Origin of the sequence: Rhodococcus oxybenzonivorans (assembly GCF_003130705.1) — a bacterium.
Classification (GTDB): Bacteria; Actinomycetota; Actinomycetes; order Mycobacteriales; family Mycobacteriaceae; genus Rhodococcus_F; species Rhodococcus_F oxybenzonivorans.
Genome location: NZ_CP021354.1, coordinates 2460676 through 2576018, shown reverse-complemented (window position 1 = coordinate 2576018; position 115343 = coordinate 2460676). Strand labels below are relative to the sequence as shown.

Sequence of the window (115343 nt, the reverse complement as noted above, 5' to 3'; positions counted from 1 at the left end):
GCGCGTCCTGCCACAACTTCACCGGTCGCGGCGGAGCACTGTCCTCCGGCAAGTACGCGCCCGTCCTGGACCCGGCCAACGAGCAGCAGATCTACACCGCGATGGTCACCGGACCGCAGAACATGCCCAAGTTCTCGGACCGTCAGCTGACCCTCGAGGAGAAGAAGGACATCATCGCCTACATCAAGTCGTCGGGCGAGACGAAGCAGCCCGGTGGATACGGACTCGGCGGCATAGGTCCGGCATCCGAGGGCTTGGCCATGTGGGTCGTCGGAATCATCGCTGTCGTCGGTGCAGCACTGTGGATCGGAGCAAGGTCATGAGCGACGCTGGCCAACCGGGCGGCGCTACGCCAAAGAAATACACGGACGCGGAACTCGAGAACCTGAGCCGCGACGAGCTGGTCGAACTCGGTACCAACCTCGACGGGGTCGATGTCGCGTTCCGCCGCAACCGCTGGGCGGTCGAAGGAACCAAGGCCGAGAAGCGTGCCGAACGCTCCGTGGCGTTCTGGTTCGCCCTCGCCGGCGTCTCGGCCGTGGCGTTCATCGCGATCTACCTGTTCTGGCCGTGGGAGTACGCCGGCGCCGGTGAAGAGAACTACTCGGCGTACAGCCTGTACACCCCGCTGATCGGTCTCACCATGGGTCTGGCCATCCTCGGCCTCGGTGTTGGCGCCGTCCAGTTCACCAAGAAGTTCATCCCGGAAGAGCTGTCCGTTCAGGATCGCCACGACGGCGGATCGTCCGAGACGGACCGCCGGACCATCGTCGCGGAACTCGGAGACTCCTTCGACACCTCGACGCTCGGCCGCCGCAAGCTCATCAAGCGCAGCCTCCTCTTCGGTGGTGGCGCACTCGGAATCATGTCGTTGATGCCGCTCGGTGGCCTGGTCAAGAACCCGTGGGCGCAGCGTGACGATTCGCCGCTCTGGGTGTCCGGCTGGACGCCCCGCTACGCCGGCGAGACCATCTACCTGCGCCGAGACACCGGTCGACCCGAGGACGTCGTCCTCGTCCGTCCGGAAGACCTCGACGCCGGTGCCATGGAAACCGTTTTCCCCTTCCGCGAGTCCGACCGCGGCGACCACGACGCCCTGCTCGCAGGCCTGCGCGGCATCCGCAACGCGACGATGCTCATCCGTCTGCGCACCGAAGACACCGAAAGGGTCACCAAGCGTAAGGGCCAGGAGAGCTTCAACTACGGCGACTACTTCGCCTTCTCGAAGATCTGCACCCACCTCGGCTGCCCCACGTCGCTGTACGAACAGCAGACCAACCGAATCCTCTGCCCGTGCCACCAGTCGCAGTTCGACGCGCTGACCTACGGAAAGCCGATTTTCGGTCCTGCTGCTCGTGCACTTCCGCAGTTGCCTATTACAGTGAACGAAGAGGGTTTCCTGGTCGCCACCGGTGACTACATCGAAGCTCTCGGCCCGGCATTTTGGGAGCGTCGACCGTGACCAACAACAAACCGTCCAAACTGAACGCCATGGCCGCCGGCCAGGCGGAGGCAATGGACTCCCGTTACCACCTTGCGGCCGGAATGCGGCGGCAGATCAACAAGGTCTTCCCCACCCACTGGTCGTTCCTGCTCGGTGAGATCGCGCTGTACAGCTTCGTCATTCTGCTGATCTCGGGTGTCTACCTGACCTTGTTCTTCGACCCGTCGATGGCCCACGTGGTCTACAACGGCGCGTACGAGCCTCTGCGTGGCGTCACCATGTCTCGCGCATACGAGACCACACTGAACATCTCCTTCGAGGTGCGCGGCGGATTGTTCGTCCGGCAGATTCACCACTGGGCGGCGTTGATGTTCGCGGCATCCATCGTGGTGCACCTGATGCGCATCTTCTTCACCGGCGCCTTCCGGCGTCCGCGTGAAGCGAACTGGGTCATCGGTTGCCTTCTCTTGATCTTGGCCATGTTCGAGGGCTTCTTCGGTTACACCATTCCCGACGACCTCCTGTCGGGCACGGGCCTGCGTGCCGCGTTCTCCGGTATCACCTTGAGCATCCCGATCGCCGGCACTTGGCTGCACTGGGTGATCTTCGGCGGCGACTTCCCCGGCGACCTGATCATCCCCCGGCTCTACGTGGCGCACGTCCTGCTCTTCCCCGGCATCATCCTCGCGCTGATCGCCGGTCACCTCGCGCTCGTCTGGTACCAGAAGCACACGCAGTTCCCCGGCCCCGGCCGCACGGAACAGAACGTCGTCGGCGTCCGAATCCTCCCCGTCTTCGCCGTCAAGTCGGGTGCGTTCTTCGCCATCACCTTCGGTGTTCTCGCCGTCATGGGCGGCGTGCTGCAGATCAACCCGGTGTGGACCATCGGCCCATACAACCCGGCACAGGTGTCCGCCGGGTCGCAGCCCGACATCTACATGATGTGGACGGACGGCCTGGCCCGTCTGTGGCCCGCGTGGGAGATCTACCTGTTCGACCGGTACACCATCCCGGCCGTGTTCGCGGTGGCGCTGATCATGGGGCTCGTCTTCACCGTCCTCATCGCCTACCCATGGATCGAGAAGCGTCTGACCAAGGACGACGCTCACCACAACCTGCTGCAGCGTCCGCGGGACGTTCCGGTCCGCACGGCGATCGGCGCGATGGCACTGACGTTCTATGCCGTTCTGACGATCTCCTGCATCAACGACATCATCGCGTACCACCTGAGCATTTCGTTGAACGCGATGACCTGGATCGGCCGTATCGGCATGGTGCTGCTGCCGCCCCTCGCGTTCTTCGTGGCGTACCGGTTCTGCCTGGGTCTGCAGCGCAGCGACCGTGAGGTTCTCGAGCACGGCATCGAGACCGGCATCATCAAGCGGATGCCCAATGGTCAGTACATCGAGATCCACCAGCCGCTCGGCCCGGTCGACGGCCATGGCCACCCGATTCCGCTCGAGTACCAGGGTGCGGCCATCCCGAAGAAGATGAACAAGCTCGGCTCCGCAGGCAAGCCCGGCTCCGGCAGCCTTGTCACCGCTGACCCGATCGAAGAGAGCGAAGCTCTCGAGGCCGCTCTGCATCATGGTGAACGCGAACAGCTCACCATGCTGACCGAGCTGCAGAATCGGGTGCACGGCAACGGAAGCTCCGGCAACGGCGAGGCCCACTGAGGCTGACCCCGCACTGATCAGGGCCCCGAACCACTTGTGGTTCGGGGCCCTGCCTCTATAGGACGAGCTACGTCTCCTCCCTCCTCTCGCGACTGCGCACGGAACACCACTGTCACTGCACCGAGACTCAACAGCAGGCCTGTCGCGGTGAGGGCTCCGAAGGGCTCACCGAAGGCCACGGCCCCCCACACCGCCGTCACGGGTGCCATCAGAAACATCAGCGTATTGACCCGGGTGACACCATTGCGTCGCAGCACCAGCCAGTACAGGCCGTAGCCGCCGAAGGTGGACAGAACCACCAACCAGGTCACGGCAAGCCAGAATGTGGCGTCAGCCGGTGGAGTCACATCTCCGCCCGCTCCGGCCATCGCGGTGAACAACACCGCGCTGGTGACACAGTGGATCGTCAGCGACACCGTGGGATCGGTGTCCCGAGGTGAGCGGCGCGCCAAGAACGTCGCGGCTACCAGTGAGAGCATCCCTGCGAACGGCACCAGATACGCCCACCACACCACTCCCCCGGACGACGCGGCATCGCCGACGGTGACCGTCACGACTCCGGCCACACCGAGCGCCAGACCCCACCATTGACGCGGCCCGACATACTCCCTCAGCAGCGGTCCGGCAAGTACGGCGACGACGAGAGGCTGAGTACCGTCGATCAACGCCGTGGTCCCACTGGAGACCCCCAAGCCGATTGCCTGGTAGACGGTGAGGAGGTAGCCCGTTTGCGACAGGGCGCCGATGACAATCTCGCGCCGCACCGTGTGCATTCGTATGCCACTCCAGAGGTGGAGTCCGAAGAGCATTGTGCCGAGGACAAGCACCACGGCGAGGGGCAGAAACCGCCACATGAGCAGGGTGATGGGATCGGCGGTGCCGGCACCGAGTTTCGCTCCGATGAAGCCCGAACTCCAGCACACGACGAAGGCCACAGCGAGAAGTACATTCACGAAGAACCTCCCCGGGTATACAGATCTGTGTAGCAACCCACGCTATACCGATCTGTATACTTCTGTCATGAGCACAGTGCCGGAACCGAGACGAGTCACGCTGACCCCCGGGGCCCTACGTGCCCTGGCCGCAGCCGACCGCTTGTTCTACGAACGCGGAATCTCCGCTGTGGGGGTCGATCTCATCGCTGCGGAGGCGGGCGTCACGAAGAAGACGCTGTACGACCGGTTCGGGTCCAAGGAACAGCTCGTGGTCGAGTACCTCGCCGACCGCGACGAGCGCTGGCGACTGTTCCTTGCCGGCTATCTCGACGCAGCGGGCAGCTCACCGGACGGACGCCTGAAGGCTATCTTCGACGCATCCCGCGACTGGGCCGGTCAGCACAGTACAAAGGGCTGCAGCATGGTGAACGCGCACGCCGAGATCAGCGACCCAGCCCATCCGGCGTACCGCGTCATCATCGATCAGAAGCGGTGGATGCTCGCACTGTTCACGCAGGTATGCGCCGACGCGGCGGTGTCAGACGCCGACGAACTTGCCTGCACCTTCATGCTGCTCCACGAGGGGGCTCTGGTGGCACATGGTCTTCACGTGTTCGAGGACGCGCTCACCCTCGCGTCGGCTCGGTCACAGGCACTGCTGCGCGCGGCCGTCACGGCCTCCCGCTAGAGATGCGACAACAACGGCGGGGCGTCGGAATCCCCAAGGATTCCGACGCCCCGCCGTGGGGTGTTGATGCTCAGTGCTTTTCAGGTCCGACGTGGTACTCGAAGACCAGGCCTGCCGCTGCCGCCAACACGGCAACAACTGCAACGACGATCATCCAGGGCTGGAAGAACGCCAGCGCGAGGCCGGCGAGGGCCGCTGCACCGGCCAGCAGGATGGGCCAGTAGCTTCCGGGGCTGAAGAACCCGAGGTCGCCGGCGCCGTCGGCGATTTCTGCGTCCTCGTAGTCCTCGGGCCGGGTGTCGAGGCGGCGGGCGACGAACCGGAAGTAGGTACCGATGATCAATGTCAGGCCCGCCGACAGGCAGATGCCGGTCAGACCCGCCCACTCGATACCGGTCCGGGAGACGGCGGTGAACACGCCGTAGACGATCGCGACGAGAATGAAGAATACCGTCAGGATCTCGAAGAGCTTGGCTTCGATCTTCATATCAGCACTTGTCCTTGGTCAATGAGGTATCAGCAGCGGGGTCAGTTACCTTCGACACCGCTCGCCTGCTGGTAGCCGCGATCGGTGGTGAACGGTGAGGTGGAGGTCGCCACAGGCGACTCGCCGATAGCCTCGAGAGCCTCCGCCGTGGTCAGCGCCCGGCCACCCTCGTCGGCAGGCTTACGCAGATCGATGTACTGCGCGAACTTGTCCGGGCTCACAGCGCGAACCTCGAAGTTCATCATCGCGTGGAACGTTCCGCACATCTCGGCGCAGCGTCCCACGAAGGCGCCTTCCTTCTCGATCTCACTGATCTGGAAGACGTTGTCGGACTGGTTCTCCTTGGGGTTCGGGTTGACGTCCCGCTTGAAGAGAAACTCCGGCACCCAGAAGGAGTGGATGACGTCAGAGGAAGCGAGCTCGAACTGGATCCGCTTACCGGTCGGCAAGACGAGGATCGGGATCTCCTGGCTGGAGCCGATGGTCTCGATCTTGTCGTAGTGCAGGTAGGACAGGTCCTGTGGGGACTTGCCGTGGATTGCACCGGGCTGCGCGTGACCGCCCTCGCCCCCGTGCTCGGTTCCGGACGCCGCGCCTGCCTCGACGGCCGCCTGGGCCTCCTGGTCGATGCCGTCGTACTTGGCCTGGCCGTCACCGAGGTCGATGGAGCGGTAACCGAACTTCCAGTTCCACTGGAAGGCAGTGACGTCGACCACGACGTTGGGGTTGTCCTCCTTGTCGAGGACGTGGTTCTGCACGACCACCGTGAAGTAGAACAGAACGGCGATGATGACGAACGGGACGGCGGTGTACGCCAACTCGAGCGGCACGTTGTACGCAGTCTGGCGAGGGAACTCGGGAGAGTCCTTCTTCTTACGATGGAAGATCACCGCCCAGAAGGTGAGGCCCCACACCAGAATGCCCATGACGAGGGCGGCGATGACCGACCAGGTCCAGAGCTCACGCATGCGTTCTGCCTGCGGGGTTACGCCCGAAGGCCACCCGAAACGAAGCACTTCGTTGTCGATTGAACAACCCGACAGCAGCAAGGCAGCAACGCCCAAAGATGCTGCCAACCCTGCCCGCCGAAGGATCCGACCTTGCGCCACGTTCACGCCTTCCTGATCGCCGCAAATTCCACTAGGGCACACCCGATGGGAAGGCCCAATTACTACGCAGCGTAGACCAAAGCGGATGGCTGTCCCTCCTCGGGTCGGGCGGTCGTGTCGCCACCGCTGCCGGGGCGGTGTCCTCGACGGCCGGAACCGGCCGCCGCGGGAATCTGCGGCATACTTTCCGGCAGAGTTCCCTGACCTCTCCACACCCGTGTGGAGCATCCCAGATTCTGAATTGAGGTACCGGACGCTGTGTGCGGACTGCTCGGGCTACTGACCTCTGGAGAAACCAGCGACTACGCCGTCTCACAGGTCGACGAGGCGATGCACTGCCTGCGGCATCGCGGGCCGGACGAGCACGGGACGTGGCACGACGATCACCTCGTGTTCGGCTTCAATCGACTGTCGATCATCGACATCGAACACTCCCACCAGCCGTTGCGGTGGGGTCCTGCCGAGAACCCGCAGCGGTACGCCCTCACCTTCAACGGTGAGATCTACAACTACCTCGAGGTTCGCGCGGAACTGGCCGAGCAGTTCGGGGCGCAGTTCGTGACCGAAGGCGACAGTGAGGCCATCGTCGCGGCGTTCCATTACTGGGGCGAGGACGCTGTGCGGCGCCTGCGCGGCATGTTCGCGTTCGCGATCTGGGACACCGAGACGCGGGAGCTGTTCATTGCCCGCGACCCCTTCGGCATCAAGCCTCTGTTTCTGGCGACGGGGACGGGCGGCACCGCGTTCGGCAGCGAGAAGAAGAGCCTGCTCGAGCTGGCCGACCTCATCGGTATCGGTACGGACCTCGATCCGCGGGCCGTGGAGCACTACACGGTGTTGCAGTACGTGCCGGAACCGGAGACGTTGCACAAGGACATCCGCCGACTCGAATCGGGCTGCTTCGCGCGGGTGCGTCCGGGCGAGGCACCCGTCATCACCCGGTATTTCGCCCCTGCCTTCCCGGTGCGGCCCTTCACCGCCGGAACGGAGAAGTCCCGGTATGCGGAGATCGCGGCGGCTCTGGAGGATTCTGTCGCCAAGCACATGCGCGCCGATGTCACGGTTGGGTCCTTCCTGTCGGGCGGCATCGATTCGACGGCCATTGCGGCGCTCGCGATGCGCCACAATCCGAACCTGATCACCTTCACCACCGGCTTCGAGCGGGAGGGCTATTCCGAGGTCGACGTCGCGGCCGAGTCGGCAGAGGCCATCGGGGCACGGCACGTCGTCAAGGTGGTCAGCCCCGCGGAATTCGCGGCGGCTATCCCGGAGATCGTGTGGTACCTCGACGACCCCGTCGCCGATCCGGCCCTCGTCCCGCTGTGGTTCGTCGCGAAGGAAGCCCGCAAGCACGTCAAGGTGGTGCTGTCGGGCGAGGGCGCCGACGAGTTGTTCGGCGGCTACACCATCTACCGCGAGCCGCTGTCACTGAAGCCGTTCGAGTATCTGCCGAAGGGTCTGCGGCGGGCCGCCGGACGCTTGTCGGAACGGATCCCCGACGGGACACGCGGAAAGAGCTTGCTCAATCGCGGTTCGCTCACCCTCGAGGAGCGGTACTACGGCAACGCCCGCAGCTTCAACGACGCCCAGCTGCGCACGGTGCTGCGCGATTTCCGTCCCGAATGGACGCATCGGGACGTCACGGACCCGATCTACGCCCAGTCGCAGGGATGGGACCCCGTGGCCCGCATGCAGCACCTCGACCTGTTCACCTGGTTGCGCGGTGACATCCTGGTCAAGGCAGACAAGATGACCATGGCCAACTCCCTCGAACTGCGGGTGCCCTTCCTCGACCCGGAGGTGTTCGAGGTGGCCTCCCGGGTGCCGTTGGAACAGAAAATCACCAAGAACACCACGAAGTACGCGCTACGGCAGGCTCTCGAAGGCATCGTGCCCGGCCACGTGCTGCACCGGGCCAAGCTCGGGTTTCCCGTGCCGCTTCGGCACTGGTTACGCGGCACGGAACTCTTCGACTGGGCGCACGAGCAGATCGCCGCGTCCGGCACCGACCATCTGCTCGACAAGGCCGCCGTCGCGAAGATGCTCGACGATCACCGGGACGGCGTCTCAGATCACAGCCGTCGCCTGTGGACCGTCCTGACCTTCATGGTCTGGCACGGCATCTTCGTCGAGAACCGGATCACCCCGAAGATCGCGGAGCCTGCGTACCCGGTGTCCCTCTAGGCGCTCCGCGCCTGTGAGTGGTTGACGAGTCCAGGGACTCCTCAACCACTCACGAGCGGCGGAGCCGCCTTACGGGAGAAACGCCGCAATCTCGTCGGCCGCGGTGGCGCCGTACGCATCGGCCAGTCGTTTGACGGCCTCGTCCCGGTCGAAGGTCCACTCCTGGGTTCCCATTGTCTCCAGGACGAGCACTGCGACGAGCGATCCCAGCTGGGCGGAGCGCTCGAAACTCAGGCCGGCGCTGTGCGCGAGGAGGAATCCGGCCCGGAATCCGTCGCCGACACCGGTGGGGTCGACTTTGCCCTTCTCCGGTACGACGGTGACCCGGGTATGGGTTCCGTCCGACTCGACGATGTCGACGCCCTTCGAACCCAGCGTGGTGACCCGGACGCCGACCTGCTCACGAATCTGCTCCTCGGACAGCCCCGTCTTCTGCTGGAGCAATCCCCATTCGTACTCGTTGGTGAACAGGTACTTGGCGCCTCGGATCAGCGCCGTTGCCTCGTCACCGTTGAGCCGGGCCAGCTGCTGCGAGGGGTCGGCCGCGAATGGAATGTTCTTCTGCCTGCATTCGTCCGTGTGTCGGATCATCGCGGCGGGGTCGTTGGCGCCGATCAGCACCAAGTCGACACTTCCACTAGTTCCGGTGACCTGTTCGAGCTCGATCTCGCGAGCCTCGCTCATTGCGCCGGGGTAGAACGACGCGATCTGCGCCATGTCCACATCCGTGGTGCAGACGAACCGCGCGGTGTGCGCCGTCGTGGAGATCCGAACGGCGGTGCAGTCGACGCCGTTGCTCTCGAGCCACTCACGGTAATCGGCGAAGTCGGCCCCCACGGCGCCGACGAGGAGCGGCGAGCCGCCCAGGACACCCATGGCGTACGCGATGTTGCCGCCCACTCCCCCACGCCGGACCACGAGGTCATCGACCAGGAAACTCAACGAGATATGGCTGAGCTGATCGGCGAGCAGTTGCTCGGCGAACCGGCCGGGGAACCGCATCAGGTGGTCGGTGGCGATGGAACCGGTTACCGCAATTGTCACGGGCGGATGCCTTTCGGTGAGTTCGGGCGGGATTTCTCACCGTACCCGCAGTACCACCCATGATCGGGTGGGAGCACGGCGAGGTGGACAGTGGTGTCCGGACACCAAAAAGTCTGACACGGAACCTGGGCTCCGCATCAGACTTTTCGATTCAGTTGTCGGCCGGCCCGGGACTCAGTTGAAGGAGTCGCCGCAGGCGCAGGACCCGGTGGCGTTGGGGTTGTCGATGGTGAACCCCTGCTTCTCGATGGTGTCGACGAAATCGATCGACGCACCTTCGACGTACGGCGCGCTCATCCGGTCGACAGCGAGGGCTACGCCGCCGAAGTCGACGATGAGGTCGCCGTCGAGGTTGCGATCGTCGAAGAAAAGCTGGTAACGCAGTCCTGCGCAGCCGCCGGGTTGCACGGCGATACGCAGTGCGAGGTCGTCACGACCCTCCTGATCGAGCAGCGCCTTTGCCTTGGCGGACGCAGCCTCGGTCATCTTGACGCCGTGGGTGGCGGTCTCGTTCTGCACAGTCATGGGCTCTCCCTGTAGTTCGTAACAAACCCGTGAACGCTTCAACGGTACTCCGCGCCCGACTTATTCCCGGGTTTCATTGCCTCTGCGGCGCGACCGCACAGCAATCACCGTCCATGGTATCCGACGTCGCGATTTCCGGTTACTACGAAAGGGGTTCCCTTACCTAACGCCGTGCACCCACGGCCGTCGTCAGAGGGAATTGATCCCCTGCAGGACGAGTGCTGCCGCGGCCGGAATCAGCATTCCGAGACCGATAGATGCGAATGTGGCACCGCTGGTTCGGTGGGTGCGGGTGCTGAACATGCTCACCCTGAGAAGCCGATCACGGCCGCGAGGAAGAAGAGGTATATCGGGGGCAGAACCAGCAGGCCCAGGATGCCGGCGGCAACGGCGATCACCACCCGGGACCACCGCAGATCCTCGACCTCGAGCTTCGCTACCGTCCACGTCGTCAGCACCTCGCTTGTACCCGAAGTGTACCGAGATCGGGCCGTCCAGCGGAGGCCGGAAACGCGACCGGCCGTCCACCCCGCCGGATGTCGACGGGGTGGACGGCCGAGTACGAACCGTGAGGTCATCTTCGGGTGTTCGGCTTTTTGGCGAGCATGAAGGTGACCGCGCCGCCGACGACCACCACACCGATCACCAGCAGGATCCAGACGGGGAATCCACCGGACTCCTCCGCTGGCTGTGCTTGGGAGGTGCTCGCAGCCGTGGTCGCCGAAAGCGCTGTACCGGCGGTGGGAGTAGCCGCGGCCCCTGCCTGGGTGAGGTCGAAGGTGTAGGTGCCGGCGATCGGATGACCGTCGGAGGAGACGACCCGGAACGCGACGGTGTACTGCCCGGCAGCGCCGAGACCGTCCAGGTCGACGCTCAGGAGCCGGCCGTCGACGGCCGGCTCGGAGCGCCCCCACTGGGCGCCGTCGGAACCCACCACGGTCAGGGCGGCGAAGTTCGGTTGAATGTCCTGATTGAACACCAGGGTGACGTTGTCCGGGGCGGCATCGATCTGGGCGCCGTCGGCCGGGTTGCTGCTTTCGAGCGCGGCGTGAGCCATTCCCGGGCCGGCGGTCAGAGCGGCCCAGGCGAAGACCGCGGCCGCGACGAGGACGGCGCGGGTGAACCAGGAAGTCATGTGTTTCTTCATTTCTTTTGGTGTCGAGCACAGTCACCGATCCGCGAAGGCAGCGCGCTGGCAAGAAGGTCTTCCAGGGGAGCAGCGAACTTTCGGACCAGGATAGGTCGCGAGCCGGGAGCGCCTGAAAATCGTGGATCAGGGTCGTGTTGCCTGAAGGTAATGCAGGCGGGGCCAGCGGTCACCGCTCCCGGTGACCGCGAATCCGGCGCCGCGAACCGAACCGGCCAATTCGTGGATCGGATTGTGCTGCATCGCATGGCCGCTCACAGCTCCGACGAGGTGGTTGGCGATGCGGTTGCGCGGTGGCCGGAAGTCGGCGATCAACAGCCTCCCGCCGGGCCTGAGCACCCGGAACGCCTCTGCAAGCGCCTTCGCGCGCAGTTCGGGTGGAATGTGATGAATGGCCAGGCTGGAGGTCACGAGGTCGAAAGACGCGTCCGGCTGGGGAAGGTCTTCGGCGCCGGCGATCACGAAGGTGCAGTTCGCGAGGGCTCGCCGGGCCGCGTACTCGATCATCGGCGGTGACGGATCGATGCCCACCACCCGCCCACCCGGACGCACCACGCGGGCTGCACGGCGGGAGAAGATGCCGGTTCCGCAACCGATGTCGAGCACCTCATCCCCCGGTTTCGCACCGGACAGCGCGACCAGGCCGTCGAAGACCCGGCGACGGAAACCACCGAACCCCACTGCGGAGAACCACTCGTATAATCGGGCGCGCCGAATCAGTCCTCCGCTCGAGTGGTCGGCGTGTCCGTGAGATCCGCCGAGCAGTCGTTGAGCGAGTCCCATTGACGACTTTCCCTTCGGTGAGCTACCCCGGCCGACGCGCATCAGGGCGCGCCGGCGACAACGTGTTGGTGGGCGGGGTAGGCATGGACGAGTGCGGTGGACAATTTCGGCACCGCATGGGTCAAGGTGTGCTCGGCCTCGTGCGCTAACCGGTGCGCTTCGGCCAGGCTGATTTCGGGGTCGATGTCGAGCTCGACGTCGGCATGCAGACGGTGCCCGATCCACCGCATTCGCACGCTGCGCACCTCACTCACCCCGGGTTCTACGGACAACGATTCCTCGGCGGCGTCGACGAGTTCCGGATCGACCCCGTCCATCAAACGGCGGAACACGTCCCGCACCGCGGTGCGCAGGACCGCGAGGATCGCCACGGTGATGACCAGTCCGACGATGGGGTCGGCCAATGGGAAGCCCAGGGCCACACCCCCCGCGCCGAACAGCACGGCCAGGGAGGTGAAACCGTCGGTGCGTGCGTGCAATCCGTCGGCGACCAGGGCGGCGGAGCCGATCTGGCGGCCCACCCGAATGCGGTAGAGGGCGACGAATTCGTTACCGACGAATCCGACGAGTCCTGCCGCGGCAACCCACCCGACGTGCTCGATCGGGACCGGGGTGATCAGTCGCCGCACGGCTTCCACTCCGGCGATCACTGCGGACAGCGTGATCATCGCGACCACGAACAGCCCCGCCAAGTCCTCGGCCCGCCCGAACCCGTAGGTATAGCGGCGAGTGGCCGCCCGACGCCCGAGCGCGAACGCAATCCACAACGGAATCGCGGTCAGTGCGTCGGAGAAGTTGTGCACCGTGTCCGCCAGCAATGCGACCGAACCCGACACGGCGACGATCACCAACTGAGCAATCGCGGTGACACCCAGCGCGACCAGGCTGATCTTCACCGCCCGAATGCCGATCTCGCTCGATTCGAGGGCGTCGTCGACACTGTCCGCTGCGTCGTGACTGTGCGGGGCGAACACCTCCTGCACCGCCGCCCGGAACCGACCACCACCCTCGCGCCTGTGGCCGTGACCGTGGGTGTGGCCTTCACCGTGGGTGTGAGTCGGTGGTTTCGGCGCGTGACTCATGCCTGTCCACCCTCCGCACGTGCGGGAGCCGGAACCTCGGCACCTGCCGAAGACGGAGCCGAACCCGACTTTCGCTCGGGATGCAGAATCCGCAACTCGTCACCGGTGCGGTGATGCCCTGGAACACCCGGCCCGGCATGCTCCGCATTGAACACGGCATCGGTAACCAACTGGCGGATGTGATCATTCTCCAGCCGGTAGATCACCTGGGTGCCTTCCTTCCGTGTACGCACCAAACGCGCCATCCGCAGCTTCGCCAAATGCTGCGACACCGACGGGGCAGGCTTTCCCACATGCTCGGCCAGGTCGTTGACCGACAACTCTCGATCCACCAACGCCCACAGCACCTGCACGCGGGTGGAATCGGCCAGCATGCGGAAGACCTCGACCACCAGATCAACCTGATCGTCCGGCAAGCGCCGACGGCATGAACCGTTATCTGCATTCATACGCAGATAATAACGCGCAATCCGCCGTCTCTACCGAAACCGGGCAAGTCCTCGCACCCACGAAGCCTTCGCCCGCCGAGGCCACCCCGCATATCGGTGCGAGGGCAGTTTTCCTCGTGACCGCGTCTTCCCATAGGCTGGAAGAGTGAAATTGCTACGCCGCGGTGATTCGGACAATTCAGACAAGCGGGATGCCGAGACGGCCGCGCCGTCCACGGCACCGGAATCCGAGTCCGCCGAACAGGTCGGCAAGGGCCGTCCGACTCCTAAACGCCGCGACGCGGAAGCGAGGCGGCGAGGACCTGTGGCACCGGCACCTCTGACAGCGAAAGAGGCGCGGGCCCGCCGCAAAGCCACGCGGGGTAGCAAGGAAGAACGCAAGATCGCTGCCGCGGAACGGCGGGCCACGGCGTCCGAGCGGCGCGCCCGCATGCTCGCAGGGGAGGACAAGTACCTCCTGCCGCGCGACAAGGGGCCGGTCCGCGCGTATGTCCGCGACATCGTCGACGCCCGGCGCAACCTCGTCGGACTTTTCATGCCACTGGCGCTGGTACTGATCATGGCGATGTTCGTTAGCCCCGCCCTGCAGGCGATCGTGACGCTGGCGATGCTCGTGATGATGCTGTTCATGGCCGCAGAAGGCGTGTGGCTGGGTCGCAAGATCAACTCCCGGGTGCGCGAGCGCTTCCCGGATACGATCGACGGCGGCTTCAAACTCGGCTGGTATGCGTTCGTTCGGGCGTCGCAGATTCGTAAGCTTCGCGCTCCGAAGCCCCGGGTTCGTCCGGGCGACGCAATCTAGGACTCACCCTCTTCGCATCAGTGATGCGGCGCGCGGTGCGACTCGGCGAGTAGTCGGCCCAGTTGGGCGTCGTGGCTATCGGACTGATCCGCACGCGGGTCGGCCGGCCGGAAAAAGTTGTCGCGGAAACTGCGGCGAATCCACGGGCGTGGCGTGCCCAGGCGCTTCCCGGCGAACATCACGGCCGCGTTCAGCGCTACCAAGAGCGCTACAAGGGCGAGGAACTCAGTCATGGCTGAAAGTCTCCGCTCGACGCCTTCCGGCCAACAGTGGCGCAAATGACGATGTACGTCAAAATACTGCCAAATTGTCGGGTTGGTAGCGTTTGCGTCCGTGTCCCCCGCCGAACCCCCGAACCGACCGGATCTCCCCCACAGGTCCTCGCGGACCCTGGTTCTCGGCGGCGCACGATCCGGGAAGTCGGCATACGCCGAACGGCTGGCGCACACTCTCGCGGGTACCGGATCGGTCCGCTACCTCGCCACCAGTCGCCGCGATCCCAGCGATGTCGATTGGGAGGACCGCGTCGAGCAGCACCGAGTCCGCCGTCCCGCCACCTGGACCACGATCGAGACGGCCCCGGGCCGCGACCTCGCCGAACAATTGCGGTCGTCCACCGACGCCCCTGTCACCCTGGTGGACGATCTGGGCACCTGGCTGACCGTGGAGTTCGACGCCGCCGGTGCCTGGGATCTGCCACGAGGCACCCTCGCAGGCGAGGTTGAGGAACTGGTCGCGAGCGTCCGCGACTACCCCGGTGACCTCGTCCTCGTGACACCGGAGGTCGGCCTCGGCGTCATCCCGGAGACCCGCTCCGGACGCCTCTTCCGCGACGAAATCGGTGCCCTCAACGCCCGGCTGGCCGAGGTCTGCGATCGGGCAGTCCTCGTGGTGGCCGGGCTGACCATGACCCTGAAAGACCTTCCCGCCGCGAATGCATCCGGGACAACAGTTCCCAGTCGAACGAGAGGCCAAGCGTGACGAGCGAGTCCGTGAGCAACGACCCCGGTCGGTTCGATCCGGTTCCCCCACCGGACGACACGATCCGCCGCACGGCCGAAGCCCGTCAACTGCAGCTCACCAAACCGGCCGGCTCACTGGGACGGCTCGAGGTACTCGCATGCTGGGCATCGGCATGCCAGGGAATATGTCCGCCCGCACCTTTCGAACGGGCCCGCGTCGTCGTCTTTGCCGGGGATCACGGAGTCGCGCGCACCGGGGTGTCGGCGTATCCCCCCGAAGTGACGGCGCAAATGGTCGCCAATTTTCTCGGCGGCGGGGCCGCGGTCAACACTCTCGCCGACCGAGCGGGTGCCAGTGTGCGCGTGGTCGACATGTCGGTCGACGGCGACACCGATCCGACGGTGTCGGCGTACAAGGTGCGGCGCTCGTCGGGGGTGATCGACCGCGAGGACGCACTCACTTCCGAAGAGACCCTGCGGGCCATCGAAGCCGGTCGCTCCATCGCGGATCACGAAATAGATTCCGGCGCTGATCTTCTCATCGCCGGAGACATGGGAATCGGCAACACCACCCCTGCCACGGTGCTCATCGCGGCGCTGACGGACACCGAGCCCGTCGCAGCGGTGGGCCGGGGAACCGGTATCGACGACGCCGGGTGGATACGAAAGACGGCGGTGATCCGCGACGCCCTGCGCCGCGCTCGGCCCGTCGTCCGTGACACGGTGGCCTTGTTACGCACCGTGTCGGGCGCGGACATTGCAGCGATGGCAGGTTTTCTCGCGCAGGCGTCCGCGCGCCGGACGCCGGTGATCCTCGACGGCGTCGTCGTCACGGCCGCTGCCATGGTTGCCGAGGAACTGGCTCACGGCGCCCGCGCGTGGTGGCTCGCGGGACACCGGTCGACCGAACCGGCACACACGATCGCCCTGAAACACCTGCAGCTGGACCCTCTCCTCGAACTCGACATGCGCTTGGGTGAGGGGTCGGGCGCGGTGGCCGCACTACCGATCCTGCAAGGTGCCGTGGCCACACTCGCATTCATGGCGACGTTCGACGAGGCGGGAGTCAGCACTGGCGACGTCACCGAGGCCGACGTCGCCGACGTGGACTGATCGTGTCTGGGTTGTTGCTGGCGTTTTCCTGGTTGACCGTGCTCCCGCTCCGCGGCCCCGACAGCGTGGACCGTGCAGCAGGCGGGCGCGCGATCCGATATGCACCCGTGACCGGTGCGGCCCTGGGCGTGTTGGCCGCCGGCCTGCTGTGGCTCCTGGTGTCGGCAGGACTGAACCCGGCCCTGGGAGGGCTGTTGACGGTCGGGGCTCTCGCGCTCGCCACTCGTGGCATGCACATCGACGGATTGTCCGACACGGTCGACGGTCTCGGGTGTTACGGGCCGCCTGAACGCGCAAAGGCTGTGATGCACAGTGGCGGCGCAGGCCCGTTCGGCGTGTGTGCCCTGCTGATCTGCCTCGGGACACAGGCTCTTGCTTTCGGTTCACTCGCCGTTGCAGGACAGTTCGGGGCCGTAGCAGTCGCCGTGGCGACCGGGCGCGTCGCCGTCGTATTCGCTTGCCGCCGTGGAGTTCCGGCATCGGCCACTGAAGGTTTCGGCGCACTCGTTGCCGAAACACAGTCGTGGTGGACGGCGTTCGCCTGGACGGTCCCGCTGCTAGCAGCAGCGGCGTGGTGCGGCCCCGACTGGTGGCACGGGATCATCGTCGTCGCGGTGACTCTCGCCCTGTCGGCTCTGTTGGTGGCGCACTGTGTCCGCCGGTTCGCAGGCGTGAACGGTGACGTGCTGGGTGCCGCGATCGAGATCACGGTTGCGGCCGCAGCGGTCGGTTTCCTCCTCTGAGCGACCGCCGAGAAGCGCTGATTCAGCGCAGCTTGTGCATCCAGCCGTGGGTGTCGGCGAACGTGCCACGCTGAATCCCGGTAAGGGTGTCCCGCAGGGCCATCGTGACCTCTCCCGGCTCCCCGTCGGCGACGACGAACTCGCCCTCTGCCGACTTGACCCGTCCCACCGGGGTGATGACTGCTGCGGTGCCGCAGGCGAATACCTCGGTGATCTCTCCCGACAGGGTCTTGGTTCGCCATTCCTCGGTGCTGATACGACGTTCCTCGACTGCGAAACCGGCGTCGGTTGCCAGGGTCAGCAGCGAATTCCGGGTGATGCCCGGAAGTAGCGAGCCGGACAGCGAGGGTGTGACGAGGCGGGCATCGGAACCGGACCCGTAGACGAAGAAGAGATTCATCCCGCCCATTTCCTCGACGTATGCACGCTCGAGGGCGTCGAGCCACACCACCTGATCACAGCCTTCGTCGGCCGCCTGCGCCTGGGCGAGAAGCGAAGCCGCGTAGTTGCCGGCGAACTTGGCCGCGCCGGTTCCTCCGGGAGCCGCGCGCACGTACTCCGTCGAAAGCCACACGCTGACCGGCTTCACCCCGCGCGGAAAGTATGCCCCCGCAGGCGAGGCAATCAGGAGGTAGCGGTACTCGTCGGCCGGCCGCACCCCCAGGCCGGCCTCGGTGGAGAACATGAAAGGACGCAGATACAGCGCATCCTCACCGCCGGCGGCAGGCACCCACGCGTGATCGACGTCGAGGAGTTCAGTGATCGACTTGACGAACAACTCGGCGGGAAGTTCGGGCATCGCGAGCCGACGAGCCGAGGTGACGAGTCGTTCGGCGTTCGCCTCGATGCGGAACGTCGCGATGCCACCGTCCGGCTGCCGGTACGCCTTGAGGCCCTCGAAGATGGCCTGCCCGTAGTGCAGCACCATGGCCGCCGGATCGAGTTGGAGCGGACCGTAGGGTTCCACCCGGGCGTCGTGCCAACCGTGGACGGCGGAGTAGGTGATCGACACCATGTGGTCCGTGAAGTACCGACCGAATCCGGGCGCCGCCAATATCTCTCGCCGCGCCTCATCCGAGGCGGGGGAAGGATGCGGGACGCGAAGAAACTCGGTGACACCTGTCATGCCGGTGATCCTATCGAACGCCTCCTGCTCGCCAGCGCCCGAGAGGGTCGACCCGCGGCGGCTACTTGGTGCTGGTCTTCACGAAGGGCGGAGACACGACCTCCGCCCGCAACGCGCGTCCGCGCACATCCACGTCGACAGCGTCACCGGCCGCGACACCGGCATCCGAATCGAGCAGAGCGAGGGCGATACCGACCTTGAGTGTGGGCGAGAAGGTGCCCGACGTCGTCTCACCGATCGGCTCACCGCCGCGGAGGACGTTCTGCCCGGCGCGCAGAACCCCGCGGTCGAGCGCCTTGATGCCCCACAGCTTGCGGGCGGGTCCGGCGGCCTTCTCGTCGGCCAAGGTTTCCTTGCCCCAGAACTTCGGCTTGTTCCACCCGATCGCCCAGCCGCACCGCGCCTCGAGCGGAGAAATTTCCAAGGACAACTCGTGACCGTGCAGCGGGTATCCCATTTCGGTCCGCAAGGTGTCGCGGGCGCCGAGTCCCGCGACCTGACCACCGCGGGTCCGAACCTGCTCGACCGCGGCCCGGAACAATTTCTCGCTGTCCTCCCAGCGGGGCAGGACTTCGAATCCGATTTCGCCGGTGTACCCGCTACGGCACACCCGTACGGGCACGCCTTCCCAGGTGGCGTCCGCGAAGCCCATGTACTCGATGTCGGTCGGCAGGCCCAGCGCGGCGAGCACTTCCGGCGACTTCGGCCCCTGAACTGCGATGACACCGAAATCGCGGTGGCAGTTGTCGACGGTGACACCTTCGGGCGCCTTGGCCGCCAGCGCCGCAACCACGTCAGCGGTGTTGGCGGCGTTGGGGACGAGAAACACTTCTTCGGCGCTCACGTAGTAGGCGATCAAGTCGTCGATCACTCCGCCGGAGGGTGTACAGCAGAGCGTGTACTGCGCCTTACCGGGGCCGATCTTGTCCAGATCGTTGGTGAACGCGGAGTTGACGAAAGCTGCAGCTCCCTTGCCGCGCACGAGAGCCTTGCCCAGATGACTGACGTCGAACACGCCCACCGATTCCCGCACGGCAGTGTGCTCGGCGACGACCCCCGAATACGACACGGGCATCTCCCATCCACCGAAGGGCGCGAACGTGGCCCCGAGTTCGACGTGAACGGCGTGAATCGGCCCTTGCGAGAGTTGCTCCTCGGTCATGGCCTCAAACCTATCGGACCCCGCAGCACCCCGCGTCGGTGACGGCACACGCGCACTACCATCGGGACGAGCGCCGGACCGGCCCGGCACGACCCGACCCCCGAACTGCTTCAGGAGACACCGTGAGCACTCGCACAGCTCGACCCCTCGGACCACAACTCGCCCTTGCAGGCACTGTCGGCAAGCGGGTGGACGTGCTGGTGATCGGGCTGACGTCCACGTCGAACGGCCCCGAGATCGCGCTGGGCGACGGCATCGTCGACGAATCGGTCCTCGCCGGACTCCTCGACAGTTTCGTCGCGGTCGGAGCCAAGGGCAAGGCGGAGGAGACCACGCGTATCCCCGCTCCCGACACGCTTCCGGTCGACAGCGTCCTCGCGGTCGGCCTCGGTGCGGCCGACAAGCTCGACGCGGAGCAGATCCGCCGGTCCGCGGGGGCGGCGGCCCGCTCACTCGGCGGTGTCGATACCGTCGCCACCACCCTGTCGTCGTTGGATCTCGGCGCCGCGGCCGAGGGTTTCGCGCTCGGCGCGTACCGATTCACGGAGTTCAAGTCGGTGAAATCCGCGCCCGGGCCGGAGGCACAGCCGGTCTCGCGGGTCGAGCTTCTCGTGTCGTCCCCCCGCGCGAAGGAAGCGAAGGAGACGCTGGCCAGGTCGGCCGCGATCGCCGAGGCCGTCGCCACCGCACGCGAATTCGTCAACACTCCCCCGAGCCACCTGTTTCCGGCCGAATTCGCCGAGCGCGCAAAGGCTCTCGGCACAGAGGCCGGGTTGAAGGTCGAGATCCTCGACGAGAAGGCCTTGGAGAAGAACGGTTTCGGCGGGATCCTCGGCGTGGGCAAGGGGTCGTCGCGCCTTCCTCGGCTGGTCCGGCTGAGCTACTCGTCGAAGAAGCGGAACGCTCCCAAGGTCGCGCTCGTCGGCAAGGGCGTCACGTTCGACACGGGCGGCATCTCGATAAAGCCTGCTGCGGGTATGGAGAACATGACCTCCGACATGGGCGGCGCAGCAGCGGTCGTCGCCACGGTTGTCCTCGCGGCGAAACTCGGACTGCCCGTCGACGTCATCGCCACCGTGCCGATGGCCGAGAACATGCCCTCGTCCACCGCCCAGCGTCCCGGTGACGTGCTGACCCAGTACGGCGGGACCACGGTGGAGGTCATCAACACCGATGCCGAAGGGCGCCTGATTCTCGCCGACGCCATCGTCCGCGCCTGCGAGGACGACCCCGATTACCTCATCGACACCGCAACTCTCACCGGCGCGCAGGTGGTCGCGCTCGGCACTCGCACACCCGGCGTGATGGGCACCGACGAATTCCGGGACCGTGTCGCGTCGATCTCGCAGGCGATCGGCGAGAACGCCTGGGCGATGCCGCTCCCGGCGGAGCTGCGTGCGGACCTGGATTCGAAGGTCGCCGACCTCGCCAACGTCACCAATCACCGCTGGGGCGGCATGCTGGCCGCGGGGCTGTACCTCAAAGAGTTCGTCGCCGACGGCGTCCAGTGGGCACACATCGACGTGGCCGGACCGGCCTACAACTCGTCGGGCCCGTGGGGGTACACCGGGCGTGGTGGCACCGGAGTCCCGGTGCGCACCATGATTTCGGTGATCGAGGACATCGCAGCCAACGGCTAGGCGCTCCGCGCTCGTGAGTGGTTGACGAGTCCATGGACTCGTCAACCACTCACAGGCGGCGAAGCCGCCTACAGGTCGCGTTCCCGCTCGCGTCGGCGTTCGATGCGCCGCCGCGCGTCGTGGTCGCGCATGCGCTGCGGGTAACCGGTCTTGCGGACGTCGTAGACGGGGATCTGCAGATCTTCGCCGAGCTTGCGGGCGCCCCGTTCGCCGCCGACGCGGCGCCGGGTCCATTCCCCGTCGGCGGCGACCAAGACCACGGTGACCTCGGTCACCGTGGTTTGCGGTTCCACATAGGCCTCGACGCCGAGGTGGGTTCGCGCCCAGTTCGCCAGATAGGAAGCGTCCTCGGGCGATGCCTGGGATCGGCGGCCCGGTCGTGGCCGCGAGAAACGGTCGAACAACCCCACGTCGGGCCTCCTCCGGAGCGTGCGCCGGTCGGTGCCGGCGCGGTTCCCCCAGTTTGCCAGGCAACTTCCGCTCGGTGCCGCGATCGGAAACTACTCGCCGGTAGGGCGAACGTCGCGACACACCCGAGCCGACGTGGGGGAACCCTCGACGGACGCGCGCCTCCGATCAATGGAAAGATGTGGAGCGCCGACACAGCGAGTGGGTGACGACGAATCGGAATTACCTGCGAGTAGCCGCAAGATATGTGCATCTCGAGCACAATGGTTCACGACCACAAGTCGACAAAATTCAACAACCCGAACACAACTGTCGAGGAGTCAAAAGACATGGCCTTCTCCGTCCAGATGCCAGCGCTTGGTGAGAGTGTCACCGAGGGAACTGTCACGCGATGGCTCAAGCAGGAAGGAGACACGGTCGAAGTTGACGAACCCTTGCTCGAAGTCTCCACGGACAAGGTGGACACGGAGATCCCGTCCCCCGTGGCCGGCGTGCTCAGCAAAATCGTCGCTCAGGAAGACGACACCGTAGAAATCGGTGGCGAGCTTGCCGTGATCGGTGACGACGGTGAAGCGCCGTCGTCCGACTCCGCACCCGAGCCTGCCGCGGAAGAGCCGGCCGAAGAGCCGGCCGCGGAACCCGCTCGGGAGGAACCGGCCGCCGAATCCGCACCGGCTTCGTCCGGCAACGGAAGCTCCGACGGCACCCCGGTGACGATGCCCGAACTGGGCGAGTCGGTCACCGAAGGCACCGTGACCCGGTGGCTCAAGGCCGTCGGTGACGAGGTTGCCGTCGACGAGCCGCTCGTCGAGGTCTCGACCGACAAGGTCGATACCGAAATTCCGTCGCCCGTGGCCGGAACCCTCCTCGAGATCAGCGCGCAGGAAGACGACACGGTCTCGGTCGGCGGTCAGCTCGCCGTCATCGGATCCGGCGCTCCCGCCGCGAAGCCTGCTGCGGCACCCGAGCCGACCCCGGAGCCCGCAAAGGCAGAGCCGGAGCCGGAACCTGCGAAGGCAGAGCCGAAGCCCGAACCCGCGAAGGCGGAGCCCACCAAGAGCGCACCGGCACCCTCGGCCGCGACGTCGGCACCCGCTGCACCGTCCGGCGACAGCACCCCGTACGTCACTCCCCTCGTCCGCAAGCTCGCCGCGGACAACGGCGTCGACCTGTCCTCGATCACGGGCACCGGCGTCGGTGGACGCATCCGCAAGCAGGACGTCCTCGCGGCCGCGGAGGCCAAGAAGGCTCCCGCTGCAGCACCGGCATCGGCCCCCGCGGCGGCCGCCTCGGCACCGGCGCCCACCTCAGCCGGAGTCCGCCCGGAGCTGGCCCACCTGCGCGGAACCACGCAGAAGGCCAACCGTATTCGCCAGATCACGGCGACGAAGACGCGGGAGTCGCTGCAGACCACGGCGCAGCTCACCCAGACCTTCGAGGTGGATGTCACCAGGATCGCCGCACTGCGTGCGCGGGCCAAGAACACCTTCCTCGAGCGCGAGGGCGTCAAGCTCACGTTCCTCCCGTTCTTCGCGAAGGCTGTCGTCGAGGCGTTGAAGTCGCACCCGAACGTCAACGCCAGCTACGACGAGGCGAACAAGCAGATCACCTACTACGACGCCGAGCACCTGGGCATCGCGGTCGACACCGAGCAGGGCCTGCTCTCCCCGGTGATCCACAACGCCGGTGACCTGTCGCTCGCCGGGCTGGCCCGCGCCATCGCCGACATCGCCAAGCGCGCCCGGTCCGGTGGCCTCAAGCCCGACGAACTGTCGGGTGGCACGTTCACCATCACGAACATCGGTAGCCAGGGCGCCCTGTTCGACACCCCGATCCTCGTGCCCCCGCAGGCGGCGATGCTCGGTACCGGCGCGATCGTCAAGCGCCCGGTCGTCGTGACGGACGAGTCCGGCAGCGAATCCATCGGCGTCCGCTCGATGTGCTACCTGCCGCTCACGTACGACCACCGCTTGGTGGACGGCGCCGATGCCGGACGCTTCCTGACCACGGTCAAGCATCGCCTGGAGGAGGCTTCGTTCGAGGCTGATCTCGGCCTGTAGTTCGCGGAGCACACCGAGTCGGTACGGTTCGGATTCGCGCAGGGGCACCATTCATTCCGGAATGGTGCCCCTGCCTTGTGAAGGAGGCTGTTGCACATGCGCGTTGTCATCGCCGGCTCCTCGGGGCTGATCGGAACTGCACTTGTCTCGTCTCTACGCGGCGACGGCCACGACGTCGTCCGGCTGGTGCGGCGGGCGACGGCCGGACCCGACGAATCTCGGTGGGATCCGCAGAAGGATCGGCTCGACACGGCGATCCTCGCCGACGCCGACGCGGTCGTGAATCTGTGTGGTGTCGGCATCGGTGACAAACGATGGACCGGGGCGTACAAACAGCTGATCCGGGACAGCCGCATTGCGGCCACCGACGTCCTGGCCGAGGCGGTTGCGGAGGCTCGCGTCCCCGCGTTCGTCAGCGCCAGCGCTGTCGGCTACTACGGCGACACGGGCAATACCGTCGTCGACGAGAGCTCGCCGTCGGGTATCGGGTTCCTCGCCGACACCTGTCGCGACTGGGAGGCGGCCGCAGCTCCTGCGGTCGCGTCGAACGTCCGGACGGTTCTGATTCGCAGCGGGATCGTCCTCTCACCGCGGGGTGGGCTGCTCGGCAAGCTGCGGCGGCTGTATTCGATCGGCCTCGGTGGACGCCTCGGGGACGGCCGCCAGTACCTGTCATGGATTTCGCTGGAGGACGAGGTGGATGCCATCAAGTTCCTCCTCACCCGCGACGACGTCGACGGGCCGGTCGATCTCACCGGGCCCGCACCCGTGACCAATGCCGAGTTCAATAGTGCGGTGGCGCGGACCCTGCACCGTCCGGCGCCCTGGATCGTCCCGGGTTTCGCCTTGAACGCACTGGTCGGCGAGTTCGCGAGAGAAGGCATCCTGGCGGGCCAGCGCGCCATCCCCACCGTTCTGGAGGCGTGCGGCTTCTCTTTTCGCCACAACACGATTGGTGAGGCACTCGATGCCTGCCTCGTGCGGTGAAGGAGGTCACGTCCGCGCGAAGTCGAGCCGGGCGTAATCTCTAGCACATGAGCAGCGTGCCACTTTCCGCCCGTTTCAGTCGCAACCCGATCACCGTCGAGAATCTCGGCCTGATCGATTACGTCGATGCGTGGAATCGTCAGCGTGAGCTCGCTGCCCAACGCGCGGAGGACATCGGCGCCGATACGCTGCTGCTCCTCGAGCACCCGCCCGTGTACACCGCCGGGCGTCGGACGCAACCCGAGGACCTGCCGAGCGACGGCACGCCCGTGATCGACGTCGACCGCGGCGGGAAAATCACCTGGCACGGCCCCGGCCAGCTCGTCGGCTACCCGATCCTGAAGCTCGCCGAACCCGTAGACGTCGTGAAGTATGTGCGCCGCCTCGAGCAGGCACTGATCACCGTCTGCACCGACCTCGGCCTGGACTGCGGCCGGGTGGAGGGCCGTTCCGGAGTGTGGCTGGCTGCCTCCCTGACCGACGGGCAGTGGCTGCCGGAGCGCAAGGTCGCAGCCATCGGCGTCCGAGTGCAGCGGGGCGTCGCTTTGCACGGCTTCTCGCTGAACTGCAACTCTGTTCTCACGGGTTTCGACAACATCATTCCCTGCGGCCTCCGCGACGCCGGGGTCACCACGCTTTCGCACGAACTCGGCCGCGACGTGACGGTCGACGAGGTCACTCCCGCCGTGACCGAGGCGGTCCTGGCCGCACTCGACGGCACTCTGCCGATCACCGATCACGACATCGAACGGGTCGAGTTCGACGCTGCCGCGGCCGCCCAGCGCTCTTCGTCGGCTCCCACCTTCACTACTGTTCAGTACGGCTGACCGGCGTCCCCGGCCCGCCGGGTACCTCAGGCCGGGCGTACCATCGTCTGCGTGACTGTGGCCCCAGAAGGACGCAAATTGCTCCGCCTCGAGATCCGAAACGCGGAGACCCCGATCGAACGTAAACCGAACTGGATCAAGACGAGAGCGAAGATGGGCCCGGAATATTCCGAGCTCAAAAGCCTCGTCAAACGCGAGGGCCTGCACACCGTCTGCGAAGAAGCCGGCTGCCCCAACATCTACGAATGCTGGGAAGACCGCGAGGCCACCTTCCTCATCGGCGGCGAGCAATGCACCCGCCGCTGCGACTTCTGCCAGATCGACACCGGCAAACCCGACGACCTCGACCGCGACGAACCCCGCCGCGTCGCCGAGTCCGTCCAGGCCATGGGCCTGCGCTACTCGACCATCACCGGCGTCGCCCGCGACGACCTCCCCGACGGCGGCGCCTGGCTCTACGCCGAAACCGTGCGCCTGATCCACCAACTCAACCCCGGCACCGGCGTCGAACTGCTGATCCCGGATTTCAACGCCAAACCCGAGCAACTCGCCGAGGTATTCGCCACCCGCCCCGAGGTCCTCGCCCACAACGTCGAAACCGTCCCCCGCATCTTCAAGCGCATCCGCCCCGCCTTCCGCTACCAGCGCAGCCTCGACGTGATCACCGCCGCCCGCGAGGACGGACTCGTCACCAAGTCCAACCTGATCCTGGGAATGGGCGAAACCCCCGACGAGGTCACCCAGGCCCTGCACGACCTGCACGACGCCGGCTGCGACATCATCACCATCACCCAGTACCTGCGCCCCTCGCCGCGGCATCACCCCGTCGAGCGGTGGGTCAAGCCCGAGGAATTCGTCGAGCACTCCACCACCGCCGAAGAGATCGGCTTCGCCGGCGTGATGGCCGGACCACTGGTCCGCTCCTCCTACCGGGCCGGCCGACTGTACGCGCAGGCGATGGCCCACCACGGCCGTGAACTGCCCGCGGGGCAAGCACATCTCGCGGAGGGCGGCAGTGCGTCGCAGGAGGCGAGCTCCCTCATGGCCAGGCTCGCGCGGTAACGCGAACCGGCGACGTCGACCAACACCGGACGGGTCATCGGTCCCGAGTGCTGGGGACGTATCCTGAACAGCATGGCGAACGGCAGTAAATCTGGTAAAGCGGGCAAACCCGGCAAGGAAGCGAAAGCAGCCGCCAAGGCAGCTCGCAGGCAGGCATCGAAGGAGCGTAGAACCCAGCTCTGGCAGGCCTTCCAGATGCAGCGCAAGGACGACAAGCTGCTGCTGCCGCTCATGCTCGGGACCCTGGTCGGACTCGCGGTGGTGTTCTTCCTCGTCGGTCTGATCTGGGGCATCCAGTGGCTTCTGCTGCCCATCGGTCTCCTGCTCGGCGTCCTCGGAGCGTTCATCATCTTCGGGCGGCGTGTGCAAAAGACGGTGTATGGAAAAGCCGAAGGGCAGGCGGGCGCCGCGGCGTGGGCGCTCGACAACATGCAGGGCGCCTGGCGAGTGACCAGCGCAGTCGCAGGTACCACTCAGCTCGATGCCGTGCACCGCGTGATCGGACGTCCCGGCGTCATCCTCGTCGCCGAGGGATCACCGCAGCGGGTCAAATCGCTACTCGCGCAGGAGAAGAAGAAGACCGCTCGACTCGTCGGTGACACGCCGATCTACGACATCGTCATCGGCAACGACGAGGGGCAGGTACCGCTCTCGCAGCTGCAGAAGTACCTCAACAAGCTTCCGAAGAACATCGACACCAAGCGCATGGACGCTATCGAGTCGCGTCTCGCGGCGTTGAGCAGCCGGAGCGGCGGTGCCGCACTACCCAAGGGCCCCATGCCGGGCGGCGCCAAGATGCGCGGGGTGCAGCGCACCATCCGTCGTCGCTGAGATCGCCTCTGTCACCACCAGCCCGATGCCGGGCCGATGCAGCTCGACTGCATCGGCCCGGGCATCGGCGTTTTTGTCGAGGTCGAGGTCAACGTGTGCGCACGAGGGCGGTGCCGGTGGCGCGGTCCTGCATGCCACGGCCGTCGACATCGGTGATGGTGCCCGGCACGACGAAGACGAGCAGGGCCTGGCGCACCAGCGCGCGGACGAAGCCGACACGCACGGGGCCGTCCACCCGCGCCACCCGTATTCCCAGGCACAACTGCCCGGGAGTAAAAGAGAACAGGGTGACGGCGGCGATCCCGACGACAAACCACACGAGCAACGTGACACTCGACAACGGGCCTTCGAGCGGATTGTCTCCGATGATCAGCGCGGCCACGCCCGCCGACGACACCCAGTCGATCATGAGGGCCGCGAGACGGCGGCCGGTGCCGACGAGCGCGCCGGGCCCGTCCGCCGGCAACCCGAGGCGTTCACCTCGATGGGACTGTTGCGCCTCGTCTGCCCCGTTCGGCAGGGCAGCCGAGGGTCCGGAGAGCCAGGAGCCGGTGATACGTGCCATGCTGTCCAGGATAGGCGTCGCCGCTCGGGGCACCTCACACTGGCGTTCGGGCCTGTGTGCGCAGTCACAACCGGCCGCAAAAGCCCAGGACGTTGCGACGCGTAACATGCCGGAAACAAAAGGTTGACCAGCGGGCAACACCAGGTCCATACCGTCTGGCACGACGAATTCGCCAATATCTACTTGGCTGAAGCGACTTAAGGAGCACAAGCGTGGCGTTCACCACGGCCGAAGAGGTCATCAAGTTCATCGCGGACGAGAACGTCGAGTACGTCGACATTCGGTTCAGTGACCTTCCCGGCGTCCAGCAGCACTTCTCGATCCCGGCCTCTGCGTTCACCCAGGATGTCTTCGAGGACGGCCTCGCGTTCGACGGTTCGTCCGTCCGCGGCTTCCAGTCGATCCACGAGTCGGACATGATGCTCCTCCCCGACGTCGCTACCGCGCAGATCGACCCCTTCCGTGCCGCCAAGACACTGAACGTGAACTTCTTCGTCCACGACCCGTTCACGCGTGAGTCCTACAGTCGCGACCCCCGTAACGTCGCCCGCAAGGCTGAGGAGTACCTGAAGTCGACGGGCATCGCCGACACGGCGTTCTTCGGCGCCGAGGCCGAGTTCTACATCTTCGACTCGATCCGTTACGACTCGCAGATGAACGGCTCCTTCTACGAGATCGACTCCGTCTCCGCATCCTGGAACACGGGCGCCGAACTCAACGCCGACGGCAGCCCCAACCTGGGCTACAAGGTCCGTCCCAAGGGTGGCTATTTCCCCGTCGCACCGTACGACCACTACGTCGACCTGCGCGACGAGATCTCGACCAACCTGCAGAACGCGGGCTTCGAGCTCGAGCGCGGTCACCACGAGGTGGGCACCGCCGGTCAGGCCGAGATCAACTACAAGTTCAACACGCTGCTCGCAGCCGCAGACGACCTCCAGCTGTTCAAGTACATCGTGAAGAACACCGCGTGGAAGCACGGCAAGTCCGCCACCTTTATGCCGAAGCCGCTGTTCGGCGACAACGGCTCGGGCATGCACGTCCACCAGTCGCTGTGGAAGGACGGCAAGCCGCTGTTCCACGACGAGGCTGGCTACGCGGGTCTGTCCGACATGGCACGCCACTACATCGGCGGCATCCTGCATCACGCTCCGTCGCTGCTCGCGTTCACCAACCCGACCGTCAACTCGTACCACCGCCTGGTGCCGGGCTACGAAGCCCCCATCAACCTGGTGTACAGCCAGCGCAACCGCTCGGCGGCCGTGCGTATCCCGATCACCGGCAACAACCCGAAGGCCAAGCGCCTCGAGTTCCGTGCCCCCGACTCCTCGGGTAACCCCTACCTGAACTTCGCGGCGCAGATGATGGCCGGCCTGGACGGCATCAAGAACAAGATCGAGCCGCAGGCTCCGGTCGACAAGGACCTCTACGAGCTCCCGCCGGAGGAGGCCCGCAACATCCCGCAGGCCCCCACCAGCCTGTCGGCAGTGATCGACCGCCTCGAGGCGGACCACGACTACCTCACCGAGGGTGGCGTGTTCACCTCCGACCTGATCGAGACCTGGATCTCGCTCAAGCGTGAGCAGGAGATCGCTCCGGTCAACCTGCGGCCGCACCCCTACGAGTTCCAGCTGTACTACGACGTGTAAGTCGTAGGTTCCCGCGTTCGCGCGGATCGTTTCTCCGACGAGCCCATCCGTGGTCTCGGCTGCCTGCAGCCGATTCCCGCGGATGGGCTCGTTCGTCCCTCCTGTGGCACACCTGTTTCACTCCAGGCGACTCGGGTAACCGCCACACCAGGCGTTCCAGTGTTCCGGACCATTGGATCGTCCAGGCGGCGCCGGTTCAGAAGTCGAGGCGGCGCCGCCGCCTCACCCTTCCTGCAGCGTGTGAAGCATCGCCTCGGCGATGACGCGCAGCTTGATGTTGCGGTTCTTCGACTCGGTGACCAGAACCTTGAACGCCTCGTCGGCGGAGACCCGGCGCGCTGCCATGATGGCACCCTTCGCCTGCTCGATCACCGCCCGCGACTTCATCGCCGTCTCCAGTTGCTCACCACGCCTGCGCGCCTCCTCGAGTCGTGAGGCACCGTCGAGGGCGTATCGGACGGCAACGAGAAGCACGTTGAGGACGGCGGCATCGGCTCTGGTGAAACCGTGTGCGTCCCGGCCGTATACGTTCAGTGCGCCGAGGTACTTTCCCTCGAGCAGTATCGGCGCGGACAGGTAGCTCGCGACACCTAAGCGTCGGGCGCTGTGTGCGAACGACGGCCATCGCCGTGTCGCTTCTTCGGAATCGGCCCGCGTGATCGTCTGCGTACGGGCAGCTTCGAGGCACGGCCCGTCGCCGGCGTCGTACTGGACACGATCCACGTCGACGACCACGCGGTCGGTGGCGGCCCTCGTCGTGGCGTCTCCGTTGTCCAGAAGGACTGTGACGCCCGCCAGGTGGGCGCCCGGCACCAGGACGAGGGCCTCCCTGCTGACTTCTTCGAGGAATCGGTCCGTTCCCCCCGCCGAGTCCAGTTCGGAGTACACGCTGTGGATCGCATCCTTCAGCGCGTCGAACTGGTGATCAGCGAGTCCGTTCCCACTCACTCCGCTCATCGTGCACCTTCCGTGATTCTCCGACCCTCCTTTATTCGTCACCGCGGCGGCCGTGGATGGGAGGACTTCCGAGAAGTACAGGAATCTCCTCGCCGCCACCGAGACCGGCGATATGATCCGGACACCCGGCCGCACGCTGTCCTGGCCGAACCGATGGGGGGTGAACGCGGTGCCTCGCTCCGCCCGCGATCCGGCGCAATCGCCGGTATCGATCATCTTCCGACGCAGGATCGACGACGCCAGTTTCGACGAGTACCTGCGCTGGGAGCACCACTCGGCCGAAATCCTGTCGGGTCGTCCAGGATTCATCGATCAAGACATCATCCCGCCGTCACCGCCCGTGCAGGACGACTGGGTAACGGTCCAGCGGTTCACCACGATCGACGACGCCAGAGCATGGCTGGACAGTGCCGAACGGACTACCCTCGTCGCGGAGATCAAGCACGCATTCATCGGCAACGAGGACGTCCACCTACTCACCGGTGAACAGACTGCCGCGCAGGCTGCGTCGTCGGTGGTCATCTCCTGCCGCATCGATCCGGAGGACGAGTCCGCCTTCATGGATTGGCAGCGTCGGATTTCCGCCGCCGAGGCCCGGTTCACGGGCTTTCGCGGGCACAAGGTGGAGCGGCCTGTCCGCGGCGTCACCGACGATTGGACGATCGTTCTCAGCTTCGACGCCGAAGAGAATCTCGAGCGATGGATGAACTCGGCGGAGCGCGCCGAACTTCTCGAACAGGGGGCGCGCTTCAATCAGGACCTTCGAGTCCGCAGGGCCAGTTACGGTTTCGATTTCTGGTTTCGCGGGGCGAAAGGCGAACAGTCCGCGGAGGTTCCGGTTGCGCGGAGCAACCTTCTGGTACTCCTCGTCTTGTATCCGATGGTGGTGATCTGGGGCCACTTCGTCAGTGCACCGCTCATCGAGGCTCGCGGTGTCCCCGTTGCCGTAGCGCTGTTCATCGGCAATGTCGTCACCACCCAGATCTTGGGGTGGTGGGCGGTTCCGGCCGCGTTCAAGGCGTTCGGATGGTGGATGGACCCGGCGATTTCTCCTCGCCGGCGCAATATCGGATACGCCGTGATGATCGCATTGTTCGGTGTCTCGATCGCCGTGTCCACCCTGCTTTTCGCCATTCCCACCACCTGATGTTCCGGGGAAGTGAGCGCCGAGCTCGTCCAGGTGAGGGTCGGGATCGTGAGTAGGGCCCGCACACTCGCTCAGGTGTACCGAGACTTCGGTGAGGTCGATGCCGCCCCGACATCGCCGCTGTACCATCGCATCGCCGTCGCCCTGAGCGAGTCCGCCGAAGCGCTGCGCGCGATCGAGGCCGCGCCGTCGCGCAAGCGGCATCCCACGGTCATTCTCGCCGCGCTCCACGACCTCGCGCTCGCCGGACGCGCCCCCGCGCTCGCCGCCGCCTATGCCGCCGCGGACCGCGACGCTGCCGCCGGCGCGGCGGTCGAGACGCTGGTGCACATGACCGACTCTGTGGTGGCCACCGCCGTGCGCCGGCCGATGCGGGCCGACCAGACCGGTCGCTGCACTGTGCTGTATCCCGCCATCGCCGAGGCTGCGCGCCGCGTGGGTGCGGAGAGGATTGCGCTGATCGACGTGGGCTGTTCGGCCGGGTTCGATCTCACCGTCGATCGCGTCGGCATCACCTACAGCAACGGACAATTCCTGGGCGACCCGTCATCTCCGGTACAGCTGTCGTCCTCGATCGTGGGAGATCGCCCCCTCCCGACGCGGGCGATGCCCGAGGTTGTCGCCCGGGTGGGCATCGACCTCGATCCGGTCGACGTGACCGACGCGGACGAAGCCCGCTGGTTACGCGCCTGCGTGTGGCCGGACCAGCCGGAGCGGGTCGCCAGACTCGATGCGGAGATTGCGTTGGCGGCGACGGAACCTCCGCTGCTGCTCCGAGGTGACGCCGTCGAGGTTCTGCCCGATGCCTTCGCCCGTGTGCCCGCCGACGCCCTGCCCGTCGTGACCACGACGTGGGCGCTGTCGCGCTTGCCCCTCGAAAGCCGCCTGCGCTTCCTGCACCGCGTCGATGACGCAGCTGCCGGCCGGGCGGTGGCGTGGGTGTCGGCGGAGGGAGTCGGGGTCGCGCCGTCCATACCGACGCTCGGCGATCGCCGCGCCTCCGGCCACAGCATCATCGGGCTGGTGGTGTTCGACGCGTCGACTCTGCGCGCCGAGGCCATTGGCCGCTGCTGGTCGCGGGGCCGCTTGCTGTCCTGGCTGACCGGCTCCTGATCTTCTGTCCGAGTGAGCGAGTGTCCTGCCGAGATCGACGATCACCGCCCCGACTGACCGTGTACAACCCGCCGAAAATTCGCATTTGCCTGCGTACAGGGCCGGCGCATAGCACTGTGAAATATCTCGGAACAGGTTCGACGGGTGAAAGGTGTCGCACAGTGGACATCGCGCAGCTGTGGGATTTCGTCTCTGCGCGGAAGCAGCAACTGCTCACGGATTCCTATCTGCACGTCAGTGCTGTGGTGCAATCGGTGGTCATCGCCACGGTCGTCGCGGTGGTCGTCGGCATCGTCGTGTATCGCAGTCCGGCGGGCTCGGCCATCGCCACAGCGCTCGCGAGCACCATCCTCACCGTCCCGTCGTTCGCCCTACTCGGCCTCCTGATCCCCATCCTGGGTCTCGGTGTGGCTCCCACCGTGACGGCCCTGGTCCTGTACGCCCTGTTGCCGATCATCCGGAACACGATCCTCGGTCTGTCGTCGGTGGACCCGGCGGTGACGGACGCGGCACGAGGTGTCGGTATGAGCCGGATCGCAGTTCTGAGCCGGATCGAGCTGCCGCTCGCATGGCCGTCGATCCTCACCGGCATGCGGGTGAGCACCCAGATGTCGATGGGAATTCTCGCCATAGCGGCGTACGCCAAGGGCCCCGGACTGGGCAACCTCATCTTCTCCGGACTGTCCCGGGTGGGAAGCCCCACCGCAGTCCCGCAGGCCCTCACGGGCACCGTTCTGATCGTGCTTCTCGCTCTCGTGCTCGACGGTCTTTTCGTGGTCGTCGGGCGACTCACCACTTCCAGGGGGATCCGTGACTGAACTCGACACAGCACGCACCGGCGCCGACACCGTCTCAGGCGTCGAGATCGTCCTCGAAAATGTCGTCAAGAACTATCCCGGCCAGAGCCGACCGGCCGTCGACAACGTCTCGATGCGCATCCCGGCGGGCGAGATCGTCGTATTCGTCGGCCCGTCCGGCTGCGGCAAGACCACGACCATGAGGATGATCAACCGCCTCATCGAACCAACGTCGGGCAAGATCACGATCGGCGGAAACAATGCGCTGTCCATCGATCCCGACAGGTTGCGACGGGGCATCGGTTACTCGATACAGCAGGCCGGGCTCTTCCCGCATCTGACCATCGCCAAGAACGTCGCCACCGTGCCGGGGCTGATTGGGTGGGACAAGAAAAAGATCGCCCAGCGCACCGACGACATGCTCGACCTGGTGGGGCTCGACCCCGACGTCTACCGGGACCGCTATCCCCGGCAGCTGTCGGGTGGGCAGCAGCAGCGGGTCGGGGTGGCCCGGGCCCTGGCCGCCGATCCCCCGGTGCTGCTCATGGACGAGCCGTTCGGCGCGGTGGATCCGATTACGCGCGGACTGCTGCAGGACGAACTGATGCGACTGCAGTCGGATCTGGGCAAGACCATCGTCTTCGTCACCCACGACTTCAACGAGGCCGTGAAACTCGGCGACCGCATCGCCGTTCTCGGGGATCAGTCGCACATCATGCAGTACGACACCCCGGATGCCATTCTCGCGAGTCCCGCGAACGACATGGTGGCCGGCTTCGTCGGCGCGAACGCGTCACTCAAACAGTTGACGCTGACCCGGGTCCGGGACGTGCCGCTCCTCGACTGCCCCACCGCGTATGCCGACGGTTCGGTCGACGAGCTGCGGGCGGCCATCACACCACGCAAGATCAAGTGGGGTCTGATCCTCGACGCACGTGATCGCCCCATCCGCTGGGTGTCCCTCGGCCACCTGGCTCACGCCACCTCTTTGCAGGACGTCGGTGACCCGATCGAGGAGGTCGTCTCCACCCAGTCCACGCTGCAGGATGCGCTCGAGGCGTTGCTCGCCGAAAGCAGCGCCTCGACCGTCGTCACCGGCCGGCGGGGCGAATACGAAGGTCTCATCAGTATCGACACGCTGGTGAACCACCTCTCCGCGATGCGGGAGGAGCACGGGCCGAACAGCGAGAACGGGGAAACGAGCGTAGCGGGTCCGCCGTCATGACCACCGCCGTTGTCGCACAGGACATCCCCGCCGCCCGCCGGTCCGAACGTGCCCGGTTGCTGGTCCAACCCGTGATCGTGCTCGTACTCGTGGCCGGGGTCCTCGGGTGGGCATTCAACCGCGAACTCACGGCCACTCAGAAGGGCAGTCTCAACGCCGCGAACATCGCCACCCTGACGTGGCAGCATGTGCTGATCACGGTCGTGGTCGTCACCATCGTCGTCGCCATCGCTGTTCCCCTGGGAATCCTTCTGACGCGCCCCGGTTTCACCAGGCTGGCACCAGTCTTCATCGGTATCGCCAACATCGGTCAGGCCGCGCCGGCGATCGGGCTACTCGTGCTGCTGTTCCTGGCCACCAGCACCACCGGGTTCTGGATCGGCGTTCTGCCCATAGCGTTCTATTCGCTGCTTCCTGTGCTTCGCAACACCATGCTCGGTCTGCAGCAGGTCGACCCCGCCGTCATCGACGCCGGGCGCGGGCAGGGAATGACGGCACGCCTGGTGTTGCAGAAAGTCGAATTGCCACTGGCCGTTCCGTACATCCTGGCCGGGTTGCGCACCTCGCTCGTCCTCGCCGTCGGCACCGCGACCCTTAGTTTCCTCGTCAGCGCCGGCGGTCTCGGCATCCTCATCGACACCGGATACAAGCTGCGCGACAACGTCACACTGGTCGTCGGCGCGGTGCTCGCGGTCGCGCTCGCGCTTCTGGTCGACTGGTGCGGTGCGCTGGCCGAGGAGTTCCTGGGCCCGAAGGGACTGCGCTGATGACCCTGCGACGAGGATTCCGGCGCACTCTTGCTGCAACGGCGTTGGCGTGCAGTGTCACACTCCTGGCCGGCTGCGGTCTCGAATCCGGTGGCGCGTTGCCGCTGTCCGTACTCCCCGGCAGTATCGCGCCGGTCCCCGAACTCGAGGGTGTGAAGATCACCGTCGGGTCCAAGGATTTCACCGAGCAGGTGATCCTCGGGTACATCATCGAATTCGCGCTCAGCGCCGCAGGCGCCGACGTGCGCGATCTCACCAACATCCAGGGATCGAACAGCACCCGGGACGCGCAGTTGGACGGGCAGATCGACGTCACCTACGAGTACACGGGAACCGGCTGGATCAACTATCTGGGCAACGAGACTCCTGTGCCCGACCCCGTCGCGCAATTCGAGGCCGTGCGGGACGAAGACCTCGAACGCAATGCCATGGTGTGGGTGGAGCCCGCGCCCATGAACAACACGTATGCCCTGGCGATGAACAGGCAGACCGCCGAGCAGACCGGCATCACCACGTTGTCGCAGTACGCAGACCTGGTCAACCGCGACCCTGCGGCCGCCACCACGTGCGTCGAGACCGAGTTCAATGTGCGACAGGACGGCTTCCCCGGGCTGGCCGCCACCTACGGCTTCGATCCCGCGCGAGCGAACCGGCAGATCCTGCAGACCGGCATCATCTATCAAGCCACCGCGGACGGCACACAATGCAAGTTCGGTGAGGTGTTCACCACCGACGGGCGCATCATCGCGCTCGATCTGGTCCTTCTCGAGGACGACCGGCAGTTCTTCCCGAAGTACAACCCTGCCATCACGATGCGGAAGGACTTCGCCGATGCCCACCCACAGGTGGCGGACGTCATGGCGCCCATCTCGGACGCCCTGACCAACGAGGAGGTCACCGAGATGAACCGGCTCGTCGACGTCGAAGGACAGGAACCGGCGGACGTGGCTCGTGACTGGCTGGCGAACAAGGGATTTGTGACACTCCCCTGATCTCAGGGTCCGAGGGTGATTGTTGCGATCAAGCCCCGATGATCCGAACCGGCGATCACCACCGACTCGATCGACTGCGCCCGTGCCCCGCTCGTCACGATGTGGTCGATTGCGATCATCGGCGGAAATGGCTGCCGGTCCGCCGGATACGTGTTCTGGATTCCGGCACCCACCTGGTCGGCGGCGTCCCGGAAGCGGCCGCTCACCAGATTGCGGTACTTGACGTGATCGCGGGTGGAATTGAAATCGCCGCTGAGAATCACCGGACCCGAGTCCTCGGGGATCCCGTCGAGCAACGCCTTGATGCGGTCCATCTCCCCCGCCCACACCGCGGAATCCACCGGCCAGGGCGGAACGGGATGCAGGGCGTACACGGCCGCACTCGCGCCGTCCGGAAGGGTTATCCGCGCCGACAGCGCCGTCAGCAGAAACTCCTCGTGGTGTATCTGTTCGGACAGCGGATACCGGCTCCAGATCCCGGTTCCTACTCCGCCGGTCCCGGGCCGCAGAAACGAGTGAGGCAACACGGACGAGATACCCGACGCCTCGAGCCGCCCGACAGCCTCGGGCGTCAGTTCGTTCACGGTGACCACATCGACGTCGTTGTCCTCGATCTGCCTCCTCAGCGAATCGGGATCCGCGTTGCCAAGCCAGATATTGGCTTGCATCACAGTCACTTCCGGACCAGATGCCGCCGGCGCCGAACCGTTCGCCAGATAGAGCGGAGCCTGCGACAACGTGGCTACCGCCGCGACTGTCAGGGCCACCCCGAATCCGACCCAGTGCCGCGTCACTCCGAGAACCAGTACCCCGACCGCTGCCGCGGCCATCAAATAGGGGGCGGCCGACGCCAGCACGAGGAGTCGTTGGTTGTGCACGTCGAGGAATCGGAGCACCACACCGGACACCCCGACGAGCACCGCGCACCACCCGAGGGCAGTGAGCGCCCGCACCCCCCAGGCGGCGATCACCCGCCGAAGACCCTCTCCACCACTGCTTTGGCCCGTCGGGTGACGCGCAGGTAATGGTCGAGGAACTCGCCCGCGTCGTCACTACCCCAGCCGGCAATCTGCGCGACCGCGGACAGGACACGACCGGAGCCGGGCAGCTGGTCCGTGGGCTTACCGCGCACCAGCACCAGGCAGTTGCGAGCTTTCGTCGCCGTGATCCACGCGTCGCGTAGCAGTTCGACGTCTGCCTCACTGAGCAGTTCTGCGGCCCCGATGGCGTCGAGAGTCTCGAGGGTCGACGTGTTGTGAAGCGACTCGATGTCGTGGGCGTGCCGAAGCTGGATCAGCTGCACAGTCCACTCGATGTCGGCGAGCCCGCCGCGACCGAGTTTGGTGTGCGTGGCCGGGTCGGCGCCGCGAGGCAACCGCTCCGAGTCGACCCGCGCCTTGATGCGCCGGATCTCGCGTACCGCCTGCTCGGACACCCCACCTTCGGGGTAACGCGTCTTGTCGATCATGTGCAGGAAGCGCAGTCCGAGGTCGGCGTCGCCGGCAACGTGGTGTGCTCGAAGCAGCGCCTGAATCTCCCAGGCCTGCGCCCACTGTGCGTAGTAGGCCTCATACGACGCGAGCGTGCGCACGACGGGACCGCTACGACCCTCCGGCCGCAACCCGGTGTCGACCTCGAGTGGTGGATCCGTGCTGGGCGCACCCAGGAGCGAACGCACCTTGTCGGCGACTCCGTTGGCCCACTTGACGGCGACGGTCTCGTCGACGCCCTCGCGGGGCTCGCACACGAAGAGCACGTCGGCGTCGGATCCGTAGCCCAGCTCACCACCACCGAGCCGGCCCATCCCGATCACCGTGAACGTTGCGGGTGCCGGTTCGCCCAGCTCCTTCTCGCTCGCATTGATCACCGAGGTCAGCGCGGAGTTGAGGACGGCCGCCCACACCGAGGACAACGCCCGGCACACCCCGGGCACGTCGAGCATGCCGAGAATGTCGGCGGAGGCGATCCGGGCCAGTTCGTACCGGCGCAGGGACCGCGCGGCCGCGATGGCACGCGCCGGATCGTCGTGGCGGGCCGACGCCGTCAGAATTCCCCGCGCGACATCCTCCGGTTTCGATTCCAGCAGGCGCGGGCAGCTCGGGGAATCGGCGAACAACCGCACCACATCGGGGGCCTTGATCAGCAGGTCCGGAACGTAGGCCGACGAACCCAGCACGGTCATCAGTCGCTCGGCCACGGACGCCTCGTCACGGAGCAGACGCAGGAACCACGTCTGGTCGTTCATCGCATCCGACAGCCTGCGGTAGGCGAGCAACCCCGCGTCGGGGTCCGGTGTGTCACCGAGGAATTCGAGCAACGTCGGCAGCAGCAGCGCCTGGATGCGGCCTTTACGGGACGCACCGCTCGTGAGCGCCGTCAGATGTCCGAGGGCGTTCTCGGGTGCCGTGTATCCCAGCGCCGCCAACTGACGGATTGCCGCGTCGGGACTGAGCCGCAGAGCATCCTTGTCGATCCGAGCCACCGATTCGAGCAGTGGGCGGTAGAACAATTTGGCGTGCAGGCGCCGCACCCGGTGGGCGTTGCGCTTGATTTCGGCGTTGAGGACGCCGAGGGCATCCTTGCTGCCGTCCGGCCGCATGTGGGCGGCCCGCGCCAGCCACCGCAATGCTTCCTCGTCGTCGGCGGGCGGAAGCGTGTGGGTGCGTCGCAACTTCTGCAGTTGCAGCCGGTGCTCGAGCAGCCGCAGGAATTCGTACGACGCAGCCAGGTTCGCGGCGTCGTCGCGCCCGACGTACCCGCGCGCGGCAAGCGCCGTCAAGGCGTCGATGGTGCTCTGCACGTGGAGCGCCTCGTCCGCACGTCCGTGGACCAGCTGGAGCAGCTGCACCGCGAACTCGACGTCCCGCAGGCTGCCCCGGCCCAATTTGAGCTCCCGCTCGCGCAGTTCGGGCGGAACCATCTCCTCCACCCGCCGGCGCATGGCCTGTACCTCGGGAACGAAGTCTTCCCGCTCGGAGGCCGTCCACACCATCGGGCTGAGGGCCTCGACGTACTGCCGTCCCAGCTCGAGGTCGCCGATCATCGGCCGAGCCTTGAGGAGCGCCTGGAATTCCCACGTCTTGGCCCACCGCTTGTAGTAGGTGACGTGGGATTCGAGGGTGCGGACGAGTTCGCCGCGTTTACCCTCGGGTCGCAGTGCCGCATCGACGTCGAAGAAGGCCGTCGATCCGATGCGCATCAGCTCACCCGCGATCCGGCTGGCGATCGTATCGGCAGGCTCGGCGACGAAGACCACGTCCACATCGCTGACGTAATTCAGTTCGCGTGCACCACATTTCCCCATCGCGATCACCGCGAGCCGCACCGGGCAGGGCGCTTCCGGACACACTGTTGCGACGGCGACTGCCAGGGCGGCATTGAGTGCGGCGTCCGCCAGATCGGACAACTGACGCCCGACGGTCTGGTACGGAAGTACCGGTTCGTTTTCGACGGTCGCCGCGAGGTCCACGGCGGCCAGGAGCATGAGCTGGTCACGGTACGACTTGCGCAATGCGGCGACAGCGTCCGAGCCCGTCACGGCCGCCCGGTACAGATTGGCCTCGGGATGGACGCCTTCCTCCGGGTGGGCGTCGACGGACGCCAGCATCCGGGCGTTCGCCTCTTCCCTCGTCGGCAGGGTCACGTCGCCGGCGAGAGTGGTCCACAGCGCAGGGTCCGCTACGAGATGATCGCCGAACGCACTGGAAGCACCCAGCAAGCCGAACAAGCGCCCGCGAAGGGCCTTGTCGGTGCGCAGGGCTTTGTCGAGGGCTTCCCACCCGTCGCCCAGACCGTCCTTCATCCGCACCAACGTGCGGAGCGCGAGGTCGGCGTTGGCTGCGCGGGAGAGCGACCAGAGCAGCTCGACGCTGTCCTCGCCTACCCAGCCCAAATCTCGAAGTTCGGCGGGAGCGGTCGGTTCGACGAGGCCCAGTCGACCCGGGCCGGGAACGGCAGAACGCGCTGCCGGAGGCTTCACCATGTTCTTGCTCACAACCCCAGATACGTCTTGAGTTCGAACGGCGTCACGTGGCTGCGGTACTCCTCCCACTCGCGACGCTTGTTGCGGAGGAAGAAGTCGAACACGTGCTCACCGAGTGCTTCGGCGACCAGTTCGGACTTCTCCATTTCCCGCAACGCCCCGTCGAGGTTCCCGGGGAGTTCGCGATACCCCATGGCGCGCCGCTCGGCCGATGTCAACGCCCACACGTCGTCCTCCGCCTCCGGCGGCAGCGCGTAGCCCTTCTCGATACCGCGCAGTCCCGCAGCGAGCAGGACCGCAAAAGTGAGATACGGGTTGCACGCCGAGTCTGGGCTGCGGATCTCGACACGACGCGACGATGCCTTGTTGGGCGTGTACATCGGGACCCGCACGAGCGCCGACCGGTTCGACGGACCCCAGGAGGCCGCAGTCGGAGCTTCTCCACCGTGGATGAGCCGCTTGTACGAGTTCACCCACTGATTGGTGACCGCGCTGATCTCGTTGGCGTGTTCGAGGATGCCTGCGATGAACGCCTTACCGGTCTCCGACAGTTGCATCGGATCGTCCGGGTTGTGGAACGCGTTGGTGTCGCCCTCGAACAGGCTCATGTGCGTGTGCATCGCCGAGCCGGCCTGATCGCTGAACGGCTTGGGCATGAACGTGGCCCGCACCCCCTCGGCGATGGCGACTTCCTTGACCACGTACCGGAAGGTCATGACGTTGTCGGCCATCGACAGGGCATCCGCATACCGCAGGTCGATCTCCTGCTGGCCGGGGGCCGCCTCGTGATGGCTGAACTCGACGGAGATTCCCATCGACTCGAGCGCGTCGATGGCGTGGCGGCGAAAATTGGGGGCAGAGTCGTGGACTGCCTGGTCGAAGTACCCACCGGAGTCTGCGGGCTTCGGCGGCGTGCCGTCGATCGGCCCGTTCTCGAGCAGGAAGAACTCGATCTCGGGGTGCACGTAGCAACTGAAGCCGAGGTCGCTGGCCTTGTTCAACTGCCGTCGCAGCACGTGCCGCGAATCGGCCCAGGACGGGGACCCGTCGGGCATGGCGATGTCGCAGAACATGCGGGCGGAGTGCTGATGGCCCTTGCTCGAGCTCCAGGGCAGAACCTGGAACGTAGAGGCGTCCGGCTTCGCGACGGTGTCGGCTTCGGACACCCGCGAGAACCCTTCGATCGCGGATCCGTCGAAGCCGATGCCCTCCTCGAAGGCACCTTCCAGTTCCGCGGGGGCGATCGCCACCGATTTCAGGTATCCGAGAACATCCGTGAACCACAATCGGACGAACCGAATGTCGCGCTCTTCCAGGGTGCGAAGCACGAATTCCTTTTGGCGATCCATGTCCGCGAGAGTAAGCAAAGTTCGTTAAATCTGTGTTACTTCGTGAATTCACCCGGCTACGATTCCGCATCGTGCCAGCGTGTGGCCACCTCGATCCCTCGCCGAGGAGGGGCGTGTCAACAGGTGAGGTCTGCGGGCGGCGGCTCGAGGGTCACGAAATAGTCGATGACGGCGTCGTCGACGCATGCTTCGCCATCGAGAACGACGGTGTGCTGAGTGCCCCGGTACGTGATCAGCGCGCCGTTCATCTGCTTCGCCAAGTCCACTCCCGCCTGATAGGGAGTGGCCGGATCCTCTGTGGTCGAGACCACTACGATCGTCGGGATTCCGGGGACGTCCACCGTGTGGGGTGCACCCGTGCTCGGCACCGGCCAGAACGCGCAGACGTCGAGCGGCGCGTTGCCCGTGCCGCGACCGTCGTCGAGGAACGGAGCCGCCTGCCGATACCGCATATCGGCCTCGCCGACCTTCGCGCGATCGGTGACCGGCGGATCGTCCACGCACCGGATGGCGTTGAAAGCGTCATTGAGGTTCGAGTAGCTGCCGTCGTCCGCCCGGCCCTCGTACAGATCGGCCAGCATCAGCAGCGAATCCCCGGTGCCCGTCCGCAGACTCTGCAATCCGCCGCGCAGCGGTCCCCACAGGTTGGGCGAGTACAGCGCCTGCTGGACGCCGGTGATCGCGTCGGTGTAGCTGAGTCCTCGTGGATCGGTCGTGGCCGCCGGCTTCGCGATCAGCGGATCGACCAGAGCGCGGAAGTTCTCGTCGGCCTGCGCCGGGTCGGTGCCCAAGGGGCAATCCTGCTGCCTCATGCAGTCCGCGACGAAGGCGTCGAACGCCTTCTGGAAGCCTTCGGCCTGCAAGATGACCTCGTCGGTCGGATCCTGCTCGGGGTCGAGGGCGCCGTCGAGCACCATCGCCCGCACGTTGGCGGGGAACGTCTCCGCATAGGAGGACCCCAGCCGGGTGCCATAGGAATATCCGAGGTAGTTCAGCTTCGCGTCGCCGAGCACCGCCCGGATGACGTCCATGTCGCGGACGACGTCGTAGGTGCCCACGTGGGCCAGTACGTCCGGACCTGTCCGCTCTGCACACTTGGCCGCGTAGTCACGGTTCTCCGCCTCGGTTTGCGCGATCCCGGCGGGACTCATGTCGACGTCGTCGTCCCTGCGCTTGGCGTCCACCTCGGGGTCGGTCAGGCAGGTCACCGCCGGGGTGGATGCGCCGATACCGCGCGGGTCGAATCCGACGACGTCGAACTTCTCGGCGAGTTCGGTGCCGTCGGCGACCGATGCCAGAGCCAGCCCGGATGCCCCGGGACCGCCGGGGTTGACCAGAAGAGACCCCAGTTTCGGTCCACCCGCCCGGGAACGGGAGATCGCGATCTGTGCCGTGGCGCCGCCCGGGTCCGCGTAGTCGTTGGGCACGGTCACCTTGGCGCAGTCGAGGTTGTCCCCGAGCGGTGTGCCGTCCGTGCTGTATCCCTCGCACGAAACCCAGTTCACCTGTTGCGTATAGAAGGCTTCCAGTCCGTCGGGTGCGGACGCTCCCGGCGACGCCGCAGAAGTCGAAGGCTCGGCGACGGCCTCGCCGGAACCCCCTCCACTCCCACTGCATCCTGCGAAGACGAGAACAACGGCGACGGCACCCGCGAACGCGGCCGGCACGCGAGCACTGCGAAACATACGACGATCGTGCCAGGGTTCACCGGGTGCGTGCCTCGAGGGCAGGTCAGACCCCGGAGATCGATGTGACCTATCGCACCTGCGCCGGGGGTTCGCACCCTCATGGCCCGGTGGCAGACTGTAGGCGTCATCACCCGCACCCGGGGACCCGCCAAGGGCCTCGAGGCCAGAAAGGGACAACGATGTCCGATAGCAAGACTTCCGAGAGCACGTCCGAGAATCGGCTCTACGGATCAGCCCCCTCCCCCGATGCACCCCGACGCAAGACCCGGACCCACCACCTGCAGGCCATGAAGGCCGAAGGCGAACGCTGGGCGATGCTCACCGCCTACGACTACTCCAGCGCCCGCATCTTCGAGGAAGCCGGCATCCCGGTCCTTCTGGTCGGCGATTCCGCCGCCAACGTCGTCTACGGGTACGAGACCACCGTTCCGGTCACCGTCGACGAACTCCTTCCCCTGGTACGAGGTGTCGTTCGAGGCGCACCCCACGCCCTCGTCGTCGCCGACCTCCCGTTCGGCAGCTATGAGAGCTCGCCCGAGCAGGCCCTGGCCACCGCCACCCGGTTCCTGAAGGAAGGCCTGGCCCACGCCGTCAAGTTGGAGGGCGGCGAACGTGTCGCACCCCAGATCGCCGCAATTACCGCGGCGGGCATTCCCGTCATGGCCCACGTCGGCTTCACCCCGCAGAGCGTCAACTCACTCGGCGGCTTCCGGGTGCAGGGCCGAGGTGATGCGGCCGAGCAGTTGGTGGCCGACGCCATCGCCGTCCAGGAAGCAGGCGCCTTCTCGGTCGTCATGGAGATGGTGCCCGCGGAGATCGCCGGGCAGGTCACCCGCAAGCTCACCATCCCCACTGTGGGCATCGGTGCCGGCGCCGAATGCGACGCCCAGGTGCTGGTGTGGCAGGACATGGCCGGTTACACCAGCGGGAAGACGGCGAAGTTCGTCAAGCGCTTCGGCAACGTCGGTGACGAGCTCCGCGCAGCAGCCGCGGCCTACGCAGACGAAGTACGTTCGGGCGCCTTCCCCGCGGACGAGCACAGCTTCTGATCTCTTCTCATCCGGTTCGGCTCCACAATTCGAGAGAGGTGTTCATGCGAGTACGACGTGCGTCGCAGACCGGCCACCGTCGCCGCCCGGCCGCACTCGCGGCCGGGGCGGTCGCACTCGCCGCCGCGCTCACGGGGTGCGCGGGACAGGGCACCGCACCCGCGCCCCAATCCGCTGTTCCCACCAGTTCCCCCGCCGTCGAGCCGGGAGTCGCCGCGGTCCCTGGCGGAGTGACCGAGGCCCAGGCCACCCAGTTGTGCCGGGATCTCGAGGGGCAGCTGCAGAGCTGGCGTACGTACACGCCGACCATCGGGAAGACCGGACTCAACGGGCTGGTCGGCACCTGGATCGCGCAGAACAACCTCAATGCCCTCGACTTCCTGCAGGATCGCGGTCGCATCGACGTGATCACGACGGCGGCCTGCCCGGACATCCGTCAGGAAGCCGTGACCGCGTTGGAGATACCCGACCTGGCGTCCGGCCTGATCGGGTTCTGAGGTGTCCGGCGAGCAGGACCTGCGCACTCTCTACCCGGAGATCCAACCCTTCCGGTTCGGGCATCTCGATGTGGGTGACGGCCAGCAGGTGTACTGGGAACTGAGCGGCAATCCCGACGGAAAGCCCGTCGTCTTCCTGCACGGCGGCCCGGGCGGCGGCACCGATCCTGCGTATCGGCAGTTCTTCGACCCGGCCGCGTACCGGATCGTTCTGTTCGACCAGCGCGGGTGTGGTCGTTCCACACCGCACGTCGCCGACGGGGCCGATCTGTCGGTGAACACGACGGACCGCCTGCTCGCAGACATCGAGATGCTGCGTGATCATCTGGGCGTGGAGCGGTGGCAGGTGTTCGGCGGTTCGTGGGGTTCCACCCTGGCCCTCGCCTACGCGCAGAAGCATCCGCACCGGGTCACCGAATTGGTGCTGCGAGGAATCTTCCTGCTGCGGCGCAGCGAGATCGACTGGTACTACAACGGCGGTGCCGCACATCTCTTTCCGGAACGGTGGGAGCAGTTCCTGTCGCCCGTTCCCGAGCAGGAGCGGGACGGCGATCTGGTGGAGGCCTACCACCGGCTGCTGCACGCCCAAGATGTGGAGATTGCGACGCGGGCCGCGATCGCGTGGTCGGCTTGGGAAGGGGCGACCAGCTCGCTCCTGCCCAAGCCGGAGCGGATCGCCGAGAGTTCGGAGCCTCGGTTCGCACTCGCGTTCGCCCGCATCGAGAACCACTATTTTCACCACCGCGGGTTCCTCGACGAGGGACAGCTGTTGCGTGACGTTGCGAGGCTCGAGGGGATTCCCGGGGTGATCGTGCAGGGTCGTTACGACGTGGTATGCCCGGCGACGAGCGCGTGGGCGCTGCACCGGGCGTGGCCCGGCTCGCAGCTCGACATCGTCGGCGATGCCGGTCATTCGGCGATGGAGCCGGGGATCGTCGACCGTCTGGTACGGGCCACCGACCGGTTCCGCCCGTAACGAACTACGCCGGGTAGCTGAACTCGACGGACCGCTTGTTTACGTCGGCGGCGACGAGCCGGATCTTGACCTGCTCCCCTTCCGCGGGATCCCCGACGCACTTGCCCATCACCGACACGGAAGGGACGAACACGTCGGCGGTGCGCTTGCCGTTGCGTGAGCGGAGAACGGTCGCATCGAACACGTCCCCCACCCGGTCGGCGAGCACTGTCGCCTCGGCAAGGTCGATGCAGGCGCGTTCCACCTTCCCGGCCAGCGTGTCGGAGCCCCCCATGATCTCGGGCATCGACCCCAGGGCGCCGCGCACCCACGTCGGGACCGCGGCGTCGGACGCTATGGCCAGGCACACTTCCGTCGAATAGCGGTCCGACAGCCGCCGCAGCGGTGCGGTCACGTGTGCGTACGGGGCGCCGATGGCCGCATGCACGGTGAGCTCCGGAACGCTGCCGTCGAAGGCGGCGTAATCGGCACCGCGTAGCAAGGACGGGGCCTCGGTCATCAGCACGAGCGTCGGCGCCGAATTGGGGTCCAGCCCGGCCAGCATTTCGCCCACACCGACGTCGCGTGGCCACTCGATGCCCAGTGCCGCCGCGGTGCGTCGCAATGCGGCGACGGCGTCGGGCCCGGCGGGCGGCAACGTCCGCAACAGCCCGATCCTCGCGTCGATCATCATGGCAGCGGCGCACATTCCGGTGAGCAAGGACACCTCGGCGTTCCAGTCGTCGGCCTCGGTGCGCGGCGCCAGATCGATGCGCCACCCCTCGCCGTCCGGTACCACATCCTGTTCCGGCAGTCGCAGCTCGATGGCCCCGCGCGCCACCGCGGCTGCGGCGCGAAGCCGGCCGAACTCGGGGAGCGAGGTGATGGACGGGTGCAATCGGCCCGCGTCGGAATCCGCCTGGACCCCGGCATAGTCGAGCCGCGCCACCGAGCGGACGGTCGCGCGGGATACCGTCCACGACACCGGTGCTGCCTGTTCGTCGAGCTCGATCCGCCACAGGGCTGCGGGGCGGATCTGGTCCGGCAGAAGGCTCGCCGACCCCTCCGACAGCTCCTTCGGGTGCAACGGAACCTTGCCGTCCGGCAGGTAGAACGTCTGACCCCGCTTGCGGCTCTCCACCTCCAGGGCACCACCGGGTTCGACGACGGCGCCGACGTCCGCGATCGCATAGTGCAGGACGAATCCGTCCGCGGTGCGCTCGAGGTGGAGGGCCTGATCCAGGTCCATCGACTCCGGCGGGTCGATGGTGACGAGGGGCAGATCCGTGCGGTCCTCACGCTCGGCGGAACACCGGTCCGTAGCCCGCAGGGCCTCGGCCACCGCCTCGGGCGGATAACCGTGGGGAAGGTTGAACTCCTCGCGCACGGCACCGAAATCGATCCCGTGCGCGAGAAAACGAGTGATCGGCACCGTGGGTAGCCCCTTTCACGCCGTAGGCACCCTGACGGTGCGCGCTGTCAGTTGTTCCATTCCTCTTCGGCGCGGTCTGCCGCCTTGTTCCGCTCGGCGGCGATCTGCAGCGCCTTCTCGGCCGAAGCCCGGTCGGGGTACGGGCCCATCCTGGACATCGACGAAGCCGCCTTACCTTGCGTGACGGATCCGTCGTCGACGTTGTAGTACCAGAGTTGATCTTCGTCAGTCATGTTCTCAGTGTCGCACCGGCAGGGCGTCTGGAGTTGTGGATCATGCTCAGACTGTTACCCTCGGGGCCTGTCCGGTGATTCGTTCCCCGGCGCCGGTACGTGCGGTGTCGTGGCAACGTGTCCCGCGTGCAGTGCCCGAACAGAGAATGGAGCGAGCATGTCAACGATCATTTTTGATCAGCTACTTCCCTACCTCGGCGCCGAAGGCGCCTCCTACTGGGCCCAGCTTCTGATGGTCGATCCCGTCTGACGGGATGCCGGTCAGCTGATTCGAACGAAGCCCCCGCCGAACTTCTCGGCGGGGGCTTCGCCGTTGCCGGATGCGTAGAGTTCCGGCCGTTTCACTGCGCCCGGCGCCCGTAGTCTCTCTACGCTGTCATGATGGCAGTCAATCGAGCGATCGAGGGACGGGTCTATCCGCCCACCGAGCCGTACCTCGTCGGCCGTGAGAAGATTCGCGAGTTCGCACGGGCCGTCTTCGCCACCAACCCGACCTCCTACGACGTGGAGCGCGCCCGAGCCGCCGGACACGCTGATCTCGTTGCGCCGCCGACATTTCCCGTCATCGTGCAGGAGCGGGCCCTCGCACAGTTGGTCGCCGATCCGACCACGGGAATCGAGCCCGTCAACCTGGTGCACAGCACCGAATACGCGTCGTCCTTCCGCCCCGTAGTCGCCGGTGACGAGTTGTCGGCGGTATTGACCGTGACCGAGGTGGCCCCGAGAGGTCCCCACACCCTCATCGTGGCCGGCATCGACATCACCGACGCGAGCGGTGCTGTGGTCAGCACCATGACCTCCAGCCTTTTCGTGCGAGGTGAACAGTGAGTTCGCCGGAGCGAATCCTGCTGGGCGACACTGTCGTCAAGGCGCGATACCACCTGACCCGCGAATCACTGGTTCGCTACGCCGGCGCCTCCGGCGATTTCAATCCGATTCACTATCGGGACGACGTCGCCGCGACGGTCGGACTTCCCGGTGTCCTGGCTCAGGGGATGCTCACGCTGGGGCTCGCCACTCAGTGTGTCGTCGAGTGGCTCGGCGACCCGGCGCGAATCACCGGCTACCGGGCCCGCTTCACGAAGCCGGTCATCGTTCATGCCGAGGACGGTGCGGTCGTCGATGTGGTCGCCAAGGCCGCTCGAGTGGACGACGAAGCCGGCAGCGCCCGGATCGATCTGACCGTGACGTGCGACGGCCATACGGTGCTGGGCAAGTCCCAGGTGTGGATTTCGCTTCGCTGAGGGCGTCCCGGTCAGCGCGGCGCAGAGGATGTCGCCGAGCTACCGCCCAGCAGAATGGTGCCGATGAGATCGGGGTCGTCGCTCATGGGAACGTGACCGATTCCGGGGAGCACCAGTAGCCGGGCCTGCGGGAAGGATTTACGTACGCGTCGCGCCTGGTACACCGGCAGGATGAGGTCGCGCCGGCCCCACGCCACGGTGACGGGGACGGTGGCGTCGACGACGGGCGGTAGCGCGAACGACGCCGTCAGTCCCTGGTCGACCAACACGTTGGTGGTGAGGGACCGGGCGTCGATCACGGCATCCTCGTACGGTACGTGGCTCGGCCTGGCGAAGAAGGCGGCCAGCGACGGATAGCGGACTGCGCGGTAGCTCAGCGCCTTCGGCGCATTCTCCCCCATTGCCCTCGTCACCCTGCGGAGCGCACGGAAGGTGTAGATGGTGCGCGCCTGATCGGCCTTGTTGACGAAGAACCCGGCCGGCGAGAGGGCGGTGGCGGAGGCAACCTCACCCCTGGCCGCTAGCGCGAGGGAAAGCCAGCCCCCGAGAGAGTTCCCGGCGATGTGTGCGCGTTCTCCGGGCGGCGTCACCGATCGGACGAACCCGCTCAGCTCCTCGAGGAGCGCGGCCATCGCATCCACACCGTCGTACTCGAGAGCCGGGCACTCCCCGTGTCCCGGAAGATCCACCGTGACCACCCGGCGATACGGCGTCAACTGATCCAGCAAGGCGTTCCACGCCTGGCGGCGATGCACCACGCCGTGCACGAGGACGAGCGTGGGGCCGGAGCCGGCGATGTCATGAGGCAAGTCCATGGGCAGATGTTAGCGCTCCCACCGGTAACACTTACAGCTCCCGGAGAAACGAGGAGCGCGGACGAGTTGGCGTATAAGCCGGATCCTGTCCCCGGCACCGAAATGCCGGGTGGCGACCATCCATCTGGGCACACCGTCGCCGGGTACCTCGAGCGGTTCACCCGCAGGCTCGGGCGAGCAGCCCTCGAACACCTGCGCAACCGCACCGGGACCCGGAAAGGCCTGGTGCGGTCTTCAACCTTGCTCCGGGCGGGGTTTACCTAGCCACCCCGGTCACCCGGGGTGCTGGTGCGCTCTTACCGCACCGTTTCACCCTGACCGACGCACATCCCGGAGAATGTGACGTCGGCGGTCTGTTTTCTGTGGCACTGTCCCGCGAGTCACCTCGGGTTGCCGTTAACAACCGCCCTGCTCTGTGGAGTCCGGACTTTCCTCGGCTCAGGGCCTGTGCATCTGCATGCTGGTTCCCTGTGCCGCGGCCGCCCGGCCAACTCGTCCGCCCGATCAGGATACTCGGCGCGCGCTCCGCCTCCGACGTCGCGGTGTCGTCCCCTCGCACTATGGTCGGAATCATGACTCGATACGTCGCCCTTCTGCGCGGAATCAATGTGGGTGGCATCAACATCAAGATGGCAGAGCTACGCCGCACCTTCAGCGACTTGGGATTCGAGAACGTGAAGACGGTGCTCGCGTCCGGCAACGTGCTCTTCGACTCCGATCGCACCGACACCGCGGGGCTGAAAGGTGAGATCGAGAAGGCCTTGAGTGCCGAGTTCCATTACGAGGCGTGGGTTTTCGTTCTGGACCTCGACACGGTTCGGAAGATCGTCGACGACTACCCGTTCGATCCCGAACGAGAAGGCTGGCACCCGTACGTACTCGTGACGCCCGACCCTGACATCCTCTCCGGGTTCGTCGCCAAGCGTGAGGAGCTGGATCCTGCCGTCGAGCGAATCCAGGCCGGGAACGGGGTTCTGTACTGGGAGGTCGAGCGTGGGATGACACTGAAGAGCACGTTCGGCAAGAGCACGGGCACACCGCGACTCAAGGCCTCCACCACCACCCGCAACCTGCGCACCCTGCAGAAGCTGTTGAAGTAACTCGCGGTGGTAGTTCTGGCAGCGGCGTTGGTCGCCGCGGTCCTCCTGTTCGCGGTCGTCCGCCCGTACCGCCTCCCCGAGGTCGTGGTGGCCGCCCCGGCCGCAGCCGTCGCAGTGGGGGTGGGCCTGGTGACGCCGTCCCAGGCCTGGGACGAAGTGGCCGAGATGGCGCCGACCGTCGGGTTCCTGGCCGCGATCCTCGTCCTGGCGCACCTGGCGGACGCGATGGGTGTGTTTGCCTGGATCGCGAGCCTGTTACGGCGCGGCGCACGAGGAAAGCCGACACGTTTGCTGACGCTGGTGTTCGGCGCCGCCGCGCTCACCACGGCGGTTCTGAGCCTCGACGCCACGGTGGTGCTTCTGACGCCTGCGGTCATCGCCACGGCGCGGGCGTTGCAGATGGACCCACGGCCACATTCGTATGCCACGGCGCATCTGTCGAACACCGCGTCGACACTCCTGCCGGTGTCCAACCTCACCAACCTCATCGCGTTTTCCGCGACGGGCATGACCTTCCTCCACTTCACCGCGGTGATGGCGTTGCCCTGGATCGTGTCGGTCTGCGTCGAATTGGCGCTGTTCCGCGTATTCTTCCGGCGGGAACTACTCGCTCGGCGAGGCGCCGAACCGGCGGCGGAACGCGACGTACCCGCGCCTACTGCGGCGTTGGCGGTCGTGGGGGCAACGCTGGCGGGTTTCGCTGTGTCCGGCGTCGTCGACGTCGCCCCGGCATGGGTGGCGGCTCTCGGAGCGTTCGCTCTGGGTGTCCTTGCCCTGCGTGAGGGGCGAACCAGGATCCGTCACATCCTCTACGCGCTGGACGCGTGGTTCTGCCTGTTCGTCCTTCTCCTCGGCGTCGTGGTGGCCGGGGTGGCGAACGGTCCGATCGGTCAGTGGATCAGCGAGCGGCTTCCCACCGGCGCCACCTTCCTCGGCTTGCTCGGAATGGCCGTGGTGGCGGCGGTGGCGGCCAACCTCGTCAACAATCTTCCGGCGACGCTTCTCCTGCTGGCCGGGCTGGGCACTCAGGCCCCACCCGGCCTGGTTCTCGCGATGCTGCTGGGTGTCAACCTCGGCCCCAACCTCACCTACGTCGGCTCGCTGGCCATCATGCTGTGGCGGCGGGTGTCCGCGCGCGCCGGTTCGCCGCCCGAGTTGCGTACGTTCACCGCGCTGGGCCTCGTCACCACGCCGCTGACACTGCTGTCCTCCGTCACCGCGCTGTGGCTGGTCCTGCGGTGAGCCGGGTCAGAGGTGCGAGGTGTCGTTGACCAGGCGTACGGACGAGCCGCCGTCCGGATAGAACTCGGCGATGCTCAGCGACGCCAGATCCAGGTGCAGTTTGTACAGCAGCGAGGGTCCGGCAGCCAGAGCCAGCTGCAGGAGCGTCTTGATCGGAGTGACGTGGGTGACCACGAGGATGGTCGAACCGGAGTAGGAGGAAGTCAGGTCTTCTCTCACCTGCTCGATCCGCTCGCGCACCTCGTCGAAGCTTTCCCCGGACGGCGGACGCACAGACGTGTCCGACAGCCAGCTGCGGTGAAGTTCGGGGTCGCGGGCCGCGGCCTCCGCGAATGTCAACCCCTCCCACTTCCCGAAGTCGGTTTCGGTGAGACCCTCGTGCACGGTGACGCGAAGCCCGAGCGCTTCGGCAGCCGCGGCCGCGGTCTGCTGCGCGCGCCCCAGCGGGGAAGAGACGACCGCCGCGATTCCGCCGCGCCCGGCGAGACGTTTGGCGGCGCCCCCCGCCTGCGCCTGCCCCAGTTCGGTGAGTGACGGGTTGCCGCGCCCGGAATAGCGGCGGTCGACGGACAACGCCGTCTGCCCGTGCCGCAACAGCAACATTCGGGTGGGTGCACCGTGTGCGTCCATCCAGCCCGGCGCGGCGGGGCTGGATGGCGCCGGGGCCGGGGAGGGTGTCGCCGAGGAAAGCGTGGGAGATGACGCGCCTTCGGCCGCATCCATCGCCTCGTTCGCGAGGCGGTCGGCATGCGCATTCTCCGCCCGCGGAATCCACGTGTACGTCACCTGCTGGAACTGTCCGGCAAGGTCGGCGGCGCGGCGCTGCAACGGAATCATGTCGGGATGCTTGACCTTCCAGCGCCCGGACATCTGCTCGACCACCAGTTTCGAATCCATCCGCACCTCGACCGCGGAGGCACCGAGTTCGGCCGCCGCTCCGAGACCGGCGATCAATCCCCGGTATTCGGCGACGTTGTTGGTGGCGACACCGAGGCTTTCCTTCCGCTCCGCCAGAACGGTGCCGTGTGCCGAGTCGAACACGACGGCGCCGTACCCGGCCGGCCCGGGGTTGCCCCGCGACCCGCCGTCGGCCTCGACGACCACCCGTCCGACACTCACAGACCGGACTCCTTGGTACGCACCAAGATTGCCCCACATTCCGGGCACCGCACCACGACGTCCGGTGCGGTGGCGGTGATGCGCGAGATTTCGCCGCGGTCCAGTTCGATACGGCATGCGCCGCACCTCCGCGCCTGCAGCAGTGCCGCGCCGACGCTGTTCTGCTTACGCTGCTTCTCGTAGATCGCGATCAGGTCGGCAGGGAGCTGCTCCGCCAGTGTGGTCCGGTCCGCTGTGCACCGCTGCTCCGCGGAATCGAGGTCGGCCACCGCATCGTCGCGGCGGCGTCGTACGTCGATGAGTTCGTCCTCGATCTGCGAGAGCTGGGCACCGGCATGGTCGTGATCGGACTGGGACGCTTCACGCCGTTCCATCACTTCGAGCAGTTCGTCTTCGAGGAGACCCTGCCGTCGGACCAGGCTGCCGAGTTCGTGTTCGAGTTCGGTGAGCTGCTTCGACCCCACCGAGCCGCTCTGGAGCAGCGCGCGGTCGCGATCCTCACGCTTGCGCACCGCGTCGACCTCGCCCTCGAGTTTGCGAATGTCGCGGTCGAGGTCGTCCAGGATGATCTCCACGGCCACTGCCGCATCCTTGCGGGTGAGTCGTTCGGCCTCGAGTCGCTCGACTTCCTGCTGTTCCGGGAGCGCGGTGCGGCGGTAGGCGATCCTCGAGAGCTCCGCATCGACGCCGGCGAGGTCGAGGAGCTTGGACTGGACCTGTGGTTCGACGTTCACGCGTGGTAACTCCTGCTGTCTTCTGTGAAGGGTTCTTCTCTGGAGATGTGTAGGCCAACCGTACCCCGGCCGCGGGCGTCGATCGGCGCTACCGCGAGCAGTCCGATGTCGCGCCGACCGACCATGGATCGGTCCGTACCTGCGACACCCGCGCCTGCCATCCGGGCCTGTCACCGAAGGCGTTGTCCAGTACGCCCTTCGCCTGCGCGCACCAGGGCTGCTCACTGGCCCAATGGGCGACGTCGATCAGCGCGGGACCGCCGGCGCGCAGGTGCTCGTCGGCGGGATGATGACGCAGGTCCGCGGTCACATATGCGTCGACGCCCAACCGGGAGACGGCGTCCAGGAAGGAGTCGCCCGATCCCCCGCACACAGCGACCGTGCGTACCGTCGCGTCCGGGTCGCCGGCCGCCCGCACTCCCCACGACGTTGCGGGAAGAGCGTCGGCGACCTGCTGGGTGAAGGTCTTCAACGACACCGGTTCGGGTAGTTCGCCTACCCGGCCCAGTCCGCGTGGTCCTGGAAACGTGGCGGTCTCGAAGACGTCGAACGCCACCTCCTCGTAGGGGTGCGCGGCCCGCAGCGCGGCGAGCACTCCCGCTCTGATCCGCCGCGGCGCGATCACCTCGATCCGGCTCTCCTCGACGAGTTCGAGCTCCCCGACCGAGCCGAGGGCGGGTTGCGCGCCTTCCGTCGGAAGGAACTGTCCCTGCCCGGTGACCGACCAGCTGCAGTCTCGGTAGTTGCCGATGTGGCCGGCTCCCGCGTCGAACAACGCACGGCGGACCTTCGTGGCATCGTCGACCGGCACCGGGACCACCCATTTGTCGAGTGGCTCGGTGGGCTGCGGCTCGATCGGCCCGGTGACGTTCAGGCCCAGCGCCTTCGCCAATGCGTCGGACACGCCGGGGTCTGCGGAATCCGCGTTGGTGTGCGCGGTGAAGAGGGCGCAGCCCGCCTTGATCAGCCGGTGGATCAACGCACCTTTGGGCGTGTGCGCGCCGACGGTGTCGACACCGCGCAGCAGTAACGGGTGGTGGACGAGGAGGAGGTCGGCGCCCGCATCGACGGCCTCTGCGACCACCGCAGCCGTCGGGTCCACCGCAATCATCACCGTGGTGACGGAGTCCTCGGGGTCGCCGCAGACCAGGCCGACGGAGTCCCACGACTCCGCGAGGGCAGGAGGATAGGCGTCGTCCAGCACCGCGATGATGTCACCGAGACGAACAGGGTTCACAGGATCTCCTTCATCGCGTCGATCAGGACGTCGGACTGCTCGCTGGGCCGCACCGCCACCCTCAGGAAGTTCGCGTCCAGACCCGGGAAGGTGTCACACCGCCGGACGGCAATGCCCCGCTCCCGGAGGTGCTTGCGCATCAGTTCGCCGTCCGGGAGGCGCAGCAGCAGGAAAGGAGCAGATGCAGGCTGGTGCACTGCCACACCGAGGTCGCGCAGTCGCCGGATCATGTCGTCCCGCCAGGAGCCCAGGAGCACGGCACGGTCCCGGGCGGCGGCGACGGCGGCGGCACTACTGCAGGCCGCTATCGCCTCCACCTGCAGGCTTCCCAGCGGCCAGTGGGCCCTGCCCACCTGCAGTCGCTGGAGAAGCTCGGGCGATCCGAGGACGTACCCGCAGCGCAGTCCCGCAAGCGCCCAGGTCTTGGTGAGGCTGCGCAACACCAGGACGTCGGGCAGCGACAAACCGGCCAGCGACTCCACTTCACCGGGCACCGCGTCGGCGAAGGCCTCGTCGACTACCAGAATCCGGCCGGGACGGCGCAACCGGAGAATGTCCTCGGCGGGGTGCAGCACCGACGTGGGATTGGTCGGATTTCCGACCACGACGAGGTCCGCCGAGTCGGGCACCGGCGCGTGCTCGAGTCGGTACGGATCCTCGAGCAGTACCTGGGTGACAGGAATCCCGGCCTCCCGCAGTGCCCATTCGGGCTCGGTGAACGACGGATGAAACAGTGCTGCCTGCCGCACACCGAGCCGGGGCAGCAACGAGAATCCCTCGGCCCCACCCGCGAGGAGCAGTACCTCGTCCGGTGACCGTCCGTGCCGCTCGGCGACCGCGGTGCGGGCAGCGAGGTCGGCGGCCACCGTCGGATACGTGCCCAGACTCCCGAGCGCGTCGGCGAGGCGGCGGCGCAACCATTCCGGTGGGCCGTCACCTTGCACGTTCACTGCGAAATCGAGCAGACCTGGGCCCGCTTCCACATCCCCGTGATGACGCAGGCTCTCCCGGCTACCGGCACGAATGTCCACAGCTGTCGAGCCTAAGGGACAATGGTCCGGTGACTTCGCTCTCCACCGCCCCGTCGGCCCTGTCCGCCCAGTCGACCCTGTCCGCCCCCTCGGCCCTGTCTGCGCCGATCGTGCTGTTCGACCTGGACGGCACCCTCACCGACTCGGCTCCCGGTATCCACGGCGGTTTCCGCCACGCGCTCGCCACCATCGGGCAGCCGGAACCGACCCCGGAGATGCTCGACAACGTGATCGGGCCGCCGATGATCGACACCTTCCGCTCACTGGGCCTCGACGAGGCCAATGTCCAGCGCGCACTCGCGGCGTACTTCGACCGCTACGACAGTGTGGGGTGGGCGGAGAACTCCGTCTTCGACGGCATCGCGGACGTGCTGGCCGGCGCCCGCGACAGCGGCAGGAGGCTCGCCGTCGCCACGTCGAAATCCGAGCGGTTCGCCGTCCGCATCCTCGAGCATTTCGAGTTGGCCCACTATTTCGAGTTCATCGGCGGCGCCAGTAACGACGGGCAGCGCCGCGCGAAGGCAGACGTGATCGCGCACTCTCTGCAGGCCCTGGGTGTCTCCGCCACCGAGGGTGCGACGTCCGATGTGCTGATGATCGGCGACCGCGACCACGACGTGCTCGGTGCGGCGCGGTGGGGTATTCCGGCGGTCTTCGTCGAGTGGGGGTACGGTTCGCCGGCCGAGGCGTCGGGTGCGCACCGTTCGGCGCGCACAGTGACCGAGCTCGGGAAGATGCTCGATGGCGCAGCCTGACCCGCGGTTGCACGTCACCTTCGTGTGCACCGGCAACATCTGCCGCTCCCCCATGGCCGAGAAGATCTTCGGCGAGCATGTCAGACGCGCAGACCTGGACCACCGGGTGAGGGTGAGCAGCGCCGGCACGCACGGCTGGCACGTCGGCCGGGAGGCGGACCTCCGGACCAACGAGATCCTGAAGCTGAACGGGTACCCCACCGGCCACACCGCTGCCGAGGTCGGGCCGTACCACCTCGGCGCCGACCTCGTCGTCGCCCTGGCGGCCAATCACGATCGTGAACTCGCTCACCTCGGCGTACCCGAGGAGCGTCGCCGGCTGCTGCGCAGCTTCGATCCGGACGCCGACTCCTCGTCCGTCCCCGATCCGTTCTACGGCGGTCTCGAGGACTTCGAACGGGTGCGCCGCCAGATCGAGGCCGCGGTGCCCGGACTGCTCGAGTGGGTACGCGGTCGCTGACCCGCGATCAGGGGTCTCACCTGCGAGCGGCTACCGTGGAAGGGTGCGAAGGCTGAGATTTCTGTTGCGACCCGGCTGGTTGGTGTTGGCCGTGGTGGTCGCCGGATTCGCATTCATGTGCTTCTACGTACTGGCGCCATGGCAGCTCGGCAAGAACACCTCGACGGAACACCGCAACCAGCTGATCGCCGAATCGGTGGAGGCCGAGCCGGTGCCCCTGGAGAGCCTGATCCCGGGGTCGGCGCCGAATCCGGACGACGAGTGGCGCCGTGTCACCGCCACCGGCTCGTACGTGCAGAACAGCGACATCCTCGTCCGGTTGCGGTCCATCGGGTCGGAGCCCGCGTATGAGGTACTGACACCCCTGCAGCTCACGGACGGCCGGGCCATTCTCGTCAATCGCGGATACGTGAGACCGGTCCAGGGAACCGAAGCGCCCCCTGTCGGACCACCCCCCGCAGGACAGGTCACGCTCGACGGGCGCATCCGCAAGTCGGAGGGCACCGTCGCCGGGAAGGACCCGATCACGGAGAACGGGCTGCGGCAGGTCTACTTCATCGACGCCGGTCAGATCGGCGACTTCATCGGCATCGACCTTCTCGACGCCTACGTGCAGTTGGAACCCGATCAGCCCGGCGGATTGGGCACCATCCCGCTCCCCCAGCTCGACGCCGGCCCCTACCTGTCCTACGGACTGCAGTGGCTGGCGTTCGGGATCATGGCTCCCCTGGGATTGGCGTACTTCGTCCGCGCGGAATTGCGGGAACGTCGCAAGGAGAAGGTTGCCGCAGGCGGCGCGTCCCCGACTTCCGCCCCCGTTCCCGCCCCGAAGAAGACGCCGTTCACGCGGTCCAAGCCCGCCGACTCAGCCCCGCGGACGGCGGCGGAAGCGAAGATGGCCGACCGCTACGGCAAGAGCCGCTGAGGCACACGCCGCACCGCACTGGACCGCGGTCGACAGCCGCACCGCACGGCGCAGGTCGGTAGGCGTGGGCATACGGCCACTCCCCAGCTGCGGGCGCATCTCGACTCCGTGCGCATACTGGGTCCGGCCGCCGAGGGAAATCCCGAGAGCACCCGCGGTCGCGGCTTCCACGACGCCCGCGTTGGGGCTGGGATGCCCCGCCGCATCCCGGCGCCATGCCATCCAGGCCTGCCTCGGCGAACCGTCCACCGCTGGGGCGAGCGCCACGGTGACCGCGCCCGTCAGCCGGGCGGGCAGAAGGTTCAGAACGTCGTCGCCGCGCGCCGCGGCCCACCCGAAATTGCGGTATCTCGGCGAGCGATACCCGACCATCGCGTCCAGTGTGTTGAACGCCCGGTAGACGAACAGGCCTGGGATGCCTGCCAGCGCACCCCAGAAAAGTGGTCCCACGGCCGCGTCGGATGTGTTCTCCGCCACCGACTCGAGCGTCGCCCGCGTGATCCCCCGCGCGTCGAGCACGCTGGGATCCCGGCCGCACAGGGAAGGCAACAGTGCACGGGCATCGGTCAGGTCCTCGCCCGCGAGGTGTTCGGCCATCGCCGCGCCGGTGCGGCCGAGGGACGTTCCGCCGAGCACGGCCCACGTCGCGATCGCGGTCCCGCCCGCCTCGCCTGCCCAGCCTCCCTGCCGCGCAGCCCGCGCGGCGACCACCCCCAATGCCCCGACGACGCCCACGAGCACCGCTGCATGCAGGACACCCGACAGCCGCGAGTCGCGGTAGGTGGCTTTCTCGCATGCTGCTGCCGCCCTGCCGAATCCGGACACCGGATGCCACCGGGCCGGGTCGGCCAACAGTCGGTCGGCGCCGAAGCCGAGCAGCAGGCCTACTGCACGCGCGGTGCCGGGGCGGGAGGTTGGATACACGCCGCTATTTGTATCAACTAACGTTGCAGTGGAGTGAAGGAGCGTCCATGAGTGCCGTGATCGACGAGTATCTGGCAGGGAAAGATCCGGACGCCACGGAGCGTCTTCTGCAGTTCCGGGACCTGGTGCTGGCGTGCGGTGAGGTGGACGAGCGAGTGCACAGGACCGAGATCGCCTGGGCGCGCACCCGCGTGTTCGCCGCCGCATTCATCTACTCGTCCCGACTCGAGATCGCCCTCGACCTTCGTCGACGCGTGCACCACCCGCAGCTGCGCGACGCTTTCCCCACCACCAAAACGGTGATCACGCATCGGCTCACGATCACCTCCGACGGGCAGCTCGACGACACCCTCGCCGCGCTTCTGACCGAGGCCTACGAGACGGTCGGCCCGGGCACCCGCGCGCGGTAGCCGCTCGCCCGGTGGCCGCGATGCATCCGCGTAGACATTGGTCAGATGCTGAGGAATTGGCCGGCGAGTCGCGCGAATCGGTGCGCGGATGCGGACAAGGCGAAACGGTGGGCGCGGAGGGTTTCGAACCCCCGACCGCTGGTGTGTAAAACCAGAGCTCTACCACTGAGCTACACGCCCGAACATCCGGCGAGAGGCTCGCCGGATGTGCATCAGGACTCTAGCGTGGCGAGCGCTTTCTCCCAAGCTCCCTGGTCACGGGCTTCTCCGGGGCCGTTCATTTCGGCGAACCGGATGATGCCTTCCTTGTCGATCACGAAGGTGCCGCGGTTGGCGAAGCCCAGCTTCTCGTTGAAGACGCCGTATGCCTGTGCGACCTCGCCGTGAGGCCAGAAGTCGGCGAGCAGCGGGAAGGTGTACCCCTGTTCAGCGGACCAGATCTTGTGTGTGGGCGAGGCACCGACCGACAGCGCGAGAATGGCGGTGTCGTCGTTCTCGAACTTCGGCAGCTCGTCGCGCACTTTGCAGAGCTCCCCCTGGCAGGTGCCGGTGAAGGCGAGGGGGTAGAACACCAGCAGGACGTTCTTCTTCCCGCGGTAGTCGGACAGCGTCACCTGCTGGTTGTTCTGGTCCTTGAGGGTGAAATCGGGGGCGGTGGTGCCCACCTCGAGCGGCATGAGGTGATCCTTCGATGTGTGATGAACGTTCCGGCGGGTCAGCGTTTGCTCACGGGGCGTGACTTCGGCTGCACCAGGCGGCTTCCGGTCCAGTCTCCGAGGTTGGCCGCGGATGTCTGGGTCAACCCGGCCGTGGGGGCTGATTCGGCGATCTCGCTGGGTTCCACATGACCGGGCTGGCCGGTCTTGGGGGTGAGGACCCACACGAACCCGTCGTCGGCCAGCGGGCCGATCGCGTCCATGAGGGCGTCGACGAGGTCGCCGTCTTCGTCGCGCCACCACAGCAGCACGACGTCGATCACCTCGTCCGAGTCCTCGTCGAGCATGTCTCCACCGATGGTGTCCTCGACCGCGGCACGCAGGTCGTCGTCGGTGTCCTCGTCCCAGCCCAGTTCTTGTACTGCCATGTCAGCAGTGATCCCGAGTTTCTGAGCGTAGTTCTGGGCGTCCGCCGCGGCGACCACGGTGGGGTCCTCCTTTTGTTGACGGTGCTCGGGTACCCGAACACCGGCCGAATGAAGATCAATTAGGTGAAAGCGAACATGCTCGGACGCTTTCGCGCAAGCCGACCACGCGAAAATTGTGGAGAAAGTGCCGCGTGGTCATCGACCGAGCCTACGGTGCGGAGCTCAGGAAGTGGGGCAGGCTGCCCGAATCGAGTCGCGGAGTTCGTCCCCACGACCCGCCAGCGTGTTCAGATAGTCGCCTCGCTCGCCGCTCTCGACCGCGGAGGCGAGGTCGCGATACGTGGCGGCGTAGTCGACGAAGAGACCCGCCAGATCCGGGGGCAACGCCGGGCCAGCCTCCTCGGCCCGGTCCGCCGCGGAACGCAGAGCCCCTACGGCCTGAGCGGCTTTCGCGCCGGCGTCCGCGGCGTCGGTGTTGGCCGCATCGATGAAGGCGTTGTACGAGTCGATGGTGTCGCCGGCGCGGGTGAGGAACAGCGCGCATTCCGTCTCCAGTGCGGCGAGTTCGTCCGCGGCCTTCTGGGAGGACGACGCTGCCGCCATCGACGACGTGACTTCCGCGGCGTACTCGGCCGCCTGCGCTCGGTTCTCTTGTGGGTGACCCTCCACAGGAGCGGAGCAACCCACGACCAGGGCGAGTCCGATCACCGCGGCGGCAACGCCGAGCAGGGCTGCTCTTTCGGTTCCGGCGCGCATTCGTCTCCCCTGTTCCACGACGACCCCCCGACAAGTGAACCGCCAGGCCCCGTAACTGCGCAAACGCTACCGGAGAGTAACCCGAGCGGAGTGTGCCGACTGCGTCGCGATGGGGAAAGATGGGGGTTGCGCCATATTTCATAAAGGAGATGGGTCGGACCTAACAAGGTCCCGATCACATGGAGAGGACGCCACACCGCGCGTCCCACCACAATGAGGAGCAACGTTGTCAGACCTGATCCAGGGACCCGCGTCTCAACCGGATTCCGCCACACCCGGCGCCGGAGCGGCCCAACCTTCCCCCAGTGCGACCCCGGGCTCCGACGGCCGCGTTCGCGTCATCCGTGAGGGTGTCGCGTCGTATCTGCCCGACATCGACCCGGACGAAACCACTGAGTGGCTGGAATCGTTCGACGGACTGCTCGATCGGTCCGGTCCGACCCGCGCGCGATACCTGATGCTGCGCATGCTCGAACGCGCCGGCGAGAAGCACGTCGCTCTTCCCGCGCTGACATCCACCGACTACGTCAACACCATCCCCACCGAGAACGAGCCCTGGTTCCCGGGTGACGAGGAAGTCGAGCGGCGCTACCGCGCCTTCATCCGCTGGAACGCGGCGATCATGGTGACGCGCGCGCAGCGTCCCGGCGTCGGCGTCGGCGGCCACATCTCCACGTACGCGTCCTCTGCGGCCCTGTACGAGGTGGGCTTCAACCACTTCTTCCGCGGCAAGGACCACCCGGGTGGTGGCGACCAGATCTTCATCCAGGGTCACGCCTCCCCCGGCATCTATGCCCGCGCGTTCCTCGAGGGCCGCATTCCGGCCGAGCAGATGGACGGATTCCGTCAGGAGGCCTCCCACGCCGACGAGGGTGGCGGCCTGCCGTCGTATCCGCACCCGCGGCTGCTGCCCGACTTCTGGGAATTCCCGACCGTGTCCATGGGTCTCGGCCCGATGAACGCGATCTACCAGGCCCGGTTCAACCACTACCTGCACGACCGCGGCATCAAGGACACCTCCGATCAGCATGTGTGGGCGTTCCTCGGCGACGGCGAGATGGACGAGCCGGAATCGCGTGGCCTCGCCCACGTGGCCGCCACCGAAGGTCTTGACAACCTGACGTTCGTGGTGAACTGCAACCTGCAGCGCCTCGACGGCCCCGTCCGCGGTAACGGCAAGATCATCCAGGAACTCGAATCCTTCTTCCGCGGCGCCGGCTGGAATGTCATCAAGGTCGTGTGGGGACGCGAGTGGGATGCGCTCCTGCATGCGGACCGCGACGGCGCCCTGGTCAATCTCATGAACGTCACCCCGGACGGTGACTACCAGACGTACAAGGCCAACGACGGCGGCTACGTGCGCGAGCACTTCTTCGGTCGCGATCCGCGGACCAAGGAACTCGTCGCGAACCTGTCCGATCAGGACATCTGGAACCTCAAGCGTGGTGGTCACGACTACCGCAAGATCTACGCCGCCTACGCTGCCGCGATGGCACACAAGGGCCAGCCGACGGTGATCCTCGCGCACACCATCAAGGGTTACACCCTCGGTAAGCACTTCGAGGGCCGCAACGCGACCCACCAGATGAAGAAGCTCACGCTCGACGACCTGAAGAACTTCCGCGACTTGCAGCGCATCCCGATCTCGGACGAGGAGCTCGAGCGAGATCCGAAGATGCCGCCGTACTACCACCCGGGCAAGGACGCACCCGAGATCCAGTACATGCTCGACCGTCGCCGCGCGCTGGGCGGGTTCCTCCCCGAACGTCGCTCCAACGTCGCGCCGTTGCCGATGCCGCCCGACAAGACCTACGACGTGGTGCGCAAGGGTTCCGGCAAGCAGCAGGTCGCAACCACGATGGCACTGGTCCGCATCATGAAGGAACTGTTGCGGGACAAGGAGATCGGCAAACGGATCGTGCCGATCATCCCCGACGAGGCGCGCACGTTCGGTATGGACTCGTGGTTCCCGTCGCTGAAGATCTACAACCGCAACGGTCAGTTGTACACGGCGGTGGATGCCGAACTGATGCTCGCCTACAAGGAGAGCGAGATCGGGCAGATCCTGCACGAGGGCATCAACGAGGCGGGGTCGACCGCGTCGTTCACGGCAGTCGGCACCTCGTACGCCACGCACGGCGAGCCGATGATCCCGCTGTACATCTTCTACTCGATGTTCGGTTTCCAGCGCACCGGCGACGGGCTCTGGGCAGCAGCGGATCAGATGGCGCGCGGATTCGTCCTCGGCGCCACCGCCGGCCGCACCACGCTGACCGGTGAAGGACTACAGCACGCGGACGGACACTCGCTGCTGCTGGCGTCGACCAACCCTGCTGCCGTCGCCTACGACCCGGCGTTCTCCTATGAGATCGCGCACATCATCAAGGACGGTCTGCGCCGCATGTACGGCGGCACCGAGGGTGTCGACGGTTTCGGTGGCGAGAACATCTTCTACTACATCACCCTGTACAACGAGCCGTACTCGCAGCCGGCCGAGCCGGAGAACCTGGACGTCGAGGGCCTGCTCAAGGGCATGTACCTGTTCAAGAAGTCGGAAGGCTCCGGCCCGAAGGCCCAGATCTTGGTCTCCGGCGTCGGGATGCCCGAGGCTCTGCGCGCACAGGACCTCCTCGCTGACGACTGGGGTGTGGCCGCCGACGTGTGGTCGGTGACGTCGTGGGGCGAGCTGCGCCGCGACGGCGTCGAGTGTGAGAAGCAGGCACTGCGCGACCCGGGCAACGATGCACCACTGCCCTACGTCACGCAGGCACTCTCCGATGCGGCCGGCCCGTTCGTCGCCGCCTCGGACTGGATGCGCGCCGTCCCGGACCAGATCCGTCAGTGGGTCCCCGGCTCGTACACCACCCTGGGCACCGACGGGTTCGGCTTCTCCGACACCCGTCCGGCCGCGCGTCGATTCTTCAACGTCGACGCCGAATCGATCGTCGTCGCCGTCCTCAGCGCGCTCGCCGGGGAAGGAGCGGTCGACCGGTCGAAGGCCGTCGAGGCTGCGTCGAGGTACCGCATCGACGAGGTCGGCGCCGCGGAGGTGTCCTACACCGACACCGGAAGCGCGTAACCGACAGATAGTTCCTCGACTCACCGCCGCCCGGGTGTCCGTCGGACATCTCGGGCGGCGGTGAGCGTAGGTTCTTGACCATGGTCGAGCAGAGCCCGATGGTCTCCCGCAGACGACAGCCCAGAGATCCGTTGCCCGATGCTCTCCTGCGCCGCGTCAAGCAGTACTCCGGCCGCCTCTCCACCGAGGCCGTCACCACCATGCAGGATCAACTGCCCTTCTTCGACGACCTCGATGCCGCTCAACGCTCCAACGTGCAGCTCCTCGTGCAGACGGCGGTCGTCAACTTTCTGGAGTGGCTCAAGGACCCGGACAGCGATATCCGCTTCAGCCTCGACGCTTTCCAGGTCATCCCCCAGGACCTGGCCCGCCGACTCACTCTCCGGCAAACGGTCGACATGGTGCGGGTGGCCATGGAATTCTTCGAGCAGTGGCTTCCCGCCCTCGCCCGCAACGACCAGCAGTTGATCGCACTGACCGAGGCCGTGCTCCGGTACGGCCGCGAGCTCGGCTTCGCGGCCGCCTCCGTCTACGCGAGCGCCGCCGAATCCCGCGGCGCCTGGGACACCAGGCTCGAGGCACTCGTCGTCGATGCGGTCGTCCGGGGCGACACCGGGTCCGACATGTTGTCGCGGGCGGCAACCCTCAACTGGGATGCGACCGCGCCCGCCACCGTGATCGTGGGCACACCGCCGGAGGACGAGCGCGTGTCCGTGGTCGGGACGGTGCACACCATTGCGCAGAAACACGGTCGTGCGGCGCTGGCGGTCGTGCAGGGCTCCCGCCTGGTGATGGTGGTCAGCGGTGAATTACAGGAGGGGTCGGGGCACTCGAGTTTCATGTCGGATCTGCTTGGCAAGTTCTCGGAAGAGCCGGTGATCATCGGTCCGACCACTCCGACGCTGGGCGCAGCCCACTTCAGTGCCGTCGAGGCGCTGGCCGCGATGCAGGCGGTAGCGGGCTGGCGGGGTGCGCCCCGGCCGGTCCACGCCGCCGAGCTTCTCCCCGAGCGCGCGCTGCTCGGTGACAACGCGGCGGTCACTGCCCTCAACGAACATCTCGTCGCGCCGCTTGCGGCCGCGGGCGGGGTCCTGACGGACACTTTGGACGCCTATCTCGACTGTGGAGGTGCGGTTGAGACTTGTGCACGGCAGCTGTTTGTTCATCCAAATACTGTGCGGTATCGACTCAAGCGAATCGCCGAAGTTACGGGGCGTGATCCGACGAATCCGAGGGATGCGTACGTGCTTCGGGTGGCCGCCACGGTCGGTCGTTTGACACGTTCCCATAACGAACCCATCACACGTTTAACACCAGTCACAGGCTTCCCATTCGGAGAACCAGCGCTGTAACGAACGGTTGTCCAATTTCGATGCGAGGGGCCCACGTGCAATTTTGTGGGAACCCAACAAATCCGCTGACAAAGGTTCATCCGCAACGACATCTCGCAGTACGTACCTGACGGTGTTCTCTTGAAGAGTGATTTCGTTGCTCGCCCCGGGTCAGGGCTCTCAGACTCCCGGCATGCTCATTCCTTGGTTGGAGCTGCCGGGTTCTCATGACCGTGTCGCACTGTGGTCGAAGGCTTCCGGCCTCGATCTGGTCCGGCTCGGCACCACAGCGACGGCAGAGGAGATTACCGACACGTCGGTGACCCAGCCCCTCGTCGTAGCCGCCGCCTTGCTCGCTTTCGAGGAGCTCGACACCCGCGGTGTGATCCCCGCCGACGCCATCGCGGCCGGGCACTCGGTCGGGGAACTCGCCGCGGCGGCTATCGCCGGTGTGCTCTCCACAGACGATGCTGTCGCCCTCGCCGCGATCCGCGGCGCGGAGATGGCCAAGGCCTGCGCGCTCGAACCGACCGGAATGTCCGCCGTCCTCGGCGGCGACGAAACCGTGGTCCTCGCCCGCCTCGAAGAGCTGGGCCTCGAGCCGGCCAACCGAAACGCTGCCGGCCAGATCGTGGCAGCGGGTCTGCTCTCCGCGCTCGAAGAGCTCGCCGCCAACCCACCGGAGAAAGCACGGGTGCGCGCACTCCCCGTCGCCGGCGCCTTCCACACCCGGTTCATGGCACCCGCCCAGGAAGCCGTCACCGAAGCGGCGTCCAAGATCAAGCCCGACGAACCCACTCGCACACTGCTCTCCAACGCCGACGGCGCACCGGTCGCATCCGGAGCCGACGCACTGACTAAGCTGGCTGCGCAGGTGACCCGACCTGTGCGTTGGGACCTGTGCACCGCGAGTCTGCGGACCGCTCAGGTCTCCGCGATCGCGGAACTTCCACCAGCTGGAACCCTGGTCGGCATCGCCAAGCGTGAAATGCGCGGTACGCCGACTCTGGCACTCAAGACCCCGGGGGATATCTCCGCGCTGGCCGAACTTTCACAAGTCGGCTAGTTTGCTGCGCGCACCTCAGGGTGCGTGCAGGGCCCGCGGGCGCGGCCGATGGGGACGCGTCCGCACAACTCCAGATACATCTACACCGAATCAGAAGGGAGCCACTCAGTGGCCGCCACCCAGGAAGACATCATCGCCGGACTCGCGGAGATCATCGAGGAGGTCACCGGCATTGAACCCTCCGAGGTGACCATCGAAAAGTCCTTCGTCGACGACCTCGACATCGACTCCCTCTCCATGGTTGAGATCGCCGTTCAGACCGAAGACAAGTACGGCGTGAAGATCCCCGACGAGGATCTCGCAGGCCTGCGCACCGTCGGTGACGCCGTGTCCTACATCCAGAAGCTCGAAGCCGAAGGCGGCGCCGAGGCTGACGCCGTGAAGGCCAAGCTCGAAGCAGCCAAGAACGACGAGGAGTGAGCTCAACCGTGACTTCCGCCTCGACCAACGGGAAACAGTTCCCCAACATCGTCGTCACGAGCCTCGCGGCCACGACGTCGATCGCTGGTGATGTGGATGCCACGTGGAAGGGCCTGCTGGCCGGCGAGAGCGGCATCGACACCATCCAGGAGCCCTTCGTCGCCGAGAACGACCTTCCGGTGACGATCGGTGGCAAGCTCAAGGTGTCGCCCGACGAGTCGCTGTCCCGGGTCGAGATTCGCCGGATGAGTTTCGTCGAGCGGTTGGCGCTCGTCCTGGGCCGTCAGGTCTGGGAGAACGCCGGCAGCCCGGAGGTCGACAAGGACCGACTCGGTGTCGTCATCGGCACCGGATTGGGCGGCGGCGAGGCTCTCATCGACGCAGTCGAGAAGATGAAGGCCGGCGGCTACCGCAAGGTGTCGCCGTTCGCGGTGCAGATGGTGATGCCCAACGGTCCGTCGGCCACCGTCGGACTCGAACTCGGCGCCCGCGCCGGGGTCATCACCCCCGTCTCGGCCTGCTCTTCGGGTTCCGAGGCCATCGCCCATGCGTACCGCATGCTGGTGATGGGTGACGCCGACATCATCGTCGCCGGTGGTGTGGAGGGTTACCTCGACGCCGTGCCGATCGCGAGCTTCGCGATGATGCGTGCGCTGAGCACGCGGAACGACGATCCGAAGGCGGCTTCGCGGCCGTTCGACAAGGATCGCGACGGCTTCGTCTTCGGTGAAGCCGGCGCAATGATGGTTCTCGAGACCGAGGAGCACGCCAAGGCTCGCGGTGCCACCATCCACGCCCGTCTGCTGGGCGCGGGAATCACCTCCGACGGGTTCCACATCGTCGCTCCCGATCCTTCGGGTTCGGGCGCTGCGCGGGCCATGACGAGGGCAATCGAGACTGCTGGGTTGACGAAGAAGGACATCCAGCACATCAACGCGCACGCCACGGCCACGCCGATCGGTGACACAGCAGAGGCGAACGCCATCAAGGCTGCTGTCGGCAATCATGCTGCGGTGTACGCACCGAAGTCCGCGTTGGGGCACTCGATCGGCGCCGTCGGTGCGCTCGAGGCGGTGCTCACGGTCCTGAGTCTGCGTGAGGGAGTCATTCCGCCCACGCTGAATCTCGAGAATCAGGATCCAGAAATCGATCTGGATGTCGTCAAGGGCGAAGCCCGATACGGCGAGATCGAGTTCGCGATCAACAACTCGTTTGGTTTCGGTGGGCACAACGTCGCGCTCGCCTTCGGCCGGGTCTGACAAGCCGGTCCAGCTAGATCGCGGGTGGAGACCTCCTTCTTCAGGGGGTCTCCACCCATCGACAGCCCCTCAGGGCCGCTACAAGGAGGACGCGATGACAATCTTGGCACCCGCAACGAAGTCCGATGCGTCAGTCGATCCGCGCGACCCCCTTGCGCGTCTGGAGAAGCTGTTCGATGCCGGGACCGTCGTCCCCTTGCACCCGCGTGACAAGTCCGGTGTGCTGGCTGCGGCCGGCAACATCGACGGTGTCCGCACCATCGCCTACTGCTCCGATGCCACCGTCATGGGCGGTGCCATGGGAGTCGAAGGTTGTAAGCACATCGTCACGGCGATCGACACCGCCCTCGAGGAAGATGCCCCCATCGTCGGGCTCTGGCATTCGGGTGGTGCGCGCCTCGCCGAAGGCGTCGAGGCGCTGCACGCCGTCGGACTTGTCTTCGAGGCCATGGTGCGTGCCTCCGGCCGCATCCCCCAGATTTCCGTAGTACTCGGCTTCGCCGCCGGCGGAGCGGCATACGGCCCCGCCCTCACCGACATCGTCATCATGGCGCCCGAGGCCCGCGTTTTCGTGACCGGCCCCGACGTGGTGCGCAGTGTCACCGGCGAGCAGGTCGACATGGTGTCCCTCGGCGGCCCCGACACCCACACCAAGAAGTCGGGTGTGGCGCACATCGCCGCCCACGACGAGGCCGATGCCCTGCATCGGGCGCGCCGCCTCGTGTCGATGTTCTGTGAGCAAGGCGAATTCGACCAGGCCGCAGCCGAACACGGTGACACCGATCTCCGCGCCCTCATGCCGGAGTCGGCCAAGCGCGCCTACGACGTTCGCCCGATCGTGCACGAACTACTCGACAACGTCGAAGGCGAGTCGAGCTTCGAAGAGCTGCAGGGCAATTACGCGCGCAGCATCGTCACCGGGCTGGGCCGCCTCGGCGGCCGCACGGTCGGCGTCATCGCCAACAACCCGCTTCGCCTCGGCGGTTGCCTGAACTCCGAAAGTGCGGAGAAGTCGGCGCGTTTCGTACGCCTGTGCAACGCGTTCGGGATTCCCCTCGTCGTCATCGTCGACGTCCCCGGCTACCTCCCCGGCGTCAGCATGGAATGGGAAGGCGTGGTTCGCCGCGGCGCCAAGCTGCTCCACGCTTTCGCCGAGGCCAAGGTTCCCCGGGTCACGGTCGTTACGCGCAAGATCTACGGTGGCGCCTACATCGCCATGAACTCTCGCGCGCTCGGGGCCACCGCCGTCTACGCCTGGCCCGACGCCGAGGTCGCCGTGATGGGCGCCAAGGCTGCTGTCGGGATCCTGCACAAGCGTGCGCTCGCCGCCGCTCCCGAAGAAGAGCGTGAGGCGCTGCACGAGCGTCTGGCCGTCGAGCACGAAAGCATCGCCGGTGGTGTCGATCGCGCCGTCGCGATCGGCGTGGTGGACGAGGAGATCGACCCGGCCAAGACGCGCAGCGTCATCACCGCAGCCCTCGCGGCCGCCCCCGCGCATCGCGGCGATCACAAGAACATCCCGCTCTGATTCGGTAGATCACACCGCGGTCGGCTCGGTGTGCGTCATGTCGGAGGACCTATTTCCCTGCTGCTTCTTTCGCGCGTAGGTCCTTGCGGAGGATCTTGCCGGCGGCGGATTTCGGCACCAGGTCGATGAACTCGACCCTGCGTACCTTCTTGTGCGGGGAGACCTTCTCGGCGACGAACGCGATTACCGCGTCCTCGTCCAATTCGGCACCGGGCTGCCGGACCACGAACGCCTTGGGCACTTCCTCACCCTCCTCGTCGAGCACCCCGATCACCGCGGCGTCGGCGATCTGCGGATGCGTCAACAGCAACGCCTCCAACTCGGCGGGCGGCACCTGATAACCCTTGTACTTGATCAACTCCTTCATCCGGTCCACGATCGTCACCACCCCCTCCGAATCGACCGTCGCGATGTCCCCGGTATGCAGATACCCGTCCGCATCCAGGGTTTCCGCGGTCGCCTCGTCGTTCCCGAGATACCCGGCCATGATATTCGGGCCCTTGCACCACAATTCCCCCGCCGCGCTGACCCCCTCGACCGGCTGCTCGATCTCCGCCCCGGTCCCGGGATCGACCAGCTTGCATTCCATGTTCGCGATGGTCGGACCCACCGAGTCCAGCGCAATATCGTCCCGGTCGAACGGAATCGCATGCGAGACCGGGCTCATCTCCGACATCCCGTACCCCTGCCGCACACGGCACCCGAGCCGGTTCGCCACCGCCTTACCCAGTTCCTGATCCAGTGGGGCGGCCCCGGAGAAGATCGAATGCACACTCGACAGGTCGTACTGATCGATCAGCGGATGCTTGGCCAACGCCACCGCCACCGGCGGGGCGATGAACACATACGTGCACCTCTGCTCCGCGACGATCGTCAAGAACTCGACCAGGTCGAACTTCGGCATCGTCACCAGCGCGGCCCGCTTACGCAGGGCCGCGTTGAGCAGCACCGTCATCCCGTAAATGTGGAAGAACGGCAACACCGCGAGGAGCTTGTCCTCGGCACCGATCCCGATCGGCCGGTCGATCTGGCACACATTCGCCACCAGGTTGCGGTGGGTGAGCATCACGCCCTTCGGCCGGCCGGTGGTGCCCGACGAATACGGCAACACCGCCAACTGGGTCGCCGGGTCGAACGACACCTCCGGCGCCGGCGCCCCTTCGGCCAGCAGATCCTGCAGTGACGGGTGCCCGTCCGCGCCGTCCAACACGATCACGTGCGCGGCCGGGATCCCGACCTGTGCGGCCGCGGCCTTGGCCTGCGGCAGCAGCGGGGAGACGGTGAACAGGAACTTCGCCTTCGAGTCGGTGAGCTGCTTGGCGATGTCCTCGGCGGTGTACAACGCGTTGATCGTGGTCGCGACCCCACCGGCCCGCAGGATCCCGTGGAACACCGACGCGAACGCCGGCACGTTCGGCGAATGCAACGCCGCCACCTCACCGACGGCCAGCCCGCGGGCGGCGAGCGCCCCCGCAACCGAGTTGATCTGGGCGATCAACCCCTGATAGGTGGTGACCGCACCGGAAGCGCCGTCGATCAGCGCCGGCCGATCCCCCTCGGCCGCATCGACCTGGCCGAAGAGGAAGTCGTAGACGCTGAGGTTCGGAATCTCGACGTCCGGAAACGGGCTCTTGAAGCTCACTGGGGCCTCTCCCTCGAAATGTTGCAGCAGTGGGGTGTTGGTATCGCGGTCCGGTTGCCGGGCGCGCTGGGACGGGAGCTGATTCAAGGACGTTGCGGAACGCCCTGCATCCCCGCGCTGCTCAGGTTCGCCAGCACGTCCTTCGCCGCTCGCTCACCCGACGTCGCTGCGTCGGCGAGCGAGGGCAGATCGAGCTGGTAGTCGCCGGCGAGGTAGATGCTGCCGAGCGGATCACGCAACGTGGGAAGCGAGTTCCTCCGTCCGGGCGCCCAGAAGGGCACGACCCGACGATGCCGTCGCACAATGCCCTCGCCCAGCTTCCCTTCCAGCTCGGGGAACACTGCGAGCAGGTCCTTCGCGAATCGCGACACGATCTCCTCGTCGGGGAGGTCGAACAACGCGTCGGCGTGAGCGCCGCCGGCCAAACAGGCCAGCGCTCCACCCGGCTTACGGTCGTCGCCGTTCCGCATCGCCGCGGCGTGGTTGAACATCGCCTGGAACGACAGTTGCGGCGTCGAGACAGCGAAGTAGTCGTCCCAGCGTTGCGGACCGACTTCGTCGGTGAAGAATCCGACTATGACGTACCGGCCGTAGGTGATGTCGTTGAAAGCGTTTCGGTGCTGCTGCGGGAGATTCGGGATGATTCGCTCGGCTATGTCGGCGGGTGCGGTCACGATCGCGCGCTTTGCCCGCAGCCGCACCGGTCGGTCACCGTCGTGGTAGTCGACGACCACGCCGCCACCGTCCTGCCGCACCGAGTGCACCACCGAGTTCAACCGGATCCGGTCACCGAGATCTTCCGTCAGCACGTCGGTCAACGTCTGGTTGCCCCCCACTGGCAGCGAGAAGTTCGGGATCTTCTCCGGGTCGGCCAGCGCGAGACCGACGGAAGTCACGAACTGGGTGGCGGCCGTCTCCTCCACCTCGCATCCCATCCACTGTGCCGACCACGACCGGACGACGGCGGCGGCCAGTTTCGATCGGACACCCTTCAGTAGATACGACGCCAGCCTGGTGTCGAGTTTCGCGCGAACCCGATGCGCGATACGGCTTTCCGACTCCAGGAACGGCATAACCGCAAGGATGCGGGCACCGATGACGGCCATGCCGAGACGGTCCATCATGGTCATCCTCGTGCGGAACATGAGCTCGACGGGGTTCGAGGTGTCGACCACCCCGCCGTTCAAGTACAGCGCGATGCTCTTGCCTGCGAGAGAGCCCATCTCGATGCCGTGCCGGTCGAGGGCATCGATCAGCGTGCCGGTGCCCTCGGTGAACTGGGTGCCGACATTGATCCAGTAGTCACCCCGACGGACAGTCTCGACTCGTCCGCCCGTGCGATCGGTGGATTCGAGCACGACTACGCCGGTCTCCGGCGCCAGCGTGGTAGCCGCCATCAGCCCCGACATTCCGGCGCCGACAACGACTACCTCGGTGGCCTCTTCACGCACGTCGTGCGTTGTCATTTTCGGTTCCTGACTCTCGATCACGAGGAAATGTCCGACCGCTCAGGCCGTAGCTGGAGCGCTGCCGCTGACCGCCCGCGCATCGACGCGCTTGTTGTAGGCGTCGAACGCTCGGTAGGCGCGGTAGTACGTGAACATCTGCAAGCCCCACGTGGACAGTGCGAAGATGTAGAAAATCGTGTGCTCCGCGTCGTCGCCCGGGATGTGGACGAAGTCGTAGGTCGCAGCGATGACGAAGCCGCAGGCGGTGGCGACGGCGGCCGAGATGGCGTGCCCGCGCTCGCCGATGTTCCACAGCCGCTTGACGAAGTAGATCAGGAAGATCGTGGTGAGCACGTTGACCACGATGTAGAAGATCTTGCCGGGCAGACCGATCTCCTCCGCGAACTGGCTGAGGAGAAAGCCCACCACACCTGCAAGGGCGAACGCGCCGATGTCCACCGCCGCGGAGGGCTTGTACCGGTGGGTGACCTTCATCAGCCCCAGGACCAAGATGAGGGTGATACCGATCGATCGAGAAAAGGCGTCCAGGAAGTAAGCGAAGGCGTACATCGGACTGTCGTGACCAGCCTTCAGGAGACCGTAGATCAGGAAGTTCGAACCCGATGTCGCGACGATGATCCACTCGATGCCGAGCAGGTAATTCTTGTACTTCCGGATGAACCTGATGCCGTAGGTGAATCCGACGGCGATCATCCAGATGTCCGCGACCGCGAAGAGCAGTTCTCTGATGGACATTATTTCTCCTTGGAAGGTGGCTTGCGCCGGTGGTTAGTTCGTGAGGGCTGCCAGGCGGTCGGAGGCGCGGTCGGCGAGCCAGGCCGCGTACAGCGCGGGGCCGCTGACGAGGCTGGGCCAGAAGCGCTTGCGGCCGTGCCAGATTGCCGCCAAGTCGTCGTGCAGCGGCGCGCCGCCGATGCGGTCCGCGAGCAGCTGGCCCACGTACTGTGCTTGGGCGAAGCCGTGGCCGTTGCAGGCGAGCGAGTACAGCACATTGTCAGAGGCCTCGCCGGCGGCAGGGAGCCAGGTAGAGCTCATGCCGATCCAGCCACCCCATGCTTGCTGCGGCTTGACGTCGCGCAGGCCCGGGAATCTGTCGTGGAATCCGCGGACGAGATCGTCTGCGACGTTCCGCGCCGGGGTGCGGTCGGGCAGTGGGTTGCGCCCGGTCTGTACGCGGCGGGTGCCGAACACGATCGTGCCCCGCGGGGTGATGCGGTAGCTCTCGATGATCATGTGCAGCGTGACCATCGGGGCACGGCTAGTCCAGCCGATCTCGTCGAGTCGCTCGGGTGCGACGGGTTCGGTCTCCACCAGGGACGTCCACACCGGGCTGGCGAGGTGCTTCGGTGCGATGGACAAGCCGTTGCTGTTGGCGTTTGTGGTCAGCAGCGCCTTGCGAGCCCGAATTCTTCCGTCCGGTGTTTCGACGGTGACCCCGCCGCCGGTGTCCGTGACGTCGCGGGCGAGGGTGTGCTCGTAGACACGCACGCCGGCCGCGATCGTCGCGGCCCGCAGACCGAGCACGAACTCCCCCGGGTTGAGCGTGCCGCCGACGCCCTCACGCACTCCGCCGAGGAAGCCGTCCGGGAGGCCTGCTGCGCGACCTTCAACGAATTCGGCCGACGATCCGGCCGCGGCCATGACCTTCGCGTTGCGGCGTGCGTGCCGCAGCTGACCCTTGGACACGGCGGCCATTACGATCCCCTCCTGCTGGTAGCCGCAGTCGATCCCGTGGTGTGTGATGGCATCTTCGGCGAAGTGCACCGCGTTCTCGGCGTACCGGTAGAGGTCGCGCAGCCGTTCGCGCTTCAGCAGGAAGCCCAGCATTTCCGGATCGGCGGCGATGGAGTTGGTGATGTATCCGGCGTTGCGGGAGGTCGCGCCCCAGCCGAGAGTCTTCGCCTCGAGGAGTACCGTGTCGACACCCTTCTCGACGAGGCGCAGTGCGGCCGACATGCCGCCCCCGCCGCCGCCGATGATCACCACGTCGCAGTCGATGTCACCGATCAGGGATGGTTCGGCGGTGGCGGGCGTCGCGGCCCAACCGGTGTCGTCGATCAGCTTCATCGTCGTTACTCCGTTCCATCTGCAGGGATGACTGCGGTACCGCGAGCGCGGACCGCGACCAGCGGCGATTCGAGAACTTGGGAGCGGCCGGTGTCGTCGGAACCGCGGCAGATCACCCGGAGCTCGAAATCGACTGTGCGGCTGCGGTTGCCCTTCTTCACCAGCGTGGCCTCGGCCTCCACGATGTCGCCGCCGCGGACCGGGGCGAGGAACTCGACGGACGAGTAGCCCGCGAACAGCCCCTCGTGGCCGTCGATCTCGATCGACAGGTTGGTACCGACGTCACCGAACAACTTCAGGGCGAAGGCACCGTCGACCAGGTTTCCGGCATAGTGCGCGTCGGAGAAGGCGACATAGCGCCGGTGCACGGCCTTACTCATGAGATCTCCTGATGGATCGGGCCCAGGGTGCGGGACTGCGCTTCGCCGTCGATCTGGATACCCGGGTAACCGCGCTTGGCGATCTCGGTGCACATCCGGCGGTACTTGCCCACGCCGCCCACGTAGCCCATGAAGGTGTTGGGCTTGCCCTCGACGTTGGAGCCGCGATACCAGGAGTCGGTCGTGGCGTACAGCGTCTGGGCGACGGTCCCCTCGGTGATGTCCACCCAGTCGTTCTGGGCCTCGGGAGTGGCCTCGATCAGTGTTGCACCGGAGTCGCGGGCGTGCTCGATGAGATCGGCGATCCAGTCGACGGCCTGCTCGATCGTGACCACCACGTTGCTCGCCAGCGCGGGGCTAAGAGGGCCGGCCACCATGAAAAAATTGGGGAAGTCCGTGGTCATGAACCCGAGGTAGGTGCGGACGCCGTCCTGCCAGGTCTCCTGAAGCTTTTGGCCGGACGCGCCGGTGAGGCCGAGGCCGTACAGCGGGCCGGTGAAGGCGTCGAATCCGATGGCAAGGACCACCGCATCCGCCTCGTAGGCGCCCTTCGAGGTGACGATCGCATTCGCGGTCATGGTCTCGATCGGCTCGTCGCGCAGCGATACCAACGACACGTTCGGCCGGTTGTAGGTCTCGTAGTAGTCGGTGCCGAAGACGCTGCGTTTGGCGCCCAGCGGGTGGTACTTGGGCACCAGTAGCTCTGCGGTGGCCGGGTCTTTGACGATCTCGCGAATCTTGCCGTGGATGAATTCCGATGCGGTCCGGTTCGCCTCGGCGTCGGTGAGCAGGTCGGCGAACTCGGCGCCGACGCCCTGGAAGCCGCTGCGCTCGTAGGCTTCCTCGTAGCGCCGCTGACGCTCCTCGTCCGAGACGTCGAAGGCGTTGTCGGTGACGGGGCGGTCGGGGATGCCGCCGGGTGAGTGCCGGCATTCCTCGCGGATCGCCGGGTAGTCGTCCTTGATGGTGGCGACCTGCTCCGGGGGGAGGTCGGCGTTGCGTGCGGGCATCACGTAGTTCGGGGTGCGCTGGAACACCGTGAGATGCTCGGCCACCTCCGCGATCAGGGGGATGGCCTGAACGCCCGAGGATCCGGTGCCGATCACGGCGACGCGCTTGCCGGCGAGGTCGTCGAGTGAGATATTCCACCGGCTGGTGGATACCTGGAGTCCGGTGAAGTTCTCGAGGCCCGGCACGTCGAAGTCCTTGGGGGTGGACAAGCCGCCGGCGCCCGAGATCAGGTAGCGGCTGCGGCGCGTCGTACCGTTGTCCAGCTGTACCTCCCACAGCCGGTCGGCCGCGTTCCATGTTGCGCCGACCACTCGGGTGTTGAACGTGAAGTGCTTACGCAGGTCGAAGCGGTCGGCGACGTGCTCGATGTAGCTGAGGATTTCGGCCTGCGGCGCGAATCGCTGGCTCCACGTCCACTCTTGCTGGAGCGCCTCGTCGAACGAGTACGAGTAGTAGATGCTCTCGACGTCACAGCGGGCGCCGGGGTAGGTGTTCCAGAACCAGGTACCGCCGACGCTGGGTCCGGCCTCGAATCCCGCGAAGGTCCACCCCGCGCTCGTGAGCCGGTGCGAGAGGTAGAGGCCGGAGAAGCCGGCGCCGACGCCGATGACATCGACGATCCCGGGATCCGAGGTGGAGGGGAAGTTCATGGAATTTGCCGCTTTCGTCTTGGTGATCATATGACTCGATCAATTGACTCAGTTCAGTAGACCAGTGGTCCCGGTCACAGTCAAGAGGTGACGCGAAAGTAGTCCTGGTCGCTACATCGGAAGGTGGGGTGAATCGACCCCGACAACTCGGTCGCCGCAGAACACACGGACGGACTCGCCGGGGGCGTGACCGCCGATTCCGGACGTGCCCCAGAAGCTCTGTGCCGAACCGTCGGCGAGATCGGCGACCTTGGCGCCGTTCACGCGCACCTCGCCCGACAGCACCCGGGATCCGACCTCGATGGCGCGGTCCAGGTCGCCGCCGAACACGTAGGCGTCAAGACCCGACGGGTCGGCGTTGGCGACGCGCAGTGCGTCTTCGTCGGATCCCACGGCGTGCAGGCTGACGATCGGCCCGAACAGCTCGGCGGTCGCTACCGACGCATCGACTCCCGTAGCGACGGTGGGCGAAAGGAAGAATCCGTCGAGTGCGGGGAGTTGTGCGGGCTGATGAATGGTCGCGCCGTGTGCCCGCAGCCCTTCGATCCGGCTCTGCAGCGTGGCGAAATGCGGCGCGTTCGAGATGGGGCCCACTTGCGTGGTCTCATCGAGAGAGTGCCCGATCTCGATGCGGGAGATGCGATCGAGCAGCGCGTCGAGGAGCGGCTCGACGAGACTCCTGTGCGCCAGCACCTTGCCGGGGCCCTCGCACCACTGACCGTTGAGTTTGGTCATCCCCTCGAGGATCCCGTCGGCGGCCACGTCGATGTCGGCGTCGTCCAGGACGAGGGCCGGATTGTTGCCACCGAGCTCGAGCTGAAGCACCTTGAAGTCTTCCGCGGCCGCGCGGGCGATCGCCCGGCCCGCGGTCGGGCCACCGGTGAAGGAGACGACCTTCACCCGGGGATCACCGGTGATCGCCGCGCCCACGTCTCCTGCGCCGTGGACGAGCTGCAGCGCGCCCGCGGGCAGTCCGGCTTTGACGAAGCTCTCGACGATGATCTGGGCGCTGCTCGGCGCGTGCTCCGAGGGCTTGAGGATGACAGGGCACCCGGCGGCCAGCGCACTCACCATCTTCGCGGCGGGAATGAAACTCGGACCGTTCCATGGGGTGAGGATGGCCGCGGGCCCCCACGGGACCTTGTACAGCCGCACGTCGCGGCCGCCGGCCGCCAGCGCCGTGCGCCGCGGAATGGCGCGTATCTCCGCCGCGGACGAGCGGATCCTGTGCGGGAGGAACTCCGCGACCATCCGGGCCTTCGCGATCGGGACACCGCTGGTGAGGGCATCGGTCCGGGCAATGTCCTCGATCCGGGTCTCGACGATCTCAGCTGCGCGCTCGATGACCGCCGCACGTTCCTCGCTCGCCGCGTCGTCCCAGCGTTCGAAGCCGTAGGACTGTTCGGCATGGCGCAGCGCGCGCTCCACGTCGTCCGGAGTTGTGGTGACGGCCCGGTGGACGGGTTGGCCGGTGTTGGGGTCGAGATTCCACGCGTCCGGGATCGTCCGGCACTCGGACCACTCGTCGGCAATGTAGTTGACTGGCTGAGACAGTTGCGGATTCGCCATCTGGGGCTCCTTGGGTGCTCGTATGGGGCGGGGTTCACACGGTGAGGTCGGCGACGATGCGGGTTACCTCTCCCGATTTCATCGCTTCGAAGCCCTTGTCGACCTCGTGGAACGGGATGACGTCGCTGACCATCTCGTCGAGCAGCAGCCGACCCTGCAGGTACAAGCGGGCGAACTGGGTGATGTCCTCGTGTGCTTGGCCGGAGCCCATGTAGGAACCGATGAGGCGCTTCTCACCGAAGAAGAAGTCCGACGCAGGGAGGGTGAGGTCGGTGCCGTCGGGCGCGATACCTACGAGGCATGCGGTGCCCGTGGCCCGCAGAATCGCCAGCGCGGTAGCCGCGGTCCGCGCGTTGCCGACGGCCTCGAACGAGTAGTCCACCCCGTCGCCGAGCACGTTCCGGATCTCGGCAGGGACATCGGCCGCCCCGTTCACGACGTGCGTGGCACCATAGGTCCGCGCGGCCGCGAGCCGGGCTTCGTCGAGATCCACGGCAACGATCGCCGAGGCGCCCGCGAGCCGCGCCCCTTGAATGATGGCCGACCCGACGCCACCACAACCGATCACGGCCACGGTGGCGCCGGGGCGGACCTGGGCGGCGCGGAACACGGCGCCGACACCGGTGATGACGCAGCACGAGAGCAGGCACCCGACATGCAGTCCCACCTCGTCGGGAACCTTCACCAGCGAGTTCTCCCGCATCAGGGTGTGGCGGGAGAACGCGCCGACGTCACCGAGTCGTTCGACGACGCGTCCCCCCGGCAGCTGGAAAGCCGGGCGCGGCCGCTGCCGAATCAGCGCGACACGCTGGCACTGCGTCGAATGCCCGACCTGGCAGTTGCGGCACAACCCGCACGACGGCGTGAGCGCGCCGACGACGCGGTCGCCCGGGCGCAACGAGGTGACCTCGGAGCCGACCGACTCGACGACGCCCGCCACCTCGTGCCCGACGACCACAGGCAGGTCGGCACTCACGGTACCGGTCATGTAGTGCAGGTCGCTGTGACACAGGCCGACATTCGAGACGGCGAGGCGGACCTCGTGGGGCTCCGGGTCGTCGACCTGGATCTCGGTGAATTGCAGCGGTTCGTTCACCGCAGTGAGGACAGCTGCTTCGGTGGTGATCATCATGTCTCCGATCTCGATTGCACTATTGCGACGCCGACGGCGCCGCGTTCTTCGATGTCCAGAAGCCCTCGATGCCTTCACTGAAGGCGCCGGACTCCCACGACTGGCGGGCGGCGTCGTCTTCACGGGCGAACGCGGCCTCGATGTCTTCGGGGCGCGGCCGCAGCAAACCCAGGTGCAGCGCGGTGATACGAGGGTCGGAGTTCCACTGCCGGATCACCTCGACCGCGCGGTCCACGAGCGCCTCTGGGGCCGTGATCTCGTCGAGCAGCCCGATTCGCAGGGCCTCGTCCGCGCCGACCCGGCTGGAGCCGAGAATGATTCGCATCGCGTGATTGCGCACCAGCCGGCCCATCAGGAGGCTGGCAGCGTTCGAAATAATGATCCCGCGGTGGTTCTCCGGTTGGTAGTACTCGGCGGTGGGGCTGCCGATCCGGGAGTCGCAGCAGAGCGTGATCTCCGAGGCACCGCCGACCGCGATACCGTTGACGGCGGCAATGACGGGGACCTTCGTCTCGAGAATTGCCCGGGTGATGTCGTGGAAGGTCGCGAAGGCTTCGCGAATCTCGTCGTAGTCGATCGGCACCGCCTGCAGGTCCTCCCCGGCGGAAAATGCCCGCCCGGTGCCCGTGAGGACGATCCCGCGGACGAGATCACCCGCACCGAATCGGCGGATCGTTTGCGCGAGCAGCACCCGGGTGGCCACGTCCACCACGTTCAGCTTCGCTGGGCGGTTAAGCGTGAGCACCGCGACATCGTCGTCGATGTGCACGTCCAGGTAGCGGTCGGTCATGTCTGGCTCCTCAGGCACGCGCGGGTTGCAGGTCGTAGGTGGTGCCGGGATGCTCGGTGGCGCGAACCTTCAGCGCAGGCTTCGACACCCGCTCGGACGGCGTGCGCGGGAAATCGGCGACGAACTCGACGTAACGCGGAACCTTGAAGCGCGCCAGTTGGGTTCGCGCGCCGTCAACGATGTGCTCTGCGGTCGCGCGGCTCTCCTCGACGCCGGGTGCCAGCTGCACGAAGGCTTTGACCTCCTCGCCGAACAGCTCGTCCGGGACGCCGACCACTGCCGCCGCAACGACGGTGTCGTCACGTTCGAGGACGCGTTCGACCTCAGCGCTGGCGATGTTCTCCCCGCCGCGGCGGACCATGTCCTTGATCCGGCCGACCAGGCGATAGCTACCCGCCTCACGAACGGCGACGTCACCGGTGTGCAGCCAGCCGTCGCGCAGGGTGCGCGCGGTGTCCTCGGGCCGGTTCCAGTAGCCGAGCATCATCGGTGCGCCGGAGGTGATCAGTTCGCCGGATTCGCCGTCGGCGACTTCCCGGCCCTGGGGGTCGACCACCCGGACCTGTTTGGTGGGAACCGGCTGACCCAGCCGTCCGCTGCCGACATCACCAATCCTCTCGGGCAGGCTGACCAGGTCGACCCCGCTCTCGGTCATCCCGAAGATCTCCCGCCACGGTGCGCCCCAGCGCTGTTCGAGCTGCTCGTGCAGACCGATGGGGATTGCAGAACACAGCACGATCCGCAGGTCGTTGTCGCGGTCCTCGGGGCTGGGCGGCTGCTTGAACAGCAGCGTGGGCATGGAACCGAGCACGTAGCAGAACGTGGCCCGATGCTTTCGGACGTCGGCCATGAAACCGGAGGCGGAGAACCGGGGAAGCACCACCAGTGGCGCGCCGATCGTGAGGCATAACGAGGTGTTCCATTGCGGGTCCATGTAGGAGAACGGCTGCGAGGTGAGCGCCACGTCGTCGGGGCCGAGGCCGGTTGCGTTCGCGCAGACCCAGCCCAGCCGGGTCCAGTAATCGTGGGTGAGCATGCAGGCTTTGGGGAATCCAGTTGTACCTGAGGTGTATTGGAGGTTCGCGAGGGTTTCGCCGGACATGACAACCCCCGGCCTCTCCGCCGGATACTGCGTGACCTCGTTGCGTGCACCGACTTCGACGATCCGGACATCGGCCAGATCGTCATTGGCGACGCGCACCTCTTCGACGAGCGGGGTGTGCGCGGCGTCGGTGAACATCACCCGGGCGCCGGAGTCCCGCAGCACGAATTCGAGGTCTGCGCGCTGGTAAGACGAGTTCACCGGCACCGCGACGCCGCCTGCCCCGAGGATCGCAAGCCAGGCGACCGGCCACTGCACCACGTTGGGCAACATGATCGCGACCCGATCGCCTGCGCACACCCCGTCTTCGGCGACGAGTCGGTGCGCCAGGCGCGAGGACCAGTCATCGATTTCGCCGAATGTCCATGACCCTTCCGCGAACCGGAGGAACTCGCGGTCGGGACAGCGGGCGGCCTGGACCGCCAGCAGGCCGACGACGGTGTCGATCGGCGGGTCCACAGCCATGCGATCGAGTGCGATCGCGCGGTCCCGGGGAACTGATTCGACTCCGGTCATGGTCATCCTTCACGCTTGTCGGGTGCGATGCGGATGCAGCTCGCGATCTCTCGTCGTGACGGCGCATCCGCGGTGAGCTCGAGGCCCGCGACCCTTCCGATCACCGATGGTGCCGGACTGTGGTCTCGGTCATAGCCTAGAAGAACATAGTCAAATGATCAAGGCAACTGACTATGACAAGTAGGGTCACTCACCCAGAGGTCGGTTTACGCGCCGATATGGCGGCTGGTTGCCCGTTCTGATCAGTAACCGGAAGCCGACTTGATCATCCGTTCAGATCTGTTGACACGAGAGGGCATGGCTCGCATCCACGCCACTGAACGTCGCGCCGAGCTCGCGGCGGTCTTCGATTCCGACGCCGGACAGTATCGAGAAGTTGGACCCGGACACCATCGACGCACTGACCTACAACATATCCACATTGTCGGACGGATTCGCGCTCAACTGGCTGGTGTTCTCCGACCGCACAGCGGCGGAACGACAGATCGAACTCACCCTCGGTGTGCTCAACGCCTGGATGGCCGCCCACCTCGACAACACCTCCGGACCGGCCGCCCACCCCTCGCAGGCCTCACCCGCCAAGCTCGTGTCCTGGGTGAGCGTGGAGTGATAGTGAGCGCCACGGCAGCGGCTGCCCGCACGAATCATCGCGCACGGTCTGGGGCGGCGATCGACCCAGCCACTTTCAGGATGCGGCAGCGCAGACGCGCCGACCGGAGCGGGCGCGTGAGACCAGCACGGTCACCACGACGAGCAGAGCGAGAAGTCCCGATAACCAGTAGCCGATGCCGTAGAGACCTTTGGCAGCGACGTCGAGACCGGTTCCGACCACCGGAACCAAGGAGGCGCCGAGGTCGGCGCTGACCAGTGCCGTACCGAAGGCGAAACCCACAGCCATGGACGTGCCGGCGATACCGGCCGCCATCCCGGCTTTCTCCTCGGGCACTGCCATCTGCACCATGGTGAACCCCGCTGCGTAGCCGATTCTGATTCCGAGACCCATGACGGCAGCGCCCGCGAGGTAGTGCCACTGCTGGCCGTGCGCGACGGCGAGCCAGGTCAGCCCCGATGCACTGATGAGCGCTCCGATGACAAAGACGGTCGCACCACGGCCGTTGAACAAGGCACGTTCGAGTACGGTTCCGCGGATCAAGAACGCCGCCGCGAAAGGTGCCATGAGCCAGCCGGTCTGCAGCGCGCTGAGCCCGAGTCCGTAGGCGTCCGCTGGACGAAGATTTTCGGGAGTGATCTGGGCATACGTGCTGAGCAGCAGCAGGAAGGCCGAGTTCACCGCGGCGAACAATGCGATACACACGCACGACGCGGTGACCAAAGGCGCCTTCATCAGTGCGACGTCGAACACCGCGGAGGTCGAGCGGCGCTCGACGCGCACCCAGGCGATGCCCCCGACGATGCCGGCTATCAACGGAATGAGTGCCGCGATGCCCCACACGAGGCCTTGCGTCAGAGTCAACAGGATCGCGGCGACCCAAGCGATCATCCACACCGTGCCGAGTACCGCGATGCGGCCGGAACGCTCAGCAGGCGGGGTGTGTGGGATCACGGCATGGCACGCAATGGCCGTCACTGCGCACACTATGGTGAGGATGATGAAAAAGCCTCGCAGCGAAAGACTCTCGACGATCAAGCCACCGCCGATCATGCCCACGACGATGCCGACACCGGTGGCGACGACCAGAACCGCGACACCCACCGTGATGCCGTCCGCACCGAGATTGCGGCGCAGAAAACCGAGCGGAAGCAGCTGCGCCGCGCCCCCGAATCCCATGAGAATACAGCCGACCAGAAGAGTCGAGTACGAGTCGCCGGCAGCCGGAACGAGCGCACCGACGGCAAGGAATGTGGACGCCGCCACCGCGGCGTTACGGTCGCCGTACAGATCGGCGAGACGCGGTAGCAAGATGAAGCCCGCTCCCCCGCCGAGGGTCAGCGCCGTGTATAGCCACGTCGTCTCGGCCACGGTCGCGAGGCCGTACTGCGCCTGGATGATCGGCAACAGCGGCGGCAGGATGAAGATGACCGCGTTGGTCAGGACGATCAGCAGCGTGCCGACACCGATGAGCACTGCCTTGTTCGGCGCGGGGCGAGCAGTCCCCGGACGGCCGGGTCCGGATTGCGGGTGGATCTCTGTCATAAATTGCTTCCTTCGATGATCACGCCGCCGTCTCGCATGATCAGGTCGACCATGGCTTCGGCGTCGGAGTGAGACACGTGAGTTCGTCGGTCATGACGGGTCTGGTCCTTCGGAACCGGTGTTGGTCGCATCGGAGTGCGCCGACCCCGCCTCTGTGATCCGGCTCATACCGTGAGCCAAAGTGAGTCGGCTGATCAAGGCATATGACTATTGATTCATGTCGTGCACGCGCCTCACGACGGTTCTTCAGGCAACTATGACAGCCCGCCTACCGTTCCGACTGGTAACGTGGAACCGACTTGATCATCCGTTCAAATCTGTTGACAGGAGGGGGCATGGCTCGCATTCCCGCTGCAGAACGTCGCGCCGAGCTGGTGGCGGCGGCCGTGCGCGTGATCGCCGCCGAAGGGGTCGACGGCGCCACCACACGCCGCATCGCGCAGGAGGCGAACGCTCCGCTGGCCACGCTGCACTACTGCTTCGCCACGAAGGAGGTACTGTTCGCGGCGGTTTTCGAACACGTCGCGCGACTGTATCGAGAAGTGTTGATACGCAACGATGTCCATGATGACGTGACGACCACCGCACGCGCCCTGTTGCGCGGCGTGATGGAGTGGTACCTGGCGAATCCGGACTTCGGCGCGGCAATCGTCGAGCTGATCAGCTGGGGCCAGCGTCAGGAGGGCGAGCAGGCGAAGATGGTGTACAACGAGGCATTCGCGACCATACGGGTGATCCTCGAGGCCGCGGCGACCTCTGCGGGCCAGTCGGTCGACTCCGACACCGTCGACGAACTGACCTACATTCTGTCTACGTTGTCCGACGGATTCGCACTCAACTGGCTGGTCTTCACCGACCCCACAGCGGCGGAGCGACAGATCGAACTCACCCTCGGTGTGCTCGACGCCTGGATGGCCGCCCACCTCGGCGATGCCCCCGCGCCTGCGGCCCCGGCCCCGAAGGCGGCCTCGCCCGAGGAAGCCATGCGCTCGCTCGTGTCCTGGGTGGGCGTGGAGTGAAACCGCGCTGACCTGAAAGTAGTGGTCGGCCGCCACCGTTCGGTGGCGGCCGACCGTCTTTCCTGGGTCAAATGCGCCGACTGCCCTCGTCGACGATCCAGCTCAGCGCCGGATCGTCACGCTCCATCCACTCGGGATGCCACTGGACACCAAGCACCGGCGATCCGGGCAACTCGACCGCTTCGACGACGCCGTCCGCCGTGCGCCCCGTCACCACAAGGCCGGTACCGCAACGGTCGACCGCCTGGTGGTGCCACGAGTTGGTCACAGTGCCGGCACCGAAAAGCCCCTCCGCGATCGAGCCTGGCTCGAAAGTCACCTTATGGTCGTCGGCACCGTCGGTGAGCGGAGGCGAAGCCGACAGGTGCTCGACGGAGCCGGGCGGAAGATGCGGGATCAGCGTGCCGCCGAGCGTGACGTTCAGGATTTGCAGGCCCCGGCATACGCCGAGAACCGGAATGTTCCGGTCGAGTGCGGCACGCACGAGCCCGATCTCGAACTCGTCGCGTTCGGCGTCGTGGACCATCGGATCATCCCGCGGGTCCACGTCCCGGACTACCGACGGATCGCCACCCCAGCACGCGGGGTGAACATCTTGACCGCCGGTGATGACCACACCGGACAGCCAGTGGCACAGCGCTTCCGGGTCGGCGTCGTACGGCAGGTTCACCGGAACACCACCGGCCCTGGCGATCCGCTCCGAGAAGTCGGACATGAAGGTGTCGGCGAACAGATGCCCGTAGCGTTTGTCCAGTCCCTCGACCAACCCCAGCCGGACCCGTCTGCCGGTGATACCGATCATCGGCCGTACGGCGCCCGGCGGCGAGATTCCCGCGGTCACGGGAACTCGAAGTATCGCGCCGACTCCCACTCGGAGAGCTCGGCGAACGGATCACCGCCCGTAGTGTGGAACTGCATCCACTCCCAGCGGCGGGTGCCCACCCAGTAGTCGACGAACTCGTCGCCGAGCTGCTCACGCAGGATCAGGTCGGCCTCCAGCGCGTCGGCCGCCTTGGTGATGGTGTCGGGCAGCCGCTCGAGGTCGGGCACACACCAGGCCAGGTCGCTGACCGGCTCGGGCGGCTCGATTCCGCCGTCGAGGCCGGCGATCACACCGCCGAGAATGGCCGCGACCGCGAGATACAGGTTGGCGTCGGCGCCGGGAACGCGGTACTCGAGGCGGGAGTAGGCCGGGTGACCGCACACGGCGCGCACCGCGGTGCTCTTGTTGGCGATGCCCCAGGTGACCGTCGTGGGCGGGCCGCTCAGGTCGACCAGGCGGCGGTAGGAGGTGATCTGCGGGAGCATCACCGATGACGCCCCACGCATGGTCGCGAGCAGCCCGCCGACCGCATGCCGCATGGTGTCCGTCGGCCCGTCCGGGGCGTAGAAGGCGTTGACGCCGTCGCGCTGCAGGGACAGGTTGACGTGCGAGGCCTGGCCGTATCCGGCGGTCGGCTTGGCCATGAAGGTCACGGTGTGCCCGAACTCGAACGCCACCTCACGCATCACCTGTCGGGCGCGAGCCCAGTTGTCGCACACCGAGACCGGGTCGCCGGGGACGAGATTGAGTTCGACCTGACCCGCCGCGTCCTCGTCGCTCCACGCTTCCCACTCGATGCCGATCTCGTCGAGACGGCGGGCGACCGCCGACATGTAGTCGACCCAGTCCTTCGACCTCGCGAGGTGGTATGCGGTGCCTGCGGAACCGCCGAGCGGGGTCAGGTCGCGGTACCCCTTGGCCCGGGCCTCGTGGATGGATTCCTGGAACAGGGTGGCCTCGATCTCGACCGCGATGGTCGCGGTGAAACCGCGCGTGGCGAGCCGGTCGACCAGCTTGCGGGCCAGATTGCGCGGACAGGTCCCGATCGGGGTGCCGTCGGCCTGCCAGTAATCGCCGATCACCGACTGCAGGCCCGGCGCCCACTGCACTAGCGTCGACATGTCAGGCCGGAACTGCACGTCGGACACATGCCCACGCCATTCGGGGAAGGCGAAGCCGAAGGTCGGGGCGTTGCCGAGGTCGAGGCCGAACAGGAGATCAGCCATCGCGAAGCCCGAGCCGGCGCTCGCAGCGAACTTCTTGGGCGCCAGATTCTTGCCGAGGAAGCTACCGTCGTGGTTGGTGGACTCGAGCCGGACCGTGTGCACGGGAGTCTCGAGCTCCGTTGCAGCGGAAATAGTTTCAGACATCGTAACGAACCTTCCAGGATGCGGCGACCAGGACCGACAGCTGAGAGAATGTGCCGCGGACGCCGATCAGGCCGGTGGACAGTGCGGCGATCAGGTCGTCGGCGCCCGAGAAGATGCCGGCCAGCAGCTCCGGCGGGCCGGCGATGACGTAATGGCTCTCGCCCTCGCCGACGACGTGCTGATCCAGCCCGTCGGAGCCCTCGGTGATCGCAATGAGCATGTCCGGTATGCCCGGCACCGACCGGGCCGCGGCCCAGAATGAATCCGCGGCAGCCTTCCAATCCGGCAGCGGCGGCGACAGCAGCGCACGCGCCGCGACAGCGAGATCGCCTGCGCCGAGGGGCTTTCCGACCAGGGTGAACCGGCCGTTCAGGTCGACGGTCAGGGTGACGTCAGGCTCGACGAACACACCACTCGACACCGCGATTGCTCCCTGGGAGATGCTGATCGTCGCGGCCTGCGGGGTGTCGTGGGAGCGGACGGCGACTGTGCCTTCCACCGACCCCGGAACGGAGCCGTCAGCCCGGACGGAATCGGTGATCGTGCGGCCGATCAGCCGGACGATCGGACTCGCGTCGTCCTCGATCCGAATGTCGACCCCGCCGACCGCGTCAGCCCCGCGCGTCGCGGGACCGATCGTCGTTTCGGTCATCTTGTTGTCCTTTCAGTTCGACAAGATCGTGTTGCGCGGTTCACCGTCAGCAGTGCATCCGCAGAAACTCCGACTTACAGTCATTTGTCTTGGTCGTATGACTATGATGGTGAGGTACAGATCACTTCCTGTCAATGACTTGCGAGGTTTCGAAATGAACGACGACGCTCCCGCCTGGTGGAGTCTGCTCGACGACGATGCCCAGGCTGCGGCCCGGTTGATCACGCGCGTTCTGCAGAAACCCGCCCGCGAGCTGGGTCCACAGCAGACCAGGGCGCTTCTGAACACGGCTCCGTCCGGCGAGTCGATCACGCCGCTCGACCATGTCGAACAGCTGACCGTGCCGACCCGAGCGGGTGCGATCGGGGCCCGCGTGTACCGCGCGGACGGCGCCGTTTCCGGCGGCTCCGGTCCCGCCCTCGTCTACCTACACGGCGGTGGCTTCGTCCTGGGCACCCTGGACGGGGCCGACGAGCTGTGTCGCGCGATCGCCGCGGGGTCGGGCGGCTGGACGGTCGTGTCCCTGGAATACCGCCTGGCTCCGGAGAACCCGTACCCGGCAGCGCTCGAAGACTGCATCGACGCCTACGCGTGGCTGACCCGGAGAGCGCCGGAGCTAGGCATCGACCGGGAAAGGATCGCGGTCGGCGGCGACTCCGCGGGTGGCAACCTCGCCGCCGCCCTGTGCCTGCACCGACGCGAGGAAGGCAGCGCCCTGCCCGTGGCGCAGGTGCTCGCCTACCCCGCTGTCGACGACACGTTCACCGCGCGGTCGTGGTCGGAATTCGCCGACGCGCCACTGCTCAGCGCCTCCGACGCACGCTGGTTCTGGGAGCAGTACGTCGGTGTGGACCACCCGGGCGGTGACCACCTCGCAGCCCCTTTGCGTGCCGAGTCGCTGCGTGATCTGCCGCCCGCGCTGATCATCACCGCGGAGGTCGACCCGATTCGGGACGACGCCGAGGCATACGGGCAGCGGCTGCGGCGCGACGGCGTCCCCGTCTCCCTGACGAGACATACCGGCGTCTTCCACGGCTTCATTACCGAAATCGGCGTGTTCGCGCAGGCGAAGCAGGCGGTCGACGAGGTATGCCAGTACCTGTGCAAGCTTCCGCGCGGCTAGCTGGGTCACCGCGATGGGCGCGAGCGAGCTCCTGTTGACGACTGGCGAAACCGGCAATAATTTATGCGTCACTTGTCATAGTCATATGATCAGTGGTCATGCGCCCACCGCATCCCTGTCCCCTGCACGATGCACACGCATCCGGACACCCCGACGGCACTCCCATGGCACACTCCACCTCCGAACCGCTCGACGTCATCTGTGTCGGAGCGGGCTTCTCCGGCCGCTACGTCGCCTACCAGGCCAAGCAACACAACTGGTCGTTCGCCGGCTTCGAGATTCGCCCTCGAAGTCGACGGCATTCCCGATCGCCCCGTCACCGACCGGGCTTTCGACGTTCTTCAAGGCGGTCGACCGGGTCACCGACCTGATCGAGCACGCTCGCACCGAGGGCGTCGAAATCATCGAGGGGACCCCCGAAGCGCAGGACGAATTGGGTGACGATCTGCGAGGACATCGTCGGCAAGACCCTCTACGCCACCGACTCCTGGTAGCGCGGATCCAATATGGTCGGCAAACTGTCCACGTTCCTCGGCCATGTCGGCGGGGTCGGCAAATACTGGCGCATGTGCACCGCACTCGCCTACCGCGGCTACCCCGGTGTGCTGCTCGGCGGCGAAAAGGTCGACCGCAAGATCGGCCGGATCCATGACGACATCTATTGGCGGTATTTCTCGGGGAGACAACATCCTTCGACCGGTTGCCCTGGAGATGGGCCACCGGATGGAGGCGTTCGTCGCCGACCTGATGACCTCGGCGCGTTCGGAACTGCCCGAGCTCACCGAAGACGAGCGGATGGCCGCCCTGCTGGAGGCCAGCATCGTCGAGGACGTGATCGCGGTGATCGAATTCCTCGACGATGCCGTCGGCGAAGCCGATATCCAGCTGCCCCTGCCGGTGCGTTCGTTTCTGCGGGTCCTCGCCCAACGGGATGTCTCCATCACCGTGGTGATCCGCGCCTACCGGATGGCGCAGACCGACTTCCTCGATCAGGCGATGAGCTTCGCCCTCACCCTCGGCCCCGAGGCGAGTCCGCAAGCCATCATCGCGTTGGTCAACCGCACCGCGTTGTGGATCGACCGCATGCTCGAACAGGTCGGTGAGGTCTACGAGGCCGAGCGGGACAGGTGGGTGAGCAGCCGCAGCGGGTTGCACAGGCAGTGGGTCGAGACGCTACTGACGGGAGCGGGTGCCGAAGTGCACCACGCCGAGCAAGCCCTGGGATATCGGCTCGACACCGTCCACCTCGCGGTCGCGGCGTGGCTCGACGAGTCGGTGTCCACCCGCGACGCGCTGACCCTGTTCGACGAGACGCGCTCGCTGCTGGCCAAGTACGTCGGTGCGACAGGCCATCCACTGATGGTGCCGACCGATGAGCACGAGGTCAGGCTGTGGATTCCGCTGCGCGGCAACGAGCCGTTCGACGTCGAGGCGATGGAAGCGGCGCTGGCCGAGCATGGCCTCGGCGTCCGCTTGGCGCTCGGCGACCCCGGTCGCGGCGAGAACGGTTTCCGGCGTTCACATCTGCAGGCCACCCGTGCCCAGCGCGTGGCCCTCGCCTGCGCGGGCCGTCGCCGGGTCGTCGCCTATGCCCAGATCACGCCGCTGGCCCTCATGACCGACGACATCGACGCACTGCGGTGGTTTGTGCGCCGCACACTCGGCGACCTGGCGGCCGATGGGGAACGCGACTGCTGGCTGCGCGAGACTCTGCTGACTTTCCTGTCGTGCGGTCGCAGCTACACCGCGGCCGCGGACGCGATGCATCTGCACCGCAACACGATTCAGTACCGGCTCCAGCAGGCCGCGGAGCGGTTGGGACACGACTTCGAGGATCCGGCGATCGTGCTCGACATCCAGCTCGCGTTGCAGGCCTGCCGCTGGCTGGGTTCGACCGTGCTGAGCAGGCCCGAGGACAACTGACTCCTTGGTGCTCATCGCACGAACGGGGACCCCAATTTCGTGCGGTCGGCATATGGTCCAGCTCAGAACAGTTGCCTACTGTGACATGCGCTACGTCGAAACCGGCGGGTGCCGAGGGCTGGGTCCGTGAACCGGCAGCCGATTCCCCGCCGCCAGATCGATGTCGCCGAGAAGCAATCGACGCCCCGAAATCTCTTGCGCACCAAGGTTTTGTTCTCACCGCTCGATGCCCTGTCCCGCGCGTTGCCGCCCGATCGCGAGGAAACCGTAGTGCTGATACCGAGCAGTCCTGTCCTGACCCGACACGGCACCCACCCAAAAACCGGTGCGCCCGCCAACTTCGCCCGTAGGCTGGGCGATCCCCGGATCGTCCGTGGCGCCGGGTGTGCCGCGGTGATGGTGTCGGTGCGGGTGCTCATCGGTTCCCTGCTCGACACCTGGCCACAGCACGGGGCGTGGTTCCGTGGCGCGGGCGCCGTTGTCGTCGTCGGGGCGGCGGCGGCGTGGGGAGCGTGGGACGGAAAGCGCGCCGACCGGGCGCCCGATGCCGACCCGACGCTGCGCTGGCTGGCGGCGGCCGTGGTCGCCGGTGTCGCCGCCGGGGCGGCGGCGTGGTTACTCGCCCGCGGTGGGGTTCCGGTCTACCGGATCAACTCGCTGCCGTTCGAACTCACCGCCGGCGCGGCCTGGACACTGCTGCTCGTCTTCGTCGCCGCTGTGGCGGGCCTGCGCGGCGCGGCAGGCAAGAAGCGGCGGGCGCGATGACGAATCCCGTTGCGCGCCCGTTGACTCTGCTCGGCGAGTTCTTCGCCATGTCGGCCGACGCCTTCCGCGGAATGATGGTGTGGCCGTTCCAATGGCGCGAGTTCATCAGCCAGTGCTGGTTCATCGTGCGGGTGTCGTTGCTGCCGACGCTGCTCGTCGCGCTGCCGTTCACCGCGTTGATCAGCTTCACCTTCAATATCCTCGCCGCCGAATTCGGTTCCTCGGATGTGGCGGGCGCGGGTGCCACGCTCGGCGCGGTCACCCAGGTGGGACCGGTAGTGACGGTGCTGGTGGTCGCGGGAGCCGGGGCAACCGCGATCTGCGCCGATCTCGGGTCGCGCACCATCCGCGAGGAGATCGACGCGATGGAGGTGCTCGGCATCGACCCGATCGTGCGGCTGGTCTCGCCCCGGGTGCTGGCTTCAACGCTGGTGGCGCTGTTGCTCAACGCGCTGGTCTGCGCGATCGGGATCGTCGGCAGCTTCATCTTCTCGGTGTTCTTCCAGAACGTCACCCCCGGCGCGTTCGTCGACGGAATTCCCCTGCTCACCGGGGTACCGGAATTGGTGATCTCGGAGGTCAAGGCCGCCTCGTTCGGGCTCATCGCGGCCCTGATCGCGTGCTACCGGGGCCTGACCGTCAAGGGCGGCGCCAAGAGTGTGGGACAGGCGGTCAACGAAACGGTCGTCTACGCGTTCATGGCGTTGTTCCTGGTCAACGTCGTGACGACCGCCATCGGTATCAAGATGACAGCAGGTCGCTGATGGCGATCGTCGGAGTATCAGGAGCGAAGCGAACGCTCGACGAGGTCGGCAGGCAAGCGGTCTTCTACCGCGACGCCATCCTGGAAATACCATTCGCCGTGCGGCGTTTCCCCCGCGAGACGCTGCGCTTGGTCGCCGAGGTCGCGCTCGGTTCCGGTGCGCTGGCACTGATCGGTGGCACGGTAGTGATCTGTGGTTTCCTCACGTTGTCCGCCGGTGCGGTCGTCGCGCTGCAGGGGTACGCCTCACTGAGTGACATCGGTGTCGAGGCGTTGACGGGGTTCTTCGCGGCCTGCGTGAATGTCCGCATCGCCGCGCCGTCGATCGCCGGCGTCGGACTCGCCGCGACCATCGGCGCGGGCGCGACGGCGCAACTGGGCGCCATGCGGATCTCGGAGGAGATCGACGCGCTGGAAGTTATCGGCGTGCAGTCGGTGCCATATCTCGCCTCGACCCGCATCGTGGCGGGGGTGATTGCGATCGTTCCCGTGTACGGGGTGGCGGTCGTCGCGTCGTTCCTGGCCAGCCGCACCGTCACGGTCGTCGTCTGGGGTCAGTCCGGCGGCGTCTACGACCACTACTTCCGGTCGTTCCTTGTACCGACGGACCTGCTGTGGTCATTTCTGCAAGCGATTCTGATGGGACTGGTCGTCATGCTGATCCACACCTACTTCGGGTACACCGCCTCGGGCGGTCCCGCCGGGGTCGGTGAGGCTGTCGGGCGCGCGGTGCGCGCGTCGCTGGCCGCCGTCGTGTTCGTCACCCTTGCCGTCTCCCTGGCCGTCTATGGCGTGTCGGGCAACTTCCACTTCGCCGGATGAAGCGCCGATCGCCGCGGCGCGGACCACGGGAACCGCACTACACCTTCGACGGTGTGGCCTTCTTGTCCGTACTCGCCGTTGTCGCCGTGTTCGTCGCGCTGCAGTTCCGCGGGACCTTCGTGCGCAGCGTCGATGTCGCGCTGCTGACGCCGCGCTCGGGCCTGAGTCTCGAGCCGGGCGCGCGGGTGAAGATGCTCGACGTGCAGGTCGGCCGGATCGCAAAGGTCGAGGAAACCGACGGTTATGCCCGGGTCGAAATGCACCTGTTCCCCGATCAGGTCGACGCAGTGCCCGACAATGTGCTCGCCACGATCGACTCGACTTCCGTCTTCGGCGCCAAATACATTAATCTCGTTCGGCCGGCGCAGCCTTCGACGCGGAACATCGACACCGGTGACACCATCGATGCCCGCGAAATCACACCCGAACTGAACACTCTGTTCGAGCGGTTGACGACGGTGCTGCGCGCGGTGTCGCCCCAGGATCTCAACGCCACCCTCACTGCCCTCGCCGACGCCGTACGTGACCGCGGCGCCCGGATCGGCGGTACGCTCGAGCGCGCCGACTCCTACTCGAGCGCGCTGCGGCCGAGCCTCGAGCACCTGCAACGCGACCTCGGGGTCACCGCGGATGTCGCACACATCTACGCGGAAGCGGCGCCGAGCCTGCTCGACACGGTCGAATCCCTGACCACCACCGGCTCGACGATCGTCGAGCAGGCCGACGACCTGGACCGGTTCCTCCTCGCCGCCGTCGATTTCGGTGACTCAGGCAGCACGCTGCTGGACCACAACCGGGCCGCGGTCGCCGGCCTGCTGCGTGAGCTGGCGCCTACCACCGGGTTGCTCGGCGACTACTCCCCCGAATTTCCCTGCTTCTTCCAAGGATTGGACGAGGCACGGGCTGCGGTCGAGACAGCGATCGGCGGCACGGTTCCCGGCATCAATGTCAGCGGAACGGTGCTGGCGGGTGAGACGCCCTATCACAACCCGGACAACCTACCGAAGGTCGCGGCCAGTGGCGGACCCAGGTGCGGACATCTGCCCTCGGTGAACCCCGCCGACGGACCCGCGCCCTACGTCGTCACCGACACCGGGGTGAACCCCTTTGCGCCGGACGGCAAACAGGCCCAGCTCAACGTGCTCGACTTCTTGCTGTACGGCATCCCAGGAGGACCGCGATGACCAAGACTACGGCCAAATTCGGGATCTTCGGTGTCGCCATGATCTTCGTCCTGGTGATGCTGATCCTGGTGCTCGGCCGGATCCGGCTCGACAACCGGACACCGTACGAGGCGATCTTCGCCGACACCTCCGGACTCACCTCGGGCCAGGAAGTGCGGATCGCGGGAGTCGATGTAGGGCGGGTGCACGCGGTGGATCTCGACGGGCGCCGGGCCCACGTCCAGTTCGACGTTATGGACACCGTGCAGATCACCGAGAACGCGATCCTGCAGGTGCGATACCAGAACCTGCTCGGTGATCGCTACCTCGAGATCACCAACGGCCCGGCGAGGTCCGAAGCGATGCCCGAAGGCGGGGTCTTCCCCGTCGAACAGACGAAACCCGCACTTGATATCGACGCGCTGCTGGGCGGGCTCGCGCCGTTGACCAGATCGCTGGAACCCGAACAGATCGACCAGCTCTCCGGCGATCTGCTGCGGGTGCTGCAGGGCCAGGGCGGCAGCGTCACGGGCATCCTGCAGCAGGTCGCCGTGCTGACCAACCAGCTGGCCGATCGGGACGTGCTGATCGGCGCCGTGATCGCCGAGCTCGGCACCACGCTCGAGTCGATCGGCAAGGACCGCGGTGCGGTCTCGACCATCATCGACCGGCTCCAGCAACTGGTGACCCGGCTGTCGAGCCAGAGCGTGCCGATCGCCGAGGCACTGGCCCATCTCGACGACGGCTCGGCAACGCTGGCCGACCTGCTGCTCGATGACCGAGCGGCCGTTCAGGGCGTCGTCACCGAAACGCACCGCACGGCAACGCTTCTCGATGACGGCAGCGAACAGATCGAGTCGGTGCTGAGCGAACTGCCCGAGGCCTACCGGCGCCTGAGCCGCCTCGGCTCCTACGGCAGCTTCTTCAACTTCTACCTGTGCTCGGTGTCGATCCGCGTCGACGGGCCGGGCGGTGCGCCGATCGAGGCGAAACTCGTGCAGCAAGACCAGGGCAGGTGTGTAACCCCACAATGATCAGTTACAACAGAGATCGGAGCACGAGGGCCGGAATCATCGGTGCCACAGTCATTCTCGCCGCGGTGGTCGCGGTGTCCTATTACGACGACCTCGTCTTCCTCGACATCGATCACGAGATCACCGCGATCTTCGCCGATGCCGGTGGCATCGAGGTCGGCGACAAGGTCGAGCTCGTCGGCGTGAACGTCGGGCAGGTCACCGAGATCGCGTTGCGAGGCACCGACGTGGAGGTGACCATGTCGGTGCGCGACGATCTCGCCCTCGGCGAGCAGCCGCGAGCGCAGATGCGTACCAGAGCGGTGCTCGGCGCCAAGGCGATCGTGCTGGTTCCCAGCGACGACCCCGGCCGCTACGACCCGGAGGTACCGATTCCGCTGGAGCGCACCCGCGCGCCCTACGACCTGCCGACCGAGCTGGGCGCACTGACCGCGAACGTGGCCGATATCGACACCGATCAGCTGTCGGACGCGCTACGCGCCACTTCGGAGGTGCTCGCGGAGTCGGCGCCCGAAGTCCACACCGCGCTCGACGGGGTGGCCCGGCTTTCGGACACTCTCGGCTCCCGCGACGAGGCATTGAAGGAGCTGTTGCGGCACGGTTCGACGGTGAGCGGGGTGCTCGCCGAACGCCGGACCCAGCTGAACGCGCTTGTTCTGGACGGCAACACACTGTTCGCGGCGGTCGATGCCCGCCGCGCTGCACTGCACACCTTGGCGACGCACCTGTCGGCGGTTGCGCAGCAGATCAGCGGGCTGGTCGCGGACAACCGCGAGCAGCTGGGACCGGCACTCGAGCGGGTGAACCGGGTGCTGGATCTGCTCGAACGGCATCAGGCCTCACTGGAGGCGGCGATCCCCGGGCTGGCCACCTATGCCCGGACACTCAACGAGGCACTCGGCAGCGGCCCGTTCTTCCAGGCGTACATCACCAATCTGCTGCCCGGCCAGTTCGTTCAGCCGTTCATCGACGCCGCGCTCGGCGAGGGCCGCGTGCCGACCCCACCCGCCGAGACCTCGACGGAGGGACCACGATGAGGATGAATCGCCGAACCCTTTCCCTGGCCGCGGGCGTGGGGATCCTCGTGTTCCTGGCCTTGCTCAGCTACGTCATCGTCCCGAAGTTGTCGCAGCGTTCGGTCACCGCGTACTTCCCCGCCGCCGTCGGCCTGTTTCCGGGCGATTCCGTGCGGATCCTCGGCGTCGACGTGGGCAGTGTCGAGCGGATCGACCCGGAAGGGACACGGGTGGCCGTCCGGATGCGACTGGACCGCCGGTGGGAGCTGCCCGCCGACGCGCAAGCGGTGATCGTGGCGCCGACGCTGGTGACCACCCGGTTCGTCCAGCTCACCCCCGCTTATACCGGCGGCCCGGCACTCCCCGACGACGGCGTGATCCCGCAGGAGCACACCGCGATGCCCGTGGAATGGGACGTCGTCAAAGACCAGCTCACCCGGATCACCCAGACCCTCGGACCCCGCGCCGACGGTACCGGGCCGGCCACCGGCACCCTCGGCGAGTTCGTCGGGAACGCCGCGGACAGTGCGCGCGGCAACGGGGCGACTCTGCACGACACCCTCGACAAGCTCGCCCGCACGACCACGGCGCTGTCGGACGGGCGCACCGACCTGTTCGCGATGGTGCGGAATCTGTCGATGCTGGTCGAGGCGCTGTCGCAGAGCCACGAGCAGATCGTGCAATTCAACGGTCACCTGGCCTCGGTGACCCAATTGCTCGGCACCAGCGAGACGACGCTCGGCGACGCGGTGGCCGAACTCGACGGGGCAATGCTCGATATCGGGCAGTTCGTCCGGGACAACAAGCAAGCTCTCGGGGACACCGTCGACGGGCTCGGTGCCGCCACCCAGGCACTGGTGGACAAGCGTCGCGACCTCGAACAGGTCTTCCACATCGCCCCGACGACCCTGGTCAACCTGAGCAACATCTACCAGCCGGCGCAGAACTCGCTGACCTCGGCGACAGTGCTGACCAATACCGCCAATCCGGTCCAGTTCCTCTGCGGCGCGATCGCAGGCGCGGGTGAACAGGACGCACAGGAAGCGACCGATCTATGCATCCACTATCTCGGCCCCGTGCTGAAAACCCTGGCGTTCAACCACATTCCGCTCGGGACGGCGGTCGGCAACACGGTCGGGGCCCTGCCCGATCAGATCGTCTACAGCGAACCCGGACTGGCGGAACCGGCCGTGACCAGCCCAGAGCCGGTGGCGGCGACCGCACCACCGGCGACCGGTGGGCTGCCGGGTCTGCTGCTGCCCGGTTTGCCGCCACCGGCCGCGCCGTTCGGGACCGGTCCGCGATGACCGGCCGCGCGCGCACCGTGCTCGCCCTCGCCGGCGGCCTCGCCGCGACCACTCTGCTGTCGAGCTGCGGGTGGACCGGCCCGAACCAGTTCGCCCTCCCCGGCGCGGCAGGCGGCGGTGACGGGGCATGGGAGGTGCAGATCGAGCTGCCTGACGTGACAACACTGACCGAGAACGCTCGGGTACGCGTGGGGGACGTGAATGTCGGCACCGTCCGCCGGATCGAGGTCGACGGCGATCACGCCCTGATCACGGTCTCCCTCGACGAGCAGGTGCGCTTGCCTGCCAACGCCACCGCGAAGATCGGCTCGACGAGCCTGCTCGGTTCCGCCCACGTGGAATTGCTGGCCCCACCCCAGCCGGCGGGCGAACTTTGCGACGGTGACCGCATTCCGCTCGATCGCGGCGGTGCCTACCCGACCACCGAACAGACCCTGTCGACCCTGTCTTTCCTGCTCAACGGCGGTGGCATCGGCAAGCTGGAGGAAATCAACCGCGAAGTGGCGCTTGCCCTGTCGGGGCGCGCGGACGTGGTGCGCAATTTGCTGACCAATGTGGAGGACTTCACCACCCGGCTCAACGCGCAACGGAACGACCTCATCCGCGCCCTCGAGGGCATCGACCGCTTCGCCCAAATCGTCGCCGACGACCGTCAGGTGGTGGAAGACGGTGTCGCCACCCTGGCACCGGCACTGAGCACCTTGAACGAACAGCGAGACGACCTGGCCGCCGCACTACTGGCGATCGGCGACTTTGCCGACGCCGCGAACGAGGTGATCACCGGCAGCCGCGCCGAACTCGACGCGAACCTGCGCGCACTCGAGCCGACCCTGCGCGGGCTGGCCGACGCGGGGCTCGCGCTGCCGTCGTCGCTGTCGTTCCTCGGGACCATCCCGTTCCCGCTCAACACCTACCGGAACGCAATCCAGGGTGATTTCGCGAACCTGTTCCTGAATCTCGACCTGACCACCGCTCGGCTGGACCGGGCGTTGCTCACCGGCACTCCCGCGGCCGGTCAGCTCGCCTCGCTCGGCGCGTTGATCGGCCAATTGCCCCCGATCGCACCGACTTCGGACAACCCGCTGTTCAGTCCGCTGAATCCGCCGAGCCGAGGAGGAAACTGATGCTCCTCACGAAATTCGTCCGCTACCAGCTCGGAGCGTTCGCGATCATCACGGTCGTCGTCGTCAGTTGGATCCTCGTCTCCTATCTCCGGGTGCCCGCAATGCTCGGAATCGGACGCAGTACAGTCGAACTCGCGCTCGCCTCGGGCGCCGGGCTGTACCCGAAATCGAACGTGACCTACCGCGGTGTGCACGCGGGCGTCGTGCACAGCTTGCGAATCGACACCGACATCGTCGTAGTCACCGTGTATCTCGACGCCGACCTCGACATCCCCAAGACCGACCTGCGCGCCGAGGTGCACAGCCGGTCGGCGATCGGCGAACAGTACATCGAGCTGCTGCCCCAGACGGATTCGGCGCCCTACCTCGCTGACGGTGACCGCATCGACAGCACCCGGCTGCCGACCCCGACGGCGCACATGGTCAACGCCCTCGATGCCGCACTCGGCGACATCCCCCGCGAAGACCTGCAGACGGTGATCACCGAGAGCGGCACGGCGTTTCGCAACTCCGGACCCGACCTGCAGCAGATCCTCGACGGCCTCGACAACGTGCTCGACGAGGGCCACCGCAGTCTCGCACCGACCCTGCACCTGATCGACAATGCCGGCGCCCTGCTGGACACCCAGCTGGCCGCGGGCGACGACATCCGGGCGTGGACGGGGTATCTCGGTGCGATCACCGGCTCGCTCGCCGCCAACGACGCCCACGTGGGCACCCTGCTGGCCGATGGCGAGGAGGCCGGAACCCAGGCGGCCGACCTGTTCCGCCGGATCAGCCCGACCCTGCCCCGCGCCCTGGCAAACCTGCAGTCGGTCGCCGAGGTCCTGCGAATCTACAACATGAGCCTCGAACAGATCCTCGTGGTCTACCCGCCGCTGGCCGCGATGGCGCAGAGCATCGTCAAAGGTTCCCAACCCGGGATGGCCAACCTCGACTTCAACCTGAACGTCAACGCGCCCCCACCGTGCCTGACCGGGTTCGTGCCGCCCGATCAGCGCCGATCACCGAGCGAGTCGGCGGTGATCGACAGCCCGACACCCAACTACTGCGGTGTCGCGCCAGGCGAACCCTATGTGCCACGTGGCGCCCGCAATATGCCGTGCATGGAGAACCCGGGGGTGCGTGCTCCCGATGTCGACTCCTGCCGCGCGGGCGGTACCGCACCGCTCGGCACCAATCCCTGGATCGGAGGTCCGTAACATGATCAAGGTAGTCAAGACCGCAGCCGTCCCGCTCGTCCTGGTCGCCGTCGCGGCGATTTTCGCGGTGCTCGCGGTGTTCCAATTCGCCGCGCACCGGGCGGCCGAGGCCGCCCGTGCCGAGGACGCGGTGATTCTCGGCGCCGCGAATTCCGGTGTGAACGCCATGCTTTCGGTGCGGGAGAGCTCCGCCGCCGAGGACGTGCGCAACGTCCTCGACCATTCGACCGGCGCGTTCGCCAAGGACTTCGAAGCGCGGTCGAGTTCGTTCGTCTCCGTCGTCCAGGCGGCGAAGGTCGTGACGCAGGGGCAGGTGGTCGCCGCCGGAATCGAGTCCCGCGACGGCGACTCCGCGACGGTGATCGTGGCGGCGTCGTCCACGGTCACCAATGCCGCGGGCGCGGCGAACGAGAGCCGCAACTGGCGGCTGCGTGTGACGATGACCGAGCACGAAGGGACCTACAAGATGTCGAAGGTGGATTTCGTCGCATGATCACAGAACAGTTGACGCCCGAGACCGAGTCCGAATCAGCCTTTACCCCCGTAGATTCCAATCCGCCGCCACGGCGTGGGCAGAGCAGGCTGGTGATCGCCGTCGTGCTCGCTGTCACGGCGGTGACCGCCTGGTCGTACCTGGTCTTCGTTGTCCGGGCCGAGGACCGTGCGCTGGCACCGGATCGGCAACAGGCTGCCGTCGACGCCGCCGCCGCCGCGACGGTCGCCATCCTCACCTACCGGGCAGACACCGTCGACGCCGACCTCGACGCCGCGAACAGATACCTCACCGGCACCTTCGCGGACTACTACCGCACGTTCACCCGCGACGTCGTCGCACCGGCAGCGAAGGAGAAGAAGATCAGCACCACCGCCACCGTGACGGGTAGGGGAATCGCCGAGTTCGACGAGACTCGTGCCGTTGCCGTGGTTTTCGTGAATCAGCAAACCACACTGGCACCGTACCCCGAACCCACGCCGACCACGACGACGGTCCGCGTCGAACTGGAACGTCACGGCGACAATTGGCTCGTCTCGAAATTCGACCCGGCCTGAATCCCTACTCCCCTAGGAGATCTATGATCATCGACCTCGTCGACCCCATCGAGAACCTGGTCAAGGCGATCGCCTATCTGCTGTTCCGCGGTAATCTGCCCCCGCAGTAGCGGTCTCGAGCACGCCGGGGCCCGGCTCAACCTATCGCGAAGACGACGAAGAAGCCGGCGGCGATGGCCCTGGCGACCCACCATCCGCCTTCGCGATTCGCCTCGGGCACATCGGGACCACGTCCCTTGCCGCGCGCCGGGATTCCGGGAGGTGCCGTTGATCGACTTGCCGGTGAACAGGCCGGCGCCCAGGTCATACAGCTTCTGATGGCCGGTCGAGCACGGCACACTGCCCGCGGGCAGGGATGAACGAGAGCACCACATTGTCGCCTGTTCGCCTGCGTCAACCCGACAATCGTGGAGTGCTCATCGGATCCCGCAGACGCGTCGGAGCGGCAGTCGGAGCCATCGTCGTCGGAAGCCGGTCGCTGATGCCCCACGGGGTGCATACCCGCGGAGCCTTCCTCAGCTCGCCGGCGGCACCCCGCCCCACCGGCCCGAGATCGGCAATCAGGACGACTGTCGATCTTTGACGATCCAGGCTGCGACCTGTGCTCGTGAGGTGAATCCGAGTTTAGTGAGGATGTGTTCGACATGTCCTCGAGCGGTGCGCTGCGAGATGACGAGACGGGCCGCGATCGCCTTGTTGGTCAGACCCTCGGCGATCAGTTCCGCGACCTGTAGTTCGCGTTTGGTCAAGGTGGCGGAACCTGGAGGGCTCGTCTCCGGGGTGTGCTCCCGGAGTGCGTAGGAGACAGCGGACGCGAGATCCATTGCCCTGCCGCGCTGCCAAGCCTGCTCAAAGACGCGGGCGGCGAGCATCCGGCGGGCGGACCGCTCGCATTCCTCATGATGGACGAATAGGGTGGGAACGAATACGGAAGGGCTCCCGGCCGAGCCGCCGAGCGCCTCCGCGGCCCCCATCAGCGTGCCGGCGCGTGCAGGGTCATTTGTTCCGGCGATCCAGGCGAGTACTTCGACGCAGTTCGCGCAGCTGACCGGGTCGTCGACGCGCCGAGCAAGCCGCAATCCCTCTTCGAGCAGCTCGATTGCACGACTTTGTTCTTCCAGGCGCCATTGCGCAACAGCCATCGCCCACAACGCGTAGGCCCGGTAGACGGATTCACCATGTGCATTCGTGATAGCGAGAGCTTCCTCATAGCATTCGATTGCCCGGTGAGGTTCGGTGTCGTGCAGCTGATACGCCAATCCCAGCAACGTCAAGGACTCGATCAGTAGCGCGGTATCGTTCTCGGCTTGCCGGAACACTGACTGAGCCCGTTCCAGACTCGCGGCGGCCCGGTCGAGATCGCCGGTGATCAGTCCGACCAGACCGTCGGTGTGATCGACGATCGCGTGCGCTATGGGGTCGATGATCTGATCGGCGAGGGTGCGTGCCTGGGCGGCAAGAGCAGCAGCTCTCTGATGGTCCCGCTGCTGTCCGGTCATCAGGCAGTCGGCGTACAGCGCTCTGATTGTGGCGGTGGTCGGGTGTGCTCCATGGCGTGAGAGGAATTGGTCGAGCCAGCGTCTCGCTTCGCTGAGCTGGCCCCGTGACCCCCAGAGTTGAAACAAGGGCGTGGCGATCTGTAGGCCGGCTTCGACATCGTCGTCGGCGAGGCAGAAGTCCATGGCCTCGCGCAGATTCGGCTGTTCACTGCTGAGTCGCGCGATCCACTCGATCTGCCGGGGCCCGATGAACTCGTCGGCGGCCGTTCGAGCGAGCTGGCGATACCAGTCCCGATGCCGTCGGCGCAGATCGTGGTAGTCGCCGGATTCCTCGGTCTTCTCTCGTCCGTAAGCACGGAGCGTTTCGAGCAGTCTGAAACGGACTGCTGTGCCGTGTTCTTCGCGGATCAAGACCGACTTGTCTACGAGGGATGCCACCGAGTCCAGCAACGCCTCCGGCGGGATCCTGTCCCCACACACATGTTCTGCGGCATCGAGATCGAAACCACCGGTAAATACTGACAGTCGTTCCCATGTCCTCTGTTCCAGCGGGCTGCACAGGTCGTAGCTCCAGTCGACGCACAACCGGAGCGTCTGCTGGCGGGAGGGTGCACCCCGGCTCCCGCGGGTCAACAGCGCGTAGCGATCGGAAAGTCTCTGCAGGATTTGCTCAGGCGACATCGCGCGCAACCGCGCGGCCGCCAATTCGATAGGCAGCGGCAACCCGTCCAGCCGGTGACAGATCCGTGTCACCGCGGACTTGTTTTCATCGGTCAACGTAAATGTCGAGACCGCAGTGGCGGCGCGTTCGGTGAACAACGACACGGCATCGTAGCGGGGCAGACCCTGCAATGACGGCTCGCGGTCGGGGTCGGGGACGGTGAGTGGGGCAACGCGCAACGTCGCCTCACCGGCTATCGCAAGAGGTTCCCGGCTTGTGACGAGGATGCGCAGGTTCCGATTGTGTTGCAACAAAGCTGTGGCGAGATCCGCCACGGCGTCGACCACTTGCTCGCAGTTGTCCAACACCAGCAACAGTTCTCGCGACGACAGGAAATCGAACAGGATCTCGCGTAGCGACCGGCCAGAGTGGTCCCGCACACCCAGGGTTGCAGCCACCACGTCGATCAATCGGGATTCTGTGCGGACATCGTCGAGCTCGACGAGCCAGGCTCCATCGGGGAACTCGCGGTGGATACTCGTGGCAAGTCGCAATGCGAGACGTGTTTTCCCGACCCCGCCGATTCCGACCAGTGTCACCAATCGTGACGATGCCAGCAGGTTCTTCGCTTCGGTCAGTTCGTGCCTGCGACCGACGAAACTTGACAGCTCCAGGGGGAGGTTCCCACGTTCGTGGCGGGAAGGGTTTGTTGGAAAGTGCCCGGGTGATGTCGACTCTTGTTCCACTGTGGCTCGCGCGCGGAGAGCCACTTTGCCTGCGGGCAGTCCGCGGCTGAGTTGAATCTCGCGTAGGCGTTCACCCAACACGGCTGCGGAGGTTTGCCGGTCCTCGGGGCGGCCGGCCATTGCCTGCTCGATGACAGTGGCAACATCATCAGCAAGGCCCTGATCTCGCAGATCTGGAACGGATTCCGTTGTGATACGAACGAATTGGGCCACCAGCTGTTCGCCGCTGCGGCGCTCGAACGCAGCGTGGCCGGTAACTGCACAGAACAGGGTGGCTCCGAGCCCGTAAAGGTCCGAGGCGGGGCTCGGAGCCGCGCCGCCGAGGACCTCGGGCGCTGTGAATGCGGGCGAACCGGTGACAATGCCGGCAGCGGTCTCGAATCCGCCGGAAACGTGCGCGATCCCGAAGTCCGTGAGCGCCGGCTCGTCATAGTCGGTGAGCAGAATGTTCGCGGGCTTGACGTCGCGGTGGACGACGCCTTGGCCGTGGGCGGCTTCCAACGCGCCGGCCAGTTTCACCCCCAACTGGAGCGCCTCATCCACACCTAGCGGACCGTGCCGTCGGATACGTTCATCGAGGGAGCCCTGCGGGTAGTACGGCATTACTATGAATGGTTGTCCGCTGTCGGTGAACCCGACCTGGAGGACATTGACGATATTGGGGTGACCGGTCAGACGACCCATCGCACGCTGCTCCCGAAAGAATCGCTCCCTGTTCTCCTCCCCGAGATCGTTGGTGAGCACCTTCACGGCGACGGTCCGATCGAGAGCGGATTGCGTGCACCGGTACACCACGCCGAAGCCGCCACGTCCGATTTCCAGGGCGTCGCCGAACCCGTCGGCTGCCAGTTCGGATGCGACCGACGGGGTGACATCGCGGTGGGTCTCGAACGGATCGATATCGGGCATCAGCCGAGTCGATTCGTCAGGTCCGCGATACGTTCAATGAAATCCGCACGATCAGCCTTTCCATCACGTACTCCCCAGGATATCGCTGGTGCTCGTGAGCGGTGCGGGCTATGGCGCGAGCGGCACTGTCGGAGTGCCAGGTGGCCCGGGGCCGAAGTGCATAAGGACCAGGGCAGTTTCGTTAACTTGCCACTTGCTGATGTGCTGACCTGCCGGTACTCGACGTCGCGTCAGTACTGGCTCTCGCGTTCTCGTCGGGATCCACAGCGCGACTGCTTCGATTAGCGGATCGTCAGCGGACATCCGGGTCTGTCGGTGTACTGGGACACAACAAACCACGCATCCCGGTTCTTCGGGTGCGGTGCGGCGAACACGTCCAGCGAGACGACGGCGACGCGAGCGAGGAGCGGTCAGCCGACTTCCCTGCGCAGCCAGGTGACCTCTGCGCCTTCCCCTCCGCTGCGGTAGGGCTCGAGTTCCTCGTCCCACGCGGTGCCCAACGCGTAGTCGAGTTCGGCGGCGATATCGCCACCGGCCTCCATCAGGGCCCGGAGTCGCATCTCCCCCACGACGACGTCGCCGTTCGCGCTGGTGGAACCGTGCCAGAGACCCATGCCGGGGACGTGGCTGTATCGCTCGCCGTCCACGCCTTCGCTGGCATCCTCGGTCACCTCGAATCGCAGCATCGGCCAGGCGCGAAGCGCATTGACCAGTCTGGAGGCGGTGCCGACGGGGCCGACCCAACTAGTGGTGGCGCGCAGAACCCCTTTGGAAGCCGGCTGCGAGGTCCACTTGAGATTGGGTGGGCAGTCGAGGGTTGCGGTCAACGCCCACTCGATATGGGGGCACAACGCGGCGGGCGACGAGTGGATGTAGACAACTCCAGCCGTCGCGTCCGCGAACTGATCCAATGCGCGCACTCCAGCCTCCTGCTTCGACGAGGGACGTCTTCCCCAACGGCCTCAGTCGATGCGTGCAGCACGCTCGGTGGACCAGTGTGCCTTGTGTTGCCCGTGTTGCGCCAGTGATTCGCACATTCGGTGTGTCATGATCGCCGGCCCTCCTCCAGCACCGCGTCGCTCACCTCGGTCCAGAGGGGCTTGGCCCAGTCACCGAAAGGGCGATCCGTCAGCACCACACATGCCAGCCCCTCCGCGGGATCGGTCCACAGGAACGTGCCCGACTGGCCGAAGTGCCCGAAGGTGCGCGGCGAGTTACTCAGGCCCGTCCAGTGCGGGCTCTTGTGGGAACGGAGCTCGAATCCCAGCCCCCAGTCGTTGGGGCGCTGAGACCCGTAGCCGGGCAGAATGCCGTCCAGGCCCGGGAATTGCACGGACGTGGCCGCGTCGAACGTCTCCTGCGACAACAGCGCCGGCCGGAGCAACTCGGCGGCGAAGCGTCCGAGGTCGCCGGCCGACGACTCCGCGCCGTGGCCGGCGGGACCGACGAGTGCGGACGCCCCCATCTTCAGCGGCGCGAAGACGGATTCGGCCAGATAGTCGGCGAAGTCGATCGACGTCTCGGCGATGACGAAGTCGGCGAGCACCTCGTAGCCTGCGCTCGAGTAGATCCGCTTACGCCCCGGCGTGGTCTGCGCCCGATTGTCGTCGAAGGCGAGGCCCGACGCGTGCGCCAGGAGGTGACGCACCGTCGAACCCTCAGGGCCTGCGGGCTGGTCGAGTTCGACGGCCCCCTCCTCGGTGGCCACCAGGACTGCGTACGCGCAGAGCAATTTGGTGACCGAGGCGAGCGGGAAGACGCGCTGCTGGTCGCCGTACTCGCCGATCACCCCTTCGTCTCGCGACAGGACGACCGCCGCAGCGTTGTCCACGGGCCATCGGGCAATCTGATCCAGACTCTGCACCCGGTCAGCCTACGAGAGCACCCCGTGGTCTGCTGCGGCGAGCCGTCACCAGTCGGCTTCGGTGTACCGGATGACGCCGCGAATGTTTTTGCCGTCGAGCATGTCCTGATACCCGTCGTTGACCCCTTCGAGGGTGTAGGTGCGGGTGATCATGTCGTCGAGGTTCAACTGCCCCGACTTGTACATGGCCAGCAGGTTCGGGATCTCGACCCGGGCGTTTCCGCCGCCGAAGATGGTGCCCTTCAGGTCCTTCTGCAGCATCGAGAAGAGGAACAGGTTCAACTTGACGTCCATGTCGGTCATCGCGCCCATGGCCGTGACGACACAGGTGCCGAACTTACTGGTGAGCAGCAGGGCTTCCTCGACGTATTCGCCGCGCATCTCCCCGACCGTGATGATCGTCTTCTGCGCCATCAACCCGTTCGTGAGGGCGATGATCGGCTCGATGGCGGCCGCGGCGCTCTCGAACGCGTGGGTGGCCCCGAACTTCAGTGCCTGCTCCCGCTTCCACGGAACGGGATCGATGGCGAAGATCTGGCGCGCTCCGGACGCCACCGCACCCTGCAGGGCGCTCATGCCGACGCCGCCGACACCCATGATGACGACGGATTCACCCGGCTTCACCTCCGCCATCCGCGTGGCCGACCCCCACCCGGTGGGAACTCCGCAGCCGACGAGGGCGGCGACGTCGAAGGGAATATCCTTGTCGATCTTCACGACCGAGGTCTCGTGCACGACCATGTAGGGCGAGAACGTGCCGAGGAGACACATCGGAATGACGTTCTCGCCGCGCGCGTGGATGCGGAAGGTGCCGTCACTGATTGCCAACCCGCTCAGGAGCCCCATCCCGAGGTCACAGAGATTCTGGTGTCCCGCCGAGCACGCCGGACAGCGTCCGCAGGCAGGCACGAACGAGAGCACCACATGGTCGCCGACTTCGAGGTCCTTCACCTCCGGCCCGAGCTTGGTGATGACGCCGGACCCTTCGTGGCCGCCCATCACCGGGAAGGATGCCATGGGCATCGAGCCGGTGACGATGTGGTGGTCGGAGTGGCACATGCCGGCGGCTTCCATGCGAATCTGCACCTCACCCGCAACCGGATCGCCGATTTCGATCTCCTCGACCGACCACGGCTCGTTCAGGCCCCACAGGATCGCACCCTTGGTCTTCATGTGACTTCCAACCCTTCATTCATGTCTGCGCATCTGCTGATGTGACGATAGACACAATCAGCCAGAATTGGAACACGTTCTACCGAATCGGGGCCCCAGAATCCGAAACTGTTACCGGGTCACGTCGTGGAGGTGGTGGATCGGATCGTGGACGAAGTACTTAGCCAGCGACTCCACTGTGAACGACGCGCCGTCACTACGCCGCCCGGTCCGGTCGCGTCGCTCGGCTTCGACGGCGTCGAAGCCATCCGCCACGGAGGCCGCCGCCGCAGCCAGCTCCCTCCCCACCACCACCGGGTCCTGCTCGTTGTACCGCTCCGCCACTGCCGTTTCGTCCTGATCCCAGTTGGGGAACACCGGATCCGTCTCGTCCAGCATCGACTGCAGTCGCACGTCGAAGATGCGGAACACGTCACGCACGTGGGCGGCGTACTCGAGCGCCGACCACGTCCCCTCGTCCGGGCGCACAGCCACATCTTGCCGCTCCAGAACCGGCACCCACGCCGCGGCGTTCGCGCGCACGAGATCGGGAATGTCGGTGTACCGGACCTCCGCGGAGTCGAACCCGCAGTCGGGACAAGCTCGTTCGAGCACCCAGGTCCAGTTCTTGGTGTCGGGAGTGATCGCCATGTCCGCCATCGTAGGGTTCGGCGATCACCCTCACCCGATCGCCGCCCTGCGCAGTTCCGCGTACGAGTCGTCGATCGCGGCCGCGAGCCGAGCGACATCGGGCAGCGTCGCCGGGTCGGTGCAAAGCCCGATCCCCATGCTCCCGGCGCACGAGATCGCGGCGATACGGAGGGCGTGGTGCGCGGCCGGCTCCGAAGAGGAGAAGAGATGCTCGACCCGGCGACCGGCCACCCCCACGGGTACGGCCGGGCCGGGAACGTTCGAGATCGACAGGCTGAATTCTCGCGCGCCCCCGGCGAGCCGTTCCACAGCGCTGCCGAGGTGCTTCGTGCGCCCGAGGGCATGGAACAGGTCGTAGAGTTCTTCGGCATCACCGAGGAGTTTGCGCTCCCTCGTCTCTCGGGCAATCCGGTCGAGCCGTTCGAGCGGGTCGGTCTCCCCGAGCGGTAGATCGATGTTGAGGAACGAGTCCCGATTCCCGAACTCCCCCGCGCTCTCCGTTCGGTGATGGAGGCTGACCGGAACCTGGGCACGAAGTCGCGGAAGCCCCGCCGCGCTTTCGCCGAGCCATCGGCGCACCCCACCGGCGACGATCGCGAGGAGAACGTCGTTGACCGTTGTGTGGTCGGGACGCGACTTCCCGATCGACTTCAGCTCTGCCAGCGGGGCGACCGTGAAGGCCACCTCCCGGGAGACACCGATCGGGTGGTCGAAAGGAGAGCGCGACCCGCGCGAGACGAGTTCCCGCCAGACCGCTCCGGGCATCCGCCGGGCCTCGGCGAACCACGACCGCTTCGCAGGGGCCGAGCGAATGCCCGGTCCCGCCACCTGGCCGGAGTCCGGATACGGGTGCGGATCCCAGAGCACGGCATCGAGGAAGCGGACCGCCGTGATCCCGTCGGCCATCGCATGGTGAATCCGGACCGCGATCGCTTCGCGGCCGTCGCCGAGCGGGCCGATCACGTCGATTGTCCACAACGGTCGGTCATGGTCGAGTCGCTCGGACATCAGCTTGCTGACGGCCCGCCACAAATCTGCCCGCGAGACGCAGGCGGGCTCTGCCAGACGCCGGACATGGTCGCTGATCTCGAAGTCGTCAGCGTCGACCCAGCGCGGCTCCGGTCCCGACGTGTCGACCCGCTGCCTCGCCCGGGGTCGACCGGGAAGTCGCGCCGCTACCGAGGATCTCAGGGCGTCGAGGTCGAGCGGTCCGGTATCCGGCTCGAGGACGATCAACTTCAGCGTATGACCGGTGATTTCCGCCGATTCGAGCGCCAGGATGCGCGCGTCATCGGCGGAGAGCCGATCGGGATCCTCGCTGGCCACTCGTCCGAACCTACCCTCGCGCGCAGTCTGTAGTCCGGCGGTTCACAAACCGCGGTCGATCAAATCGAGGATCTCCTCACTGGTGGCGGCGTGAATCTTGTCGACCGTGTCGGCGTGCGCCTCCTCGGGCGCCGCCACCTCTGCCAGCAGATTTTCCAGCCGCTTCGCGACGGCCGACCGCGCCTCGGTGTCGGTGCCGAGCTCGGCGATGGCGGCGCGAAGTCGGTCGACGTCGGACAGGGCGACCGACACCGGATCCGGAACGAGTTCTCCGCGCAGGAATTCGGCGACGGCACGCGGACTGGGGTGATCGAACACCATCGTCGGCGGCAACCGCAGGCCGGTGGCGGCGCCGAGGTAGTTGCGGAGCGCAACGGCGGCCAGCGAGTCGAAACCGAGTTCCTTGAACGCCTGGTCGGCGTCTACCGCGTCGGGAGAGTCATAGCCGAGGACGGCTGCAGCCCCACCCCGAACCAGATCGAGCATCAGGTGCCGCTGCTCGGGCGTCGACCGATCAGCAAGGCGGTGAGCCCAATCCGAGGTCCCGGACCCGCTGGATCCGGTCGCCGCCGAGTCCGCACCTGCGGCGCGTGGACGCACCTCCCGTATCAGACCACGCAGTGGGGCGGGAACGTACGGAGCGGCCGAACCGGACAGGTCGAACCGAGCGGCCGCCACGGTCGGCACACCGGCGGTCAACGCACTGTCGAAGAGAGCCAGGCCTTCGGCAGCGGTCATCGGAACCATCCCGCTGCGACGGGCACGAGCGAGATCGATCGCACCGAGATTGTCGGTCATGGCACTCGGCGGTGCCCACATGCCCCAGGCGATCGACAGCGCGGGCCGCCCGAAGGCGCTGCGGTGACGGGCGAGCGCGTCGAGGAACATGTTCGCGGCAGCATAGTTCGCTTGCCCAGGCGCCCCGAGGACTCCGGCGAGCGAAGAGAACATGACGAACGCGCGCAGATCGCACGTGGCGGTCAGCCGATGCAGATTCCAGGCCGCGTCGACCTTGGGCCGCAGCACGGCGTCGAGTCGCTCGGGGGTCAGCGAGGACAAGGTGGCATCGTCGATCACTCCGGCCGCGTGGATCACAGCCGTCAGTGGGTGCTCCTCCGGTATTCGGGACAGCAAGTGGGCGACTGCCGATTCGTCGGAGGTATCGCACGCCACGATGCTCACCTCGGCCCCCTGGCCGCTCAGTTCGCTCCGCAGTTGGTCGGAACCCTCGGCGTCGGGCCCGCGCCGACTGGTCACCAACAGGTGCCGGACCCCATGCTCGGCTACCAGGTGGCGAGCGACCAGTGCTCCCACGGTGCCGGTGCCGCCGGTGAGGAGAACGGTACCGCGAGAATCGAAGGGCGAGCGGGGATCGACGGCCGAGCCGGATTCGTCGACGGCGCGAAGACGCCGCAGCCGAGGCGCGAGCAAGGTGTTGTTCCGAGCTGCCAGCTGAGGTTCTCCGCTCGCCACCGCCGCGGCAACGGCGGATTCGGCGTCCGATGCATCGTCGAGGTCGATCAGGACGATCCGGCCCGGGTTCTCGTTCTGCGCGGAGCCGACAAGACCCCACACTGCCGCAGCCTCGAGGTGATCGCCTCGGTCCCGACCGTCCTCGGTGACCATCGCATCACGGGTCACGATCACGAGCGAGATGTCGGCAACCTCGTCGTCGTCGAGCCACGACTGCAGCAGACGCAGCACCCGAGCACACAGCGCATGGGTCGCTTCCGGACCGCCTCCGCCCTCGGTGCCACACCCGACGAGCACCGTCCACGGACGTCGGTCGTCTCCGTCGGGCAGCGACTCCCGTGCGGCCCGCAATGCCGCCATATCGGGATAATTCGGCAAGGTGGAACCGATCCCGTCGCCGCCCAATCCCTCTGCGCCGAGGATGACCGCCGGGCCGAGGGCCGGCTCGGACGCTCCGCCCTCGACCGGAATCCATGTAAGCCGGTGCAGCGGCAGGCCTGCCGAGCGGCCCGCTCCTTCCCCGCCGACCGCTCGCGGCACCACCTTCAGCGCATCGATGGTCAACACAGGCGAACCCTCGGGGTCCGCAGTGACGATGCGGTATCGCCCGTCCTCGGTCGTCGAGAAACGTACCGATACTGCCTCCGCACCGACGGTGTGCAGACGGATTCCCGACCATGTGAGTGGCCAGCCGTCCCCTTCGAGGAGGGGCTCGAGCGCTGCCTGCAGCAGCTCCGGATGGATGCCGAAGCCGCTGGTGTCGACGCCTTCACCGAGGCGAACTTCGCCATCGTCGTCCGCGGAAAAGTGCTGCCGTACTTCGGATTCGGAGCTGACGACGTCGTCGATGGTCGCCGACGCGTTCCGAACCCAGGTGTCTGCGCTGCCGGCCTCACCCACGTTCGACGAAATGGTGACGGTGCGGCCGCCGGTGTCGTTGTTCGGCGACACCAGCACGCGAAGTGAGGCCAGCCCCGACTCCGGAAGGGTCAGTGGGTGGTGCAGCGTGAGTTCGTCGATATGGTCCAGACCGACGTGGTGGGCTACGTGCAACGTGAGCTCGACCAGCACTGCGGGCATTACCGTGTGCGAATCGTCGGCCGTCGATGGGCTACCGTCATCGGCCGGCGGCGGCACGAGCCATGAATCCCGGTGCAGCGAAAGCTGTCCGGTGAACAACGTCTCATCGTCGTCGAGTGTCACCGCCGCGCCGAGCAGTGGATGATCCGCCGGACTCAGCCCCAGCTCCGTCGGATCGCCGGCGTTACGCGCGGCCGCGGACGGCCAGAAGGAGCGGCGCTGAAATGCGTAGGTGGGCAGAGGTACCCGGCTACGACCCGGCATCACCCGCTCCCAGTCGACCGAGACACCCGACACATAGGCCGCCGCGACAACTTCCATGATTTCGTGCGCCTCGTCGCCGCGTCCGGGCAGTGCGGCGAATGCAGTCGGGACGACCTCCGCGGCGTTCGCGGCCAAGGCTGCGCCGGGACCTACTTCGACGAGTCGGGTGACGCCCAGATCGTCCAGGGCCACAATGCCGTCGGCGAACAGCACAGGTTGGCGGATGTGCTGCGCCCAGTATCTCGGTGACGTGAGCTCCTCGGCGGAGGCGATCCGCCCGGTCACGTTGGAGACGACCGGAATTTTCGGTGGCTGCGCGGTCAGCCTCGACACGACCGAGACGAACTGGTCGAGGATGGGTTCCATCAGGGTCGAATGGAAGGCTCGCTCCACCCGCAAGCTCGTCGTCTTCATGCCCGCGGCGGACAGCTCGGTTGCGGCGGCGTCGATGTCGTGCTCGCTGCCCGCGAGCACCACCGACTCGGAACCGTTCACGGCCGCGAGATCGACCCGGCCGTCGAGCTGGGCCACGACGTCGTCCGCGCGTGCCCGTACCGCGATCATCCGGCCCGGACGGGTGGACTGCATCAACCGTCCGCGCTCACCCACCAGGGCGGCGGCATCGGGCAGGCTGAACACTCCCGCGACGTGTGCTGCGGTGATCTCGCCGATCGAGTGACCGATCAGGTAGTCAGGGGTGATGCCCCAGTCCCGCAGCAACCGGGAGAGCGCGACCTCCACCGCGAACAGCGCCGGTTGGGTGTATTCGGTGCTGTCGAGCTTTGCGGCGCCACCGTCAGATTCGTCCCACATCACCTGCCGGACAGCGCTTTCCACATGCTCATCAAGGGCGGAGCAGACTTCGTCGAGAGCCCTGGCGAACACCGGGTAGGCGCCGTAGAGACCGCGGCCCATCCCGATCCGTTGCGCACCCTGGCCAGTGAACATGAACGCCGTCTTGCCGCGAGAACTCGTCCCGCTGAGGACGTTGCCGCCAGGTCGGCCCAGGGCGATGCGAGCCAAGCCGTCGCGCAGATCGGTCAGCGTTTCCCCGACCACGGCGGCGCGGTGGGAGAAACCGGATCGAGTGGTGGCCAGCGAGTAGGCGAGGTCGGCGGGATCCGGGAGTTCCGCGTCATCGCGATCGAGGAAGGCGGTCAACCGTGCGGCCTGCGCGCGTAGTGCCTCCCCTGTCTTTCCGGATATCACCCAGACCAACGGCGATGCCGACGGGGGCGAGACCTTCGGCGTGGCCGAGCCGGCCGGCTGCTCCAGGATCATGTGTGCATTGGTGCCGCTGATGCCGAACGACGAAACCCCGACCCGGCGGGGGTGTCCCGTCTCCGGCCAGGCAACCGATTCGCCCAGGAGAGAGACCTCACCCGCCGTCCAATCGACGTGCCGCGTCGGGGCATCACCGTGCAAACTCGGGGGCAGCACCCCGTGCCGCATTGCCATCACCATCTTGATCACCCCGGCCACACCCGCCGCCGCCTGAGAATGGCCGATGTTCGACTTGACCGACCCGAGCCACAGCGGCCGTCCGTCCCGCTCCTGCCCGTACGCAGCCAGCAGTGCCTGCGCTTCGATCGGGTCACCGAGCGTCGTGCCGGTGCCGTGTGCTTCCACGGCGTCGACGTCGGCGGGGCCGACCCCGGCATTGGCCAGCGCTTGGCGGATCACCCGCTCCTGCGACGGCCCGTTCGGTGCGGTCAATCCATTGGAGGCACCGTCCTGGTTGACCGCCGATCCGCGGACGATCGCCAATACCTGGTGACCGTTGCGTTCTGCGTCGCTGAGCCGCTCGAGCACCACCATCCCCGAGCCTTCACTGAGCCCTGTGCCATCGGCCCTGTCCGAAAACGGTTTACACCGCCCGTCCGCGGC

106 protein-coding genes, 1 tRNA gene, 1 other RNA gene and 1 pseudogene (2 of these 109 only partly in view) are annotated in these 115343 nt (G+C 66.6%); 54 read left to right on the top strand and 55 right to left on the bottom strand.

All coding sequences use genetic code 11. The annotated features are described in order from the left end of the window. The 3 genes in view from qcrC to qcrB are tightly spaced (at most 29 nt apart) and all read left to right on the top strand, a layout consistent with a single transcriptional unit that may run on beyond the window. Positions 1 to 323, top strand: partial view of a cytochrome bc1 complex diheme cytochrome c subunit gene (qcrC, locus tag CBI38_RS12320; protein ID WP_204164917.1) — the 3' portion only. Its footprint begins 529 nt before the window's first position; the window shows 323 of its 852 coding nt (coding positions 530-852); its start codon lies off the left edge, out of view; the stop codon is at positions 321 to 323. Continuing rightward, the gene (gene qcrA, locus CBI38_RS12315; protein WP_109329208.1) at positions 320 to 1462 is read left to right on the top strand and encodes a cytochrome bc1 complex Rieske iron-sulfur subunit; all 1143 of its coding nucleotides are present in this window, start codon (positions 320 to 322) and stop codon (positions 1460 to 1462) included. Before qcrC ends, qcrA begins: the two co-directional genes overlap by 4 nt. Positions 1463 to 1491: 29 nt before the next feature. Continuing rightward, positions 1492 to 3120 (top strand): cytochrome bc1 complex cytochrome b subunit, encoded by a 1629-nt coding sequence (qcrB, locus tag CBI38_RS12310; RefSeq protein ID WP_109335028.1) that lies wholly within the window; start codon positions 1492 to 1494, stop codon positions 3118 to 3120. Positions 3121 to 3137: 17 nt separating this feature from the next. Here qcrB and CBI38_RS12305 read toward each other — a convergent pair whose 3' ends face one another. Continuing rightward, positions 3138 to 4073, bottom strand: a complete 936-nt coding sequence (locus CBI38_RS12305; RefSeq protein ID WP_109329206.1) for a DMT family transporter — start codon at positions 4071 to 4073, stop codon at positions 3138 to 3140. Positions 4074 to 4140: 67 nt separating this feature from the next. Between CBI38_RS12305 and CBI38_RS12300 the strand changes: the two genes are divergently transcribed. Continuing rightward, positions 4141 to 4743 (top strand): TetR/AcrR family transcriptional regulator, encoded by a 603-nt coding sequence (locus CBI38_RS12300; protein ID WP_109329204.1) that lies wholly within the window; start codon positions 4141 to 4143, stop codon positions 4741 to 4743. A gap of 70 nt (positions 4744 to 4813) precedes the next feature. On the opposite strand, the gene CBI38_RS12295 is transcribed toward CBI38_RS12300, so the two are convergent. Both CBI38_RS12295 and ctaC read right to left on the bottom strand, forming a co-directional pair. After that, positions 4814 to 5230 carry a cytochrome c oxidase subunit 4 gene (locus CBI38_RS12295; protein ID WP_109329202.1) on the bottom strand — a complete coding sequence of 139 codons (417 nt, stop codon included), beginning with the start codon at positions 5228 to 5230 and terminating at the stop codon, positions 4814 to 4816. A 41-nt stretch (positions 5231 to 5271) separates the two neighbouring features. Next, complete coding sequence (gene ctaC, locus CBI38_RS12290) at positions 5272 to 6345, bottom strand: aa3-type cytochrome oxidase subunit II (RefSeq protein ID WP_109329200.1); 1074 nt, start codon at positions 6343 to 6345, stop codon at positions 5272 to 5274. Between the two features lie 252 nt (positions 6346 to 6597). Between ctaC and asnB the strand changes: the two genes are divergently transcribed. Continuing rightward, a complete protein-coding gene (gene asnB, locus CBI38_RS12285) occupies positions 6598 to 8523 on the top strand; it encodes an asparagine synthase (glutamine-hydrolyzing) (RefSeq protein WP_109329198.1) in 1926 nt (641 codons plus the stop codon). A 69-nt stretch (positions 8524 to 8592) separates the two neighbouring features. Here the strand turns inward: asnB and CBI38_RS12280 are convergent, their stop codons facing one another. From CBI38_RS12280 to CBI38_RS12255, 7 genes are all read right to left on the bottom strand, one after another. Next, positions 8593 to 9567: a carbohydrate kinase family protein gene (locus tag CBI38_RS12280; RefSeq protein ID WP_109329197.1), complete on the bottom strand. Its 975-nt coding sequence runs from the start codon at positions 9565 to 9567 to the stop codon at positions 8593 to 8595. A gap of 174 nt (positions 9568 to 9741) precedes the next feature. Continuing rightward, positions 9742 to 10092, bottom strand: coding sequence for a HesB/IscA family protein (locus tag CBI38_RS12275; protein WP_109329195.1), 351 nt, complete (start codon positions 10090 to 10092; stop codon positions 9742 to 9744). 305 nt (positions 10093 to 10397) lie between these two features. Beyond that, a complete protein-coding gene (locus tag CBI38_RS37810) occupies positions 10398 to 10550 on the bottom strand; it encodes a hypothetical protein (protein ID WP_162603215.1) in 153 nt (50 codons plus the stop codon). A gap of 116 nt (positions 10551 to 10666) precedes the next feature. After that, positions 10667 to 11227, bottom strand: coding sequence for a copper resistance CopC family protein (locus CBI38_RS12270; protein WP_109335027.1), 561 nt, complete (start codon positions 11225 to 11227; stop codon positions 10667 to 10669). 138 nt (positions 11228 to 11365) lie between these two features. Next, complete coding sequence (locus CBI38_RS12265) at positions 11366 to 11920, bottom strand: class I SAM-dependent methyltransferase (protein ID WP_230990160.1); 555 nt, start codon at positions 11918 to 11920, stop codon at positions 11366 to 11368. A gap of 143 nt (positions 11921 to 12063) precedes the next feature. Then, a complete protein-coding gene (locus CBI38_RS12260) occupies positions 12064 to 13104 on the bottom strand; it encodes a cation diffusion facilitator family transporter (RefSeq protein WP_109329191.1) in 1041 nt (346 codons plus the stop codon). Further along, positions 13101 to 13553 (bottom strand): ArsR/SmtB family transcription factor, encoded by a 453-nt coding sequence (locus CBI38_RS12255; RefSeq protein ID WP_109329189.1) that lies wholly within the window; start codon positions 13551 to 13553, stop codon positions 13101 to 13103. Before CBI38_RS12255 ends, CBI38_RS12260 begins: the two co-directional genes overlap by 4 nt. A gap of 145 nt (positions 13554 to 13698) precedes the next feature. Between CBI38_RS12255 and CBI38_RS12250 the strand changes: the two genes are divergently transcribed. After that, on the top strand, positions 13699 to 14355 hold the full coding sequence (locus CBI38_RS12250; protein WP_109329187.1) for a DUF3043 domain-containing protein: 657 nt from the start codon (positions 13699 to 13701) through the stop codon (positions 14353 to 14355). 17 nt (positions 14356 to 14372) lie between these two features. On the opposite strand, the gene CBI38_RS12245 is transcribed toward CBI38_RS12250, so the two are convergent. Beyond that, a complete protein-coding gene (locus CBI38_RS12245; RefSeq protein WP_109329185.1) occupies positions 14373 to 14588 on the bottom strand; it encodes a hypothetical protein in 216 nt (71 codons plus the stop codon). 100 nt (positions 14589 to 14688) lie between these two features. Between CBI38_RS12245 and cobU the strand changes: the two genes are divergently transcribed. The 3 genes from cobU to CBI38_RS12230 are packed head-to-tail and all read left to right on the top strand — an operon-like array spanning position 14689 to position 17173. Next, the gene (gene cobU, locus CBI38_RS12240; RefSeq protein WP_109329183.1) at positions 14689 to 15336 is read left to right on the top strand and encodes a bifunctional adenosylcobinamide kinase/adenosylcobinamide-phosphate guanylyltransferase; all 648 of its coding nucleotides are present in this window, start codon (positions 14689 to 14691) and stop codon (positions 15334 to 15336) included. Beyond that, positions 15333 to 16430: a nicotinate-nucleotide--dimethylbenzimidazole phosphoribosyltransferase gene (gene cobT, locus CBI38_RS12235; RefSeq protein ID WP_109329181.1), complete on the top strand. Its 1098-nt coding sequence runs from the start codon at positions 15333 to 15335 to the stop codon at positions 16428 to 16430. Before cobU ends, cobT begins: the two co-directional genes overlap by 4 nt. Positions 16431 to 16432: 2 nt before the next feature. Further along, positions 16433 to 17173, top strand: a complete 741-nt coding sequence (locus tag CBI38_RS12230) for an adenosylcobinamide-GDP ribazoletransferase (RefSeq protein WP_109329179.1) — start codon at positions 16433 to 16435, stop codon at positions 17171 to 17173. A gap of 22 nt (positions 17174 to 17195) precedes the next feature. Here CBI38_RS12230 and CBI38_RS12225 read toward each other — a convergent pair whose 3' ends face one another. Beyond that, entirely contained in the window at positions 17196 to 18299 is a 1104-nt protein-coding gene (locus CBI38_RS12225) for a branched-chain amino acid aminotransferase (RefSeq protein WP_109329177.1), read from the bottom strand. Positions 18300 to 18360: 61 nt separating this feature from the next. Next, positions 18361 to 19461 (bottom strand): glycine cleavage system aminomethyltransferase GcvT, encoded by a 1101-nt coding sequence (gene gcvT / locus CBI38_RS12220; RefSeq protein ID WP_109329175.1) that lies wholly within the window; start codon positions 19459 to 19461, stop codon positions 18361 to 18363. 122 nt (positions 19462 to 19583) lie between these two features. Here gcvT and CBI38_RS12215 point away from each other — a divergent pair, with 122 nt between their 5' ends. Continuing rightward, complete coding sequence (locus CBI38_RS12215; RefSeq protein WP_109329173.1) at positions 19584 to 21101, top strand: leucyl aminopeptidase; 1518 nt, start codon at positions 19584 to 19586, stop codon at positions 21099 to 21101. A 68-nt stretch (positions 21102 to 21169) separates the two neighbouring features. On the opposite strand, the gene CBI38_RS12210 is transcribed toward CBI38_RS12215, so the two are convergent. Next, positions 21170 to 21511 (bottom strand): oxidoreductase, encoded by a 342-nt coding sequence (locus tag CBI38_RS12210; protein WP_109329171.1) that lies wholly within the window; start codon positions 21509 to 21511, stop codon positions 21170 to 21172. A gap of 327 nt (positions 21512 to 21838) precedes the next feature. Here CBI38_RS12210 and sucB point away from each other — a divergent pair, with 327 nt between their 5' ends. From sucB to CBI38_RS12185, 5 genes are all read left to right on the top strand, one after another. After that, positions 21839 to 23569, top strand: a complete 1731-nt coding sequence (gene sucB, locus CBI38_RS12205; protein WP_109335026.1) for a 2-oxoglutarate dehydrogenase, E2 component, dihydrolipoamide succinyltransferase — start codon at positions 21839 to 21841, stop codon at positions 23567 to 23569. Between the two features lie 96 nt (positions 23570 to 23665). Further along, positions 23666 to 24556: a TIGR01777 family oxidoreductase gene (locus tag CBI38_RS12200; RefSeq protein WP_109329169.1), complete on the top strand. Its 891-nt coding sequence runs from the start codon at positions 23666 to 23668 to the stop codon at positions 24554 to 24556. 47 nt (positions 24557 to 24603) lie between these two features. Continuing rightward, positions 24604 to 25383, top strand: coding sequence for a lipoyl(octanoyl) transferase LipB (gene lipB / locus CBI38_RS12195; RefSeq protein WP_109329167.1), 780 nt, complete (start codon positions 24604 to 24606; stop codon positions 25381 to 25383). Positions 25384 to 25434: 51 nt separating this feature from the next. Continuing rightward, positions 25435 to 26445, top strand: a complete 1011-nt coding sequence (lipA, locus tag CBI38_RS12190) for a lipoyl synthase (RefSeq protein ID WP_204164916.1) — start codon at positions 25435 to 25437, stop codon at positions 26443 to 26445. A gap of 72 nt (positions 26446 to 26517) precedes the next feature. Next, positions 26518 to 27276, top strand: a complete 759-nt coding sequence (locus CBI38_RS12185) for a DUF4191 domain-containing protein (RefSeq protein ID WP_109329163.1) — start codon at positions 26518 to 26520, stop codon at positions 27274 to 27276. An 88-nt stretch (positions 27277 to 27364) separates the two neighbouring features. Here the strand turns inward: CBI38_RS12185 and CBI38_RS12180 are convergent, their stop codons facing one another. Continuing rightward, complete coding sequence (locus CBI38_RS12180) at positions 27365 to 27841, bottom strand: RDD family protein (RefSeq protein ID WP_109329161.1); 477 nt, start codon at positions 27839 to 27841, stop codon at positions 27365 to 27367. A 212-nt stretch (positions 27842 to 28053) separates the two neighbouring features. Here CBI38_RS12180 and glnA point away from each other — a divergent pair, with 212 nt between their 5' ends. After that, positions 28054 to 29490, top strand: a complete 1437-nt coding sequence (gene glnA, locus CBI38_RS12175; protein WP_109329159.1) for a type I glutamate--ammonia ligase — start codon at positions 28054 to 28056, stop codon at positions 29488 to 29490. Between the two features lie 222 nt (positions 29491 to 29712). Here glnA and CBI38_RS12170 read toward each other — a convergent pair whose 3' ends face one another. Next, on the bottom strand, positions 29713 to 30447 hold the full coding sequence (locus tag CBI38_RS12170; RefSeq protein WP_162603214.1) for a GAF and ANTAR domain-containing protein: 735 nt from the start codon (positions 30445 to 30447) through the stop codon (positions 29713 to 29715). Between the two features lie 160 nt (positions 30448 to 30607). On the opposite strand from CBI38_RS12170, the gene CBI38_RS12165 reads away from it, so the two are divergent. The 6 genes from CBI38_RS12165 (at position 30608) to CBI38_RS12140 (ending at position 36488) form a co-directional block, all read left to right on the top strand. Next, positions 30608 to 31594 carry a putative antibiotic biosynthesis monooxygenase gene (locus tag CBI38_RS12165; protein ID WP_230990159.1) on the top strand — a complete coding sequence of 329 codons (987 nt, stop codon included), beginning with the start codon at positions 30608 to 30610 and terminating at the stop codon, positions 31592 to 31594. A 48-nt stretch (positions 31595 to 31642) separates the two neighbouring features. Next, positions 31643 to 32707 carry a DUF2332 domain-containing protein gene (locus tag CBI38_RS12160; RefSeq protein WP_109335025.1) on the top strand — a complete coding sequence of 355 codons (1065 nt, stop codon included), beginning with the start codon at positions 31643 to 31645 and terminating at the stop codon, positions 32705 to 32707. Between the two features lie 161 nt (positions 32708 to 32868). Further along, a complete protein-coding gene (locus CBI38_RS12155) occupies positions 32869 to 33525 on the top strand; it encodes an ABC transporter permease (RefSeq protein ID WP_109329153.1) in 657 nt (218 codons plus the stop codon). After that, complete coding sequence (locus CBI38_RS12150; protein WP_109329151.1) at positions 33518 to 34729, top strand: ABC transporter ATP-binding protein; 1212 nt, start codon at positions 33518 to 33520, stop codon at positions 34727 to 34729. Before CBI38_RS12155 ends, CBI38_RS12150 begins: the two co-directional genes overlap by 8 nt. After that, positions 34726 to 35496: an ABC transporter permease gene (locus CBI38_RS12145; RefSeq protein ID WP_109329149.1), complete on the top strand. Its 771-nt coding sequence runs from the start codon at positions 34726 to 34728 to the stop codon at positions 35494 to 35496. The genes CBI38_RS12150 and CBI38_RS12145 overlap by 4 nt, the downstream gene beginning before the upstream one ends. Continuing rightward, on the top strand, positions 35496 to 36488 hold the full coding sequence (locus CBI38_RS12140; RefSeq protein WP_109329147.1) for a glycine betaine ABC transporter substrate-binding protein: 993 nt from the start codon (positions 35496 to 35498) through the stop codon (positions 36486 to 36488). Before CBI38_RS12145 ends, CBI38_RS12140 begins: the two co-directional genes overlap by 1 nt. 2 nt (positions 36489 to 36490) lie before the next feature. On the opposite strand, the gene CBI38_RS12135 is transcribed toward CBI38_RS12140, so the two are convergent. The 4 genes from CBI38_RS12135 to CBI38_RS12120 all read right to left on the bottom strand — a co-directional run bounded on the left by CBI38_RS12135 (position 36491) and on the right by CBI38_RS12120 (position 43504). After that, positions 36491 to 37459, bottom strand: a complete 969-nt coding sequence (locus CBI38_RS12135; RefSeq protein ID WP_109329146.1) for an endonuclease/exonuclease/phosphatase family protein — start codon at positions 37457 to 37459, stop codon at positions 36491 to 36493. Then, on the bottom strand, positions 37456 to 40470 hold the full coding sequence (locus CBI38_RS12130; RefSeq protein ID WP_109335024.1) for a bifunctional [glutamine synthetase] adenylyltransferase/[glutamine synthetase]-adenylyl-L-tyrosine phosphorylase: 3015 nt from the start codon (positions 40468 to 40470) through the stop codon (positions 37456 to 37458). The genes CBI38_RS12135 and CBI38_RS12130 overlap by 4 nt, the downstream gene beginning before the upstream one ends. A gap of 8 nt (positions 40471 to 40478) precedes the next feature. Continuing rightward, positions 40479 to 41819, bottom strand: a complete 1341-nt coding sequence (locus CBI38_RS12125; protein WP_109329144.1) for a glutamine synthetase family protein — start codon at positions 41817 to 41819, stop codon at positions 40479 to 40481. Positions 41820 to 41935: 116 nt separating this feature from the next. Further along, complete coding sequence (locus tag CBI38_RS12120; protein ID WP_109329142.1) at positions 41936 to 43504, bottom strand: alpha/beta hydrolase; 1569 nt, start codon at positions 43502 to 43504, stop codon at positions 41936 to 41938. A gap of 182 nt (positions 43505 to 43686) precedes the next feature. Between CBI38_RS12120 and panB the strand changes: the two genes are divergently transcribed. From panB to pip, 3 genes are read left to right on the top strand one after another with little or no spacing between them, the layout of a single operon-like run. Continuing rightward, positions 43687 to 44556, top strand: coding sequence for a 3-methyl-2-oxobutanoate hydroxymethyltransferase (gene panB, locus CBI38_RS12115; RefSeq protein WP_109329140.1), 870 nt, complete (start codon positions 43687 to 43689; stop codon positions 44554 to 44556). A 38-nt stretch (positions 44557 to 44594) separates the two neighbouring features. After that, a complete protein-coding gene (locus tag CBI38_RS12110) occupies positions 44595 to 45053 on the top strand; it encodes a hypothetical protein (protein WP_109329138.1) in 459 nt (152 codons plus the stop codon). 19 nt (positions 45054 to 45072) lie between these two features. After that, positions 45073 to 46029, top strand: coding sequence for a prolyl aminopeptidase (gene pip / locus CBI38_RS12105; protein ID WP_109335023.1), 957 nt, complete (start codon positions 45073 to 45075; stop codon positions 46027 to 46029). A gap of 4 nt (positions 46030 to 46033) precedes the next feature. On the opposite strand, the gene CBI38_RS12100 is transcribed toward pip, so the two are convergent. Then, positions 46034 to 47434 carry an RNB domain-containing ribonuclease gene (locus CBI38_RS12100; protein WP_109335022.1) on the bottom strand — a complete coding sequence of 467 codons (1401 nt, stop codon included), beginning with the start codon at positions 47432 to 47434 and terminating at the stop codon, positions 46034 to 46036. Positions 47435 to 47487: 53 nt separating this feature from the next. Then, positions 47488 to 47673 (bottom strand): hypothetical protein, encoded by a 186-nt coding sequence (locus CBI38_RS12095; protein ID WP_109329136.1) that lies wholly within the window; start codon positions 47671 to 47673, stop codon positions 47488 to 47490. Between the two features lie 381 nt (positions 47674 to 48054). Here CBI38_RS12095 and CBI38_RS12090 point away from each other — a divergent pair, with 381 nt between their 5' ends. Further along, positions 48055 to 48501 carry an FAS1-like dehydratase domain-containing protein gene (locus CBI38_RS12090; RefSeq protein WP_109335021.1) on the top strand — a complete coding sequence of 149 codons (447 nt, stop codon included), beginning with the start codon at positions 48055 to 48057 and terminating at the stop codon, positions 48499 to 48501. Then, entirely contained in the window at positions 48498 to 48917 is a 420-nt protein-coding gene (locus CBI38_RS12085) for a MaoC/PaaZ C-terminal domain-containing protein (protein ID WP_109329134.1), read from the top strand. The genes CBI38_RS12090 and CBI38_RS12085 overlap by 4 nt, the downstream gene beginning before the upstream one ends. An 11-nt stretch (positions 48918 to 48928) precedes the next feature. Here the strand turns inward: CBI38_RS12085 and CBI38_RS12080 are convergent, their stop codons facing one another. Continuing rightward, positions 48929 to 49732, bottom strand: coding sequence for an alpha/beta fold hydrolase (locus CBI38_RS12080; RefSeq protein ID WP_109329132.1), 804 nt, complete (start codon positions 49730 to 49732; stop codon positions 48929 to 48931). Positions 49733 to 49790: 58 nt separating this feature from the next. Next, an RNA gene (gene rnpB / locus CBI38_RS12075) (RNase P RNA component class A) lies at positions 49791 to 50227 on the bottom strand. A 77-nt stretch (positions 50228 to 50304) separates the two neighbouring features. On the opposite strand from rnpB, the gene CBI38_RS12070 reads away from it, so the two are divergent. Beyond that, the gene (locus CBI38_RS12070; RefSeq protein WP_162603213.1) at positions 50305 to 50832 is read left to right on the top strand and encodes a DUF1697 domain-containing protein; all 528 of its coding nucleotides are present in this window, start codon (positions 50305 to 50307) and stop codon (positions 50830 to 50832) included. Positions 50833 to 50838: 6 nt separating this feature from the next. Continuing rightward, entirely contained in the window at positions 50839 to 52074 is a 1236-nt protein-coding gene (locus CBI38_RS12065) for an SLC13 family permease (RefSeq protein WP_109329130.1), read from the top strand. A gap of 6 nt (positions 52075 to 52080) precedes the next feature. Here the strand turns inward: CBI38_RS12065 and CBI38_RS12060 are convergent, their stop codons facing one another. The 4 genes from CBI38_RS12060 to cobC all read right to left on the bottom strand — a co-directional run bounded on the left by CBI38_RS12060 (position 52081) and on the right by cobC (position 56195). Further along, entirely contained in the window at positions 52081 to 53193 is a 1113-nt protein-coding gene (locus CBI38_RS12060) for a bifunctional RNase H/acid phosphatase (protein ID WP_109329128.1), read from the bottom strand. Then, positions 53190 to 53927 carry a zinc ribbon domain-containing protein gene (locus CBI38_RS12055; protein WP_109329126.1) on the bottom strand — a complete coding sequence of 246 codons (738 nt, stop codon included), beginning with the start codon at positions 53925 to 53927 and terminating at the stop codon, positions 53190 to 53192. Before CBI38_RS12055 ends, CBI38_RS12060 begins: the two co-directional genes overlap by 4 nt. Positions 53928 to 54015: 88 nt before the next feature. After that, on the bottom strand, positions 54016 to 55164 hold the full coding sequence (locus CBI38_RS12050; RefSeq protein ID WP_109329124.1) for a Nif3-like dinuclear metal center hexameric protein: 1149 nt from the start codon (positions 55162 to 55164) through the stop codon (positions 54016 to 54018). Beyond that, positions 55161 to 56195: an Rv2231c family pyridoxal phosphate-dependent protein CobC gene (gene cobC / locus CBI38_RS12045; RefSeq protein WP_109329122.1), complete on the bottom strand. Its 1035-nt coding sequence runs from the start codon at positions 56193 to 56195 to the stop codon at positions 55161 to 55163. The genes CBI38_RS12050 and cobC overlap by 4 nt, the downstream gene beginning before the upstream one ends. Before the next feature lie 29 nt (positions 56196 to 56224). Here cobC and CBI38_RS12040 point away from each other — a divergent pair, with 29 nt between their 5' ends. From CBI38_RS12040 to CBI38_RS12030, 3 genes are read left to right on the top strand one after another with little or no spacing between them, the layout of a single operon-like run. Then, positions 56225 to 56950, top strand: coding sequence for an HAD-IA family hydrolase (locus CBI38_RS12040; RefSeq protein ID WP_109329120.1), 726 nt, complete (start codon positions 56225 to 56227; stop codon positions 56948 to 56950). Beyond that, positions 56937 to 57410, top strand: a complete 474-nt coding sequence (locus tag CBI38_RS12035; protein ID WP_109329118.1) for a low molecular weight protein-tyrosine-phosphatase — start codon at positions 56937 to 56939, stop codon at positions 57408 to 57410. The genes CBI38_RS12040 and CBI38_RS12035 overlap by 14 nt, the downstream gene beginning before the upstream one ends. A gap of 43 nt (positions 57411 to 57453) precedes the next feature. After that, positions 57454 to 58335, top strand: a complete 882-nt coding sequence (locus CBI38_RS12030; RefSeq protein ID WP_204164915.1) for an SURF1 family cytochrome oxidase biogenesis protein — start codon at positions 57454 to 57456, stop codon at positions 58333 to 58335. Here CBI38_RS12030 and CBI38_RS12025 read toward each other — a convergent pair. Beyond that, a complete protein-coding gene (locus CBI38_RS12025) occupies positions 58276 to 59259 on the bottom strand; it encodes a cobalamin biosynthesis protein (RefSeq protein ID WP_204164914.1) in 984 nt (327 codons plus the stop codon). The two genes, CBI38_RS12030 and CBI38_RS12025, sit on opposite strands and share 60 nt — an antisense overlap. Before the next feature lie 47 nt (positions 59260 to 59306). Between CBI38_RS12025 and CBI38_RS38385 the strand changes: the two genes are divergently transcribed. Further along, a complete protein-coding gene (locus CBI38_RS38385) occupies positions 59307 to 59669 on the top strand; it encodes a DUF5655 domain-containing protein (RefSeq protein WP_204164913.1) in 363 nt (120 codons plus the stop codon). Between the two features lie 108 nt (positions 59670 to 59777). Here CBI38_RS38385 and CBI38_RS12015 read toward each other — a convergent pair. From CBI38_RS12015 to CBI38_RS12000, 4 genes are all read right to left on the bottom strand, one after another. Beyond that, positions 59778 to 59849 (bottom strand) — tRNA-Val (locus tag CBI38_RS12015). Positions 59850 to 59881: 32 nt separating this feature from the next. Further along, a complete protein-coding gene (locus CBI38_RS12010; RefSeq protein ID WP_109329112.1) occupies positions 59882 to 60346 on the bottom strand; it encodes a peroxiredoxin in 465 nt (154 codons plus the stop codon). A 38-nt stretch (positions 60347 to 60384) separates the two neighbouring features. Continuing rightward, entirely contained in the window at positions 60385 to 60810 is a 426-nt protein-coding gene (locus CBI38_RS12005) for a DUF3052 domain-containing protein (RefSeq protein ID WP_109329110.1), read from the bottom strand. A gap of 165 nt (positions 60811 to 60975) precedes the next feature. Beyond that, a complete protein-coding gene (locus CBI38_RS12000) occupies positions 60976 to 61509 on the bottom strand; it encodes a hypothetical protein (RefSeq protein ID WP_109329108.1) in 534 nt (177 codons plus the stop codon). Positions 61510 to 61735: 226 nt separating this feature from the next. Here CBI38_RS12000 and aceE point away from each other — a divergent pair, with 226 nt between their 5' ends. The 6 genes from aceE to CBI38_RS11970 all read left to right on the top strand — a co-directional run bounded on the left by aceE (position 61736) and on the right by CBI38_RS11970 (position 70192). Next, positions 61736 to 64588 carry a pyruvate dehydrogenase (acetyl-transferring), homodimeric type gene (gene aceE, locus CBI38_RS11995; protein WP_109329106.1) on the top strand — a complete coding sequence of 951 codons (2853 nt, stop codon included), beginning with the start codon at positions 61736 to 61738 and terminating at the stop codon, positions 64586 to 64588. An 80-nt stretch (positions 64589 to 64668) separates the two neighbouring features. Continuing rightward, a complete protein-coding gene (locus CBI38_RS11990) occupies positions 64669 to 65940 on the top strand; it encodes a PucR family transcriptional regulator (RefSeq protein WP_109329104.1) in 1272 nt (423 codons plus the stop codon). Between the two features lie 127 nt (positions 65941 to 66067). Continuing rightward, on the top strand, positions 66068 to 66985 hold the full coding sequence (locus tag CBI38_RS11985) for an ACP S-malonyltransferase (protein WP_109329102.1): 918 nt from the start codon (positions 66068 to 66070) through the stop codon (positions 66983 to 66985). A gap of 108 nt (positions 66986 to 67093) precedes the next feature. Next, the gene (gene acpM, locus CBI38_RS11980; protein WP_109329100.1) at positions 67094 to 67405 is read left to right on the top strand and encodes a meromycolate extension acyl carrier protein AcpM; all 312 of its coding nucleotides are present in this window, start codon (positions 67094 to 67096) and stop codon (positions 67403 to 67405) included. An 8-nt stretch (positions 67406 to 67413) separates the two neighbouring features. Continuing rightward, the gene (locus tag CBI38_RS11975; protein WP_109335018.1) at positions 67414 to 68664 is read left to right on the top strand and encodes a KasA/KasB family beta-ketoacyl-ACP synthase; all 1251 of its coding nucleotides are present in this window, start codon (positions 67414 to 67416) and stop codon (positions 68662 to 68664) included. A gap of 94 nt (positions 68665 to 68758) precedes the next feature. Further along, on the top strand, positions 68759 to 70192 hold the full coding sequence (locus tag CBI38_RS11970; protein ID WP_109329098.1) for an acyl-CoA carboxylase subunit beta: 1434 nt from the start codon (positions 68759 to 68761) through the stop codon (positions 70190 to 70192). Positions 70193 to 70241: 49 nt separating this feature from the next. Here the strand turns inward: CBI38_RS11970 and CBI38_RS11965 are convergent, their stop codons facing one another. From CBI38_RS11965 to CBI38_RS11920, 10 genes are all read right to left on the bottom strand, one after another. Beyond that, positions 70242 to 71834 (bottom strand): AMP-binding protein, encoded by a 1593-nt coding sequence (locus tag CBI38_RS11965; RefSeq protein WP_109329096.1) that lies wholly within the window; start codon positions 71832 to 71834, stop codon positions 70242 to 70244. 83 nt (positions 71835 to 71917) lie between these two features. Continuing rightward, positions 71918 to 73300: a flavin monoamine oxidase family protein gene (locus CBI38_RS11960; protein WP_109329094.1), complete on the bottom strand. Its 1383-nt coding sequence runs from the start codon at positions 73298 to 73300 to the stop codon at positions 71918 to 71920. Between the two features lie 42 nt (positions 73301 to 73342). Continuing rightward, positions 73343 to 74038, bottom strand: a complete 696-nt coding sequence (locus CBI38_RS11955; RefSeq protein WP_109329092.1) for a transporter — start codon at positions 74036 to 74038, stop codon at positions 73343 to 73345. Between the two features lie 33 nt (positions 74039 to 74071). Continuing rightward, positions 74072 to 75370, bottom strand: coding sequence for an NAD(P)/FAD-dependent oxidoreductase (locus tag CBI38_RS11950; protein WP_109329090.1), 1299 nt, complete (start codon positions 75368 to 75370; stop codon positions 74072 to 74074). 5 nt (positions 75371 to 75375) lie between these two features. Beyond that, entirely contained in the window at positions 75376 to 75750 is a 375-nt protein-coding gene (locus tag CBI38_RS11945; RefSeq protein WP_109329089.1) for a hotdog fold domain-containing protein, read from the bottom strand. Further along, positions 75747 to 77411 (bottom strand): flavin-containing monooxygenase, encoded by a 1665-nt coding sequence (locus CBI38_RS11940; protein WP_109335017.1) that lies wholly within the window; start codon positions 77409 to 77411, stop codon positions 75747 to 75749. Before CBI38_RS11940 ends, CBI38_RS11945 begins: the two co-directional genes overlap by 4 nt. Before the next feature lie 111 nt (positions 77412 to 77522). Beyond that, positions 77523 to 78980 carry an aldehyde dehydrogenase family protein gene (locus CBI38_RS11935; protein ID WP_109329087.1) on the bottom strand — a complete coding sequence of 486 codons (1458 nt, stop codon included), beginning with the start codon at positions 78978 to 78980 and terminating at the stop codon, positions 77523 to 77525. Between the two features lie 34 nt (positions 78981 to 79014). Next, a complete protein-coding gene (locus tag CBI38_RS11930) occupies positions 79015 to 80109 on the bottom strand; it encodes a Zn-dependent alcohol dehydrogenase (protein WP_109335016.1) in 1095 nt (364 codons plus the stop codon). 22 nt (positions 80110 to 80131) lie between these two features. Then, positions 80132 to 80902 (bottom strand): enoyl-CoA hydratase/isomerase family protein, encoded by a 771-nt coding sequence (locus tag CBI38_RS11925; protein WP_109329085.1) that lies wholly within the window; start codon positions 80900 to 80902, stop codon positions 80132 to 80134. A 10-nt stretch (positions 80903 to 80912) separates the two neighbouring features. Continuing rightward, entirely contained in the window at positions 80913 to 82520 is a 1608-nt protein-coding gene (locus CBI38_RS11920; RefSeq protein WP_230990157.1) for a class I adenylate-forming enzyme family protein, read from the bottom strand. Positions 82521 to 82896: 376 nt separating this feature from the next. Here CBI38_RS11920 and CBI38_RS11915 point away from each other — a divergent pair, with 376 nt between their 5' ends. Next, positions 82897 to 83130 carry a hypothetical protein gene (locus tag CBI38_RS11915; protein ID WP_418328323.1) on the top strand — a complete coding sequence of 78 codons (234 nt, stop codon included), beginning with the start codon at positions 82897 to 82899 and terminating at the stop codon, positions 83128 to 83130. A gap of 75 nt (positions 83131 to 83205) precedes the next feature. Here the strand turns inward: CBI38_RS11915 and CBI38_RS11910 are convergent, their stop codons facing one another. Beyond that, positions 83206 to 84675, bottom strand: a complete 1470-nt coding sequence (locus CBI38_RS11910; protein ID WP_109329081.1) for an MFS transporter — start codon at positions 84673 to 84675, stop codon at positions 83206 to 83208. A gap of 335 nt (positions 84676 to 85010) precedes the next feature. On the opposite strand from CBI38_RS11910, the gene CBI38_RS11905 reads away from it, so the two are divergent. Beyond that, positions 85011 to 85694, top strand: a complete 684-nt coding sequence (locus CBI38_RS11905; RefSeq protein WP_109329079.1) for a TetR/AcrR family transcriptional regulator — start codon at positions 85011 to 85013, stop codon at positions 85692 to 85694. A gap of 67 nt (positions 85695 to 85761) precedes the next feature. Here the strand turns inward: CBI38_RS11905 and CBI38_RS11900 are convergent, their stop codons facing one another. The 3 genes from CBI38_RS11900 to CBI38_RS11890 are packed head-to-tail and all read right to left on the bottom strand — an operon-like array spanning position 85762 to position 88539. Continuing rightward, positions 85762 to 86535, bottom strand: coding sequence for a gamma-glutamyl-gamma-aminobutyrate hydrolase family protein (locus tag CBI38_RS11900; RefSeq protein WP_109329077.1), 774 nt, complete (start codon positions 86533 to 86535; stop codon positions 85762 to 85764). After that, a complete protein-coding gene (locus CBI38_RS11895) occupies positions 86532 to 87887 on the bottom strand; it encodes a glutamine synthetase family protein (RefSeq protein ID WP_109329075.1) in 1356 nt (451 codons plus the stop codon). The genes CBI38_RS11900 and CBI38_RS11895 overlap by 4 nt, the downstream gene beginning before the upstream one ends. Then, positions 87880 to 88539: a hypothetical protein gene (locus CBI38_RS11890; RefSeq protein WP_109329073.1), complete on the bottom strand. Its 660-nt coding sequence runs from the start codon at positions 88537 to 88539 to the stop codon at positions 87880 to 87882. Before CBI38_RS11890 ends, CBI38_RS11895 begins: the two co-directional genes overlap by 8 nt. Before the next feature lie 154 nt (positions 88540 to 88693). On the opposite strand from CBI38_RS11890, the gene CBI38_RS11885 reads away from it, so the two are divergent. Next, complete coding sequence (locus CBI38_RS11885; RefSeq protein WP_109335015.1) at positions 88694 to 89662, top strand: alpha/beta hydrolase; 969 nt, start codon at positions 88694 to 88696, stop codon at positions 89660 to 89662. Positions 89663 to 89978: 316 nt separating this feature from the next. Here the strand turns inward: CBI38_RS11885 and CBI38_RS37805 are convergent, their stop codons facing one another. Then, positions 89979 to 90119 (bottom strand): hypothetical protein, encoded by a 141-nt coding sequence (locus CBI38_RS37805; protein ID WP_162603212.1) that lies wholly within the window; start codon positions 90117 to 90119, stop codon positions 89979 to 89981. Between the two features lie 191 nt (positions 90120 to 90310). Here CBI38_RS37805 and CBI38_RS11880 point away from each other — a divergent pair, with 191 nt between their 5' ends. The 12 genes from CBI38_RS11880 (at position 90311) to CBI38_RS11825 (ending at position 101831) form a co-directional block, all read left to right on the top strand. Next, the gene (locus CBI38_RS11880; RefSeq protein WP_159921543.1) at positions 90311 to 91585 is read left to right on the top strand and encodes a PucR family transcriptional regulator; all 1275 of its coding nucleotides are present in this window, start codon (positions 90311 to 90313) and stop codon (positions 91583 to 91585) included. A gap of 126 nt (positions 91586 to 91711) precedes the next feature. Then, positions 91712 to 92350, top strand: coding sequence for a hypothetical protein (locus tag CBI38_RS11875; protein WP_109329069.1), 639 nt, complete (start codon positions 91712 to 91714; stop codon positions 92348 to 92350). Then, positions 92347 to 93114 carry an MlaE family ABC transporter permease gene (locus CBI38_RS11870; RefSeq protein ID WP_109329067.1) on the top strand — a complete coding sequence of 256 codons (768 nt, stop codon included), beginning with the start codon at positions 92347 to 92349 and terminating at the stop codon, positions 93112 to 93114. Before CBI38_RS11875 ends, CBI38_RS11870 begins: the two co-directional genes overlap by 4 nt. Continuing rightward, complete coding sequence (locus CBI38_RS11865; protein ID WP_109329065.1) at positions 93114 to 93935, top strand: ABC transporter permease; 822 nt, start codon at positions 93114 to 93116, stop codon at positions 93933 to 93935. The genes CBI38_RS11870 and CBI38_RS11865 overlap by 1 nt, the downstream gene beginning before the upstream one ends. After that, the gene (locus tag CBI38_RS11860) at positions 93932 to 95119 is read left to right on the top strand and encodes an MCE family protein (protein ID WP_109329063.1); all 1188 of its coding nucleotides are present in this window, start codon (positions 93932 to 93934) and stop codon (positions 95117 to 95119) included. The genes CBI38_RS11865 and CBI38_RS11860 overlap by 4 nt, the downstream gene beginning before the upstream one ends. Beyond that, positions 95116 to 96132: an MCE family protein gene (locus tag CBI38_RS11855; protein ID WP_109329061.1), complete on the top strand. Its 1017-nt coding sequence runs from the start codon at positions 95116 to 95118 to the stop codon at positions 96130 to 96132. The genes CBI38_RS11860 and CBI38_RS11855 overlap by 4 nt, the downstream gene beginning before the upstream one ends. Beyond that, entirely contained in the window at positions 96129 to 97169 is a 1041-nt protein-coding gene (locus CBI38_RS11850) for an MCE family protein (protein WP_109329059.1), read from the top strand. Before CBI38_RS11855 ends, CBI38_RS11850 begins: the two co-directional genes overlap by 4 nt. Positions 97170 to 97171: 2 nt before the next feature. Beyond that, positions 97172 to 98455: an MCE family protein gene (locus CBI38_RS11845; RefSeq protein ID WP_162603211.1), complete on the top strand. Its 1284-nt coding sequence runs from the start codon at positions 97172 to 97174 to the stop codon at positions 98453 to 98455. Beyond that, complete coding sequence (locus CBI38_RS11840; RefSeq protein ID WP_109329056.1) at positions 98452 to 99579, top strand: MCE family protein; 1128 nt, start codon at positions 98452 to 98454, stop codon at positions 99577 to 99579. The genes CBI38_RS11845 and CBI38_RS11840 overlap by 4 nt, the downstream gene beginning before the upstream one ends. After that, positions 99579 to 100781, top strand: coding sequence for an MCE family protein (locus CBI38_RS11835; protein WP_109329054.1), 1203 nt, complete (start codon positions 99579 to 99581; stop codon positions 100779 to 100781). Before CBI38_RS11840 ends, CBI38_RS11835 begins: the two co-directional genes overlap by 1 nt. A gap of 1 nt (position 100782) precedes the next feature. Continuing rightward, positions 100783 to 101274: a hypothetical protein gene (locus CBI38_RS11830; protein WP_109329052.1), complete on the top strand. Its 492-nt coding sequence runs from the start codon at positions 100783 to 100785 to the stop codon at positions 101272 to 101274. Continuing rightward, the gene (locus CBI38_RS11825; protein ID WP_109329050.1) at positions 101271 to 101831 is read left to right on the top strand and encodes a twin-arginine translocation pathway signal; all 561 of its coding nucleotides are present in this window, start codon (positions 101271 to 101273) and stop codon (positions 101829 to 101831) included. The genes CBI38_RS11830 and CBI38_RS11825 overlap by 4 nt, the downstream gene beginning before the upstream one ends. Positions 101832 to 102391: 560 nt before the next feature. Here CBI38_RS11825 and CBI38_RS11820 read toward each other — a convergent pair. The 7 genes and pseudogenes from CBI38_RS11820 to CBI38_RS11790 form a co-directional block, all read right to left on the bottom strand. After that, positions 102392 to 105646 (bottom strand): protein kinase domain-containing protein, encoded by a 3255-nt coding sequence (locus tag CBI38_RS11820; RefSeq protein ID WP_109329048.1) that lies wholly within the window; start codon positions 105644 to 105646, stop codon positions 102392 to 102394. 410 nt (positions 105647 to 106056) lie between these two features. Then, positions 106057 to 106566, bottom strand: coding sequence for a DUF3145 domain-containing protein (locus tag CBI38_RS11815; protein WP_109329046.1), 510 nt, complete (start codon positions 106564 to 106566; stop codon positions 106057 to 106059). A gap of 125 nt (positions 106567 to 106691) precedes the next feature. Beyond that, on the bottom strand, positions 106692 to 107510 hold the full coding sequence (locus tag CBI38_RS11810) for a serine hydrolase domain-containing protein (protein WP_109329044.1): 819 nt from the start codon (positions 107508 to 107510) through the stop codon (positions 106692 to 106694). 45 nt (positions 107511 to 107555) lie between these two features. Beyond that, a complete protein-coding gene (locus CBI38_RS11805; protein WP_109329042.1) occupies positions 107556 to 108683 on the bottom strand; it encodes an NDMA-dependent alcohol dehydrogenase in 1128 nt (375 codons plus the stop codon). A 111-nt stretch (positions 108684 to 108794) separates the two neighbouring features. Beyond that, positions 108795 to 109313 carry a DinB family protein gene (locus CBI38_RS11800; RefSeq protein WP_109335014.1) on the bottom strand — a complete coding sequence of 173 codons (519 nt, stop codon included), beginning with the start codon at positions 109311 to 109313 and terminating at the stop codon, positions 108795 to 108797. Positions 109314 to 109343: 30 nt separating this feature from the next. After that, the gene (locus tag CBI38_RS11795; RefSeq protein WP_109329040.1) at positions 109344 to 110639 is read right to left on the bottom strand and encodes a wax ester/triacylglycerol synthase domain-containing protein; all 1296 of its coding nucleotides are present in this window, start codon (positions 110637 to 110639) and stop codon (positions 109344 to 109346) included. Positions 110640 to 110681: 42 nt separating this feature from the next. Continuing rightward, positions 110682 to 115343 (bottom strand): annotated as a pseudogene (locus tag CBI38_RS11790) (SDR family NAD(P)-dependent oxidoreductase) (it continues 5956 nt past the right edge of the window).

What these genes read in the sequence shown, in the direction of transcription:
- CBI38_RS11820 (WP_109329048.1), bottom strand. Translation starts at nt 105,646, where the DNA reads ATGCCCGATATCGATCCGTTCGAGACCCACCGCGATGTCACCCCGTCG.
- CBI38_RS11885 (WP_109335015.1), top strand. Translation starts at nt 88,694, where the DNA reads ATGAACGACGACGCTCCCGCCTGGTGGAGTCTGCTCGACGACGATGCC.
- CBI38_RS11930 (WP_109335016.1), bottom strand. Translation starts at nt 80,109, where the DNA reads ATGATCACCACCGAAGCAGCTGTCCTCACTGCGGTGAACGAACCGCTG.
- sucB (WP_109335026.1), top strand. Translation starts at nt 21,839, where the DNA reads ATGGCCTTCTCCGTCCAGATGCCAGCGCTTGGTGAGAGTGTCACCGAG.
- CBI38_RS11950 (WP_109329090.1), bottom strand. Translation starts at nt 75,370, where the DNA reads ATGAAGCTGATCGACGACACCGGTTGGGCCGCGACGCCCGCCACCGCC.
- CBI38_RS11925 (WP_109329085.1), bottom strand. Translation starts at nt 80,902, where the DNA reads ATGACCGACCGCTACCTGGACGTGCACATCGACGACGATGTCGCGGTG.
- CBI38_RS12270 (WP_109335027.1), bottom strand. Translation starts at nt 11,227, where the DNA reads ATGACTTCCTGGTTCACCCGCGCCGTCCTCGTCGCGGCCGCGGTCTTC.
- CBI38_RS38385 (WP_204164913.1), top strand. Translation starts at nt 59,307, where the DNA reads ATGAGTGCCGTGATCGACGAGTATCTGGCAGGGAAAGATCCGGACGCC.
- CBI38_RS11855 (WP_109329061.1), top strand. Translation starts at nt 95,116, where the DNA reads ATGACCAAGACTACGGCCAAATTCGGGATCTTCGGTGTCGCCATGATC.
- CBI38_RS11835 (WP_109329054.1), top strand. Translation starts at nt 99,579, where the DNA reads ATGCTCCTCACGAAATTCGTCCGCTACCAGCTCGGAGCGTTCGCGATC.
- CBI38_RS12090 (WP_109335021.1), top strand. Translation starts at nt 48,055, where the DNA reads ATGGCAGTCAATCGAGCGATCGAGGGACGGGTCTATCCGCCCACCGAG.
- CBI38_RS12035 (WP_109329118.1), top strand. Translation starts at nt 56,937, where the DNA reads ATGGCGCAGCCTGACCCGCGGTTGCACGTCACCTTCGTGTGCACCGGC.
- CBI38_RS11920 (WP_230990157.1), bottom strand. Translation starts at nt 82,520, where the DNA reads ATGACCGGAGTCGAATCAGTTCCCCGGGACCGCGCGATCGCACTCGAT.
- CBI38_RS12070 (WP_162603213.1), top strand. Translation starts at nt 50,305, where the DNA reads ATGACTCGATACGTCGCCCTTCTGCGCGGAATCAATGTGGGTGGCATC.
- panB (WP_109329140.1), top strand. Translation starts at nt 43,687, where the DNA reads ATGTCCGATAGCAAGACTTCCGAGAGCACGTCCGAGAATCGGCTCTAC.
- CBI38_RS12245 (WP_109329185.1), bottom strand. Translation starts at nt 14,588, where the DNA reads ATGACTGAGTTCCTCGCCCTTGTAGCGCTCTTGGTAGCGCTGAACGCG.
- CBI38_RS11895 (WP_109329075.1), bottom strand. Translation starts at nt 87,887, where the DNA reads ATGTCTGAAACTATTTCCGCTGCAACGGAGCTCGAGACTCCCGTGCAC.
- CBI38_RS11870 (WP_109329067.1), top strand. Translation starts at nt 92,347, where the DNA reads ATGACGAATCCCGTTGCGCGCCCGTTGACTCTGCTCGGCGAGTTCTTC.
- CBI38_RS12275 (WP_109329195.1), bottom strand. Translation starts at nt 10,092, where the DNA reads ATGACTGTGCAGAACGAGACCGCCACCCACGGCGTCAAGATGACCGAG.
- CBI38_RS11955 (WP_109329092.1), bottom strand. Translation starts at nt 74,038, where the DNA reads ATGTCCATCAGAGAACTGCTCTTCGCGGTCGCGGACATCTGGATGATC.
- lipB (WP_109329167.1), top strand. Translation starts at nt 24,604, where the DNA reads ATGAGCAGCGTGCCACTTTCCGCCCGTTTCAGTCGCAACCCGATCACC.
- CBI38_RS12125 (WP_109329144.1), bottom strand. Translation starts at nt 41,819, where the DNA reads ATGGATCGCCAAAAGGAATTCGTGCTTCGCACCCTGGAAGAGCGCGAC.
- CBI38_RS11935 (WP_109329087.1), bottom strand. Translation starts at nt 78,980, where the DNA reads ATGGCGAATCCGCAACTGTCTCAGCCAGTCAACTACATTGCCGACGAG.
- CBI38_RS11945 (WP_109329089.1), bottom strand. Translation starts at nt 75,750, where the DNA reads ATGAGTAAGGCCGTGCACCGGCGCTATGTCGCCTTCTCCGACGCGCAC.
- CBI38_RS37805 (WP_162603212.1), bottom strand. Translation starts at nt 90,119, where the DNA reads ATGTCCTCGCAGATCGTCACCCAATTCGTCCTGCGCTTCGGGGGTCCC.
- CBI38_RS12000 (WP_109329108.1), bottom strand. Translation starts at nt 61,509, where the DNA reads ATGCGCGCCGGAACCGAAAGAGCAGCCCTGCTCGGCGTTGCCGCCGCG.
- CBI38_RS12200 (WP_109329169.1), top strand. Translation starts at nt 23,666, where the DNA reads ATGCGCGTTGTCATCGCCGGCTCCTCGGGGCTGATCGGAACTGCACTT.
- CBI38_RS11865 (WP_109329065.1), top strand. Translation starts at nt 93,114, where the DNA reads ATGGCGATCGTCGGAGTATCAGGAGCGAAGCGAACGCTCGACGAGGTC.
- CBI38_RS12080 (WP_109329132.1), bottom strand. Translation starts at nt 49,732, where the DNA reads ATGGACTTGCCTCATGACATCGCCGGCTCCGGCCCCACGCTCGTCCTC.
- CBI38_RS12095 (WP_109329136.1), bottom strand. Translation starts at nt 47,673, where the DNA reads ATGACTGACGAAGATCAACTCTGGTACTACAACGTCGACGACGGATCC.
- CBI38_RS12130 (WP_109335024.1), bottom strand. Translation starts at nt 40,470, where the DNA reads ATGGTGAAGCCTCCGGCAGCGCGTTCTGCCGTTCCCGGCCCGGGTCGA.
- CBI38_RS12185 (WP_109329163.1), top strand. Translation starts at nt 26,518, where the DNA reads ATGGCGAACGGCAGTAAATCTGGTAAAGCGGGCAAACCCGGCAAGGAA.
- CBI38_RS11850 (WP_109329059.1), top strand. Translation starts at nt 96,129, where the DNA reads ATGATCAGTTACAACAGAGATCGGAGCACGAGGGCCGGAATCATCGGT.
- CBI38_RS12295 (WP_109329202.1), bottom strand. Translation starts at nt 5,230, where the DNA reads ATGAAGATCGAAGCCAAGCTCTTCGAGATCCTGACGGTATTCTTCATT.
- CBI38_RS11805 (WP_109329042.1), bottom strand. Translation starts at nt 108,683, where the DNA reads ATGAAGACCAAGGGTGCGATCCTGTGGGGCCTGAACGAGCCGTGGTCG.
- CBI38_RS12300 (WP_109329204.1), top strand. Translation starts at nt 4,141, where the DNA reads ATGAGCACAGTGCCGGAACCGAGACGAGTCACGCTGACCCCCGGGGCC.
- gcvT (WP_109329175.1), bottom strand. Translation starts at nt 19,461, where the DNA reads ATGACCGAGGAGCAACTCTCGCAAGGGCCGATTCACGCCGTTCACGTC.
- CBI38_RS11910 (WP_109329081.1), bottom strand. Translation starts at nt 84,675, where the DNA reads ATGACAGAGATCCACCCGCAATCCGGACCCGGCCGTCCGGGGACTGCT.
- CBI38_RS12260 (WP_109329191.1), bottom strand. Translation starts at nt 13,104, where the DNA reads ATGAGTCACGCGCCGAAACCACCGACTCACACCCACGGTGAAGGCCAC.
- CBI38_RS11840 (WP_109329056.1), top strand. Translation starts at nt 98,452, where the DNA reads ATGACCGGCCGCGCGCGCACCGTGCTCGCCCTCGCCGGCGGCCTCGCC.
- CBI38_RS11880 (WP_159921543.1), top strand. Translation starts at nt 90,311, where the DNA reads ATGACGACATCTATTGGCGGTATTTCTCGGGGAGACAACATCCTTCGA.
- CBI38_RS11960 (WP_109329094.1), bottom strand. Translation starts at nt 73,300, where the DNA reads ATGACAACGCACGACGTGCGTGAAGAGGCCACCGAGGTAGTCGTTGTC.
- CBI38_RS12145 (WP_109329149.1), top strand. Translation starts at nt 34,726, where the DNA reads ATGACCACCGCCGTTGTCGCACAGGACATCCCCGCCGCCCGCCGGTCC.
- qcrA (WP_109329208.1), top strand. Translation starts at nt 320, where the DNA reads ATGAGCGACGCTGGCCAACCGGGCGGCGCTACGCCAAAGAAATACACG.
- CBI38_RS12180 (WP_109329161.1), bottom strand. Translation starts at nt 27,841, where the DNA reads ATGGCACGTATCACCGGCTCCTGGCTCTCCGGACCCTCGGCTGCCCTG.
- CBI38_RS11940 (WP_109335017.1), bottom strand. Translation starts at nt 77,411, where the DNA reads ATGAACTTCCCCTCCACCTCGGATCCCGGGATCGTCGATGTCATCGGC.
- CBI38_RS12225 (WP_109329177.1), bottom strand. Translation starts at nt 18,299, where the DNA reads ATGACAGGTGTCACCGAGTTTCTTCGCGTCCCGCATCCTTCCCCCGCC.
- CBI38_RS12120 (WP_109329142.1), bottom strand. Translation starts at nt 43,504, where the DNA reads ATGTTTCGCAGTGCTCGCGTGCCGGCCGCGTTCGCGGGTGCCGTCGCC.
- CBI38_RS11825 (WP_109329050.1), top strand. Translation starts at nt 101,271, where the DNA reads ATGATCACAGAACAGTTGACGCCCGAGACCGAGTCCGAATCAGCCTTT.
- CBI38_RS11890 (WP_109329073.1), bottom strand. Translation starts at nt 88,539, where the DNA reads ATGACCGAAACGACGATCGGTCCCGCGACGCGCGGGGCTGACGCGGTC.
- CBI38_RS12010 (WP_109329112.1), bottom strand. Translation starts at nt 60,346, where the DNA reads ATGCCGCTCGAGGTGGGCACCACCGCCCCCGATTTCACCCTCAAGGAC.
- CBI38_RS11845 (WP_162603211.1), top strand. Translation starts at nt 97,172, where the DNA reads ATGAATCGCCGAACCCTTTCCCTGGCCGCGGGCGTGGGGATCCTCGTG.
- CBI38_RS11860 (WP_109329063.1), top strand. Translation starts at nt 93,932, where the DNA reads ATGAAGCGCCGATCGCCGCGGCGCGGACCACGGGAACCGCACTACACC.
- CBI38_RS11990 (WP_109329104.1), top strand. Translation starts at nt 64,669, where the DNA reads ATGGTCGAGCAGAGCCCGATGGTCTCCCGCAGACGACAGCCCAGAGAT.
- CBI38_RS11970 (WP_109329098.1), top strand. Translation starts at nt 68,759, where the DNA reads ATGACAATCTTGGCACCCGCAACGAAGTCCGATGCGTCAGTCGATCCG.
- CBI38_RS12140 (WP_109329147.1), top strand. Translation starts at nt 35,496, where the DNA reads ATGACCCTGCGACGAGGATTCCGGCGCACTCTTGCTGCAACGGCGTTG.
- CBI38_RS11800 (WP_109335014.1), bottom strand. Translation starts at nt 109,313, where the DNA reads ATGGCGATCACTCCCGACACCAAGAACTGGACCTGGGTGCTCGAACGA.
- CBI38_RS12255 (WP_109329189.1), bottom strand. Translation starts at nt 13,553, where the DNA reads ATGAATGCAGATAACGGTTCATGCCGTCGGCGCTTGCCGGACGATCAG.
- CBI38_RS11905 (WP_109329079.1), top strand. Translation starts at nt 85,011, where the DNA reads ATGGCTCGCATTCCCGCTGCAGAACGTCGCGCCGAGCTGGTGGCGGCG.
- qcrB (WP_109335028.1), top strand. Translation starts at nt 1,492, where the DNA reads ATGGCCGCCGGCCAGGCGGAGGCAATGGACTCCCGTTACCACCTTGCG.
- CBI38_RS12170 (WP_162603214.1), bottom strand. Translation starts at nt 30,447, where the DNA reads ATGAGCGGAGTGAGTGGGAACGGACTCGCTGATCACCAGTTCGACGCG.
- CBI38_RS11830 (WP_109329052.1), top strand. Translation starts at nt 100,783, where the DNA reads ATGATCAAGGTAGTCAAGACCGCAGCCGTCCCGCTCGTCCTGGTCGCC.